Below are 115343 nucleotides of genomic sequence, written 5' to 3'. Positions count from 1 at the left end.
TGCCTCTCTGACCTCCGTAGCAAAACTGCCGTTCGCTTACGCTAAAGATGGTATCTCTTACACCTTCTCTATCGTACCGAATGCGCTGGGTAAAGATGATGACGTACGTAAAACCAACCTGGCTGGTCTGATGGATGGTTACTTCCACCATGAAGTTGATGCAAACACCATGGTTGAAGGCGGTCAGCATCTGAATGTTAACGTCATGAACCGTGAAATGCTGATGGATGCAATGGAACACCCGGAAAAATATCCGCAGCTGACCATTCGCGTTTCTGGCTACGCCGTACGTTTCAACTCACTGACGAAAGAACAGCAGCAGGACGTTATTACTCGTACTTTCACTAAGTCCCTGTAATTCCCCTCTGTTGTGATAAAGGCTCCTTCGGGAGCCTTTTCACCAGCAGCCTGATTTGCCAGGGATCTATAATCAGGTCATCTGGCAAATCAGACTCAATTGAACGCAGCAACGCTTAAAGACTGCGTCACCTGCCAGGCAGGTTCACTTTGGAGAACTCATCGCAATGTCATGTACCGGTCGTATTCACTCATTCGAATCTTGTGGCACCGTTGACGGTCCCGGAATCCGCTTTATCACCTTCTTTCAGGGCTGCCTGATGCGCTGCCTTTATTGCCATAATCGCGATACCTGGGATACTCACGGCGGTAAAGAAGTGACGGTTGAAGAACTGATGCGGGACGTGCTCTCTTACCGTCACTTCATCAATGCTTCCGGCGGCGGCGTCACCGCATCAGGCGGCGAGGCGATATTGCAGGCGGCTTTTGTACGCGACTGGTTCCGCGCCTGTAAAGCGGAAGGCATTCATACCTGTCTGGATACTAACGGTTTTGTACGTCGCTACGATCCGGTTATTGATGAACTGCTGGAAGTGACCGATCTGGTAATGCTCGATCTGAAGCAGATTAACGATGATGTCCATCAGATCCTCGTCGGCGTATCGAATCACCGCGTCATGGATTTTGCGCGCTATATCGCAAAAAAAGGTATCCGCACCTGGATACGCTACGTTATCGTACCGGGCTACACCGATGATGATGATTCAGCCCACCGACTTGGTGAGTTTACCCGTGACATGAGCAATATCGAGAAGATTGAGCTGCTGCCCTATCATGAACTGGGCAAACATAAATGGATTGCCATGGGCGAAGAATATAAGCTGGAAGGTGTGAAACCGCCAAAAGCAGATACGATGGATCGCATCAAGCATATCCTTGAAGGCTACGGTCATAAAGTGATGTATTAGAAAACAGCGCTGACAGACGTTAAAAAATAAGTAAGGGCGACACGGTCGCCCTTCTCTATTTCGGAAATCAGGCTCAGATGTCAGGCCTGGGCCACCGGCGTAACGTGGTGATTCACCTTACGTAACAGCATAATCAGATAAACCAGCGCCACCGCAGCAATCATCACAAACAGCAGACGGTCAGAGTAGTGCTGCATCAGCATCGCCGTCATGCTTGGACCTGCCAGGCTGCCGATGGTATAGCTCATCAACAGCGCCTGATTCATTGCCACCAGCTCATGATGTTTAACTGTTTCACAAGCCCACGACATCGCTACCGGATAAAGCGTAAAACATGAAGCCCCCAGGATAAACAGTGCCGGAGCCATCGCCGTATTGCTCAGCATCGCTACGGCGCCAAGAATCAGCACAAACACCTGCACCCGCAGCACCAGCAAACGCCCATAGCGATCGGCAAGACGGCCAATTGGCCACTGACCAATGATCCCGGCACTCACTAACAGCGCCATCCAGTAACCGACATTAGCATCACTGACGCCCTTATGAGCAAGATAGAGTGGCATCAGGCCATACAGTGAACCCAGTACAATACCGGACATAATACAGCCGTTAATTCCCAGCCTTGAGCTACGGCGGCGTAACATGGGCCATATGCGTCCCGGCGCACCCTCTTCTTCATTAGCGACCGGATTAATTCTCATAAAGAGAACAGGCAACACGCCAGCCAGAATCACCGCGCTTACCCATGGCAGCACGTTCATTATCCCCGTAGGAACTTTACTGACCAGCAGCTGACCAGCTACCGTGCCGAGATAATAAACAATCATATAAGCTGCCAGCAGCTGTCCACGATTACGCAGCGTTCCGCTACACAGCAAGGCGCTTTCCACGACTACCCATATCCAGGCGCAGCCAATACCGGCGACCAGCCGCCATACTGTCCAACTCCAGAAGCCGTCACTGAATCCCAGCGATGCGGTGGCGGTGGCAAACACCAGCGAAGCCAGATAATAGCTACGGTTAAAGCCGTAGTGTTTGATCAGCCAGCCAGCCACCAAAGTACCAACAAGGTTGCCGGTAAAATAGGAAGAGCTCACCATACCAACCTGCCAGGTTGGCAAATTATCATGGGTCAGCCATAACGGAACCAGCGTGTTCATTACGGCGATAGAAACCGTCAGCAACAGCAGGCCGCAGAGAAGCAGCACAACGGGACGAGACCAGGTGGACATCGGTAAAAATCACAGGGAAATGAGAGAAAGTGAGCGAATAGTGCCACTCCTGTTTTTAAAGTCAATGTATGGCATTTCTTGGCGGCACGATTTGCATCAGCGCGATTTAATTTTTTTATTAATCAACGTAGGCGGGTGGAAAAATTGGCGTTAAATATTTGATAAAATATATTATAATCAGATAGTTATAATTAATAAGAATAAAAATCTCGATATATTTATTTTTTGGTCTGCTGGCGTATTTAAATAATTACAGGCGCGCTTTTATTTATCCGAAATAAGCTAACGGATCGCTCTCAGATAGCGATAACTAACCGCTCTGCCCCATCACCGTTTTTTAGCTATAACCATAAAAAAGCCCGCCGGGATCAGCGGCGGGCTGGATCGATTAAATCATTAGCCGATAATTGTCAGGCCACCCATATAAGGGCGCAGCACTTCCGGCACTTCAATACGACCGTCAGCCTGCTGGTAGTTTTCCAGCACGGCTACCAGCGTACGGCCTACGGCCAGACCTGAACCGTTCAGCGTATGCACCAGACGCGATTTTTTATCGTGCTTGCTGCGGCAGCGAGCCTGCATACGACGGGCCTGGAAATCCCACATATTGGAGCAGGAAGAGATCTCACGATAGGTATTTTGCGCTGGCAGCCATACCTCCAGATCGTAGGTTTTGGCTGAGCCAGCACCCATATCACCGGTACAGAGCAGCACTTTACGATAAGGCAGATTCAGCAGCTGCAACACTTTTTCCGCATGGCCAACCAGCTCTTCCAGTGCCTGCATTGAATCTTCCGGACGAACAATCTGCACCATCTCAACTTTATCGAACTGGTGCATACGGATCAGACCACGCGTATCACGACCGTAAGAGCCTGCTTCGGCACGGAAGCACGGCGTATGGGCGGTAAGTTTGATCGGTAAAGATTCTTCTTCAACGATTTCGTCACGTACCAGGTTGGTCAGCGGTACTTCTGCCGTTGGAATCAACGCATAGTTACTGCTGTCTGCCTCTTCTTCCAGCGGACGGGTATGGAACAGATCCTCGCCAAATTTTGGCAGCTGGCCGGTACCATATAGCGTGGCATGGTTGACCAGATAGGGAACGTAGGTTTCGGTATAACCATGCTGCTGCGTATGCAGATCGAGCATGAACTGGCTCAGGGCACGGTGCAGGCGCGCAATCTGTCCCTGCATCACCACGAAACGTGAGCCGGTCAGTTTTACTGCGGAAGCAAAGTCCAGTCCTTTTGCCATCTCGCCCAGATCGACATGATCGCGTACCGGGAAATCAAACTGGCGCGGTTCCCCCCAGCGGCTGATTTCCAGATTTTCAGAGTCATCTTTACCCAACGGAACTTCGTCAGCCGGTAAGTTAGGTAACGCCAGTGAAAAATCCCGAATCTGGTTCTGCAGCGCATCCAGTTCGGCTTTAGCCGCATCCAGACGCTCGCCCAGTGCGTTAACTTCCTGACGCAGTGGCTCAATATCTTCCCCGCGCGCTTTCGCCTGTCCGATGGATTTAGAACGGGCATTACGCTCGGCCTGCAGATTTTCCGTTTCTACCTGCAGAACTTTACGGCGCTCCTCAAGCGAGTTGAGCGTCTCCACATCCAGTTTAAATCCTCGGCGTGCCAGTTTTTCTGCGACTGCGTCTGGCTCGTTACGCAGCAGATTGGGATCGAGCATGCTTATCCTGTGCTTACTGTAATTAAAAAAAGAATGTTGAACCAAAGCGTTCCTTCAGGGTCCACCTGGCTATTGCGCTAACCTTACCGCAACGCCTGGGTTAGCGGTAGCGTTTTGTCGGGCTATTTTGATCCTGCTTCGCCAGCCAGGCGAGCTTTTCACCAATTTTACCTTCCAGCCCACGGCTGGTAGGTTGATAGTAGCGAGTCTGCGCCATTTCCGCGGGGAAATAATCCTCTCCAGCCGCGTAGGCGTTAGGTTCATCATGCGCGTAACGATAGGCCTTGCCCAGCCCCATCTCTTTCATTAATTTCGTTGGCGCATTGCGCAAATGTTCCGGCACATCGAAATCCGGTTTTTCACGTGCGTCACGCATTGCCGCTTTAAAAGCGGTATAGACCGCATTGCTTTTTGGCGCACAGGCAAGATAAACAATCGCCTGGGCGATAGCGCGCTCGCCCTCCGCCGGGCCAACGCGGGTAAAGCAATCCCACGCGGCAATAGCGACCTGCATAGCTCGCGGATCGGCGTTGCCGACATCTTCAGAAGCGATTGCCAGCAGGCGGCGCGCCACATAGAGCGGATCGCCACCGGCAGTGATAATGCGCGCATACCAGTAAAGCGCGGCGTCCGGCGCAGAGCCGCGTACCGACTTATGCAGCGCCGAGATCAGATCGTAATAGCGATCGCCTTTATTATCGAAACGTGCCGCCCGCTCGCCGGAAACCTCATTTAACAGCTGAGGCGTTAGCGTACGCTTTCCTTGTGCGTCACTCTCAGCCATATCGGCCATCATTTCCAGCGTATTCAGCGCCCGGCGCGCATCGCCATTCACCAGCTCCGCAATCATGCGACGCGTTGCCGCAGGCAGCTCGATGTTCTCTTTACCCAGTCCGCGCTCGCTGTCGGTCAGCGCCTGCTCCAGCACGGTTTCGATCTCGTCGGTAGTAAGCGACTTCAGCAAATAGACACGCGCACGCGACAGCAGCGCCGAGTTTAGTTCGAAGGAAGGGTTTTCGGTCGTCGCGCCGATAAAGGTGATAGTACCATCTTCAATATGGGGCAAAAATGCGTCCTGCTGGCTTTTATTAAAGCGATGCACCTCATCAACAAACAGGATAGTCCGGCGTCCAGCCTGACGATTCTGGCGCGCCCGCTCGATCGCCTCACGGATCTCTTTAATGCCGGAGGTAACGGCAGAGATGCGCTCAACGTCAGCATTACCGTAGCGTCCAATCAACTCGGCCAGCGTCGTTTTGCCGGTGCCGGGCGGCCCCCACAGGATCATGGAATGCAGATGGCCCGCTTCAATAGCACGCGTTAGTGGTTTTCCAAGCGCAAGAAGGTGCTGCTGCCCGATATAGTGCTCAAGCAGCGTTGGCCGCATACGCGCGGCCAACGGTTGAAACTGCTCAGAAGAAAAATCAAGCGAGAGATTACTCAACTCAACCTCACTGACGTTGGTCGTCTACCGTCACCCCTTTTGGTGGCGTAAAGGTAAATTTATCGGCGCTGACCGCCCCGTTTTGCTGGCTTTTTAACATATAGCTGCTGCGCTGGCCATCCTGCTCGATAGCGCTGAACTGGTTAATCGTGCCGTTGCTGGAAACGTTCACCATAAACTGCTTCAGATTTCCGGCATCGCTTTTTGGCGTCAGTTCAAAAGTGTCGCCGTGCTGCTTCACATTATATTGCTGCCAGTCGCTGCGCTGGTTACGTGCAATCAACATAAACGGCGTGTTGCTGGTTGCGCTGTTCAGCCAGGTAGCGCTGACCTGCTCAACAAAAGGATTATAGAACCACAACGTTTTGCCGTCGGAAACGATAATGCTCTCATCCGGTGCGGTCATGTGCCAGTTAAACAGGTTTGGGCGTTTTACCCACAGTTCGCCTTCCCCTTCCTGCACGTTCGCTCCGCTGGCGTCGGTCACTTTTTGACTGAAGCTGGCATGGAAGCTGCTGACTTTATCCAGGCGCTGCTGTAGCTCGCTGGAGGCATCGGCCAGCGCACCAGCGGAGGTCAGCGCTGAAAGTAAACCACATGCAATAACTAATTTCTTCATGACTACCGATTCCTTTTCATGTCGTTTTATTTCGTGTCAGTTCCAACTCCTGTTACAGATTAGACTGACAGTTCGCTTCCCGACAGGAGAATATGCTGAAAGCGCTGTGGCAGAAGCTGCCTGATGCATAAATAAACAACGGGCCGGTTATGCCGGCCCGCTTACTCTCTGACAGCGCGAACGCCGTTTTATTACATTTCGTGCGGCGGCGGTGCCAGCACCTCGCGGTTGCCGTTATGCCCCGGCGGCGAAACAATGCTCTGCACTTCCATTTGTTCAATGATACGTGCAGCGCGGTTATAGCCAATGCGGAACTGACGCTGTACACCGGAAATAGAGGCGCGACGTTTTTCCACCACAAAAGCCACCGCCTGATCGAATAACGGATCCAGCTCTTCATCGCCATCCAGCCCCAGGCTGCCACCTTCGCTCTCTTCGCCAGCGGTAATACTGTCGATGTACTGAGGGCGTCCACGGGCTTTCCAGTCCTGCACCACCGCATGTACTTCCTGATCGCGGACGAAAGCGCCGTGAACGCGCACAGGTATCGAGGAGTTCGGCGGCATATAGAGCATGTCCCCCATTCCCAGCAGCGATTCCGCGCCGCCCTGATCGAGAATGGTACGCGAATCAATCTTACTCGATACGGTAAAAGCGATACGCGTAGGAATATTTGCCTTAATCAGGCCGGTAATCACATCTACCGATGGACGTTGCGTAGCCAGGACAAGGTGAATACCTGCCGCACGCGCCTTCTGAGCCAGACGAGCGATCAGCTCTTCCACTTTCTTACCAACTGCCATCATCAGATCGGCGAATTCATCCACCATCACTACGATATAAGGCAGTTTTTCCAGCGTTGGCGGCAGCATATCCATACTGTCACCCGGCTTCCAGAACGGATCGGGAATCGGGCGGCCCATCGCTTCAGCCTGTTCGATCTTCTCGTTATAGCCCGCGAGGTTACGAACGCCCAGCGCAGACATCAGCTTATAGCGGCGCTCCATCTCCCCGACGCTCCAGCGCAGCGCGTTGGCCGCATCCTTCATGTCGGTAACCACTTCCGTCAGCAGGTGCGGGATGCCTTCATAAACCGACAGCTCAAGCATTTTCGGGTCGATCATGATAAAGCGCACCTCTTCCGGCGTCGCCTTATACAGCATGCTGATGATCATGGCGTTTACCCCAACCGATTTACCGGAACCGGTTGTACCAGCCACCAGCAGGTGAGGCATCTTCGCCAGATCGGCAACCACCGGCTGACCAGCAATATCTTTACCCAACACCACGGCAAGCGGTGACGGATTATCGCGGAAGCTGGCGCAGTCGAGCACCTCGCGCAGATAGACGGTTTGACGACGCTTGTTTGGCAACTCCAGGCCAACATAAGGCTTGCCGGGGATCACCTCTACCACACGCACGGCGACCGCTGAAAGTGAACGAGCCAGATCGCGTGACAGATTGGAGATACGCGCAGCCTTAACGCCCGGCGCCAGATCCAGCTCAAAGCGCGTAATAACCGGCCCCGGCGAGATACCTACCACTTCTGCCTTAACGCGATAGTCTGCCAGTCGCGCCTCAACCAGGCGAGCGGTCTGCTCCAGCGCGAACATATCTACCGGCTCTTCCTCTGCGGGCGGTGAAGTCAGCAAATCCAGCGTTGGCAACGGCGTCGTCGGCTTATGCAGCGGCTGCTCATGACGCATCAGGAAAGGATGGATCAGGCTATCCGACAGCGATGATTCGCTGGCTTCCTGCACCTGCGGCTCAGCCACTGGCGCAAAGGCAGCCTGCTGTTCGTCTGCCGGAGAGAACGCAGAGTGCGGTTCTGGTGCCGATGAGAAGGCAGGCTGCGGCGCACTTTGCCAGCCGGATGGTGAAGCAGGCGTGACCGGTGCAGCTGGCTGCGGAGCCGGAACGATTTCCGGCTCACGATAATAATGCGGCTCAACTTCCTGCGCAGGCTGCTGCCACTGCGCATCGCTGGCGGGCATTTCCGGCTCCGGCGGTGCTGCGATGGTAAAAATCGGCTCGCTCGGACCATCATCAACCAGATCTTCCATCGGGGAAAAATCAAAGGCGGCGGCAGGATCCAATGTGAAGCCAGAGGTTTCAGGCTGCGGCGGATTATCCTGCGGCATTGCCTGATGCTGCCAGGTTAAATCGGGACGGGTCGGCTGCGCATAGTGCGGCTGCGTCTCCGACTGAACGGCCTGCATCGGCTGTGCTATCGTCTGTGATATAGCGGGCTCGACCTGCTCCGCCTGCGCGTAACGTTGCTGCTGTTGTTGAGCAAACTGTTGCGCCAGCGCCGCCTGCTGCATTGCGCTTTCCTCTTCTTCGCTGGCGTAATCCTGTCCATAGCGCGCTTTCTGCTGCGCCATAAAGGCGTTACGCAGCTGAGATTCATCCTGCGCGGCGGCCTGCTCATCATCCTGAGGTACAGTCGTCTGCTGTTGAGCTTCCTGTTTGGCTTTCTCTTCCGCCAGACGCTGCGACGGCAGTTTTATTCCCCAGGAGGCCAGCTCACGACGCGTCGGCAACTTGACCGGCTTCGGACGCGGCAGTTCAGGGCCGATGCCCTGTTTAATCTGCGGATTATTCTCTTCCGGCGCGCTGGCTGGCATAAAGGGCGACGCCGGTGGCGAAACGGCGGCAGAAGCAATGGCTGCTGCGGCAGCACCCGCTTGCGGCGTTGTTGTTGCGGTATCCTGCCAGTTGCCCATCTGCGGCCCTTCATCTTCGGCGTACGGCGTAAAGGCATCACTTGCCTGCTGCGGTACCTCAAAGCGGTAAAGCGGCGGCGCAACGCCATCAGCCGGAGCCGCCGGATGATTTGACTGAGACGCACTCATCGCGGGAGCTGGCTGTAACCCTTCGCCCTGCGGGGTGTATGCAGAACGGGTATCATGCTGTGCAGCTGCTGCCTGTGGCTGAGCCACCGGCATTTGCCCGACTGCAGATGGAGCAGCCGCTGGCTGGGACTGAGCGGTCACCGTCTGTGACGGTGCAGTATCGGCCTGCGGTATCGAGGTTGCGCTCTCCTCACTCTCTGGCGCATCAGCCAGTAGCGGATCGACATCTGTTTCATCATCGTCCCGCTGCTTACGCGGTGCCGACAGCAGCACATCCTCATCGTCGTCCAGCCGCGCTGCGCGTTTAATTTTCGGTGCGGGAGCGGGCTCATCGTCCTCATACCAGGTTTCTTCAGCGCGCGAGCGATTGCTGGCAAACGTCAGCACGCCCATAACCACCGCACCAATTTTTTCAGCTATCGTCAGCCAGGACCAGCCGGTATAGAGCGTCAGCCCGGCCGCCCAGATACAGAGCAAAGCCAGAGTTCCGCTGGCACCGTTCAGATAAGGCCCCATCGCATTACTGACCAGGCTGCCAATTACGCCGCCGGAAGCAAAATACCAGATATCATCGGCGTTGAGCGCCGCCAGACCACAGGTAGTGACCACCAACGCCAACACGCCGATCAGACGCAGGCCGACAGCAAAATAATCGATATAATCCTGGCGATCGCGCTGACGGAACGTAATCCAGCACAGCCCCAGAATAACGGGAGGAATGGCGTAGGCCATTACGCCGAAAATAAACAGTAACGTATCGGCCAGCCAGGCGCCAACACTGCCGCCCAGATTATGGATAGGTTCATGCCAGGCGGTCTGCGACCAGCTGGGATCGGAAGGATTAAAACTGACCAGCGCTACCATCAAATAGACGGCAAACAGCGCAACAAGAATCAGCAACGCTTCGAGCAGGCGACGACCGCTACTCAGCGGCTTAAGAGACACATCTTTATCTTCTGTATATTCCTGGCTCAAGAGAACTCTCCAGGTGCCTGTAAACTATGAAGGAAACAGCGCCGGACTAACCGACGCTGTGCCTGTATGAATTCACAGGAGTGTACCGAATACCACCAGGTTTTGCACCTGCCCTGTGTTATCGCGTTTTAATCACCAGCCGGTTGCTCTGTTTTACCTCTTCCATCACCACATAGGTGCGCGTATCGTTAACGCCCGGCAGACGCAGCAGGGTTTCGCCCAGCAGCTTACGATAGGCAGACATATCCGGCACGCGCGTTTTCAGCAGGTAGTCAAAATCACCGGAAACGAGGTGACACTCTTGAGTTTCCTCAAGTTTTTGTACAGCGGCGTTAAATTGTTCAAACACGTCGGGTGCGCCGCGATTCAGAGTAATCTCAACGAAAACCAGCAGGGATGCGTCAAGATAATGGGGATTAAGCAACGCAGTGTAGCCGAGAATAAAGCCCTGACGTTCCAGGCGGCGTACACGTTCCAGGCACGGCGTAGGCGATAGCCCAACGCGTTTGGAAAGTTCAACATTGGAAATACGACCATCTTTCTGTAACTCGTTCAGAATATTTCTGTCGATTCTGTCGAGGTCTTTTCCGGGGCGTTTTTTATTGTCTACCATTATTATTGTCTCTCTTCATTCCTTCCCTTTGCCTGCCATACCCTGAACATTATCTGTGTACAGGGTCTTTTGTTAAGCGAAGTCAGTAAGCCTGTTGCTGTACCAGCATTCATCCGCATAACGCATACTGTCTGTCCACACCATGCGCCATTACCAATGACAGGCTGAGTTTATTCGGTATTAAACGTAAAAAGTGGTATGAAAACCTATTTACATAGCCCAAATATTCTCTGCTTCCCACAATGTTTTCGCAAAAGCGCAGGCGATTGTCAAAGCAAAACATTGAAAATCAGGAGAACATGCCAACCCATTGCGGGCCGGAACCATTTAAAGTGGTTATTTCAGCCTTTTGAGCTGTGCTTCAACGTTCCCGCACCCTTTTTAACTACTCTTTTCCCGCACGATATGGTCTATCGATTAAACCTTTTACATCAATTGTTAACAAAATCGCAGAATGCTTTTTTTGCGCCGGTAAATTCCCTACAATCGGTTCCCATGTTGCCAGTTAAATAATGAGGATCTCATGGGCACGGCCACACACAGTAAATTGCTTATTCTGGGCTCTGGTCCGGCAGGCTACACCGCAGCCGTTTACGCTGCACGCGCTAACCTGAATCCGGTGTTAATCACCGGCCTGGAAAAAGGCGGCCAGTTAACCACTACGACTGAAGTTGAAAACTGGCCAGGCGATCCTGATGATTTAACGGGTCCGCTATTAATGGAGCGGATGCACGAGCACGCGCTGAAGTTCAAGACCGAGATCGTTTTCGATCATATCCATACCGTTGATTTGCAGAATCGCCCATTTCGCCTGATCGGTGACAGCGGAGAATATACGACTGACGCCCTGATTATCGCTACCGGCGCTTCCGCCCGTTACCTTGGCCTGCCGTCTGAAGAGGCGTTTAAAGGGAAAGGCGTTTCCGCCTGCGCGACCTGTGATGGATTCTTCTATCGCAAACAGAAAGTAGCGGTCGTTGGCGGCGGCAATACCGCCGTGGAAGAGGCGCTCTATCTCTCTAACATCGCCGCCGAGGTTCATCTGATCCACCGTCGCGACAGCTTCCGTGCGGAAAAAATCCTGGTTAACCGTCTGATGGAAAAAGTCGCCAGCGGTAATATCATCCTGCACACCCATCGTGAACTGGATGAAGTACTGGGCGATCAGATGGGCGTTACCTCAGTGCGCCTGCGCGCCACCCATGATGCGCAACAGACGGAAGAGCTGGAAGTGGCTGGCCTGTTTGTCGCTATCGGTCACAGCCCGAATACCGCTATCTTCGCCGGTCAGCTGGAACTGGAAAACGGCTATATCAAAGTTCAGTCCGGCCTGCATGGTAACGCCACCCAGACCAGCATCCCCGGTGTTTTTGCTGCGGGCGACGTAATGGATCATACCTATCGTCAGGCGATTACCTCTGCCGGTACTGGCTGTATGGCGGCGCTGGATGCAGAACGCTATCTGGATGGATTAGTTAAAAACAATACTTAACTTGTTAATTATCTGATCTTATTTCTTCCAGGCGACTGTTCAACAGTCGCCTTTTTTCTGGTCACCATGCTACATTGCCTGCGCCTCTGCTGGCCTGCATCTGATGAATCGGCCAGCCTGTTTTTATAATCAAACGGCCTCGCATGGAAAAAAAACGTCAACAACAACTTACCCGCTGGCTGCGTCAACAGCGCGTACATGCTCGCCCCTGGACTTCAGTTTCTACACTGCTGGGTCTGGCCAGCGCCTTGCTGATCGTCGCTCAGGCCTGGCTGCTGGCGACACTAATGGATCGATTAATTATGGCGCAGCAGCCGCGCGCCCAGTGGCTGCCTGCCATGCTATTGCTACTGCTCTGTTTTGCCGCACGCGCCCTGCTTGGCTGGCTGCGTGAACAGGCAGGCTATCGCTCCGGCGAGCACATCCGCCGCGCATTGCGCAAGCAGGTGCTCGATCGTTTGCAACAGCTGGGCCCGGCATGGATTCAGGGAAAGCCCGCCGGTAGCTGGGCAACGCTGCTGCTGGAGCAGATAGAAGAGATGCAGGATTATTACGCACGCTATCTGCCACAAATGAATCTGGCGGTGCTGGTGCCGGTACTGATTCTGCTGGTTATCTTTCCGGTTAACTGGGCCGCTGGCGTTATTTTGCTGGTTACCGCACCGCTGATCCCGCTGTTTATGGCGCTGGTCGGTATGGGGGCCGCCGATGCAAACCGCCGTAACTTTCAGGCGCTGGCGCGTCTTAGCGGCGATTTTCTCGATCGATTACGCGGGCTGGATACGCTGCGTCTGTTTCATCGCGGTACGGCAGAAACCCAGGCGATTGCCAACGCGACCGAGGATTTTCGCCAGCGCACAATGGAAGTGCTGCGGCTGGCGTTTCTCTCATCGGCGCTGCTGGAGTTTTTCGCCTCGGTCTCAATTGCTATCGTCGCCGTCTATTTTGGTTTTTCCTATCTTGGCGAACTCGATTTTGGTCATTACGGTGCACGCGTTACGCTGTTTGCCGGTTTTCTGGCCCTGATTCTGGCACCGGAATTTTTTCAACCGTTACGCGATCTCGGTGCCTTTTATCATGCCAAAGCGCAGGCGGTCGGCGCTGCCGATGCGTTACACCATTTTCTTTCCACGCATGAAGAATCGCCGTCATCTGAGGGAAAACGGCCGCTGAATGACGATAGCCCGCTGCATATAGAGGCGCGAGCGCTTAAAATTCTGGCACCGGATGGCACAGTGCTGGCCGGGCCGCTCGATTTTTCACTGCTGCCGGGCCAGCGTATTGCGCTGGTCGGGCAGAGTGGCGCCGGTAAAAGTTCCTTAATTAACGTTCTGCTCGGCTTCCTTCCCTACCAGGGTTCACTGTTAATTAATGGCGTTGAGCTGCGTGATTTACAGCGGGACAGCTGGCATCGGGCGCTGGCCTGGGTGGGGCAAAATCCTCAGCTGCCGCAGGCGACGGTACGGGATAATATTCTTAACGGCCAGTCGGTTTCTGCGGCACGTTTAGAACAGCTACTCCAGCTGGCTGGTGTAGATGAATTTATCGCCCGGCTGCCGCAGGGGCTGGAGAGTGAAATTGGCGATCAAAACGGCGGCCTGTCTCAGGGCCAGGCGCAACGTATTGCCGTCGCGCGGGCGTTGTTGAAACCCTGCCAGCTGCTGCTGCTTGACGAACCGGCCGCCAGTCTTGATGCAACCAGCGAACAGCACGTGATGCGCGCGCTGTTAACCGCCGCCCGGCAGCAATCCACGCTGCTGGTAACACATCAGCTACACGATCTGGCGCAGTGGGATGAAATCTGGGTGATGCGCGACGGACAAATTATACAGCGTGGCGGCTGGCAACAGCTCGCCGGGCAGCCGGGGCCTTTTGCTGCCCTGCTCGCCCATCGTCAGGGGGAACTGGCATAATGACGATTCTGCGACCTTTTTTGCGGCTTTACCGCCGCCATTTCTGGCGTCTTACGCTGGGCATATTGCTGGCGATCGTTACGCTGTTAGCCAGTACCGGTCTGTTAACGTTGTCAGGCTGGTTTCTTGCCGCCGCTTCACTGGCGGGCGGTGCGGGCCTTTACAGCTTTAACTACATGCTTCCCGCTGCTGGCGTGCGCGGAGCAGCGATTATTCGCACCGTAGCGCGTTATTTTGAACGGCTGGTCAGCCATGATGGTACTTTCCGCGTATTGCAGCATCTGCGCGTTTTTACCTTTAGCCGTCTGCTGCCGCTGTCGCCTGCGGGCATTGCGCATTTTCGCCAGGGCGACCTGCTTAACCGTTTTGTCGCTGATGTCGATACGCTCGATCATCTCTACCTGCGCATCATCTCCCCTTTCATCGGCGCGCTGGTGGTCATTATCGTAGTGACGTTGGGGCTGTGCTGGCTCGATATTCCGCTGGCGCTGACGCTGGGCACGATTATGCTGCTTACGCTGCTGCTGTTGCCGCCGCTCTTTTACCATATCGGACGTCCTGCTGGCGAAACCATGACGTTCCAGCGCGCACGCTATCGTCAACAGCTGACCCGCTGGCTACAGGCGCAGGCTGAACTCTCACTTTACGGCAGCGTTGAAAACAGCCGTCAACAGCTGGATGAGACCGAAGCAAGCTGGCAGCAGGCGCAGCGTCGCCAGGCGAGCCTGACGGGGCTTTCACAGTCGTTACTGCTGCTGATTAGTGGCGCAACGGTAACATTGATACTTTGGCTGAGCGCAGGCGGCGTCGGGGTATGGCAGCCGCCCGGCGCGCTGCTGGCGCTGTTTGTTTTTTGTGCGCTGGCGGCATTCGAGGCGCTGGCACCGGTGGGTAGCGCCTTTCTCCACCTTGGACAGGTTTTCGCCTCCGCAGCCCGCATCCAGCAGGTGCTGGCTCAGCGGCCTGCCGTACGGTTTTCACAGAATAACCAAACGGCGAGCGCAGGTGCGCTACTGCTAAACAATGTGACGTTCTCTTATCCCAATGCACTTGGCCCTGCCCTGCAACACCTGTCGCTTCGGGTACAGCCCGGTGAGTCCGTCGCCCTGCTTGGCCCAACAGGATGTGGTAAAAGCACGCTATTACAGCTGCTTACCCGCGCCTGGGATCCACAGGAAGGTGAAATCCGCATTGGCGATATAGCGCTGACAGAATGGAGCGAGCCTGCACTGCGCGCGGCGATTGGCGTAGTCAGCCAGCGGGTGCATCTGTTTAACCAGACGCTGCGCGATAATTTACTGCTGGCGGCAACGGAGTGCAGCGATGAAGCGCTGATCGATGTCCTGAAGCAGGTGGGGCTGGAGAAGCTGCTGGCTGACGATCAGGGCCTTAACGCCTGGCTGGGCGAAGGAGGACGCCAGCTTTCCGGCGGCGAGCTGCGTCGTCTGGCTATCGCACGCGCGCTGCTGCATAACAGCCCTATCATGCTGCTTGATGAACCAACCGAAGGGCTGGATGCGGAAACGGAGCAGCAGATTCTGGCTCTGTTGGCGCGCGTCACCGCTGATAAAACCACCATCATGGTGACCCATCGCCTGCAGGGGCTGGATAATTTCGCTCGCATTTGCGTTATGGATCGGGGCAAGATCGTTGAACAAGGCAAACACGATGAATTAATGGCGAAACGCGGACGCTACTGGCATTTTCAGCAGCGCTTTACGCTATAGTCATAGTTTTCAGGAAGCAGGGCTTTTCATAGATGCGATTGATCCAGCTGTCACGCGACTCGCTTAATTTTCCGCCGCCGGAGATGGCGCTGCGTGAACCCAACGGACTGCTGGCGATGGGCGGCGATTTAAGCCCGGCACGTTTGCTTCACGCCTATCATCGCGGTATTTTTCCGTGGTTTTCACCTGGCGATCCCATTTTGTGGTGGTCGCCCGATCCGCGAGCGATCCTGTTGCCGGACGCGTTTCATCTCAGCCGTAGCATGAAGCGTTTTCATCGTCGTTCGCCCTACCGCGTAACCATGAACCGCGCCTTTGCGGATGTCGTTGAAGGCTGCGCCAGCGCACGTGATGAAGGCACCTGGATTACGCCTGAAGTCAAACGCGCCTGGCACCGCCTGTACGATGCGGGTCATGCGCATTCGATTGAGGTGTGGTTTGACGATGAGCTGGTGGGCGGCATGTATGGGTTGGCGCTGGGACAAATTTTCTGCGGTGAATCGATGTTCAGCCGCCGCGAAAACGCCTCCAAAACCGCGCTACTGGTTTTTTGCCAACATTTTAAACGGCATGGCGGGCAGCTTATTGACTGCCAGATACTTAACTCGCACACCGCTTCGCTCGGCGCTCAGGAGATCCCACGCCTCGACTATTTGCTGGCGCTTGGCAGGCTGGCACACGCACCGGTTGACGATGCCTGCTGGCAGAGCGATACGCTTTTTAACGCCGATCCGATGTTTTACACGCAACCGTGAGGAATAGTGGTATAATAGGCGGGTTTGGTATGTCGTCCGTTTATTGCGTCAGCGCATCGGAGTTACCGAGCCGGGAATTACCATGCATCTTCAGAACTGTTATTTATGGCTTGAGCCGGTTAACAGATTCTTAGCCGCTGTTCCCCCCGCTAGCGTCACTGTCACCAGACGACAAAGGTTATGCCTGTATGCTGCGCTACAGGTGCATGCAGGCGTTGGTATAATAACCAACTATTCTTTACATAATTCGTGGAATTCGGCATTATCTTGCCGGTTCAAAACTTGGAAGTCCACCCAGAGGATTCGATGGCCAAAGAAGACAATATTGAAATGCAGGGTACCGTACTTGATACGTTACCTAACACCATGTTCCGCGTGGAATTAGAAAACGGACACGTGGTTATCGCTCATATCTCCGGTAAAATGCGCAAAAACTATATCCGCATTCTGACGGGCGACAAAGTCACTGTTGAGCTGACCCCGTACGACCTGAGCAAAGGCCGCATTGTCTTCCGTAGTCGTTAATAACGTTTTGCGTTGAGGTGCAGGCTAACGCCTGTCTACTAAAAAGGCCGGATAATACCGGCCTTTCGCATTTCCAGCGTTACTCACGACAAAAAAAGGCCGGTATTATCCGGCCTTTTCTGTTTACATAGGTTGACGACTTAGTGCACCGTTCCTTCCGTTTTACGCTTCTCTGCGCTAACGAAATGGTAGGCCAGCTGGTTTTTCTCTTTATCGAGCGTTACCGATACTGAACCTCCATCCACCAGCGAACCAAACAGCAGCTCATTTGCCAGCGGTTTCTTCAGATTCTCCTGCACGGTGCGCGCCATCGGACGTGCGCCCATCGCTTTGTCGTACCCTTTCTCCGCCAGCCAGTCGCGCGCTTCGTCGCTGACTTCCAGCGACACGCCTTTCGCATCCAGCTGCGCCTGAAGCTCGACGATAAACTTATCCACCACCTGATGGATCACGTCGGTAGAGAGGTGACGGAACCAGATGATATTGTCGAGACGGTTACGGAACTCCGGCGTAAAGATCTTCTTGATCTCTTCCATCGCGTCGGTGCTGTTATCCTGATGGATCAGGCCGATCGATTTACGTTCGGTTTCCCTTACCCCGGCGTTGGTAGTCATCACCAGCACCACGTTACGGAAATCCGCCTTGCGCCCGTTGTTGTCCGTCAGCATGCCGTTGTCCATTACCTGCAATAGCAGGTTAAAGACATCCGGGTGTGCCTTTTCAATCTCATCCAGCAGCACCACGGCGTGCGGATGCTTGATCACCGCATCGGTCAACAGACCACCCTGATCGAAACCAACGTAGCCCGGAGGCGCACCGATCAGGCGGCTAACGGTATGACGTTCCATATACTCGGACATATCGAAACGCAGCAGCTCAATGCCCAGCGCCTTCGCCAGCTGTACCGTCACCTCCGTTTTACCCACCCCGGTAGGGCCGGCAAACAGGAAGGAACCCACCGGTTTGCGCTCATGGCCCAGACCGGCGCGGCTCATTTTGATCGCTTCGGTTAAGGCTTCAATGGCATCATCCTGACCAAACACCAGCATTTTCAGCCGATCGCCAAGGTTGCGCAGCGTGTCACGGTCGGTGGCAGAAACGCTCTTCTCCGGAATACGCGCAATGCGCGCCACAACCGATTCAATATCCGCGACGTTAACGGTTTTCTTGCGTTTGCTGACCGGCATCAGTCGGCTGCGTGCGCCCGCTTCATCAATCACGTCGATAGCTTTATCGGGCAGATGGCGATCGTTGATATATTTCACCGCCAGCTCTACCGCCGCACGCACCGCTTTTGCCGTATAGCGTACGTCATGATGCGCTTCGTACTTCGGTTTCAGTCCGTTAAGAATCTGCACCGTTTCATCAATACTCGGCTCGGTAATGTCGATTTTCTGAAAACGACGCGCCAGCGCACGATCTTTTTCAAAGATATTGCTGAATTCCTGATAGGTAGTTGACCCCATCACGCGAATACGCCCGCTCGACAGCAGCGGCTTAATCAGGTTAGCAGCATCAACCTGCCCGCCGGAAGCGGCACCGGCACCGATGATGGTATGGATCTCATCGATAAACAGAATGCTGCTTTCATCCTGCTCCAGCTGTTTCAGCAGCGCCTTAAAGCGCTTCTCAAAATCGCCGCGATATTTGGTTCCTGCCAGCAGCGAACCGATATCAAGCGAATAGATGGTGCAATCTTTCATCACTTCCGGCACGTCACCCTGGACAATACGCCAGGCCAGGCCTTCCGCAATGGCCGTTTTACCTACGCCTGATTCGCCCACCAGCAGCGGGTTGTTCTTACGTCGACGGCACAGCACCTGCACGGTACGCTCCAGCTCTTTGTCGCGACCGATCAGCGGATCGATACCGCCAACGCGAGCAAGCTGGTTGAGATTGGTGGTGAAGTTTTCCATACGCTCCTCCCCGCCTGCCTGCTCTTCGTTAATTTGATTTTCGGACCCCTGCGCCTGACCGGGCTCATCTTTACGCGTACCGTGGGAAATAAAGTTCACCACATCAAGACGGCTGACTTCATGCTTACGCAGCAGGTAAGCCGCCTGCGACTCCTGCTCGCTGAAAATAGCTACCAGCACGTTAGCGCCAGAAACTTCGCTGCGCCCGGACGACTGAACATGGAAAACCGCACGCTGCAACACGCGCTGGAAGCTAAGCGTCGGCTGTGTGTCACGCTCTTCTTCCGTTGCCGGTAGCACCGGCGTGGTTTGTTCGATGAAGGCTTCGAGCTCCTGCCGCAGAGCCACAATATCCACCGTACAGGCTTCCAGTGCCTCTCTGGCCGACGGGTTACTGAGCAGCGCCAGTAGCAGATGCTCGACGGTCATAAATTCATGACGGTGCTCACGCGCTCTGGCGAAAGCCATGTTTAAACTGAGTTCCAGTTCTTGATTGAGCATTAGGCACCTCCCCCAATTATCGCCCTACGGTTCATGCCGGAATGGCACAAGGCCGATCAGGCTTTTTCCAGCGTACACAGCAACGGATGCTCATTTTCCTTCGCGTAGCGATTGACCTGCGCAACCTTGGTTTCCGCCACTTCTGCGGTAAAAACGCCGCAGATCGCCTTGCCCTGATAATGCACCCTGAGCATCAGTTGCGTTGCACGCTCAATATCATAAGAAAAGAACTTTTGCAGTACGTCAACCACAAATTCCATTGGTGTGTAATCGTCATTGTTGAGTATAACTTTATACATCGAAGGCGGTTGCAGACCTTCACGCAGTTTCTCTTCCGCCAGATGTTCAAAGTTAAGCCAGTCGTTAGTGTTTCCCATAGAATTCCATCGTAATCTGTATTGCGCGCCGGCACGAAAAACTCCGCGCCATACCATAATTGTAACACGCACGCCGTCAGGCTTCGCGCGGGTGAAAAAATATCCGCCGCTCCGTCAGCGCGACCGCTATCACAAAATCAGAAATAGCGTTAACTGCCTCAAAGTTTGACGATTTGATCGATAGATGAACCTGTCGATAGCTTGACGCTTTACCCTGTTTCTTTACATTCTACAAGCTCCAGCTGATTGAGTTTTAAACAACTCAACGCAGCTTTGACGACCTCACTTATTCAGTAAAAAACGTCTTGCGAGGGAACCAGAAGTATGGAGAAGGGTACAGTTAAATGGTTCAACAATGCCAAAGGATTCGGCTTCATCTGCCCGATCGACGGCGGCGATGATATCTTTGCCCACTATTCCTCAATTCAGATGGAGGGATACAGGACGCTAAAAGCCGGACAACCGGTACAGTTTGCTGTCCATCAAGGACCTAAAGGTAATCACGCCAGCCTTATCGTTCCGCTTGAAGCGGCGACTGAAGGCGCCCGGGCCTGAACCTGTGCTGACACATTCTGTACAACCCGACTAAAAAATGCCAGTCATGGACGCTGGCATTTTTATTACTTACGATGGAGACCAAACAGAGGTGGGGACGCCCGCTGCCATTTCAACCCTGCCCCGCATTTTCCTGTCACGCCAGCAACGTCTTTTTGCTTATTGATACGATGGCGGCGCAAATACGCTATACAGCATAGTTATTGCGCCAGCGTGCGCTACACCCTTTGTGCCCCGATACCTTATCCCACTGATGCATCGCGTTATTTTTTTGCTGCTGTCTGTAAGGTAGGACGATGCCCGCCACCAGAAAAAAATAACGTTAAGAGCGCTGGATTATTACTGCATTAATGCTGAGGAAAGGATGGCACAACAGGCTGAAAAAACGGCAGAGGCGAAGACGCTATTGAAAGAATAAAGGCTCCGCAATGCAGAGCCTCTGTCATGATTAACGCAGCGTTTATTACTCGCCACGCAGCGCGCGTGGGAACAGCAGGTTATTTTCCAGGTGGATATGCTGCATCAGTTCCTGAATAAAATTATCGATACCGCTGTAGAGCGCGCGCCAGGTGGTGCAGGCCTCTTCCGGCGGCGTCAGGTTGTTGGTCAGTGATTTGATCACTTCCAGCTGTTCGCCCGCTTCGTTGTGTTCAAATTCCATCACCGCGATCGGATCGGAAGCGCGTGAGCCAAAACCCTGTTTGATCATCGGGAACAGTACACGCTCTTCTTTCATCATATGTTCGCTGAGGTGCTGATAGACCTCGTCAATGACTTTGGTCAGACCGCGAGGACAGGCCGCTTTTGCACCGTGCACGCGCTCCACTTTTTCCGCCATGGCAATCAGATCGGGTAGCTGCTGACGATGCCCATCGTGATAACGCGTAATGATATGATCGATCAGCTCAGCAAGCGGCGCTTCACGCCAGTTTTCATCGTTGTTGGTTTCTTGCCGGGTCAGCTGCTGTAGCTCTTGCTCAATTTTATCGATATCCAGGCCGCGTCGTTCAGCCATCTCAGCCAGCGTATGTTTGCCGCCGCAGCAGAAATCAAGATCGTATTTATGAAACAGCGCGGTGGAACCAGGGATTGCAATGGCAATTTCACCTAAAGATGTTGTGCGTAATGACATGACCTTTACCTCACATGGATTTATAAGTTGCATATTAAATACATCTTTTAGGGAAAACCAGATTATTTTCCCGCAGCCGGGACAAAAAAGCTCAGATTGAAAAAATTACACCATATGGGGGATACAGCTAAAAGAACGGGTTAAGTGGCGTTAACCATCCATATCAGCACGCGCCTCATGCGCCAGAGAAGCAGGTCGTTTTCAGGTTACGCTTTACGCCGTACGGTTTTTTAGCTAGCGTGACGATCATCAAATTTATTTACGGATTTCACAGGGATATGTACTCAGGCCTGCTTATTATTCTTCTGCCGTTGATTATCGGCTATCTGCTGCCGCTGAAATCTGCCATGCTGCAACGCGCGGTTAACCGCCTGCTAAGCTGGATGGTTTATATCATTCTCTTTTTTATGGGTATCAGCCTGGCATTTCTGGACAACCTGGCGGCAAACCTGCTGGCGATTCTGCATATCGCTGTCGTCAGCGTCATCGCTATTCTGGCCTGCAATCTTATTGCGCTGCGCCTGCTGGAAAAAAGGTCTCCCTGGCATCATCAACATCAGCAAGAAGCGCTGCCGTCACGGCTGCATATGGCGCTGGAGTCGCTAAAGCTGTTGGGCGTGGTAGTGCTGGGCTTTTTGCTCGGCCTGACCGGCTGGAAGGTGTTGCATCATGCCACACAGGCAAGCGAGTACGCCCTGTTTTTTCTGCTGTTTCTGGTTGGTTTGCAGCTGCGCGGCAGCGGTATGACGCTGCGGCAAATCGTCTTAAACCGCCGTGGCATGATGGTAGCCATCGTCGTTTGCCTGAGCGCCTTTGTCGGCGGCGCACTGGCCGCGTTGGTGCTGGGCCTGCCGCTAACGACCGGTCTGGCGCTGGCCAGCGGCTACGGCTGGTACTCGCTTTCCGGCATTTTGATGAGCGAAAGCTTCGGGCCGGTCATCGGCAGCGCCGCCTTCTTTAACGACCTGATGCGCGAGCTGCTGGCGATTATGCTAATACCGGTACTGATTCGGCGGCATCGCTCAAGCGCGCTGGGCCTGTGCGGTGCCACCTCAATGGACTTTACCCTTCCTGTATTACAGCGCTCCGGTGGCCTTGAGATCGTACCGGCAGCTATCGTGCATGGCTTTGCGCTCAGCCTCGCGGCACCAGTGCTGATCGCGTTGTTTTCATCCTGAAACGGACAGGGCTGGCAAAAGCGTGTCAGCCGCCGCTTCCCTTTTGCTTTAGATCAAATCAGATGCAATTATTTCAGGCTCTGCTTGCCTGCTACCCCAGGTGATCGTTTATAAGTTGCATTTGAAATACAACTTATAAAGAGACGATATTATGTTCTGTATTCAATGTGAGCAAACCATAAGAACCCCCGCGGGCAATGGCTGCGCCTGGGCGCAGGGCATGTGTGGCAAAACCGCGCAAACCTCCGATCTTCAGGATCTGCTGATCGCTGTCCTGCAAAGTCTTTCCGCATGGGCATTACACGCGCGGACGGAAGGCATTATCGAGCATGAGATTGACAGTTTCGCACCACGTGCTTTTTTCTCAACGCTGACGAACGTTAACTTCGACTCCAGTCGCATTATCGATTTCGCTTTTCAGGCGCAAATCTATCGCGACCGCCTGAAAGCACGCTGCTCGCTGCTGGGCCTGACGGAGCCTGAACATCCGCTGGCTAACCTGACGCTTAACAGCAACGATGCTGAAATCCTGCAGCAGCAGGCGCATGCATTCGCTCTGAATGCCGGTGAAGATCATGAAGATGTGGTCGGTCTGCGTCTGCTCTGCCTGTACGGCCTGAAAGGCGCCGCCGCCTATATGGAACATGCTCACGTTCATGGCCGCTACGATAACGATATTTATAAACAGTATCACCAGATCATGGCATGGCTCGGCACCCGTCCGAATAACATCGAAGAGCTGCTGGCCGAGGCGATGCACATTGGTAAAATGAACTTCACCATCATGGAAATGCTGGATGAAGCGCAAACCACCACCTACGGCGATCCGCAGCCGGTACAGGTCAACGTACGCCCGGTAGCGGGTAAAGCGATCCTGATTTCCGGTCACGACCTGAAAGATCTACAGCTGCTGCTGGAACAGACCGAAGGCACCGGTATTAATGTCTACACCCACGGTGAGATGCTGCCGGCTCACGGCTATCCGGGGCTGAACAAATATCCGCACCTGGTAGGTAACTACGGTAGCGGCTGGCAAAACCAACAGACCGAGTTTGCCCGTTTCCCTGGCCCAATTGTGATGACCTCTAACTGCATCATCGATCCGACCGTTGGCGACTACGACAGCCGTATCTGGACGCGCAGCATCGTCGGCTGGCCGGGCGTTAACCACCTTGATGGCGATGATTTCACACCGGTTATCGAACAGGCGCAGAGCATGGCGGGCTTCCCGTGGGATGAAATCCCGCATGAAATTACCGTTGGCTTCGGTCGCCGCGTGCTGCTTGATGCCTGCGACTCCATTATCGATTTAGCCACGCAGAAAAAACTGCGCCACGTCTTCCTGGTGGGCGGCTGTGACGGTAGCCGTGACAAACGCAGCTACTACACCGATCTGGCAATGGCGGTACCGAAAGATTGCCTGATCCTGACGCTGGCCTGCGGTAAATATCGCTTCAATAAACTTGATTTCGGTACGCTGGAAGGCCTGCCGCGCCTGCTGGATGTCGGTCAGTGTAACGACAGCTATTCCGCTATCGTACTGGCAGTGAAACTGGCGGAAAAACTGAACTGTGGCGTTAACGACCTGCCGCTGTCGCTGATCCTCTCCTGGTTCGAACAAAAAGCCATTGTGGTGCTGCTGACGCTGCTGGCACTTGGTGTGAAAAATATCCGCACCGGCCCAACCGCACCAGCCTTCCTGACCGACAACCTGCTCGCCATTCTGGAAAAAGAGTTCGGTATGATCCCGGTGACCACGGCAGAAAACGATCTTGCTTCCATTCTGGGGACACAGGAGTAAACCATGAATATCACGACGCTTTGTCCCTGGCGCATGCAGGTTCACCATGTTATCCAGGAAACGCCGGATGTCTGGACGCTGGCGCTAATCGATCACGATTTCTACCGCTGGCAGGCGGGTCAGTTTGCGCTGGTGCGCATCGGCAACAGCGAAGAGGTGCGTGCCTATACGCTCTCTTCCACCCCGGGCCAGAGCCGCTTTATCACCCTGACTATCCGTTACATTGAACAGGGTAAAGGCTCCGGCTGGCTGACGCAGCAGGTTAAACCGGGCGATTACGTCTGGTTATCCGATCCGCAGGGCAGCTTTAGCTGCGAACAGCATCCCTCTTCGCACTATCTGCTGTTAGCGGCAGGCTGCGGTATTACTCCGATCATGTCAATGGCGCGCTGGCTGCACCACAACCGCCCGGAAACGGACGTACAGCTGATCTACAGCGTGCGTTCGCCGCGCGACGTGATCTTTGCCGAAGAGTTACAGCAGCTCAGCAGCTGGCTGAAACTGACCATTATCGCGGAACAGCAGCCGGAAGCGCAGATGCTTGCCGGACGTCTGACGCGCGATATTCTGGCCCAGCAGGTGCCGGATATGGCGCGCCGTACCGTAATGATGTGCGGCCCGCAGCCTTATATGGATCAGGCGGAGAGCGATGTGCGTGCGGCTGGCGCGGTCAAGGTGCTGCGTGAGCAGTTTACCGCTGCCGCGCCGGAAGAAGAGAACGACAGCGGCGTGCGCTATCGTCTGAGCAGCGCTTCACTGCCGCTACAGGGTGCAGAGTTCCCGGCTGGCTGGTCGCTACTGGCAGCGATGGAACAGCATAAAGTGCCGGTAGAAGCGGTCTGCCGCGCCGGGGTATGCGGCTGCTGTAAAACACGCGTTGCCCGTGGCGAATATCAGACCAGCAGTACCACTGGCCTGACCGAAGCGGAAATCGCTGCCGGTTATGTGCTGGCCTGTAGCTGTCAGCCAGCGGGAGATATCGAACTGGCCTGACAGTACTGACACACCTGGTTTCATAGTGGCCTGTCGGCTTCATTGTCCATTGACTAGACTTTCAGCATTCGCGAAGTCTCGTCAGTGGGATGATAGCTCACAATAGTAAGGAGCCACTATGAAACAAACCGTTGCCGCGCTGATTGCGCAAACGCTGGAAAGTGCTGGCGTCAAACGTATCTGGGGAGTCACCGGCGACTCCCTGAACGGGCTGAGCGACAGCCTCAACCGCATGGGCACCATTGACTGGATGCCCACGCGTCACGAAGAGGTTGCCGCCTTTGCCGCCGGTGCCGAAGCGCAAATCAGCGGTCAGCTGGCGGTATGCGCCGGTTCATGCGGGCCGGGCAATCTGCATCTGATTAACGGCCTGTTTGACTGCCATCGTAATCATGTGCCGGTGTTAGCTATCGCCGCGCACATTCCCTCCAGCGAAATCGGCAGCGGTTATTTTCAGGAAACCCATCCCCAGGAATTATTCCGCGAGTGCAGCCACTACTGCGAGCTGGTCTCTAACCCTGAACAGTTACCTCAGGTGCTGGGCATCGCCATGCGCCAGGCGATCCTCAACCGTGGCGTCTCCGTAGTGGTACTGCCAGGCGATGTGGCGCTGAAACCCGCGCCGGAAGAGGCCTCCTCCGCCTGGTATCCGCCACAGCAACCGGTTATTCAGCCACCTGAAAGCGAACTGGAAAAGCTGGCTGCGCTGCTGAATGAATCGCAAAACATCACGCTAATGTGCGGCAGCGGCTGTGCGGGCGCGCATCAACAGGTGATCGAACTGGCCGCCGCGTTGAAAGCGCCGGTGGTACATGCGCTGCGCGGCAAAGAGCATATTGAGTACGATAATCCTTACAGCGTCGGTATGACCGGGCTAATCGGCTTCTCCTCCGGCTATCACGCCATGATGAACGCCGATACGCTGGTGCTGCTCTGCTCGGCACCCAGTTCCCCTATCGCGCCTTCTACCCTACAAACGCAAAAATTATTCAGCTTGATATCTCTCCTGGTCGCATCGGTGCACACTGCCATGTTGACATGGCTTTAGTGGGTGACGTGAAAGCAACAATTAACGCGCTGCTGCCACGGCTGGAAACCAAAGTCGATCAAACGTTTCTGGAAACGGCGCTGGAGCACTACGCTGACGCACGTAAAGGGCTGGACGATCTGGCGCAGCCAAATGATAAACAGCTGATCCATCCGCAATATCTGGCGCAGCGGCTCAGCGACTTCGCCGCCGACGATGCGGTTTTCACCTGTGATGTCGGCACACCAACGGTCTGGGCGGCACGCTACCTGAAAATGAACGGCAGGCGCCGTCTGCTGGGCTCTTTTAATCACGGTTCGATGGCGAACGCCATGCCACAGGCGTTAGGCGCGCAGGCTCTGGATCCCAGGCGTCAGGTGGTAGCGATGTGCGGCGACGGCGGCTTCAGTATGCTGATGGGCGATTTTATTACCGTGGCGCAGCTAAAGCTGCCGGTAAAGCTGGTGGTGTTCAATAACAGCGTGCTTGGCTTTGTGGCGATGGAGATGAAGGCGGGCGGCTATCTGACCGACGGTACCGATTTAGATAATCCAGACTTTGCCGCTATCGCTGGCGCCTGCGGCGTTAAAGGCATTCGGGTAGAGCACGCCGCCGATCTCGATAGCGCCATTCAGGAAGCGTTTGCGCATGACGGTCCGGTATTACTGGATGTCATCACGGCGAAAGAGGAACTGGCGATGCCGCCACAAATTAAAATGGAGCAGGCAAAAGGCTTCAGCCTCTATATGCTGCGCGCCATTATCAACGGTCGCGGCGATGAGGTGGTGGAGCTGGCAAAAACCAACTGGCTGCGGTAAAACAGAACTCCCCCTTCTGTACGGGCACACGGGTGCCCGTTTTTTTGAGGAGCATCCCGTTGATAGATTTACGCAGTGATACGGTTACCCGTCCATCACCGGCCATGCTGTCGGCCATGGTTTCCGCCCGCACCGGTGACGATGTTTATGGCGACGACCCTGGCGTTAACGCGCTGGAGGCGGAAGCGGCCCACCTGAGTGGCAAAGCGGCGGCGCTGTTTTTACCTACCGGTACCCAGGCCAACCTGGTTGCCCTGCTCTCTCACTGTCAGCGCGGCGATGAATACATCGTCGGGCAGCAGGCACATAACTATAAATATGAAGCGGGCGGCGCGGCGGTGCTGGGCAGCATTCAGCCACAGCCGATTGAGGCGGCGGAAGATGGCACGCTGCCGTTGGAAAAGGTGGCGGCGGCGATCAAGCCTGACGATATGCATTTTGCCCGTACCCGCCTGCTAAGCCTGGAGAATACCTTCGGCGGGCGCGTATTGCCCGTTGCTTATCTGGCTGAAGCCTGGCGCTTTACGCGTGAGCGACAGCTGGCGCTGCATATCGACGGCGCGCGCATTTTTAACGCTACGGTCGCGCTGGAGCTGCCGCTATCCTCCCTCTCCTGCTATTGCGATACGTTAACTATCTGCCTGTCGAAAGGGCTGGGTGCGCCGGTAGGTTCGTTGCTGTGCGGCGATGCAGACTATATTCAGCGCGCGCGCCGCTGGCGCAAAATGACCGGTGGCGGTATGCGCCAGGCGGGCATTCTGGCTGCGGCGGGAAGCTATGCGCTGGAAAATAACGTGACGCGGCTACAGGAAGATCATGAGAATGCCCGCTGGCTGGCAGAACAGCTCCAGGCGCTGGGTATTACTGTCAGCCAGCATACCAATATGGTCTTTGCGCAACTGCCACCGGAACAGGTAGCGCCGCTCCAGGCGTGGATGCGGGCGCGCAATATCCTGATCTCGGCAGCGCCGGTTACGCGGCTGGTTACCCATCTGGATGTCGATCGCGCTGCGTTACAGCAGGTCATCACCCAGTGGAAGGCTTTCCTTGCGGCACAGTAAGCGCCGCCTTTACTCGCCATATTTCTCCACCAGCGCCTGAGCAATCGCCAGCGTTTCCGCATCGGCCAGCCCCCGATAGTCGGCGGGCCGAAAATGCATCTGAAAAGCGGCAATCAGGTTTTGCCGCTCTGTCGGCGTCAGGGCTGCTTCCACCTGATAACCATAACGAGCCAGCAGCGCCAGCAGCGCTTCCTGCGCCACCGGCTGATGCGGATCGCGCCCCTGTAACAGCGCCTTCACCCTTGAACCTTCCGGCCAGGCACCGATGCCCTGCTCCGCCAGCCGAGCCCACGGAAAACGCGGGCCGGGATCCTGCTTACGCTGCGGCGCAATATCGCTGTGCCCGACAATATTTTGCGGCTCAATGCCGTAGCGCTGTGTTAAATCACGCAGCAGCGGCAGCAACGCATCGATCTGCTGCGGGGCAAAGGGATAAAACTCCCTGCCCTGTGGCGTGTAGCGATAGCCCGCATTCACCAGCTCAATACCGACTGAGGTATCGTTAAGGCGTGTCGCGCCGCGCCAGTAGCTAGCCCCGGCATGCCAGGCAAGCTGCACTTCTGGCACCAGCTGCAAGATTAATGGCGTACCGCGATGCTGCGGCGGATGGGCTGGAATCAGGTAGTGCACGCTGACCGCATTATCCGTCAGCGTCGCCAGCGAAGTGGGGAAATCTTCCGCCGTATAGTGGATCACCACGCTTTTTATGCGCGGCCTGGCACCCAGCGCGGTATGACGCGTATCCACGCTGTAGCCCTGACGCTGTTGCAGGCCGCTGGAACCACAGCCAGCCAGCAGCAGCGTCAGTATCAATACAACGCCGCGTTTCACCGCGTTTTCACCGCCGTACCGCTAACGCTGACCATCAGCATGCTGCTGTCTTTACCGACGGTTTCATAATCGATATCGATGCCGACAATAGCGTTAGCGCCCAGCGTTTTTGCCTGCGCCTCCATCTCCTCAAACGCCAGCTGACGCGCTTTGCGCAGCTCTTTTTCATAGGCACCGGAGCGTCCACCGACGATATCGCGAATACCGGCGAAAAAGTCGCGGAAAATATTGGCACCCAAAATCGCCTCGCCGGTGACCACGCCACAATATTCTGTAATCACCTCGCCTTCCAGCCCAGGGGTTGTAGTTAGCTTCATGTTTTTCTCCTTTTCTGATTCAGCGACAGTTTAGCCCGTACCGTTAAAAAAGCGGGACTATACTTTATGCTAAAACAAAGCCTTGCCTGATGACATAAGGAAATTGAAATGAAAAACACCGCATTTGCCACCCTGCTACCTGCTGTTATGCTGCTGAGCGCCTGTACCACCGTTGAGCCAGCCTATAAAGATATTGGTACGCGCGTGGCACCATGCGTAGAAGGCGGGCCAGATACCGTGGCGCAAAAATTCTACGATTTGCGCATAGCGCAGCCAACGCAGGGACTGCCAGATAATCAGCTGCTGGCGCGCTATCGCCCTTATCTGAGCGAAAAACTCTATCAAAGCCTGTTGAAAGCCAATTCCCGCAGTGATAAACCCGCCGAATGGCGTCAGGGCGATCTCTTCTCCAGCCTGGCACAGGGCCCGACGACGGCAAAAGTGGCGGACGCGTCCACCATTCCCAATACCGACGCGCGTAATATTCCCCTGCGCGTTAGCCTGACGCGTGAAGGCGACAAACGCGTCAGCTGGCAGGATGAGGTACTGATGGTGCGTGAAGGAACCTGCTGGACAGTGGATGACGTACGCTATGTCGCAGACTGGCAGCGTTCCGCTGGCGGCACGCTGGGGCAGCTGCTGGAAAAATAAGTTACCCTTTATCGCGTCGCCCAACGGCGACGCTATGGTTATCATAAAATGATTAAAATCCCCACGCATATTCACCGCGTCTTTTGTACAGTACGCTATCTTGTGCTGAAATTGCGCCATTTTGCTTTTCATTAATAAATTTTAACGCACAATGATTGCATAACTATGCTGTCAACGTTAAGATCTGCGGCATCAATTGCTATTCAGTTTATGCGCATGAGTATTCAACTTAACGGTATTAATTGCTTTTATGGTGCCCAGCAGGCGCTGTTCGACATACAGCTAACGTGCCCGGAAGGCGAAACGCTGGTGCTGCTGGGTCCCAGCGGCGCGGGTAAAAGTTCGCTCCTGCGCGTATTAAACCTGCTGGAGATGCCGCGTTCCGGGACGCTGGATATCGCCGGTCATCATTTTGATTTCAGCCAAAAGCCAGGCGACAGCGCTATCCGCGAGCTACGGCAGAATGTCGGCATGGTGTTCCAACAGTACAATCTTTGGCCGCACCTGACGGTAAAACAGAATCTGATTGAAGCGCCCTGTCGCGTTCTGGGGCTGGATAAAGATCAGGCCCATGCACGCGCCGATAAGCTGCTTGAGCGTCTGCGTCTGACGCCTCACGCCGATCGCTTTCCGCTACAGCTTTCCGGCGGTCAGCAGCAGCGTGTCGCTATCGCACGCGCCTTAATGATGGAGCCAGCGGTGCTGCTGTTCGATGAGCCGACTGCCGCGCTCGATCCGGAAATTACCGCACAGATTGTCAGCATCATTCACGAACTGGCGCAAACCCATATCACGCAGGTTATCGTTACCCATGAAGTCGAGGTGGCCCGCAAAACGGCCAGCCGTGTGGTTTACATGGAGAACGGCTATATTGTTGAGCAAGGTGATGCCAGCCGTTTTACACAGCCGCAAACCGATGCGTTTGCAAACTATCTCTCGCACTGAGTAAGGCCATAAAGATGAAAAAAATTGTTCTTGCTGCCCTGTTAGCCGGTATCAGCCTGAGCGCCTCTGCCGCTGAGACGATCCGTTTTGCCACGGAAGCCTCTTATCCTCCGTTTGAGTTTGTTGATTCCAGCAACAATATTATCGGCTTCGATGTCGATCTGGCTAACGCGCTGTGTAAAGAGATGGACGCCACCTGCACCTTTACCAATCAGGCATTTGACAGCCTGATCCCCAGCCTGAAATTCCGCCGTTTCGATGCGGTGATGGCAGGCATGGATATCACACCGGAGCGTGAAAAACAGGTACTGTTCACCACACCTTACTATGACAACTCCGCGCTGTTTATTGCGCAAAAAGGCAAAGTGGCGGATATCGCCGCGCTGAAAGGCAAACGCGTCGGCGTGCAGAACGGCACCACGCATCAGAAATACCTGACGGATAAACAGAGCGATATCACCACCGTGCCTTATGACAGCTATCAAAATGCCATCCTCGATCTGAAAAACGGTCGTATTGATGCAGTCTTCGGTGACACTGCCGTAGTAAACGAATGGCTGAAGCAGAATGCGAACCTCACCGCCGTAGGCGACAAGGTCACCGACAAAGCCTACTTCGGCACCGGTCTGGGCATTGCCGTTCGCCAGGGTAACAGCGCGCTACAGGAGAAATTCAACGCGGCGCTGGTTAAGATCAAAGCTGACGGCACCTATAAAACCATCTACAGCAAATGGTTCCAGCAGTAATTAGATGAACGAATTCCTTCCTCTCGCAAGCGCCGCCGGGATGACCGTCGGCCTTGCCGTATGTGCTCTGGTGATTGGCCTGGCATTGGCGATGCTGTTTGCCGGCTGGGAATCGGTACGCTGGCGTCCGATTGCCTGGCTCGGCACCGGTCTGGTTACGCTACTGCGCGGCCTGCCGGAAATATTGGTGGTGCTGTTTATCTACTTCGGCGCTTCCCAGCTACTGCTGATGCTCTCCGATGGCTTTGTCATTAATTTCGGCCTGTTCACACTGCCTGTGCAGATGCAGATCGATGATTTCAACGTCAGCCCGTTTCTGTGCGGCGTGATTGCACTGGCGATCCTCTACTCCGCCTACGCTTCACAGACGCTGCGCGGCGCACTGAAGGCGGTGCCAATCGGTCAGTGGGAATCGGGCCAGGCGCTGGGTATGAAAAAATCAGCGATCTTTTTCCGGTTGATTATGCCGCAGATGTGGCGTCACGCCCTGCCGGGGCTGGGCAACCAGTGGCTGGTGCTGCTGAAAGATACCGCGCTGGTCTCGCTAATCAGCGTTAACGATCTGATGCTGCAAACCCGAAGCATCGCCACGCGAACCCAGGAACCTTTTACCTGGTATCTGGTGGCGGCAGCGATCTATCTGGTCGTTACCCTGCTGAGCCAGGCGGTGCTGAAGCGTATTGAGCTGCGTACCACGCGCTTTGAACGGGGGAACCGCTGATGCTGGACTATTTGCCTGAGCTACTGAAAGGGCTGCATACCAGCCTGACGCTGACGGTCGCCTCACTGGCAGCGGCGCTGGTGCTTTCGGTGCTGTTTACCGTGGTACTGGCGCTGAAAACACCGGTGATCAATCTGCTGGTTAAGGGCTATATCACGCTGTTTACCGGCACGCCGCTGCTGGTACAAATTTTCTTAATCTACTATGGGCCGGGGCAGTTCCCTTCTATCCAGAATATCCCCTGGCTGTGGCAACTCTTTTCCCAGCCCTGGCTGTGCGCTCTGCTTGCGCTGTCGCTTAACAGCGCCGCCTATACCACACTGCTGTTTCACGGTGCGGTACGCGCGATTCCTGCCGGACAGTGGCAATCCTGCGCGGCGCTGGGTATGACGCGCCAGGATACGCTGCGTATTTTGCTGCCCTACGCCTTTAAGCGCGCCCTCTCCTCTTATTCTAACGAAGTGGTGCTGGTATTTAAGAGCACCTCGCTCGCCTATACCATCACGCTGATGGAGGTGATGGGTCACGGTCAGATGCTCTATGGGCGCACCTACGATGTCATGGTGTTTGCCGCCGCCGGGCTGATCTACCTGTGCGTTAACGGCCTGCTGACATTGCTGATGCGTTTGATTGAGCATCGCGCCCTGGCTTTTGAACGCCGCAACTAAAGCGCGCAGCATTACATTACGTATAAAAAGGCGGGCACATCCCGCCTTTTTCATTAATTATACATTTTAATTGCATAACCATTCATTAGATGGCATCTTAGTTCTCGCCGCCGGGCAAAAATGATAATGAGAAAAAGGAGAGCTTTCGATGAAAAAATGGTTACTGGCCGCCATGCTGGCGGGTATGGCAATGCAGGCTGGCGCAGCGGAAAAAATTCGTTTTGCGTCCTCGGCTACCTATCCGCCGTTTGAATCCATGAGCAGCGAGAATCAAATTGTCGGCTTCGATATCGATTTGGCCAAAGCCCTGTGCCAGCATCTAAAAGCGGACTGTACCTTCACCAATAACGCCTTCGACAGCCTGATCCCGGCGCTGAAATTTCGTCGCTACGATGCGGTGATTTCCGGTATGGATATCACGCCAGAACGCAGCAAGCAGGTAGCCTTTACTCGCCCCTACTACGCTAACTCAGCAATCGTGATTGCGGCAAAAGATAAATATCAGACGATGGCGGAGCTGAAAGGCAAACGCATCGGTATGGAAAACGGCACTACGCACCAGCGCTATATGCAGGATAAACATCCTGAGGTGATCACCGTGGCCTACGACAGCTACCAGAACGCCATTCTCGATCTGAAAAACGGTCGTCTTGACGGCGTCTTCGGCGATACGGCGGTAGTCAATGAATGGCTGAAAGAGAACCCGCAGCTGGGTACGGTCGACAAAGCGGTCACCGATCCGCAATATTTCGGCGTTGGGCTGGGCATTGCGGTACGTCCTGATAATCAGGCGCTGCTGAGCAAGCTGAACGGCGCGCTGGATGCCATCACCGCTGACGGTACGCTGAAGAAAATCAACGACAAGTGGTTTGCCAAATAAACGGCCTTCGCGCCGGTCAGCTTTCCCCCCGACCGGCGCGGCATATTATTGACGTTGCAGCAGCGTCAGCACTTCATAATGCGCGGTATGGGGGAACATATCGAACAGCTGAACGCGGCAAATATGGTAACCCTCAAGACGAGCAATATCCTGCGCCATGCTCTCAGCATTACAGCTGGAATAGAGCAGCCACGCGGGTGCCATCCGGCTCAGGTAAGCACAAAGCTCTGCACCGATACCGCGCCGTGGCGGATTGACCAGCACCAGATCCGGCACCGCCTCTTCGCCGGTGGCAAAGCGTGTTGAATCCAGCGCCGCAAACTGCACCTTCTCCAGCCCAATCTGCTGTGCGGAACGTTGCGCACAGGCGATCGCCTCCGCGCTAATTTCAATGCCGGTCAGCTGCATCTCCGGCGTGGCACAATGCAATCCAAAACCGCCGACGCCGCAAAACAGATCCCACATCGCCTTAACCGGCAGTTCGCTGACCCACTGGCGCGCCGTGGCGTAAAGCTGCGCCGCAACGGCAGGGTTAGTTTGAAAGAAACTGCGCGGACGCACCCAAAGCGGAACGTGATTCAACCGCTCAGCCAGCGCCTGGTTTTCCGTCAGCGGAATCTCCTCCTCTCCTTCCAGTATCGCCATCGGCACCGGCTGAATATTGGCGGAGATCACCGACAGCTGCGGCAGTTGCTGTTGTAACCACGGCAGCGCGGCACGCAGCTGCGCCAGCTTGTTGGTGGATCGCAGCACAAAGCGCAGCATCAGCTTGCCATCCAGCGTGCTTTCGCTCAGCAGCAGAAACTTCAGCTCACCACGCCGCCGCGCTACGTTATAAGGCGTCAGGCCGGCTCGAGCGATAAACGGCTTCAGCAGCTCGAACACTGGCGCAAAACTGGCGGGATAGAGCGGGCAGGAGGTCAGATCCACCGGGCTGCCGTCACGCTGCAGCAGCCCCAGCACCGGGCGCTCAACGCTGCCGCTGACCACCATTTTAGCCTTGTTACGAAACGCCTGCTGCGCCGAACCTGTCGGCGTCTGCCATGCCGCGACCGGAAACGCGGCCAGCAGCGATTGCAGATGCGCCTGCTTCTGTTCCAGCTGTTGCGAATAGGGGATTTTCAGCCACTGGCAGGAGCGACAGCGGTCTGCATCGTAAAGTGCGCAATGCATGATTTAGCCTGTGATGAGTGGGATTACCTGTTGCGGGGCAGGATTGTAACACCAGCCCACTCAGTTGCGCTGAAAAAATTGCCGACTGCTGGCGGGCAGAAACAGCAGCGCTAATAACAACAGATCGGGTATCTTATGCGTAATCAGACTGTGCAGTACATCAATGCGGTTAACGCCGCTGATACTGAAAATTTCTGGATAGACGCCTCCCAGCGAGGCGGCCCACATATAAAGCAGCACCACCGCCTGCGTCACCGCGTAGCCCCAGCGCCCACGTCGCGAACCGCGCATCAGCGTAAGCGCACAGCGCAGTTCGATACAGAAAATAAGCTGGCTGATAATAAGAATCAGCGTGGAATCCCAGGACTGGGCGCTGCGATGCACTAAAGCGGCCACGCCATCATAGCCCAGCTCATTGGCTAACAGGAGCACGCTGATACAGCGGGTAGCAATGATCGCCTGCCCGGCCACTATCACCGGAACCGGTGCCTGCTGACGACGAACTACTGCCTTACCGGTTCTGAAAACTTCCGACATTATCCGCACTCCCTCCATCGCAGCAGTCTGTTCGCCCAGGATGACGACACAACGCGCCCGACGCAGCATCGGGCGCGGCCTGACAACACGCAGGCTCTGCAAACAATATTGGCAAAAGTTTCAGCGTTTAGCCACGTCTGGCCTTCTGAATATCACGTACGCGCTTTTTTTCCTCGTTCGCCATCAGGCGCCAGGCAATAAAACCGACCAGTCCCACCACAAACAGTATCAACGAGGCCAGCGCGTTAATCTCCGGATTAACACCGCGTCGCACGGTAGCGAAGATCGCCATCGGTAAGGTTGTTGCGCCAGGACCGGTGACAAAGCTGGAAATCACCAGGTCATCGAGTGACAAGGTAAACGCCAGCAGCCAGCCGGTAACCAGCGCCGGGGCGATCATCGGGACGGTAATAACGAAGAACACTTTTAACGGCGTTGCGCCAAGATCCATCGCCGCCTCTTCAATAGAGCGATCCAGCTCGCGCAGGCGCGAATTGATCACCACCGAAACATAGGCGGTGCAGAACGTCACGTGCGCCAGCCAGATAGTCAGCATACCGCGGTCGCTGGGCCAGCCGATGGCGTGCCCCATCGCCACAAACAGCAGCAGCGACAGCCCGGTAATGACATCCGGCATCACCAGCGGCGCGGTGAGCATAAAAGCAAAGCCGGTAGAACCTTTAAAACGTCCAAAACGCACGATCACTACCGCCGCCAGCGTGCCCAGCACCACCGCCATGGTGGCGCTGAGCGCGGCGATGGTCAGGCTAAGCGTGACCGCGCCGATCATTGCGCTGTCCTGAAACAGCACGCGATACCAGTGCAGCGAAAAACTCTCCCAGACGGTAACCAGCTGTGAGCTGTTAAACGAATAGGCCACCAGCAGCAGCATCGGCGCATAGAGGAAGCTGAAACAAAGCAGCAGGATGATCAGCCTCCACGGCGAACGAACAGCGGGCAGATTGCTCATGCCTTCTCCTCCAGCGTCTTATTTTGATGCTTGTGGAACCAGATAATCGGCAGAATCAAAATCAACAGGATAATCACCGCCAGCGCCGACGCTACCGGCCAGTCGCGGTTATTAAAAAACTCCTGCCAGAGAATACGACCAATCATAATGCTGTCCGGGCCACCCAGCAGTTCCGGGATCACGTACTCCCCTACCGCCGGAATAAACACCAGCATCGAACCGGCAATAATGCCGTTTTTGGTCAACGGCACGATCACACTGAAGAAGGTCTTTAGCGGACGTGCGCCGAGATCGAGCGCCGCTTCCACCAGCGAGTAATCGATACGCGTCAGCGCGGTATAAATGGGCAGCACCATAAACGGCAAATAGCAGTAGACGATACCGATATAGACTGCGGTATTGGTATAGAGGATCGCCAGCGGATGATCGATTACGCCAAGCCAGAGCAGAAAGCGGTTAAGAATTCCGTTGCTGTTCAGTAAGCCCATCCAGGCATAAACGCGCACCAGGAAGGAGGTCCAGGAGGGCAGGATCACCAGCAGCAGCAGGATATTACGCAGCGAGGCGGGGCTGTGCGCCACCGCCCAGGCCAGCGGATAGCCGATTGCCAGACAGATCAGCGTAGAGATCGCCGCCACTTTTAGCGACTGCAAATAGGCGTCAATATAGAGCGGATCGTCAGTCAGCTGAAGATAGTTGCCCAGGTTAAAGACCAGCGTCAGCTGGTCATCCGCCCAGCTAATCAGTTCGCTGTAAGGCGGAATAGCACGAGCGATCTCAGCAAAGCTGATTTTCAGCACGATAAGGAACGGCAGCAGGAAAAACAGCACCAGCCAGAGATAAGGCAGCGCGATTGCCAGTTTGCGTCCGTGCGCCATTTTTAAGCGGGTCAGCGTGCGGCTTAATGCACCAGTCGGCACCGCGACAGCAGGTTGTTTCATATCCGCCCTCTTATACCGTCAGCACGACGCAGCTGTCGGCGTCCCAGCTGAGACGCACCTCATCACCCCAGGTGGGCGCACCCTGACGGAAGCGATGCGCGTTCTGAAGCTGCGCGCTGATCATCTGTCCGCTGTGCAGCCGCACATGGTAAATCGACAGGTCGCCCAGATAGGCGATATGTGCCACCTCGCCGACGGCGAAGTTACAGCCATCCGCAGGCACCTGGTCGCACAGCATCACTTTTTCCGGGCGCAGCGCGATAGAAACCGGCACGTTATCCATAACCGATACGTCAGAAGCGACTTTCAACGGATGCACCAGGCCGGGGCTGTCGATGACCAACCCATCGGCGCGGCGCTCACGCAGCAACCCTTCAAACACGTTTACGGAGCCGATAAACTCCGCGCTGTAACGGCTGGTAGGGTGCTCATAGATCTCTTCCGGTTCACCAATCTGCACGAACTTACCGCGGTTCATAATGGCGATGCGCCCCGCCATGGTCATCGCCTCTTCCTGATCGTGGGTAACCATCACGCAGGTTGCACCGACGCGCTCCAGAATATCCACCACCTCCAGCTGCATGCGGTCACGGAGTTTCTTATCCAGCGCCCCCATTGGCTCATCCAGCAGCAATAGCTTAGGGCGTTTCGCCAGACTGCGTGCCAGCGCCACGCGCTGTCGCTGTCCACCGGAGAGCTGGTGTGGTTTGCGCTTTGCGTACTCCTGCATATGCACCAACGCCAGCATCTCCGCTACCCGACTGCTAATTTCTCCCTTCGGCAGCTTATCCTGCTTCAGGCCAAAGGCAATATTCTGCTCCACGCTCATATGGGGAAACAGCGCGTAGGACTGGAACATCATATTGATCGGGCGCTGGTAAGGCGGCACGTGAGAAAGATCCTGCCCGTCGAGCAGGATCTGTCCGTGCGTGGGCGCTTCAAACCCGGCCAGCATACGCAGCAGGGTTGATTTTCCACAGCCGGACGCGCCGAGCAATGCAAAGATTTCACCTTTGTAGATGGTCAGGCTGACATCATCAACGGCGTGCTGACCCTCAAAAGATTTGGTCAGGTTACGGATCTCCAGCAGCGGCGTCAGCGCCTTTGCCGGTTTATGGGGATGACGGGACATCGCGTCGTTCACTAACTTTACTCTCCGACACTAAGCGGAAAACCACGGCTCCGGGCCGCACAAATGAGACAACAGAGGCCAGTACCGCGCCTCTGTTGCCTTTCGCCTGCGACAGTAATCGCCTGCTGCGAATTACTTACCACTCTTCACTTTGGTCCATGCACGGGTACGCACACGATCAAGTTTCGGTTCCTGCACCTTCAGTACAAACAGCTTTGACAGGGTTTCCGGTGTGGGAAAAATGCCAGGGTTATTGCGAATATCAGCGCTCACCAGCGGCAACGATGCCTTATTACCGTTAGCGTAGAACATCTTGTCGGAAACGTGCGCAATCACTTTCGGATCCATGATGTAGTTCAGCCACTGATAGGCTTCATCGACGTTTTTCGCATCTTTAGGGATCGCCATCATATCGAAGAAGGCCAGCGCGCCCTGCTGCGGAATGGTGTAGGCGATGTTGACGCCGTTCTTCGCTTCCGCCGCCCGGTTTTTCGCCTGGAGCACATCACCAGCCCAGCCGATCGCCACGCAGATATTGCCGTTTGCCAGGTCATTGATGTACTGCGACGAGTGGAAATAGCGAATATTCGGGCGCAGCTTCAACAGCAGATCGGTCGCCGGGCCGGTATAATCTTTCGCATCGCTGCTGTTAGGATCTTTACCCAGATAGTTCAGCACGGTGGCGAAAATTTCTTCCGGCGCATCGAGGAAGGAAACGCCGCAGCTTTTCAGCTTCTCAAGGTTTTCCGGCTTCAGCACCAGATCCCAACTGTTCACCGGCGCATCTTTACCTAATACCGCCTTCACCTTATCGACGTTGTAGCCGATACCGGTCGTCGCCCACAAATAAGGAATGGCATATTGATTACCCGGATCGTGCTGTTCCACTTTTTTCAGCAGCTCAGGATCGAGGTTTTTATAGTTCGGCAGCTTGCTTTTATCGAGCGGCTGGAAGACACCGGACTGTAGCTGGCGCGCCAGGAAGCTGGAGGATGGCACCACCACGTCGTAGCCGGTACTGCCCGCCATCAGCTTGCCTTCCAGCACTTCGTTGGAATCGAATACGTCGTACACCACTTTGATACCGGTCTGCTTTTCAAAGTCCGGCACCGTATCGGGCGAAATATAGTCAGACCAGTTATAAACATGCAGGGTTTTCTGTTCCGCCATCGTGCCGGCGGAAACCGCCATCAGCACACCAGCTACCACACCAGACAACCATTTCTTGCCGTGGTTGTTTAACATGCTTCCTTCCTCCAGAATCGGGGTCACTCTTGACGATGCAGAACAAAAGAGGCCCGCAGGCCTCCCCTTGCGCAAAAACGGCGGCAGTGAATCGTTATTCATCGCAAGGCAAATGAAAATAACGCGGCACCGGTTATGACTAAATGCTGCCGTCATGCAGCCCCGCAAGCATAGCCGCAGGTTGGCATTCCAGCCATACCCCAGAGTAAAAAACGCCTTTTATCGACTATTTATTCATATTTCATCTATGTGATCGGCTAAACCGGGCATAAACGGCGAGAAATATCTGGCACTAACGGGGAAATCGCAGCATAAAAGCATGAATTGCGCCACCTGCCCGGCGTTAACCGCGGAAAGAGGCGCAAACAGAGAGGGAAACCGCTAACCGGCGAAGGGCAATCTCAGTGCAGAACGGGGAATTGATCGCCGGGCGCAACCGGCTCTTCTTCGCCCATCATCAGCAGATTATTGGCGAAGGCTTCCATGATGATCATAGAAATCTGCTCTTCACTTTGACGCAGAAAATGAACGAACTGTCCGTAGGTAATACCGGCCTCGGTAAGTAAGGACTGGCAAACAATCAGCTTAGGCAGATTATCATCCTGAATATCGAGAAACGCTTTCACCGTCAGCGAAGCGGCATTAATGTGCGACAGGTCGCCCGCCAGCGGGATCAGTGCCGTCGGCTTCACCTCTGCCAGTGCGGAAAACAGAATAATGTTATCGACCAGATCGATTTTGGCATCGAAAATACCGTCAAAATTCTGCATATGTGGCAGATGTAGCGCCTGACAGGCGTCACATTCAAACCAGGTAATGCTTTGCTGATCCAGCCAACGTCGTAATACGTCTAAGTCTGGAACGACGAGTGAATCCATATACTACTGCCCTATACCGCGTTAAAATAAGGGCAATAGCTTACGGAAAAAGCAAGGTGAAAACCACGGCCCCCGGTCAAAAAGGCGTTTCATCCGCCGGTTTTCAGACTGAAACCGGGACGCGCATGCTGCTCAATCCACGCAATCATCATGGCGGCAATGTCGAGGCCGGTAGTTTTTTCCACCCCTTCCAGCCCCGGCGAAGCATTTACCTCCATCACCAGAGGGCCGCGTCGCGCGCGCAGAATATCCACGCCCGCCACGTCCAGACCCAGCGTGGCCGCCGCCTTCACGGCGATCTCACGTTCACGCGGCGTAATATCAATGCGACGTGCGCTACCGCCGCGATGCAGGTTAGAGCGGAAATCGCCCTCTTTCGCCTTCCGCTCAATAGCCGCCACCACTTCGTTACCGATTACCAGGCAGCGAATATCGCACCCTTTCGCCTCTTTAATAAATTCCTGCACCAGAATGTGCGCGTTAAGACCACGAAATGCATCGATAACACTCTCCGCTGCCTGGCGGGTTTCCGCCAGCACTACGCCGATGCCCTGGGTGCCCTCTACCAGCTTAACCACCAGCGGCGCGCCACCCACCATCTCAATCAGATCGCGGGTATCGTCGGGCGAATGGGCAAAGCCGGTAACCGGCATATCGATACCCTGACGCGCCAGCAGCTGTAGCGAGCGCAGCTTGTCACGCGCGCGGGTGATCGCTACCGACTCATTGAGCGGATAGCTGCCGCACATCTCGAACTGACGCAGCACCGCAGTACCGTAAAAGGTGGTGGCCGATCCGATGCGCGGAATAACCGCATCGAAATCATCCAACGCCCGCCCGCGGTAATGCACCGCCGCCGAAGCGGGATTGATATTCATATAGCAGGAAAGCGGGTCGACAATCTCGACCTGATGACCGCGCTCCAGCGCGGCCTCCCGCAGACGCTTACAGGAGTAAAGCGCGGCGTCACGGGAAAGAATGGCAATTTTCAACCGAAGGTCTCCGCCTGTCATTACCGGGTTGCCCAACCCTGCTTATGCAGGTAATCAAGCATAAAAGGACGGCTCTCACGCACAATGGTGCGACGAATATGGTTGCTGAAGTTATCGCTGCGCTGATTGCTGTCGCGCTGCTGATAATAGGCTTCCAGCTGGCGATCGTACGCTTCCAGCTGTTGACGATCCAGCGGCTGATAACGGTTTTCATGCACTAACATAGCGGCAGGCATACGCGGCTTCAGATCGGGTGCATGCTGCGGCCAGCCCAGGCACATGCCAAACAGCGGCAGCACATGCTGCGGCAGCGCCAGCAGCTCGGTCACCTGCGCAATATTATTACGAATACCGCCAATATAGACGCCGCCCAGCCCCAGCGATTCGGCGGCAATCATCGCATTCTGTCCCATAATCGCCGTGTCGACGCAGCCCAGCAGCAGCTGTTCCGCCATGCCCAGTTTTGCCTCCGGGCAAATTTGCAGGTTGCGCTGAAAATCGGCGCAGAAGACCCAAAATTCCGCCGCCTGCGCCACATATTGCTGACCACCGCTCAGCGTTACCAGCTGCTCACGCAGCGCCTTATCGGTAATACGAATAATAGAAGAACACTGTAAAAAGCTGGAAGTAGAGGCTGACTGGGCGGCGGCGATAATCGCCTCACGCTGCTCCTCGCTAATCGGTTGATCGGTAAAGGAACGAATCGAACGATGCGTACGTAACAGCTCAATAGTCGGCGTCATGAGAATCTCCGTCAGTTTTTGAGGTATCGCCGCGACGACGGCCAAAAAGCTCAGGGGCGATAGCCTGCGCCGTACGCCAGATCAGCGCAATGGCGGCGGGCAGCATCAGGGCGATACCGGTAAAAAACAGCGCGGTGGCGATGCCCCGTCCGGACCAGCCGACGGGCAACGGCACCAGCCGCTGAATGATTAAAAAAGCCAGTATCAGCAGCAAAATGCCAGCGGCCTCCAGTATCAGCACCGTTTTAGGCAACTGCAAAGCGTATTTCACTGGATTTCTCCTTTTCTGGCGTTCTGGCTGTGATATAGCTTTTATATTAAAGCGTAACTGGCCCAGCGATGAATAGCCTGCACGCATTGGATCAACAGGCAGAGCCTTCTTTACAATGGCACCGGCTACGGTTCATCATGCGCTCAGCAGTTTTAAAAGTGTGACATATTTCACACAAAAATGTGACATGACGAAAGGAGATACCGATGCTTGCAGTCATTTTTGGTCGTCCAGGCTGCCCCTGGTGCGTACGGGCGAAAGAGCTGGCAGAAAAGCTGACCGCCGAGCGCGACGACTTTAACTTCCGCTATGTCGATATCCAGGCGGAAGGCATCACCAAAGCGGATCTGGAAAAAACCGTCGGCAAGCCGGTAGAAACCGTGCCGCAGATTTTTGTCGATGACCAACATATCGGCGGCTTTACCGACTTCAACGCCTGGACCAAAGCCAACCTGGCCTGGTGATTTTCAGGCATAAAAAAACCGGCTCGCTGTGCCGCAGCGGGCCGGTTTTTTTTATCACTCAGCGTGTCAGACGGGAAGCCGCCAGCGCGCGCCACAGCATGACCAGCAGCGCGCCGGAACCACACCAGAACACCGCGCTGGTAAGCCAGGCCAGCTCCTGTAACAGCGACTGAGAAATAAAGGCTCTGCTAAATCCGATCATTAAACAGCAGGGCGTTGCCGCGAGTGCGGCTAACAAGGCATGCATCAGCGGCGTACGACGGTTAATCAACGCGGCGATCAGGCCGGGCAACATAAACAGCAGCAGGCCAGTTTGCTCAGAAGAGTGCCCGGAAGCCTCCTCTCCGCCACTATAACGCGCCAGCATAAAGGTTGCGCAATAAAGTGTCGTACATAACATTACGCCCGGCCAGCGGACGCTATACCACAGCATAAAATTCCCTCGTTTATTTCTGCTAACCAGGACCTTCTAAGAAAATAATCGCTTACGATAAATCTGTTAAAGTTTTAACAGTAAATAGTTAATAAAAAATCAGATTTACTATAGCTTTCTGCTGGTGGTTCGAAGGATAAATGAATAAAATGAACGCCTTTGATATATGCTCCTGAATATCGCTTTCGAAACTGTAACCTGCACGGTTCGCCATAGCGCTTACAGGAATTAACGTTAGCCTGGAAATTCAGGTCTTTCAACAAGTTACTGGTAAACAAGAAGTTAATACGTGAATATAAACGTCGCAGATTTGTTAAGCCGTAATGATATTTTGTTATTATTCGTCGTACTGGCTTTAGGCCTGTGCCTGGGAAAATTACGCCTCGGTTCAGTGCAACTTGGTAATTCCATTGGTGTTTTAGTGGTTTCACTATTACTTGGGCAACAGCACTTTGGAATTAATACCGATGCGCTTAGTCTGGGATTTATGCTGTTTATTTTTTGCGTCGGCGTAGAGGCTGGACCCAATTTTTTTTCGATCTTTTTTCGCGACGGCAAAAATTATCTGATGCTGGCGCTGGTAATGGTCAGCAGTGCCATGTTGTTGGCGTTGGGTCTGGGTAAAGCATTTGGCTGGGATATCGGCCTGACGGCGGGTATGCTGGCAGGCTCCATGACCTCAACGCCGGTGCTGGTCGGCGCGGGCGATACGCTGCGCCAGTCGATGAATGATAATCAGCTGCTGGGCCAGATGCAGGATCACCTCAGTCTCGGCTACGCCCTCACCTATCTGGTGGGCCTGGTTAGCCTGATTTTCGGCGCTCGCTATCTGCCGCGCCTGCAACATCAGGATCTCTCTACCTGCGCCCAGCAAATTGCACGCGAGCGCGGCCTGGATACCGACAGCCAGCGCAAAGTCTATCTGCCGGTGATCCGCGCCTATCGCGTCGGCCCTGAGCTGGTTGCCTGGGCGGATGGCAAAAATCTGCGCGAGCTGGGTATCTATCGCCAGACCGGCTGCTATATCGAACGTATTCGCCGCAACGGTATTCTGGCGAGTCCCGACGGTGACGCAGTCTTACAGCTGGGTGACGAGATCTCGCTGGTGGGCTATCCTGACGCTCATGCGCGCCTTGATCCCAGCTTCCGCAACGGTAAAGAGGTGTTCGATCGCGATCTGCTGGATATGCGCATCGTAACCGAAGAGATCGTGGTGAAAAATCATAATGCGGTAAACAAGCGCCTCAGCCACCTGAAGCTTACCGATCACGGCTGCTTCCTTAACCGCGTAATCCGTAGCCAGATTGAAATGCCGATCGATGACAGCATCATGCTGAACAAAGGTGATGTACTCCAGGTCAGCGGCGAAGCGCGACGGGTGAAAAGCCTGGCAGATCGCATCGGCTTTATCTCTATTCACAGCCAGGTTACTGACCTGCTTGCCTTCTGCGCCTTCTTTATTATCGGCCTGATGATCGGCATGGTGAGCTTCCAGTTCAGCGCTTTCAGCTTCGGTATCGGTAACGCGGCGGGCCTGCTGTTTGCCGGTATCATGCTCGGCTTCCTGCGCGCCAACCATCCTACCTTCGGCTATATTCCGCAGGGTGCGCTCACCATGGTGAAAGAGTTTGGCCTGATGGTCTTTATGGCGGGCGTCGGCCTGAGCGCGGGCAGCGGAATAGGGGAAGGCCTGGGAGAAACCGGCCTGCTGATGCTGCTGAGCGGCCTGGCGGTGAGCCTGTTGCCGGTAGTGCTCTGCTACCTGTTCGGTGCCTATGTGCTGCGTATGAACCGCGCTCTGCTGTTCGGTGCCATCATGGGCGCACGCACCTGTGCGCCAGCAATGGAAATTATCAGCGATACCGCACGCAGTAATATCCCGGCGCTGGGCTATGCTGGCACCTACGCCATCGCCAACGTTCTGCTGACCCTGGCGGGTACGTTGATTGTGATTATCTGGCCGGTGCTTGGCGGTTAAAAAATAATTTAACGCCCTCCCGAACTTCTTGCCGGGCGGGTAGTCTGAATAAGTGCCACTGCTTTTCTTTGAAATCCCAAATTGTGGAGCCCGTTAATCGATGATTAGCGGGTTTTTTTATACCTGTCTTTCATTACCCTTTCTTAATGTTTTCTTAAGCGCCGCTCGTCACTATAGTCAGCCTGGTTTCTGCACGGGCACCGTCATGCAACTGACATCAAAGTTAAACCAACACGAAACATCCTCCGCGATTAGGATTAAGGCACTTTACCCTTTATCGGGACGCTTCTACGCTATCCACGCTGTTTTACTGACGTTTTTCGGCCTGCTGTTTTTGTGGCTGGCACGGGACGGCAGCCTGGATAATGCGTTAACCGACTACTGGTTCGATCCGCTGACGCAGAGTTTTCCGTGGAAAGACAACCGCTGGCTGGATCTGATTAACCATCGCCTGCTGAAAGATCTCGTTATTGCGACTGGCGTAACGTTGCTGGTTGCGGGCGTGCTGCGTCGCCAGCCACGCTGGATCCTGGTGGCGTTGTTAACGGGAGCCGGTGCGCTGGCGGTTGGCGTGCTGAAAGCTACCAGCGCGCACTCCTGTCCGTGGGATCTGGTGGCCTACGGCGGCAAGGCGTTTTCTTATCCACTGCTGGGCACCACGCCACTGGAGAGCGGCCCCGGACGCTGTTTTCCCGGCGGTCACGCTTCCAGCGGCTTCAGTTTAATGGCGCTGTTCTTTCTTTACTGGCCGACGCGTCCGAAAATGGCCTGGCTCTGCTGGGGGGGCGCGATCGCGCTGGGCTTGATAATGGGCTACGGGCAGATGATGCGCGGTGCACATTTTCTGTCCCATAACTTATGGGCTGGCTGGTGGGTTTGGCTGGTACAGCTGTTGATTTACGGATGCGTTACGCACCTGACCGAAAAGATGAGGATGAAATAATGATGGAAGAGTTGAACCGGATGCTGTTTCTCTGGATCAACGCCACGCCGGATTCTGCGGCCTGGTTACTGCAACTGGCGACCTTTATCGCCAAAGATTTAATCGCCATTGTGCCGCTGCTGATCGTTGCGCTCTGGCTGTGGGGGCCGCACAGCGAAATGCGCGCCCTGGTGCTGAAAACCGGCATAGCCCTGCTCTATGCGCTGGCGATCTCCTGGTGTATCGGTCAGCTGTTTCCTCATCCGCGTCCTTTCGCTATTGGCTTCGGCCATCAGTTTTTGTCGCATGCGCCGGACGACTCCTATCCCAGCGATCATGGCACCACTATTTTTACCTTTGCGCTGGCGTTTATCTTCTGGCATCGCGTCTGGTCCGGCGTGCTGCTTCTGGTTATCGGCGGCGCTATCGCCTGGTCACGCGTCTATCTCGGCGTCCACTGGCCGATGGATATGCTGGGCGGATTGCTGGTAGGCATGTTGGGCTGTCTGTTCTCGCAAATGGCCTGGCCCTGGTACGGCGAACCGTTAATGAAATGCTTACATCAGATTTATCGTCTGCTTTTTTCTATCCCTATCAGAAAAGGCTGGGTACGTAATTAAATACATTTGCTTACGGGTCCATTTTTTGGGCCCGCTTTTTCAGTTCGGCTGTTTGACTTTATTTCATCGCCTGCTCTTATTTATTGCGCAAAGAACGCTTCTTTTCTGCATACTTTTCCTTTTTCATTGCGCAAAATCAATAAACTTAAACATTCAAATGAATAAGTAGCTGATAAATAAAGGCTACAAAGACTTCTCAGTACAAAAAACAGACAGCAGCAAAATGATATCACGCTGAAAAAATAGCTAAAACACAGTTTTTTAATCTATAAATTTCATCAACACCAGCGAATTTAATTGTAAATAATTAGACTTTCAGATTATCAAACCTGAATTATTTTCAGGATTGTGATCTTTATCACCTGTTAACGACAGGTCAGCACTTTTAACTTATTTCGATAATGGTAGAGTGTGCCGCGAAAGTGGACTCCCATTTTTTATTTACCAAAGGCGAAATAATGGGCGCGCAGCGCTCTACGCCGTTGGTTTGGTATTTATACGTTATTTATGGAGATGGTAATGGCCTCACAGCAAACCGCAATCCAGACCGGACAGACGGCAGTAAACGCCAGGGCATGGCGTAAAACCGATACAATGTGGATGCTGGGACTTTATGGCACAGCAATTGGCGCAGGCGTACTGTTCCTGCCCATCAATGCCGGGATTGGTGGACTGGTTCCGCTTATTATCATGGCGCTGCTGGCTTTTCCGATGACCTACTTTTCGCACCGCGGCCTGTGTCGCTTCGTGCTGTCAGGCAGCAATCCGGGTGAAGATATTACCGAGGTGGTGGAAGAACATTTCGGTACGGGCGCAGGTAAAGTTATTACGCTGCTCTATTTCTTTGCGATCTACCCAATTCTGCTGGTTTACAGCGTAGCGATCACTAATACGGTAGAGAGTTTCCTGACCAACCAGCTGCATATCCAGGCACCGCCGCGCGTACTGCTGTCGCTGCTGCTGATTGTCGGCCTGATGATGATTATCCGCTTCGGTAAAGAAGCGATTGTCAAAACCATGAGCCTGCTGGTGTTCCCTTTTGTTGCCGTACTGATGCTGCTGGCGCTGTGGCTGATCCCTAACTGGAGCACGGCAATTTTCCAGGAAGCTTCGCTGAGCGGCAACGGCGATGGCCTGATGATGACCATGTGGCTGGCGCTGCCGGTAATGGTTTTCTCCTTTAACCACTCACCGATTATCTCCGCTTTCGCCGTCGCGAAACGTGAAGAGTATGGCGAAGAAGCCGAGGCTAAATGTTCACGCATCCTGGCGTTCAGCCATGTGATGATGGTGCTGACGGTGATGTTCTTCGTCTTCAGCTGCGTGCTCTCCCTTTCTCCTGCCAATCTGGCGGAGGCGAAAGCGCAGAACATCTCGATCCTCTCTTATCTGGCGAACCACTTTAATACGCCGATGATGGCATGGCTGGCACCGATTGTGGCAATGGTAGCGATCACCAAATCTTTCCTTGGTCACTATCTGGGCGCACGTGAAGGCTTCAACGGCCTGATCATTAAATCGCTGCGTGGACGCGGCAAGACCATTAACGAAAACAAGCTGAACCGCCTGACCGCGCTGTTTATGCTGCTGACCACCTGGCTGGTTGCTACGTGGAACCCAAGCATCCTCGGCATGATCGAGACGCTTGGCGGCCCGATCATTGCGGTGCTGCTGTTCCTGATGCCGATGTACGCTATCAATAAAGTTCCGGCGATGCGTCGCTACAGCGGTGCGCTGAGCAACATCTTCGTGGTACTGATCGGACTGATTTCTATCTCGGCAATCGTCTGGTCACTGCTGGGATAATCCACAGGTTAAAGAAAAGGTCGGCAATGCCGACCTTTTTTATTTGTTATGGCAGAAGAGCCTGCAACTGCGTTACGAGAACCAGCTACCAAACCAGCCGTTCAGTTTCATCATCACATAATCGACGATGCGGCTAAAGAAACTCCCCTTTTCTACCGGCTCCAGCACCACCAGCGGCTGTTGCGCAATGGTTTTCCCTTCCAGCTGGAAATCGATAGTGCCCACCGGCTGATATTTTTTCAGCGGTGCCTGTAAGGAAGGCGTACTGAGTGTAAAGGTGGCCTTAAGGTTCTTCATCTGCCCTTTTGGAATGGTCAGCGCTACATCCTTTGCCACGCCAAGGTTAACTTCATTGCGATCGCCAAACCAGACGCGCTGCTGATTAAACGGCGTATCGGCCTTAAGCGGCGTCACCGTTTCAAAAAAGCGGAACCCCCACGTCAGCAACTTCTCGCTTTCACGAAAGCGAATACTGTCGGTAGCTGCGCCCATCACTACCGAAATCAGGCGCATATCACCCTCGGTAGCAGAAGCGACCAGATTATTGCCCGCACCGGCTGTATGCCCGGTTTTGATACCGTCAACCTTAAGGTTGCTGCTCCACAGCAGGCGATTACGGTTGCGCTGGGTAATATTATTAAAGGTAAAGGATTTTTCTTTATTCAGCGCATACTCTTCCGGCACGTCGCGAATCAGCGCCTGACCAATCAGCGCCATATCGCGCGCGGTGCTGTACTGCCCTTCTGCATCCAAACCGTGCACGGTTTTAAAATGCGTGTTCTTCAGCCCCAGCGCGCGGACATAATTATTCATCAGCCCGACAAAGGCATCCTGACTGCCCGCCACATAATCGGCCAGTGCGATGCTGGCGTCGTTACCTGACTGAATCACTATGCCTTTATTCAGCTCCGACACCGGAATACGATCGCCAGGCTTAAGAAACATCAGCGAGGAACCTTTCAGGATCGGGTTGCCGGTAGCCCAGGCATCCGTGCCAACGGTAACCATATCGTCACGGGTAATCTTGCCGCTTTTTAGCGCCTGACCGATAACATAGCTGGACATCATCTTGGTCAGGCTGGCGGGATCGAGCCGATCGTCGGCGTTCGCCTGCGCCAGTACGTGACCGCTGGCATAGTCCATCAAAATCCACGACTTAGCTTCGATCTGCGGCGCATCGGGCACCTGTTCGGCGTTAACTACAACGGGAAGCAGCATCAGCGTGCCGCTTATCGCCAGGGTACAAAGGCTGGCGTGAAGGCGCATTTTTTTCATGTTGAGATCGGGTAACCTGTGGAAAAATCATATGTTTCATAAGGATATAAAACGCAGCATCCTACGCTACCCCGTCAGCGCAATGATTAAAACCGCTGTATCGTAAAGTTTTTTAGATTTTATTAGATAAATCTTAGCGTGCATATCAGTGCACCGTTCATTACCTGCGGCTGATTCTGATTTTGCAGAAAACCACTAAGGCGATCACAAAACTCCGCTAACCTGAAGAAAACTGGGCTAAGGAGAATCACCGTGGATTTAGCGCTGTTCGATCTTGACAGAACGTTGATTTGTGCCGACAGCAACAGCCTGTGGATACGCTGGCTGGTTTCGCAGGGCTACGCGCCTGAAACGCTGATCGCTGAAGAAGAAACGCTGATGGCGCAATATTGCCAGGGCATACTGCCGCTGGAAGCCTATATGCAGCGCACCCTGGCACCGCTGGCGGGTATGGGAACCTTAACGGTCAGCGGCTGGACGCGACGGTTCATTCAGCGCGATATCGTTCCGCGCGTTTACCCTGCGGCGCGTGAGCGGCTCGCCTGGCATCGCCAACGTGGCGATACCATTATGCTCATTTCCACCAGCGGCGAGCATCTGATTGCGCCGATTGCGCAACGACTGGGCGCTCATGGCGCGCTGGGCGTTGGCGTGGAAATTATTGCCGATCGCTACAGCGGCGCGCCGGGTGCCGCATCCGCGTGGCGCAATGGCAAAGCCACCTGCCTGGCCGACTGGCAAGCGCGTCATCAGGAAAATCGCTTTCAACATACCTGGGCATATAGCGATTCCGCCAGCGATCTGCCGCTGCTGAAGCTGGCTGATTACGCCTGCGCTATTAATCCCGACGCGCAGCTGTTACGGGAGGCGCAACAGCGCGGCTGGGAGATATCACACTGGGTGAAATAACCGGCCGTCTGTAAACCTGACATCAGGCGCAATCTGTAGATGGGCGTCAGGGCGCAAGGCCAACCTTTAGCAGCTTACCGTTGCGCTCGTCGGTCAGCACATAAAGATAGCCATCCGGCCCCTGTCGCACATCACGAATACGTTCACCGCGATCCTGTAGCAGGCGCTCTTCTCCGGTTACCCGTTCCCCGTTCAGGCTAAGGCGGATCAGGCTTTTCTCCTTCAACGCGCCGATAAACAGCGAGTTTTTCCACGGCTGGAAGCGTGCGCTGTTATAGAAAGCCATGCCGCTGACGGCAGGCGATTTTTTCCACCAGTAAACCGGCTGCTCGGTGCCCGCCACCTCACCACCCTGCGCCTGCGGGACTTTTTCGCCGCTGTAATCGACGCCCCAGGTGGCGATCGGCCAGCCATAATTTTTCCCTTTTTGTGGGATATTCACCTCATCGCCCCCGCGTGGGCCATGCTCGCTTTCCCATATCTGCTGCGTCCAGGGATTAAGCGCCAGCCCCTGCGGGTTGCGCAAGCCAAAAGCCCAAATCTCCGGGCGTGCATTTCTTTGGCCCACAAACGGGTTATCCTGCGGCACCGAGCCGTCGGTATTCAGGCGCACCAGCTTGCCCTGTAGCTTATCCAGCTGTTGCGCCGTCTGAGCCTGGAAGTTATCGCCAAAGGCGATCCACAGATATCCCTGACGATCGAAAGCGATACGGGTGCCCAGATTCGCACCGCCGGAAAGTTTCGGCTCCTGACGCAGCACTACGTTAAAATCGCTCAGCTGATGGCTATCCGCGCTGAGTTTACCGTAGCCAACCACCGCCCCGGCGCGCCCCTGATTATCTGCCTCGGTATAGCTCAGCCAGAGACGACGACTTTGTGCAAAATCGGGAGCCAGCGCCACATCCAGCAAACCGCCCTGTCGCTCGCGCCATACTTCAGGCACGCCGCTGATGGGTGCCGACACCCCTTTATCCGGCAGCCACAGCCGCAGCGCTCCGGAACGTTCAGTAATGAGCAGGCCTTTATTATCCGGCAAAAAAGCCAACGCCCAGGGATGATCGAGCTTATCCTGTAATTGCTGCACCGTTACCTGTACGGCCAGCAGCGGTGTGGTCACCAGCATGGCCGCACCTGCTGCCAGAGAAATCAACGGACGTATCATTGTGCGCTCCTTAGGGAAACGTAGCGTAAAGGTAGCAGTAAAGCGCTGTGCTCATCACGAGAGCCAGACCAAAGGCATGATGCGGCGTAGCAACCTTTACCCTTCTTCCCCTGCCAGGTTAGTGCTGACTCGCAGCTTATAAAGATCGATAGCCTTATCGCGGATAACGTTCATCCTGGTTTCCGCCGCCACCAGCGGCCATATGCTTCCTTGCTGTTGCTGATAACAGGCGGCGATCGCCTCGTTATAACTCTCCTTATACTGAATCCAGCTACGCTGTGCGGCCCTGATTTTTTGCCGGACGCTGTCAGGTTGATCGTTGAGCAGCAGGCGGTACTGATTATTCAGTTCGTCGTCCCACTGGCGGGTAGCCTTTGCATAGCACTGGCTATTTTCAACGGTAGTATTCGCCTGCATTTTGCATTCCTGAAGCTGCTTATCGATCGCCTCTCCGGGCTGTTGCGCCAAACAAACAGCAGGGAACAGGGTGGATATCAGCCATAGCGGTGTTATTTTCATCGCTTCACCTTATTTAATCGCGTTGAGATCGGTCTGGCTGACCGATACCTGTATTTACGCTTGCTGTTCAAAAGGAAAACGGATGCCCCATTGCTGACGGATATCCGTCATCAGCGCCACCACATCTTCCGTCAGGTAATGCAGCGGATTACTGCCCTGTGCGATATATTCCTCAACGTTGAGAATTTCATACTGCAAGGCACGCTCGCTTTCACCTGCCTCAATGATTTCGCTGCCGCCATCTGCCCAGTTGAGCGTAGCCCGCTGCGCACGCGGAAAATCATCCACGGTAATAGAGCCTTTTTCACAGGCGATAAGGCCACACTTCGGCATTTTGGCGCGAAAAGCCAGTGAAATGGTGGCGATCTCATTGCTGTTATTTTGCAGCAGAATGCCCGACTGTTCATCCACACCGGTGCTGAACTGACTTACGGTGGTCAACAGCCGATCGGGCTGGCTGGAGAGGAAAAAGCGCGCGAACGATAGCGCATAGGTGCCAATATCAAGCAGCGCCCCACCCGCCAGCTCAGGGTTAAAAAAACGGTTCTCTGGATCGGGTTCTTTAATCGAGCCAAAGGAGACCTGGATCATTTTCACGTTCCCCAGCCGTCCTTCGGTAATCAGTGCTTTCAGCTGATGGTAAAGTGGCATATGAAACAGCGTCATCGCCTCGGCAACGATCAGCTTTTTCTGCTGCGCCAGCCGGTTAATTTCATTCAGCTCACTGCTGCTGACGACTATCGCTTTTTCCACCAGCAGATGTTTACCCTGTTCCAGTGCCAGCTTCATCCAGCCGAAATGACTGGCGTGCGGCGTTGAAATATAGACTGCATCGATTTGCGGATCGCTTAGCAGCCGCGCAATATCATCATCCACGCGTTCAATAGCGTAGCGTTGCGCAAAGGCCTGCCCTTTTTCACGGTTTCTGGCACCAACCGCATACACTTTTCTGTTCATTGCCACCATCGCGGCGGCAAACTGCTGAGCAATAGCGCCCGGCCCAATAATGGCCCAGTTTAACGGCTTCATTTTTCATCCTTTTTGCTTATCCAGAAGGTAAGTGTAGTCAGACAAAAAACGCGGTGTGGAGGTTAAGGGAGGGCCAGGGCGAAAAGAATAGTGCAAATATATATCAACGGAAGATGATACGAGGAATGTATCTTAATGGCTGCACTACAGTTTCCCTGCACTATATTTAAAACCCAAAAATGGATGGACGATTACAGTGCCAGTGATATGCGCTGTGGGGATTTAAAAGACCATATTCTTAATGACAAAACCGAAAAAAAGTATATTACTACGAATAAAAGAATAGTTAAAAACCATATTAATTAAAAAACATCTATCCAATAGAAAAGAAAGACGAATTACGTAAAGCAATATCCGATGGAAAATTACCAAAATTTTACAGCATTCAGGATAATTTTAACGGTATGGGGATCACTATCCACGATACCTGGGCAACAGATATTACCATTAAGTTATTACATATTGATAATGACCGTTATCGTGCTGTGGTGCATTACAAAGTTCAGGATCATTTTGGCCTTGATATTGATCATATTTTAAATTACAGGTTCAATCAGTTCCGTTTTTTCCGCATCTGGTTTGTACTACAACGATACAACCAGTTTGGTTTCAAACCGTACATGACCGATATGGAAGCCACTGTAGAAATCACCGGGGGGCGTAGTGAAAGCCAGGCGCTATAAATTGAAGGATAATGGGGAGATAATAAAAATTCATCGTGACCCTATTATGGAGACATTGATATGCTATTGCTGACAGGTTGTATTACAACAAGATACATACCATGGTTATCGCTTCGCCCTGATTTGAGGGGTTACTTCAGAAGGCAAACTTTTTCTCTGCCAGTCGATATTTTTGTCCTGTATCGCTTTAATTCTTCTTATTGAACTATTTGATGATTTATTGAACCCGATATAATCATTAAGAACCACGTTCAAAGTCACATTATTGAAACTGCATCCGTTAGCCAACTGTATATGAGTAAACATATCCGTTATAATCTTGTTATAAGGCCTTTAAAAATAAAAAGATAATGCCAGCCTCCTCAAATCATCGAACATTAGTTGCATCCCGCTCTCCAGCCGCTCTTTTATCCATTAAGCATGGCCAACCAACGGCTGGCCTGTACCAGGAGGCTCTGAAAGGCAGCCTTTATGGCTTTAGCTGATGTCTACTTCAACCAGACGGATTTTTACGGAACATTCGAGGCCAACGCGAAGTGACCATAGCGAGGCATTTATTTTATTTAGACACAGAAAATGTACCGTTTTTATCATTTTATTAAAATAATAAAATGATTTTTTATGCACCCTGATAAATTAATGAAAACAAATCGATCGCTTAAATGCATAGCGCCTTACGGCCTGGTTTATTCAAGACCATTCTCATAATTCAGTCCCTGATCGATCTTTAACATATCAATTCGCAAAAAGCCTGCACTTTTGCAGGTTTTTTGCGACTTCAAAAATATTTTCGTCTACGAACTATCAGAGAAAATTATGAACCATAAAAAAATGGACTTGAACCCGTTAGCGCTGGCCGTCACGCTGGCGTTTACCTCTTGCGCTTATGCGACAGGCACTGGCACCATCGCCAAAGGGACAGGGTCTATCACCCATACCCAGAATGGTACTCAGGTGAACCAACAAAGCGATAAGATGGTTATTAACTGGGATAATATGGATGTCGGCAGAAATGAAACATTAAATTTTAATCAGCCTGGCGCCAACTCTGCCGTGTTAAACCGAATAAATTCTATTAATGCTACCCAAATAAAGGGCGCGCTAAATGCTAACGGCAGGGTGATTATTGTTAACCCCAACGGCGTATTGATCGGCAATGGAGCGACGGTAAACGTAGGTAGCCTTATCGCCTCTGCGCTGAATATTGACGACAATGCCTTTATGAACAATATCTTTCAGTTCAGCGGCAAAAGTCAGGGGAAAGTGACGAACGAAGGGAATATTACCGCGTCACAATCCGTAGCGCTTATCGGCGGCGGAGAAATCAGCAACCAGGGGAAAATTCAGTCTGAAGCTGGAAGTATTCACCTTGCTGCAGGTGACAGCATTACGCTTCAGTTCCCGGCGCGCGGCAATATGAAAGTTAAGGTGAATAAAGGCAGCCTGCGGGCCTTAATTAAAAATGGCGGTCTGCTGGCGACGAAAAATGGCGCAATTACCCTGACGGCATGGGCAACCGATACCCTTACCCGCAGCGCCATTAATAACAGCGGCGTGATTGAAGCGAATAATTTTACCTTCAACGACAGCGGTATCTATCTTGACAGCATGGGCACCGGCACGATGGAGTTAGCCGGTAGCCTGTCAGGAAAAAGCATCAATGCCAGTGCCGACGCGGTTACGGTAAATAACGGCGCGACGCTCGCCGGCTCAGTTGGCATCACCGCAAAGGCCAGCGACAGCTACGTAAAATTAGGCGACGCCCGCTTCACGCAAAACGTCAATATTACTGCCGATAACCTGATCTCTGAAGCAAAGGAAAGCGCTCCTCAATTCGCGGTAGGTTCACAGCTGACGGTAAAAGCAGCGTCTGAGCAGCAGAACTTGTCGACCGGCGATATGCAGGTTAATCAGCCGGGCGCTAAAGGCGAAGGGAAAATCAGCGGCACCATTATCAACGCGCTGGCCGAAAACAAGGGTTCGCTGAATATTGAGACCAATAAAGGAGATATCATCGTCAATAATCCGGCGCTGAAGTATGAAGTGTTGTCACTGACAAGCAAAAGCGGCAACGTCGTGATTGACAATGACCTGCATGGCGAAGCACTCATTGTTAACAGCGGCAACTTTGCGCAAAGCGATACGGGGCACATCAAAATGAATAAAGATGTGCTGATTTACGCTAAAAATAACGTGATACAAAAAGCGAACATCCAGGCTGCAAACAGCGTGGAAATCAACAGCCTCGCCGGCAACTTCTTCCAGGCGAAAGGCGCGAAAAGCAGCGCGGATAAGGTTATTTTACACGCTGACAAAATGCAGTTGAACGGCGACGTCATGGCTAACGGCCTCTCGATCAGCGCTGATAACAGCTTTACTCAAGGTGCGGGTGCCTCATTAACGGCTAATACAGCCAGTTTGATGGGCGGAGATTTTATGTTAACCGCCGGCGATAACCAGCTGGACAGCCTTTACTTTAATCTCAACTCGCTTAACTTAGCCACCGGCTATGATACGCACCTGGGTGCCTATTCCGCAGCTATGGGCAGCCTCACTGTCAACAGCGCTAAAAATGTTACTGTTAATAACTTAACCGCAGTCGGCAAAATCGATATTGGCGCGCAAAATATTACCCTCAACCCTTACGCTACTATTACCGGCTTTGACGATATCTCTCTGAGCGCACAAAATAACGTGCAATTTTCCGGCGATATCAACGCGTCAGGCTCTCTTGTCATTAACGCTGAAAACATCACCGCTGTTGAAACCCCGAACCGTTGGGTGCTTCAGCCTGTGCTGACCGGAGATCATGGCGTAACGTTAACCGCACGTAACGACATTAATGTAGGGGATATTTTCACCTATAACGATCGCGCCAACGTCACGCTGACTGGCAACAATATTAAAGCCAACTCAGTCTTCGCAACGAATGATTTTTCCGCGAACGCCGCCGGAAATATCACGTTAGCAAAAGCGGTCAGCAACTATAATATAAACGCTGTCGCCCAGGGAAATATTGAAGTGGACTCGCTACAGACGATCGCCGGTGATATTTCCTTAACGGCGAAAAACGATGTCGTTTATAGCGGAGATATTAGTTCCGGCGGCAATCTGGTTCTCACAGGGGGAAGTATCAGAGCGCAAGCGCCGCAAAATAAATGGTTATCACAGCCGCAACTTTCAGGCAACGGCGATATAGCGCTGATCGCTGATAAAGATATTAAAGTTGGCTATATCAGTAATTACGGTAAAAATTCCAGCATCATACTTGGCGCAGTTAACGTAAGCGCTGATGATGTGTTGGCTGGCGACAGCTTCAGCGTTAAGGCCACTGACACCATTAATCTTGGTCAGGCAACGGCTCGTAATGTAAGCCTGATGGCGAATGGCGATATTAACTGGAATGACATTACTGCCTTCTCATCCATCAAAGCGTCGTCGCAAAACGGTGCCATTTACTATACCAACCTCTACGCACCAGTAGAAAATACGCAGCTCAGTGCGTCCAAAGGGGTTTACATTAATAAATGGACTCCCTGGTGGATGTGGTAAAAACGTCTAAACGTCGGTTTGCAGCATAGTATGCAATTCTGATGTCCGGCCCCTCTTGTCATACCAGAGGGGCTTTTCGCTGATGTAAGTTAATTTATTTAATCATAATATGAAAAACATTACGCGCTTCGCTTTGATTTTTACTTTTTTTCCACTGCCGGCTTATTTTCCTCTTAATACTTTTGCCGCGCTGGCCCCTGTCAGTTCACAAAGCGGTGAACTACTGCAAAATAACCCGCTACTTAAGGCCCCCTCGCCGCCTCAGACGAAGAGTACAGGCGATCCGCTGGCCACACTAACCAAAAAACGGCACAGCGACGTCGGCACCGACGGCCCCAAAATTAAAGTCAGGCAGCTGAAAGTTATCGACGCTCCCGGCCCGGCGCAAAAAGATATAAAAAAGTTTATTGATAAATTTGCTAATACAGAGATGTCGCTTGCCGACCTGAAGAACGTTGCCATTAAGATTACTTCAATACTCCAGTTTCACGGCGAATATCTGAGCTACGCCTATATTCCCCGACAAAAAATTATCAACGATACGGTCACTATCGCCATCCTCAATGGTTATATCGAAGCAGTAGACTTAGCTGATAACGCCTCGCTGGTTCATAATTTTGTGCTCAACCGTTTTATTGCCCGGCTCAACGGGCCGGAAAAAGGTAGCCTGGCTGAAGTTAATGAAACACTGCTGTTGATTGGCGATCTCCCAGGCATCAGCGCGCTGTCGCCAACATTAATGCCGGGCAATAACCCCGGCGGCAGCCGACTGACGTTAGATCTGCAGGCGGCGAAGCGTTTCGAAAGTTATCTGCTGTTCGATAATATGGGCTCCGTCACCAGCGGACGTAATCGTGCCGGCATACAGCTAACGATAAACAGTCCGGCTGGGCTCGGCGATCGCCTACAGGCGCTGGCTTTTATTGCTCCGGACCGGCTGCAAATCAATAACAAGAGTAAACATGGCAAAACTGCTATCGCGCGCGTTTCCTACGATCTTCCGGTAAATACGCGCGGCGGCAGAGCAGGCGTTGCGTTATCCCGAGTCAGCTACCGTCTGGGCGGCCCGTTGTTGTCCGGCCTGGGCGACGGATTTGCCGACGTGCTGTCGTTCTACGGCAGCCAGCCGATAATCCGCAGCGATAAAAGCAACTTAACGCTGGGTCTCAGCGCCGATATAAAACGTATGGACGACACCTTCTGGGACGAGAAAAACGCACGTCGGGCGGCGGTTATCGGGATGCAGCTAACCGGATCGCGTCAGAGCGAACTGTTCGGCAGGCCGAATGTTCTGCAATACGATCTCAGTTATGGTGCCGGTCGATTAAATAACGATGATGCCTGGAATGGGTTGCATACCAGGGGGACTTTTTTCAAAAGCGGTCAGCAGATAAAATTCATCCAGAACGTGCTACCAGGAATCGCAATTAATTTCTCGCTAACCGGCCAGCAGGCCAGCAAAAATCTTGACGGCGCAGAAAAAATTTCCCTGGGTGGGCCTTACGCCGTGCGCGCTTACAGTAACTCTACCGCCAGCGCCGACAGCGCCTGGATAACCTCTACAGGATTACAGTTCGCCCTTCCCTGGGTAAAAGGTTTGTCCACCCGCCTGTTTTACGATTATGCCACCGGCAAAATCAACAAGTTTTCCCGCCAGCAACAAACTGTGACGCTGGCCGGGCATGGGATCGGCGCTGATTATCAGCTTAATGACAGGCTGTTTATCAGCGCCAGCTACGCCTGGCGCGACGGGCATGACGCTCTTCTGCCTGCGCAAAACAAAGCGATGGGCTGGATTACCGCAGGCGTGCATTTCTGATACACCTTTTCGGCAAGTTTTAGTAAAATCATCCGTTTAGTCTACCTTTATGACGAATTTTTAACCACATGAGTAATGTCACCCAACAGCCGTCGCGTGTCGGCTTTGTCTCTCTCGGCTGCCCGAAAAATCTGGTGGATTCCGAGCGTATCCTGACCGAATTGCGTACCGAAGGTTATGAAGTGGTGCCGCGCTACGATGATGCCGACGTGGTCATTGTTAATACCTGCGGCTTTATCGACAGCGCGGTGCAGGAATCGCTGGAGGCGATTGGCGAAGCGCTGGACAGCAACGGTAAGGTTATCGTGACCGGCTGCCTTGGCGCTAAAGAAGATCGGATCCGGGAGATCCATCCCAAAGTGCTGGAGGTGACCGGGCCGCACAGCTATGAACAGGTGCTGGAATGCGTACACCGTTACGCTCCGAAGCCACAGCATAACCCTTTCCTCAGCCTGGTGCCGGAACAGGGGGTAAAACTGACGCCGCGCCACTACGCTTATCTGAAAATTTCAGAAGGCTGCAACCACCGCTGCACCTTCTGCATTATTCCGTCAATGCGTGGCGATCTCGACAGCCGTCCGATTGGCGAGGTGCTGGACGAGGCGAAGCGTCTGGTCTCCGCAGGCGTCAAAGAGTTGCTGATCATTTCGCAGGATACCTCCGCCTACGGCGTCGATGTAAAACACCGCACCGGCTTCTGGAACGGTTCACCGGTAAAAAGCAGTATGGTCAGCCTGTGTGAACAGCTGGCGAAGCTTGGCGTATGGGTACGCCTGCACTATGTCTATCCCTATCCGCATGTGGATGATGTCATTCCGCTGATGGCGCAGGGGAAAGTGCTGCCCTACCTCGATATTCCGTTGCAGCACGCCAGCCCGCGTATCCTCAAGCTAATGAAGCGTCCCGGTGCGGTTGAACGTACGCTGGAACGCATCAAACGCTGGCGGGAAATCTGCCCGGAAATCACGCTGCGCTCCACCTTTATCGTCGGCTTTCCCGGCGAGACAGAAGAAGATTTCCAGATGCTGCTCGATTTCCTGCAAGAGGCGCGGCTGGATCGCGTCGGCTGTTTCCAGTACAGCCCGATGGAAGGCGCAGACGCCAACCATCTGCCGGATCAGGTGCCGGACGAGATCAAACAGCAGCGCTACGATCGCTTTATGCAGCAGCAACAGCAGATCTCCAGCGAGCGCCTGCGGGAAAAAATCGGGCGTGAAATCCTGGTAATTATCGATGAGGTGGACGAAGAAGGTGCCATTGGCCGCAGCATGGCGGATGCGCCGGAAATTGATGGCGCGGTCTATCTTAATGGTGAAACCGCCCTCAGGCCCGGCGATATCGTGCGGGTGAAAGTGGAACACGCCGACGAATACGATCTGTGGGGCAGTAAAATCTGATATCTCAGCTCCTGCGGCATACTTCAGCGCCTGGCCATACGCCGGGCGCTTTCTACCAGCGCGGCAACTGATGCCGCTTTTTCGGTAGGCTAACGTTTATTCGGCCCGTTAAATTATTTTATTTACTCACTCGCTTGATTAGCTTGCTGGCTATTCTCCGCAACAACTTCCTGCCTTACTATTTATATGCGTTTTAAATAATTACCACCCTTTAAATAAGTAATGATAAAAGTTAACGGATAATAATAAAACAGGGCAATTATCCTGGGCGATTTTTATTACGTTTTACGCTAATAACAGAACTGCTATGCGTATTTAATATAAATTTAATTAAGCATTGCTAATGATTTTTTAACCTTAGCAGGTATATGATGGGCGGGCTTTTAGGTCGTCTGGTATTTGCAAAGTATTATGCTGTTGCTTTCAAATGGATATAAGCTAGCAAGGATCATGATATGTTGAAAAAACCATTATTTATGGCCGGGCTTTGCACCATCGCCTGTTTATCATTTGCACCAGTAAAAGTCGAGGCCAAAGTCAAAGGACCCTGGGGGCTGATAAGCTATAATATTACCAAAAATAATATTTTGATTTGCCACTGGCAGAGAACAGTCATCGATTTTCCCTTCATGGTCTCTTATCAAAATACGCAAACAGTAGATTGTGCAACACCCAGGCCATAATTGTTCGGCTACAGACGCCTTGATTACTTTTCTGCGTACTATTTTTCTGATGCAGCGGCAACCGTATTCATTCCCTGTGCGTCAGAACAGCTAATAAAGGATGGCTGGCTTGCGGTTCTGCCAGTAATAAATTAGCCGGGAAGATAGCGGCCTTCTTTCCCGGCTGTCGCGTTCGCTAATTCCTGAGCTTAGGATCGAGCGCATCGCGCAGGCCGTCGCCCAGCAGATTAAACGCCAGCACCGTCAGGAAAATCGCCAGGCTGGGGAAAATTGCCACGTGCGGTGCCATTACCATATCCGCCCGCGCCTCGTTGAGCATTGCGCCCCACTCCGGCGTCGGCGGCTGCGCGCCCAGGCCAAGAAAAGAGAGGCTGGCGGCGGTAATAATCGAGGTGCCGATGCGCATGGTGAAATAGACCACAATCGACGATACCGTGCCGGGCAAGATGTGACGCAGGATTATCGTCCAGTCCGGCGCGCCGATGCTGCGCGCCGACTCAATAAAAGTCTGATGCTTCAGTACCAGCGTATTGCCGCGCACCAGACGGGCAAAAGCAGGCACGCTGAAAATCGCCACCGCCACGATAACGTTAGCCATGCCGCTGCCCATGATCGCCACCACCGCAATTGCCAGCAGGATGCCGGGAAAGGCAAACAGCACGTCGCAAATACGCATAATGATACGATCGCACCATCCTTCGTAGTAGCCCGCCACCAATCCCAGCACGGTCCCGATTACCGTGCCGATTGCCACAGAGAAAAAGCCAGCCAGCAATGAAATCCGTGTTCCTGCCAGCACCCGGCTAAAAATATCACGCCCCAGCGAATCGACGCCAAACCAGTGCATAGCGGAGGGTCCTTCGGTCAGCCGGTCATAATCGAAATAGTTTTCTGCATCGAACGGCGCTATCCAGGGAGCGATAAACGCCAGCACAATCAGCAGCAGAACAAACAGCCCGGCTATCAGCGCCACATGCTGATGGCGAAAACGTCGCCAGAATTCATGCCACGGCGTACGTACACTATCGTTACGTTGTAAAGGCATCGCCTTTAGCGCCGCTTCACGTCGCCAGTTCTTCATCATGGCTCCTTATTTGTAACGAATAGCGGGATTGATGGCGGCATAAAGCATGTCCACTATCAGGTTAATCAGGATAAACTCCAGTGAAAACAGCAGCACCTCCGCCTGAATCACCGGATAATCACGCATCTCCACTGAATCTACCAGCAGGCGTCCCAGCCCCGGCCAGTTAAATACCACTTCCACCACAATCGAGCCGCCAAGCAGAAAGCCAAACTGTAAGCCCATCATGGTGACCACCGGGATCATAGCGTTACGCAAGCCGTGTTTAACAATCACCAGCGATTCGCGTACCCCTTTGGCGCGCGCGGTGCGCATGTAATCTTCCTGCATCACCTCTACGAAGGAAGCCCGGGTGAAGCGTGCCATGATGGCCGCCACCGCCGCGCCCAGCGTAATGGAAGGCAGGATATAGTGTCGCCAGCTATCGGCACCCACGGTCGGCAACCAGCCGAGCTCGACGGAAAAGATCTGCATCAGCAGCATGCCCAGCGCAAAGGCGGGAAAAGAGATGCCGGAAACCGCCAGCGTCATGCCGATGCGATCGGGCCAGCGGTTGCGCCAGACGGCGGAAACGATGCCGATGGCCATACCGATAATCACCGACCAGGCCATGCTGCTCAGCGTCAGCCAGAGCGTAGGCAGAAAACGTGAAGCGATCTCCTGCGATACCGGTCGTTTTGACACCATTGAGCTGCCAAAATCGCCCTGCAACGCGTTCACGATAAAATGCCAGAACTGCTGCGGCAGCGGCTGATCCAGTCCCAGCTCCTGGCGCACCAGGTTGATAACCGTGGCGTCCGCTTCCGGCCCGGCCACCAGCCGCGCCGGATCGCCCGGCAGCAGATGCACGAAAAGAAAGACCAGCACCGCGACAATCAGCAGCGTTGGAATCAGTCCCAGCAGGCGTTTAAGAAAATAGTTCAGCATGCATATCCCTGCGCCGCAAACGCCAGCCGGTTAAAGCTGGCGTCAGCAACATTACTTCAGATCGGCTTCATCAAAGCTAAAGGAGGTGTCCGGCATCATGTAAAAGCCGGTCAGTGATTTGGTATTGGCGGATACCAGTTTTTCCACCACCAGCGGCGCCCAGGGGCGATCGTTCCAGATACGATCCTGTGCATCCTTATACAGCTGCGCCTTTTTCCCGGAATCGGTGGTTTTCAGCGCGTCGCTGAGATCTTTATCCACCTGCTCATTGCTGTAAAAAGCGGTGTTAAAGATGGTTGGTGGCCAAGAGGTGGTGGCGAACAGCGGCGTCAGCGCCCAGTCGGCTTCGCCGGTCGAGGCGGACCAGCCAGTATAGAACATGCGCACTCCGCTCTCCTTCTGCCCTTTGCCCTCAACCTCCGCCGCACGTTGCCCGGCATCCATTGCGGTAACGTTCACCTTAATGCCAATCTGCGCCAGCTGCTGCTGGGTAAACTGCAACACTTTTTGCGCGGTGCTGTGATTGTGAGAGGACCAGAGCGTGGTGCTGAAGCCGTTGGGGTAGCCCGCCTCTTTCAGCAATTCACGCGCCTTTGCCGGATTGTACTCAATTGCCGGATAGCTCTGCGCATAGGCAATAGATGGCGGCACAATGCCGGTGGCGGGCGTGGCATAACCGGCAAAGGCAACTTTGCTCAGCGCCTGGCGGTTAATGGCGTAGTTAATCGCTTCACGCACTTTCGGATTATCAAACGGCTTCTGCGTGACGTTAAAGCTGATGTAGCGCTGCATGATAGAAGGCGTGCTGACCAGATCCAGCTTGCTGTTTTTCTCCAGCAGCTTCGCCTGCTCATAGGGGATTGGGAAAGCAAAGTTAGCCTCGCCGGTTTGCAGCATCGCCGCACGCGTATTATTGTCCACTACCGGACGCCAGGTAATGGAATCGAGCTTCGGATAGCCTTTTTTCCAGTAGCCATCCCACTTTTTCACCTTAACGAAATCGGTCTGATTCCAGGTAACGAACTGGTACGGCCCGGTCCCAACCGGATGAAAACCGATCTCTTTACCATATTTTTTCAGCGCCGTAGGCGAGATCATCGCCGCCGCCGGATGGGCCAGGATATTGATAAAGGCGGAGAACGGCTGTTTCAGGGTGATTTTTACCGTGGTGGCATCGACCGCTTCAGTAGTGGCGATATGCTTAAACAGGTTATAGCGTTTCAGGTGATTACCTTCGTCGCTGGCGCGATCGAGGTTCACCTTTACCGCTTCGGCATTAAAGTCAGTGCCATCCTGGAACTTGATGCCGGGGCGCAGCGTAATGGTCCAGGTCAGTCCGTCCGGGCTCGCCTGATAGCTTTCCGCCAGCACGTTAACCAGTTTCATATCCTTATCAAAGCCGAACAGCCCCTGATAGAAAGATTTTGCTACCGCCTGCGACAGCGTATCGTTGGCATCATATGGATCGAGCGTGGTGAAGTTAGAGCCCACGGCGATTACCGCATCCTTTGCTGCAAAGGCAGGCGCAGCGGCGAAGCTGCCGAGCAGCCCAGCCGTTAACAGCCATTTACCTGTGGTTCGAATAGTCATAGTGCCTGTTCTCCTCTGTCCCTTTCTGTTTAGCTAAGCCGGGCCCGATCAGGCGCCGCTGATGGTATGTCGGGCGACGTAATGTTCGGCACCCACTTTAATTAACGGCGCGACGGCGGGCTCATCGCCCGGTTCACGCAGCGGGCTGGGCAGTTCATCCACCAGCAGCGCCCGCTCGCGCCGTCGGTGTCCCGGATCGGCAACCGGCACCGCAGACATCAGCTTGCGCGTGTAGGGATGCTGTGGATTCTCAAATACCGCCTGCCGCGGGCCAATCTCCACGATTTGCCCCAGATACATCACCGCCACGCGATGGCTGATGCGTTCCACCACCGCCATATCATGCGAAATAAACAAAAATGCGATGCCGAACTCACGTTGCAGATCGAGCATCAGATTCACAATCTGCGCCTGAATCGAGACATCCAGCGCGGAAACCGCCTCATCAGCGATCACCACTTTGGGATTGAGCGCCAGCGCACGGGCGATACAGATACGCTGACGCTGCCCGCCGGAAAACTCATGGGGATAGCGACGCGCATGTTCCGGCAGCAGTCCGACTTTTTCCAGCAGCCAGGCAACGCGCTGTTCCGCCTCGGCACGCGGCATAATGTTATGCACCAGCAGCGGCTCCATAACAGAGAAACCAACGGTCAGACGCGGATCGAGAGAGGCGTAGGGGTCCTGAAAGATAAACTGGATATCGCGCCGTAAATGGGACAGCTGATGAGATTTCAGCTTATCGATGCGCTGACCGTTAAAGGTGATGCTGCCGCCCTGACTTTCCACCAGCCGCAGCAGCGCACGTCCGGTAGTCGATTTACCGCAGCCCGATTCACCTACCAGCGCCAGGGTTTCGCCCGCGTGCAGATCGAAGCTCACTTTTTCCACTGCATGAATGCGCCACTTAACGCGGTTCAGCAGGCCACCGCGCATATCAAAACGGGCCACTAAATCACGCACCTGCAATACTGGCGAATCAATATGACGGACGGTATCCGGCTGCGCATCGGGGTTTTCCGGCTCGCCCGCCAGCGGGAACTTACGCGGCAGCGGCTGGCCTCGCATGGCACCAAGCCGCGGTACCGCCGCCAGCAGCGCCTGGGTATAAGGCTGCTGCGGCGCGCTAAACAGTCTGTCGGTGGTGCCGCTTTCCACCACTTCGCCGCGATACATCACCTGCACGCGGTCAGCCATTTCTGCCACCACGCCCATATCGTGGGTGATAAAAATCACCCCCATTTCCATCTCTTTTTGCAGCACGCGGATCAGCTGTAAGATCTGCGCCTGGATGGTAACATCCAGCGCGGTCGTCGGCTCGTCAGCGATCAGGAGTGCCGGACGACAGGAGAGCGCCATGGCGATCATCACCCGCTGGCGCATTCCGCCAGAAAGCTGATGAGGAAAGCGGGTCATCACGTTTTGCGCTTCGGGAATTCGCACCAGGTCGAGCATCCTGCGCGCCTCCGCCAGCGCCCGTCGTTGGCTTTTGCCCTGGTGCAATCGTACCGATTCGGCAATCTGCTCGCCTACCGGAAACACCGGGTTTAGCGAGGTCATCGGCTCCTGGAAAATCATCGCCATATCGGCACCGCGAATGATACGCATCTGCGACTGACGCAGCCTGGCAAGATCGATCACCGTATTATTGCGCCGCCGTAGCCACAGTTCACCGCTCTCAAGCGTGCCACCGCTCTGCTCAATCAGGCGCATCAGCGCCAGCGAGGTGACCGATTTGCCGGAGCCTGATTCACCCACCAGCGCCAGCGTTTCGCCGCGCCGTACTTCAAGCGAAAGCTGGCGTACCGCCTGGGTGACCTGCCCCTGCTGGGTAAAGCTGACGCTGAGATTGCGCACCGCTAAAACGCTGTCGTCAGGCAACACGAAGGAAGAAGGCTGTTGCATGCGGGCTCCTTAACGTGTGCGGTAAATAGCTACGACCGGACTTTCACCGAGGTAGCCATAGCCGCGATACATGCCTTCCGTATTAAACGGCAGTGCCATATTGCCGTCGGCGTCGATAGCGATCAGCCCGCCGCTGCCATCCAGCGAGGCAATTTTATCGTGGATTACATGGGCGCAGGCCTGACGCAGCGTATAGCCGCTATATTCCATCAGCGCGGCGACATCATAGGCAGCCAGCGTGCGGATAAAGACTTCGCCGGTGCCGGTACAGGAGACCGCCACACGGCGATTGCTGAAGCAGCCCGCACCAGGCAGCGGCGAATCGCCCACGCGCCCCGGCTGCTTATTGGTCATGCCGCCGGTTGAGGTAGCGGCAGCCAGATGACCATTGCTGTCACAGGCAACCGCGCCCACCGTCCCCAGCTTGCGATCGGCATCCAGCGGTGCCGACTGCGCTGCACCATCATGATCCAGCAGCGTCTGCTGTGTCGCCTGGGCGCGCTGTAACTGTTGCCAGCGTTCATCGGTGGAAAAGAAATCTGCCGCCACCAGCTCCAGCCCCTGCTCGCGGGCAAACTGCTCCGCGCCGTCGCCGCTCAACAGCACGTGCGGGCTGTTCTCCAGCACCTTTCGTGCCGCCAGCACCGGATTACGAATATGTGCCACGCCCGCCACCGCGCCCGCATCCTGGGTATGCCCGTCCATAATACAGGCGTCCAGCTCATGCGTGCCGCGACAGGTAAAAACGCTGCCCTTACCGGCGTTAAACAGCGGTGATTCTTCCAGCAAACGTACCGCTTCGGTGACCGCATCCAGCGCGCTGCCGCCCGCCGCGAGAATCGCCTGGCCGCTGGCGACAATCCCTGTTAGCGCCTGCAAATAGCGCTGCTCTTGCTCCATGCTAAGCGACGCGCGTGCTATAGCTCCCGCGCCGCCGTGAATAGCAATGCCTGCTTTGCCCATGCTTCATTTACCCTGTGTTCTGAATCGGTCAGAAACGACTGAATGATGTGATGTTATGATTTTTCGGCAAATTTTGACTATAGGTAGCAGCGGAAAAGATGTAAAGCGTTAAGCCTGGCAAGTCTTAATAACAAAGCGTTATATCTCATAACGAAATCGCAGCGTCGTGAGGCTGTGCGTGCGCGTGGGATGATCGCCGCGCCATTTCGCGCCATAATAGGCGCTATCTGTCTGTCGTTTCTGGCCGGAGGCCAAATGGAAAGTTTCACTGCGGGATTAATTTCCCTTGAAGATGCCCTGCAAAAAATGCTGGCTCAGATCTCACCGCTTAATGAAAGCGAGCGTCTGTCAATTTATGCCGCCGCCGGACGTATTACGGCAGCGCCGGTCGTCTCTCCTCTCGATGTGCCGCCGTTTGATAACTCGGCGATGGATGGCTATGCGGTGCGCCTGGCCGATCTCGCCAGCGGCGAACCGCTGCCAGTTGCCGGAAAAGCCTTTGCTGGCCAGCCCTTCAGCGGCGAATGGCCAACAGGCACCACCGTGCGTATTATGACCGGCGCGCCAATTCCGGCAGGCACCGAAGCCGTTGTGATGCAGGAAGAGACCGTTACGGAAGGTGAACGCATTCGCTTTACTGCGCCGGTCAGCGCCGGACAAAATATTCGCCGCGCCGGTGAAGATATCCGCTGCGGCGATAGCGTGCTCGATGCGGGCGTGCGCCTCGGCCCGGCAGAACTGCCGCTGATCGCCTCGCTGGGCGTGGGTGAAGTGGATGTGGTGCGCCGTCTGCGCGTGGCGCTGTTTTCCACCGGTGACGAGCTACAGCCGGTTGGCGAACCTCTACAGGCGGGCCAGATTTACGACACCAACCGTTTCACCGTGCGGCTGATGCTCGATAAGCTCGGCTGCGAGGTTATCGATTTGGGTATTATTCGCGACGATCCTGAGGCGCTGCGTGCCGCTTTCGTGCGTGCCGACAGCGAAGCCGATCTGGTCATCAGCAGCGGCGGCGTCTCGGTTGGCGAGGCAGACTACACTAAAGCGATGCTGGATGAACTGGGCGAAATTACCTTCTGGAAGCTGGCAATCAAACCGGGTAAGCCTTTCGCCTTTGGACGCCTGAGCCACAGCTGGTTCTGTGGTTTACCGGGTAATCCGGTTTCCGCTGCCGTTACCTTCTATCAGCTGGTACAGCCGCTGCTGGCGAAGCTGAGCGGTCAACAAAGCCCGGCTCTGCCGCCGCGTCAGCGCGCGCGCGCCGGAGAATACCTGAAAAAAACACCCGGACGGCTCGATTTTCAGCGTGGCATCGTCAGACGCAGCGCCGATGGCGAACTTCAGGTAGTCAGCACCGGCAACCAGGGCTCGCACGTCTTTAGCTCCTTCAGCCAGGCCAACTGCTTTATCGTGCTGGAACGCGATCGCGGCAACGTTAATCCCGGCGAATGGGTAGAGATCGAACCTTTTACCGCACTGCTGGGAGGCTAAGATGCTGCCGGAGCTAACCGATGAAGAAACGCTGCGCTATAACCGACAGATCGTGCTGCGTGGATTTGATTTTGACGGCCAGGAGCGGCTGAAGGCGTCGAGCGCGCTGGTGGTCGGGCTGGGCGGGCTGGGCTGTGCCGCCAGCCCCTGGCTGGTATCGGCTGGCATCGGTGCTCTGACCCTGCTCGATTTTGACACCGTTTCACTCTCTAACCTGCAACGCCAGATACTGCACAGCGATGCGGAAATTGACGCGCCGAAGGTGGAATCGGCGCGGCGACGGCTGGCGCAGATCAATCCGCTGACGCAGCTACAGGCGATCAACGCCCGGCTGGATGACGCGGCGCTGGAGGCGCTTATCGCCCGGCATCAGGTGGTACTGGACTGTAGCGATAATGTGGCGACACGCGAACAGCTAAATCGCCTTTGCTTCCGGCAGCGCGTGCCGCTGGTCTCCGGTGCGGCGATTCGTATGGAAGGCCAGGTCAGCGTTTTCAGCTGGCAGGATGATACGCAGCCCTGCTATCGCTGCATTAGCCGTCTGTTTGGCGGTGAAGTCCTGAGCTGTGTAGAGGCTGGCGTTATGGCACCGCTGGTCGGCGTCATTGGCTCGCTTCAGGCAATGGAAGCGATCCGCCTGCTAACCAACTTTGGCGCACGGGTTGACGGTAAGCTGCTGATGTACGATGCGATGACAATGCAATTTCGTGAAATGAAGGTGGCAAAAGATCCTGCTTGTGAAGTCTGCGGTCAGGGCCACCGTTAAGCCTGCCGCTGAACGCCAACGGTGAATTAACACAAAACGGCCCGCGTAATAATGTACGCGGGCCGCCATAACGGTGGCTTATGCCGCCCGCGTTCCACAGGCGGCGAATTGATTACTGTACGCCTTTGCTGCGCAGGTAATCTTCGTAGCTGCCGCTGAAATCGATGATCTTCTCCGGCGTAATTTCCAGCACGCGGGTCGCCAGCGAACTTACAAATTCACGGTCGTGGGAGACGAAGATCAGCGTCCCCGGATACATCTCCAGCGCCATATTCAGCGACTCGATCGATTCCATATCGAGGTGGTTAGTCGGCTCATCCATAATCAGAATGTTAGGGCGCTGCATCATCAGCTTGCCGAACAGCATACGTCCCTTCTCACCGCCGGAAAGCACCTTCGCCGGTTTTTTAATCTCATCCTGGCTGAACAGCAGACGCCCCAGCACGCTGCGCACCGCCTGCTCGTCGTCGCCTTCCTGCTTCCACTGGCTCATCCAGTCAAATACGCTGAGATCGTTAGCGAACTCTTCCGCGTGATCCTGCGCGTAATAGCCGATACGCACATTCTCTGACCATTTTACGCTGCCGCTTTCTGGCGTCAGATCGCCCACCAGCGTTTTCAGCAAGGTGGTTTTACCCACGCCGTTGGTGCCCAGCACCGCCAGCTTTTCGCCCACCTCCAGCAGCAGATTGAGATCGCGGAACAGCGGGCCGTTATCAAAGCCTTTGGTCAATGCTTCAACTTCCAGCGCGTTACGGAACAGCTTCTTGTCCTGCTCGAAACGGATAAACGGGTTCTGACGGCTGGAGGCTTTTACCTCATCCAGTTTGATCTTATCAATCTGTTTCGCACGCGAAGTAGCCTGACGCGATTTGGAGGCGTTGGCACTGAAGCGGCTCACGAAGGATTGCAGCTCGGCAATCTGCGCTTTTTTCTTGGCATTATCGGCCAGCAGACGCTCACGCGCCTGGGTAGTGGCGGTCATATACTCGTCGTAGTTGCCCGGATAGATACGCAGCTCGCCGTAATCGAGATCGGCCATATGGGTGCAGACCATGTTCAGAAAATGACGGTCGTGCGAAATAATGATCATGGTGCTGTTACGCTCGTTCAGCACCTGCTCCAGCCAGCGGATCGTATCGATATCCAGGTTGTTGGTCGGTTCATCGAGCAGCAGGATATCAGGGTTAGAGAACAGCGCCTGCGCCAGCAGCACGCGCAGCTTCCAGCCCGGAGCCACTTCGCTCATCGGGCCGTAGTGCTGCTCCAGCGGAATACCCACGCCGAGCAGCAGTTCACCAGCGCGCGCTTCGGCGGTGTAACCATCCATTTCGCCATACTGCACTTCGAGGTCAGCGACTTTATAACCATCTTCTTCGCTCATTTCCGGCAGTGCATAAATACGGTCGCGTTCCTGCTTCACCTGCCACAGTTCATCGTGGCCCATGATGACGGTATCCAGCACGCTGAATTTTTCAAAAGCAAACTGGTCCTGGCGCAGCTTACCGATGCGCTCGTTAGGATCGCAGGAAACGTTGCCCGCGGTCGGCGTTAAATCACCGCCCAGAATTTTCATAAAGGTGGATTTACCGCTGCCGTTCGCGCCGATCAAACCATAACGGTTGCCGCCGCCAAACTTAACGGAAATATTTTCAAACAGCGGTTTGCTGCCAAACTGCATGGTAACGTTACTGGAAACTAGCACAGGGATTGCCTTACTTATGCGGGGGAATGAACGAAATCTGGCGGGCATTGTGCCATAAAAAAGGGCTGGCGAACACCGCCAGCCCTGAGCAGCCGGATTAGCTGCCGTGATGTTCCGCTTTACGCTTCAGCGGGGGCGTCAGCGGCGGCGTTTCGCGCTCCGGCGAAAGCCAGTCGCGCAGGTAATGTTCGATCTGCTCCAGGCTGCGGTGGCGCGTTTCCGGGATACAGTGGATAACGAAAAATGCGCCGCCGATACCTATCACGCCGAATATAAAGAAAGTGCCCGACAGACCGAGTTTTGCCAGCATCATCGGGAACATCAGCGAGATAAGGAAGTTAGCGATCCACATAGCGAATACCGCACCGCCCATAAACATCCCACGCAGCCGCGTCGGGAAGATCTCTGACAGCAGCAGCCAGGTCACCGGTGACAGCGCGCCCTGCTGGAAACAGAGGAACATCAGCATCCCCAGCAGCACCATATAACTACGCAGGATATCAGGCTGACCGTTGATGGTTTCCGGCATCAGCCAGCTGATAGCCCCAATAAAAAACAGGCAGCCGGTACAGCCAAACTGCCCGATCATGGTCATGGTACGACGCCCGATTTTACCCAGCATCCAGATCCCTACCAGCGTCATCAGCACCGAGATAGCGCCGTTGGCTATGGTGGCAAACAGCGCCGCGCTGTTGCTCATGCCCACATTGGTGAGCACCGTGGGCGCATAGTACATAATGGTATTGACGCCGGTCAGCTGTTGGATAACCGCCACGCCGATACCGATCAGAAACAGCCGGAACAGCCAGGGCTTTTTCAACTCACTCAGGCGCGGCCTGCCCTGATTCTCCTGCTCCTGTAACGTTTCTTCGATTTCGGTCAGCTCCCAGTCAACATCTTCTTTAGCACGGGTACGTTCCAGCACGCGACGCGCTTCCGCCAGACGGCCCTTCATCGCGTACCAGCGCGGCGTATCTGGCATAAACATCATGCCAAACCACAGCAGCACGGCAGGCAGCGTGGCGATCGCCAGCATCCAGCGCCAGGTATCCTCCCCGCCCCACATGGCATTAAAGGAAGCGTTGGAAATGTAGGCCAGCAGCTGTCCGGAAACGATCATCAGCTCCTGTAACGTCACCAGCTGCCCGCGTTTATTCGCCGGGGCGATTTCAGCGATATAGACCGGTACGGTAGCCGCCGCGCCGCCGACCGCTACGCCCAGCACCAGGCGGAAGAAAACCATCCACTGTACGTCAGGTGCCATTGAGGTGCCCACCGCACCGGCAGCGAAAATAACCGCCAGCATAATGATAATTTTCTTCCGCCCGGCCGCATTCGCGAGTTGGCCAGCCGCCAGCGCACCAAAAGCCGCGCCGAAAAGTAATGAACTGGTCACCAGTCCCGTGGTAAAGGGCGTGAGGTGTAGTTCATCGCCCATAAATAACAGCGCACCGGAAATAACGCCGGTATCGTATCCAAACAGTAAGCCGCCCAGCGTCGCGATAACGGCGATGACCTTCACAAAGGGTTCAGTACGGGTATTGCTATTGGGTCCGGAAGCTTTGCTCAGCGTAAGGTATTGTTCTTTTGGCATGATAACTCCAGCAACCTGATTGAAGTGAAAAACAGCCTGCGCCAGAGGCAAATGGCGCAAACCTTTCACAGCACAACATAGATTATTTTTTTCATTTATAATAATAGTGAAATATCAATTTTGTGGCACTGGTCATAATCCACAGCCTGAATGCCGATCCATATCACACTATCTGCCTTATAAGGTTGTTAAAGCGTAAAAAAAACGTTTAAACATCTTCTGACTGCGCCGGTTATCCCGAAACGAAAAGGAAACATTTATTTTGATTTAAAAATAAAAGGAATATGAGATTTATCGATCCAGCAGACATTTCATTGCTTAAGTGAAGGGTTTTGGCGGGTAAAAAGCAGCGGTAAGCTAACCGCCAGAACATGATGCGAGGGGGAAAAAGAGAGGTTACCGTCAGCGCCATTACAACGCTGACGGGATAAGCGAGGAGAATCAACCGGCCGAGGTTGCCGGGCCAAAGACGGAAAACTGCGGTAGTTGCACGTTCTGGTAATTTTCCCAGCCACCGCCGAGCGCTTTATAGAGTGCAACCAGGTCGAGGCAGCTCTGCACGCGCGCCTGCTCCGCCTGCTGTTTCGCCTGGGAAAGCTGCCGCTGGGCATCCAGCACATCAAGGAAGGTGGACAGCCCTTTACGATAGCTGTCGCTGGCCAGATCGAAACTGTTTTGCAGAGCGGACACCGTTTCATCCATCTGCGTTACCCGTTCCTGATCGGTACGATAGCTAACCAGCGCATTTTCCACATCCTGCAACGCCGTTAACACCGTCTGACGATAGCTGAGCGCCGAGTTAGCCTGCTGTGCCCGTGAAAGCCTGACGCTGGACACCAGCCTGCCGCCCTGAAAAATCGGGATCGACAGCGAAGGGCCGTAGCTGTAGAAATGGCTGCTCCAGTTATCGAGATAGCTGGCATCGGTATTGCGCACGCCAAGCTGCCCGGTAAGCGAGAGGCTGGGAAACAGCTGCGCTACCGATACGCCAATGTTGGCGGTAGCAGCATGCAGGTTCGCCTCTGCCTGGCGAATATCGGGACGACGCCGCGCCAGCGTGGAAGGAATGCCCACCGGCACTACGTCTGGCAGTGCAGGCAACGGTTTATCCTGCATCAGTTCGGCATCCAGTGCGCCCGGCGGCTTGCCGAGCAGCACCGCCAGGCCATTCATCGCCTGACGCGCCTGCGCCTGATACTGCGGTAGTTGCGCACGCAGCGAACTGAGCTGCGCACGAGCGTTTTCCACATCCAGCTGGGGTGCCAGGCCGTTGCGCTGCTGGCTCTGGGTCAGTTCCAGCGTCTGCTGCGCCACCTCAATCTGCGTTTGCAGCGTGCGCGTTATTGACTGCGCGCCGCGCAGCTGTAGCCAGACGCGCGCCACTTCCGCCTCCAGCGAAACCAGCGCATCGTTGCGGCTTTCGATCGACTCCTGCTGCTGCGCTTTTGCCGCCTCAACCTGACGCCGCACTTTACCCCACAGATCCAACTCCCATGAGGCATCAAAACTGCCCTGATACAGGCTGATCGGCCGCGTCAGGCTGTCGAGCGAGCTGCGCAGTTCAGGCGCATTGCTGTCCAGCAGATCGTAAGCGCCGTTCGCTTTCAGTACGCCTTCCGCACCCAGCTGCTGACGCTGCGCCGAGGCCCTACCGTTAACAGACGGGAACAGGCCGCCCCGCGCCTGTGCCAGCTGTTCACGTGCGCCGGCGATACGCAGCACCGCCTGTTGCAAGGAAAGATTGCCCAGAATCGCCCGATCGATCAGGCTGTTGAGCTGCGGATCGTTAAAGTTTTTCCACCAGTCGGCGCGCGGCGCGCCCGCCTGGGGACGCGAGGCCGCCTGCGAGGGCAAGTCATGCCAGACAGCCGGAACCTGCGCCTGAGGCGGCTGATAATCGGGGCCAACCGCACAGCCTGCCAGCAGCAGCGACAGCATCAGCCAGCCGGGACGCATGTTATTAACGTTCATGTCAGTGTGCTCCTGCGCTACCTTCGCTTTTAACCGGCGAAAGCAGAAAACATAGGGGAATCAGGACAAAGGCAACGATGCCCAGCCCAATAAAGACATCCACATAGGCGAGGATGCGCGCCTGCACAATCATTTGCTGATAAAGCTGACCGGTAGCCAGCGCCAGCGGATCGCCTGCCGCCGAGCTGAAATCGCGAACCGCCTGCGCCCAACGCTCCAGGGTGATATTAAACTGCTCGTTAAGCGGCGACATGTTATGCACCAGATGCGCGCTGCGTACCTGTTCGCGCTCGGTAATCCCGGCAGTGGAGAGCGAAATACCGATCGAGCCCGCCACGTTGCGGAACATGGTAAACAGCGCCGAGGCATCCGCATTCAGCCGCTGCGGAATCGTAGCGAAAGCGATAGTGGTCAGCGGCACAAACAGAAAACCAAGGCCGATAGACTGGGCGCTGCGCATTAACACCAGCGTGGTAAAATCAACCTGCGGCGTCAGCGTGGCGGAATAGAACATGGACAGCGTCAGGCAGAGAAAGCCGAAGGCGATAATCCAGCGCGTCTGTACCAGCGGCATCAGCTTCAGCACCAGCGGAATGGTTAGCACGATGAGGATCGCCCCCGGCGACAGCACCAGTCCTGACCAGGTGGCGGTGTAGCCTAAATCCTGCTGCGCCAGCTGCGGCAGCACGACAGAACTACCGTAGAGGATCATCGCCATGCCCGCCATCAGCAGCCCGGAAACCCAAAAGTTGCGATCGCGTACCACACCGATTTCCACTACCGGCCTGCGGGCATACATCAGCCAGTAAACCGCACCCACCAGGCCGATAAAGGTCATTACGGCAAAAAACTGAATAAAATGTGAGGCGAACCAGTCTTCATCCTCACCGCGATCCAGCATCACCTGCAAACAGCCGAGCCCCAGAGTAATCAGGCAGATACCGATATAATCGATATTCAGCTTACCCTTCGCCCAGCGTTTTTCCCACGGCGGATCTTCCAGTAGCTGGTAGATGGCTAACGTAGAGAGGACGCCAACCGGCACGTTAATAAAGAAGACCCAGCGCCAGCTAAAGTTATCGGTGATCCAGCCGCCGAGCGTCGGCCCGATTACCGGCGCGACGATAATCGCAATTGCCGAGAGGCCAAAGGCTTTACCGCGATCTTCCGGTTTAAAGTAGTCGAGCAACACCGACTGCTGCACCGGCTGTAATCCACCGCCGAAAAAGCCCTGCATAATGCGGAACAGAATAATCTGCCACAGTTCGGTGGCGATACCGCACAGGAAAGAGCAGATGGTGAACATCACGACGCAGATAAGGAAATATTGCTTGCGCCCAAACAGGCGGCTGAAAAAGGCCGAGATCGGCAGCACGATGCCGTTTGCCACCAGATAGGAGGTTAACACCCAGGTAGATTCGTCATAGCTGGAAGAGAGCGTCCCGGCGATATGCGGCAGCGCAACGTTGACGATCGTGGTATCCAGGATCTCCATGAATACCGCCAGCGTCACCGTCACCGCCACCAGCCAGGGATTGCTGGTTGGCTGCCAGCTTTGGCTCTGGCTCATTCCACCGTCACCTTAGGCGCAACCGAGAGTCCCAGCGGCAGAGGTTTATCAGGATCGAGACCTTTATCAATAACGATTTTGACCGGCACGCGCTGCACGATTTTGACAAAGTTGCCGGTGGCATTTTCCGCCGGGAAGGCGGAGAAGCGCGAACCGGAGCCCATTTGAATGCTGTCTACGTGCCCTTCCAGTTCCATATCCGGCCAGGCATCGACGCTAATTGTGACCCTGTCACCTGGGTTCATACGTTCCAGCTGCGACTCTTTAAAGTTTGCCACGATCCAGATATCTGGCGAAACCAGCGAAAAGAGCGAGCTGCCCGCCTGTACCAGCGTTCCGGTCTGCACGTTGCGTTTGGTGACAAAGCCGTCATAGGGCGCACGTACCTCGGTATAGGAGAGGTTCAGTTCCGCTGTATTCAGCTGCGCCTGCGCCTGCGCCACCTGCTGACGGCGCGCCTCGACGTTAGTTTCCTGCTGGCGAATTTGCAAATCAACCTGCGAGGCAACTTCTACCTGCGCTTTCGCACTTTGCAGCTGCGCCTGCGCCGATCGCAGCTGGGCGCTGGCGCTATCAATATTACGCTGCGAGGTGGCGCGCGGATCGACGCCGCGTAAACGACGATAGTCCGCCTGAGCATTCATCAGGTTAGCTTCCGCCTGCGCCTGCTGCGCCAGCGCCTGATCGCGCTGTGCCGGATACTGAACGCGTGACAGCGCCAGCTGGGCTTCCGCCTGGTGTAGCTGCGCTTCGGCCAGCGCCAGCTGAGCTTTTGCCTGATCGCGCTGCGCTTCATTATCACGCGGATCGATCACCAGCAGCAGATCGCCTTTTTTAACGCGCTGGTTATCATCGACCAGCAGCTTAACCACATAGCCAGAGGTTTTGGCGGCAATGGTTACCGCATTTCCTTCGGTAAAGGCGTCGTCAGTTGTTTCTTCATTACGCGTGGTAAACCAGAAGAAAAATGCCACAATCAGCATCACCAGCACCACAATACCGAGGATAATCAGCGGCTTTTTGCCGGGGCGCTTACGCGGCTGTTCATCCTGCTTATTATCATCCTGATTTTCTTGATTATTCTGGTTTTCTTGCGCTTCCTGATGCCGTGGTGACTTATCATCATTTGAAGATTTATCATCTGTATGCGTCATTGTTTTTCTCTTTCTGGTAACCATCAATCCTGAAGTGCTGCTCAAGGATAACCATAGAAAGAAAAACAACAAATACCAGGATTTATTGACAAATTTCCCCTGAGTAAGGGTACTGCGTTATCAGGCCGTGCCGTTTCGTCAGTGCAACAGCAGCCAGAGCAGCCAGCCGCACAGCATGGCCCACAGCAGCATTGGTATAGAAAAGAGATGAAATTGCCACCAGATGCGGCGATCCTGCGCCATACGCAGCGCAATCAGATTAGCCAGCGATCCCGGCAGCAGCCCAAAACCGCCGATATTGACCGCCCATGCCAGCAACGCGTTAGCGGGAAGGAACTGCAACAGCAAAATAGTAGCCGGTACATTGCTAATAACCTGTGAAAGCCCTGCCGCTAACAGAAAGCGTCCGCCCTCTCCGGTCTGAGTTAGCATCTGCATGCCCTGCTGTAGCGCAGGCAATCGCGTCAGCAAATGAACGTCGATAAACATGGCGATAAAAACCACCAGCAGGCTCCAGTCAATTTGCAACAACACCCGCCGTGCCATCAACAAATAAGCGGCAAAGATCGGCAGCAGCGCCCAGGCTGCCAGCTTCAACTCCAGCGCCACAATAAACAGCAGATAGAGCGCCACGCTGAGCCAGAGCAGTGAACGACGCCAGCTGACCGGCGGCTGCGTCTGTTGCTGAATAGGTTTGGCGCGGAAGGCAAAGCCGGTTAGCAACAGAAGGCTGAGCAGAATAACCGCCGCAGGCGGCAGCATTTGCCAGACAAAGGCACCGAAGCTTGCCCCGCTGGTGCCCCATAACAGGATATTTTGCGGATTACCGATAGGCGTCAGCATCGAACCGGCGTTAACCGCCAGCGCTTCGAAGATAATCAGGCGCATCACCGGTAGCGTGGTGGCCTGACGCAGCGTCAGAGTCAGCGGCACCAGAATAAACAGTGCAACATCGTTGGTAAGAAACGTTGAGAGTAACGCCGCGCCGCAGACCATAAACAGCGCCAGCGCGCGCTCATGGCGGAAGCGCCGAATCAGCTTACGGCCCAGCACCTCAAAATAACCGCTGGACTCAATGCCCCGCGTCAGCATCAGCAGGCCGCACAGCGTAACAATGGTATGCCAGTCTACGGCAGCGGGCAGATCGCGCCACTGAAAAGGAACGATGCAGGCCAGCAGCAGCCCTAACAGCAGCAGCAGGTGCAAAAAACGGTCATGCAAAAACGGCTTAAGTAAGGTTGCCATAGCGATCTGTGCTAATAAGAGAAACTATTGTCGGCTTTCACAGAACTGACGAAAAACACGCAGGGTTTCATCGCTGACGTGATGCTCAATCCCCTCCGCATCGCGGCGTGCGGTATCGGGGCTGATGCCCAACGCCAGCAAAAACATCTCCACGATGTGATGTCGCGCCCGGCTCTCTTCCGCCAGTTTTTCACCTTCGCCGGTAAGAAAGACGCCGCGATAAGGCACCTGTTCAACAAGTCCGGCGCTGCCGAGGCGCTTAAGCATCTTAGCTACCGTTGGCTGAGAAACCCCCAGCCGTGCAGCCATATCCACCTGGCGCGCCTCGCCAAACTCACGAATTAAATCGGAGATAAGCTCGACGTAGTCATCAATCAATTCACGACGATGTGCTTCGCGAACCTGCCGGAAACCTTCGACATGCTCTTCTATTTCTTTTAATGGCCCGTTAAGCGTGGCGGGAACGGGCTTTGCACGACGACTCATTCAGCTTCCTCTTATTTTTCAACCGGTCATGTCAGGCGCTGCCGGTCTGTAAGTGGCACATTGTAAACCATCGGCAACGAAGCACAAATTTTCGCTATTTAGCATTGGCTAAGGGATATAGCCAGTGCTATATTTGTTGATAAAGTAGCCAGCCCGACAGCAAAGGAGTCCGAAAATGAATGAACCTTATCTGCTGTTGCTAATGTTTCTGCTGTTTATAGCGGGGCTGTGCATGTTACTCGCCAGACGATAAACCGGAGGTTTCCATGAACACAATGAAACGCTGTCTTGACTGTGGCAAATGTGTTCAGCGCTCACGTCAGGCTGATTTCAACTGGAGAAGTTTACTCTGCCTGCTGACGCGCTCACCGTTCCGCCTGCGCCTGGCGCTGCTGGCCTTGCTCAGCGACGGATGCCCTGAAGACGCCCCCTGCTCACGCCTTATCTGACGCGGCCTGGCAAATTTCTGCCATGACGGGTTTATCTGAAAAACGGAAGTTTGCGTAGTGCAGAGACAAAAAAACGGCCCCTCTCAGGGCCGTTTTTGTTATCCTGCCTGTGAGCAAGATTAGAAGCTGTAGCCAACGCCTGCGATCCAGGTGCCAACGTCAACGCTGCGGATACGGCTCTGCTCGTAGCCTACGTCGATAGCGAAGTTTTCATACGGGTTGAACTGCAGACCAGCACCGTAAGAAAAGCCAACATCGCTGGTGTCGGTTTTGTTACGAACAGCCTGCTCGTTCTGCTGGAATTTACCGTAGCCGATACCTACTACGCCGTAGATGCTTGCCCAGTCGTTAAAACGGTAAGCCGGACCACCGGTGATGCTGTAGTATTGGCCTTTGTTGTAAAAGCCGTTTTCGCTACGATCTTTCTCAGTGTAAGTGAAAGAACCGATCCAGCCCAGTGGGTTAGAGCCATCTTCGTAACGATATTTCAGGTTGAAGCCGTTAGCTTTGTTCGCAACGCCCTGCATATCGCTCTGAGCGTAACCGCCAGAAACGGTGCTTTGCGCCATTGCGGAACCGGCAGTAACAGCCAGTACACAAGCCAGTGCTGAAAGACATGCAATTTTTTTCATAACCACCTCAAATGTGATAGTACTTCTCTCCTGACAACGCTGAAAATATAACAAAACTCAGCGGGAAACTCTGCCTTGAAATCATTGTCTAACAGATAGTTTCGTGTAACAGAAAGTTAATGAATTGTCGCAGGTTGTTCTTTTTACTTAAAAAAATCGCTTTTTACCCCTTGTTTCCTGGTGAGATAAAAAAAGGTTCATTAAGATAGTTCTTAAATAAATCTGACACTTCTTTACGCAGAAAGCCAGCAAACCGCTCAAAATTTCATCACCTCTCAATAAAAATTTTCTTTGCAGAGCGAAAAATTTCCCCCTCAGTCGATCTTTTTGGTACGTCGCGAGTACACTAAGCATCCTACCCGCTCATGGATAACCAAGGCAGATTAAAGGATGTCTTTTCGCTCTCTACGTAGCTCGTTAACCTCATCACAGGCAATTTTACCGCTTATCGTTTTACTGATAGCGATGATCTCCATTCAGGGCGGCGCGGCTCTGGCAAAATCCCTGTTTCCCAGCGCCGGTGCACCGGGTATTACCGCGCTGCGCCTTGGTCTGGGTACGATCATTCTCTGTATCATCTTTAAACCCTGGCGGCTGCGCTTTGATGCCCGGCAGCGTAAAGCGCTGGTGCTTTACGGGCTGGCGCTGGGCGGTATGAACTATCTGTTCTACCTCTCTATCAGTACCGTGCCGCTGGGCGTGGCGGTTGCGCTGGAGTTTACCGGCCCGTTGGCCCTGGCGCTGTTTGGTTCGCGGCGGCCGCGTGATTTTATCTGGGTACTGATTGCGGTACTGGGGCTGTGGTGGCTGCTGCCGCTGGGCCAGAGCATCAACCATGTCGATCCTAAAGGTGCCGCGCTGGCGGTAGGTGCAGGCGTCTGCTGGGCGCTTTACATACTGGCGGGCCAGCGTGCCGGGGCAGAACATGGCCCGGCAACGGTGGCGGCAGGTTCAATTATCGCGTCGATTATTTTTGTTCCGCTGGGCCTCACCTTCGCCTCCGAAGGTATCTGGCAGTTCTCTCTGCTGCCGATGGCGCTGGCGGTCGCGGTGCTTTCTACCGCGCTGCCCTATTCACTGGAGATGATGGCGTTAACGCGGCTACCGGCCCCTACTTTTGGCACCCTGACCAGCATGGAACCAGCAATGGGCGCGCTCTCCGGCATGATTTTTCTTGGTGAATCGCTAACGCTGGTGCAGTGGCTGGGCCTGCTGGCGATCGTTATTGCTTCGGCTGGAGCCACCGTTACCAGCCGCCCGCGTAAAGTGACCGTTGTCGCTCTTGATAACAGTAATTAGTCAATTTTTACGAATATTCCTGGTCAGCCTGGTTTCCCGGGCTGAATATCCTTTCATAACAAATCGTAATATGCTCTCTGCGCTGCCGTTTGGCTACGGTTTATATTTTGTAAAACTTACTCAAATTAATTATCAATTACGGCACTTTGCCAGATTAAAATAATTAAATTATAAAAATCATAAAGTTAAAATAATTACATTGCACCAGCGAACAATAAGCCGGTCATTACTTCTGTCGGAAAAAATAAAAAAATTCCTTTATTGGCAATTCGATAACCCCTATTTGTGCCATAGACAACAACTTTCCGGCAACCTTTCAAACCGGTGCTATACTTAATCCCGTGCTTAATTAGGACAAACGACATTAGAGGATATTAATGATGAGTACCGCAAAACTGGTTAAAACGAATTCTTCCGATCTGATTTATACCCGTAACAACGTGGCGGAGAACGAGAAAAAAGCTACCATCGAGGTACTTAATCGTCTGGTTGTCGAATTCATCGACCTGTCGCTGATTACTAAACAGGCGCACTGGAACATGCGTGGCGCTAACTTTATCGGCGTACATGAAATGCTGGACGGCTTCCGTACCGCCATTACCGATCATCAGGATACCATGGCAGAACGTGTGGTTCAGCTGGGCGGCGTTGCGCTGGGTACGGCGCAGGTAGTGGCAGATAAAACCCCGCTTCAGAGCTACCCGCTGAATATTCACAGCGTTCAGGATCATCTGAAAGCGCTGGCTGACCGCTACGGTCTGGTAGCCAATGACGTGCGTAAAGCCATTACCGAAGTGAATGACGAAGATACCGCAGATATCTTTACTGCCGCATCACGCGATTTGGATAAATTCCTGTGGTTTATCGAATCTAACATCGAGTAATCACGCGCTTAACCGAAACCACCAGGCGGATGGGAAACCATCCGTTTTTTTTCGCCTTTTTGTTATCACTTTACAACGCATTCAGCATCTTAGTCACTCCCTTATTCCCCCACCGCTTGCTGGGCATCGCTACCAATAGCGCCTTCATGCCGTTCGAATTTAAACAGGGCGATAAATATGTCGGCTTCGACATTAATTTATAGGAGTCGCGGGCTTTTTTAGCTCTTATGTCCTGAAGGAATTCAGAATAACGTCAAATAATCAGCGTCTATACTTTGCTGGCAATGTCGCCGTATTTGTTGCCCTGAGGAAAAAGATGTTGGGAATTAATGCCGCGTGGTTACGCCTGCGCAAGGGAATTCTGTTCGTCCTGTTGTTTAGCCTGAACCCTGCGGCACAGGCGGTATCGATGCCCGCCGCCGTTGCCAGCCAGCAGGCCCAGAAGCCTGCCGCCGATACAGCTCAGCATGAACCCACGTTAGAGGAAAAGAAAGCGGCCTGGAGCGCGCTGGCGACAATTCTGGAAAACGATCGGTCACGTGAAGCGCTGATTGAGCAATTGCGCAATGCCGCCGCCAACCCCTCTGATACCACAGCGCCAGAGCTGACGCCGCCCACGGCAGAGGAAGAGGAAGACAAAACCGTCTTGCAAAGCGTTACCGAGGTGACACGCCAGTATGGCGGGAAATTCGCCGGCAGCTTTATTCATCTTTATCACAATATCTTCTCTGCCCCACACAAAACCTTTAACCAGCAAACCTTTTTCAACGCGCTTAACCATTTTCTGATGCTCGCCGTTGCGCTGTTCGCCTTCTACTGGCTGATCCGCATGCTGGTTTCGCCACTTTACCGACGTATGGGCCAGTGGGGACGGAAAAAGAGCAACCATCCCGGTAGCTGGTTACATCTGCCGCTCACGATTTTCGGTGCTTTTGTTACCGATCTGCTGCTGTTGGCGCTGGCGCTGTTTGTCGGCCAGATCCTCAGCGATAACCTCAATGCCGGTAGCCGCACCATCGCCCGGCAACAGGGGCTATTCCTTAACGCCTTCGCGTTGATTGAATTTTTTAAGGCGGTACTGCGGCTGATTTTCTGCCCGCGCTACCCGGAGCTGCGCCCCTTTCCGCTTAGCGACCTGCGGGCGCGTTACTGGCATACCCGCCTGAGCTGGCTGAGCGGTCTGATTGGTTATGGCCTGCTGGTCGTGGTGCCGATCGTCTCCAACCAGGTTAACGTGCAGGTAGGCGCGCTGATTAACGTAATCATTATGGGCCTGATGACCGCCTGGGCGCTGTGGCTGATTTTCCATAACCGGCGCAGCATTCAGCGTGAACTGATTAGCCTTTCCGAGCGCTCGCTCTCTTTCTTTTCGCTGTTTATCCGCGCCTTTGCCTTCATCTGGCACTGGATCGCCTGCGCCTACTTTATCGTGCTGTTTTTCTTTTCGATCTTTAATCCCGGCGACAGTCTGCAATTTATGATGTCGGCCACGGTACGTAGCCTGGTAATTATCGGCCTCGGCGCGCTGGTCTCCGGTATGCTGACGCGCAGGATCAGCAAAACCATCATCCTGTCGCCGGAGCTGCGCCGCACTTATCCGGAGCTACAAAAGCGAATTAACGGCTGGATCTCCTTTATGCTGAAGGCAGCGCGTATTCTCACCGTCTTTGCCGTCGTGCTGCTGCTGTTGAATGCCTGGAACCTGTTCGATCTCTGGTACTGGCTTACCGCCGGTGCGGGTGAAAGGCTGGTGGACGTGCTGATCCGCGTCTTTATGATCCTGCTGTTCTCGGCGGTGGGCTGGACGCTGCTGGCCAGCCTGATTGAGAGCCGCCTCTCCTCCGATATTCATGGACGCCCAATGCCCAGCGCCCGTACGCGTACGCTGTTAACGCTGTTCCGTAACGCGCTGGCGGTGATAATCAGCACCATCACTATTATGATCGTACTGTCGGAAATAGGCGTGAATATCGCGCCGCTGCTGGCGGGCGCAGGCGCGCTGGGACTGGCGGTCTCTTTCGGTTCGCAGACGCTGGTAAAAGACATTATTACCGGTATCTTCATTCAGTTTGAGAACGGCATGAATACTGGCGATCTGGTCACCATCGGGCCGCTGACCGGCACGGTTGAACGTATGTCGATCCGCTCAGTCGGCGTGCGCCAGGATACCGGTGCCTATCACATTATTCCCTGGTCATCGATCACGACCTTCGCCAACTTTGTACGCGGTATCGGCTCTTTTGTCGCCAATTATGATGTCGATCGCCACGAAAACAGCGATCGGGCCAACGCCGCGCTGCGGGCTGCGGTGGATGAGTTACTGACGCGTGAAGATATTCGCCCGCTGATTATTGGTGAGCCGAACTTCGCCGGGCTGGTAGGGCTGACCGAGCGCGCCTTTACCGTGCGCGTCTCCATCACCACCCAGCCGCTGAAACAGTGGACGGTGCGTTTTGCGCTGGATGAACTGGTAAAGAAACACTTTGACGCGGCGGGGATTAAAGCACCGCGCCAGACGGTGCAGCTGATGCAGCACGGCGAAGAAAGCGCTGGCAATACGGCGATAAAGAACCTGCCAGCGCCGGAATAATCCTCAGGCGCGCGGCTTCATCAACCGCGCCCGCGCCGCGCTGTCCATAAAGGTCCAGGCGATAAAGCGGCTCTGCTTCTGTCCCTGGGCCATATCTATAATACGCACCTCGTGCGCACCGGCATCGGCCAGCGCCTGACGCAGCGCGGGCAGATGCTCGCGCCGCGAGACCAGCGAAGTGAACCAAACCACCTGGCGTGCGTAATCAACGCTTTCCGTAATGCTCTGGCCGATAAAGGCCAGCTCGCCGCCTTCGCACCATAGTTCACCCTGCTGACCGCCGAAATTGAGCGGCGCACCTTTTTCCAGGCCTAAATTCCGCGCCTTACGGGTGCTACCCTCTGCCGCCTGCTCGCTGGAGGCGTGGAACGGCGGATTACAGATGGTGGCGTGGTAAAACTCATTTTTGTGAATGATGCCGCGGAAGATGTGTTTACTTTCTGACTGTCGGCGCAGACGGATACCGCGGCGCAGAGACGGGTTAGCGTCCAGAATCGCGCCCGCCGCCTTCATCGCCTGCGGGTTGACTTCTGAGCCGGTAAAGCGCCAGCCATATTCGCGATAGCCAATCAGCGGATAGATGCAGTTAGCGCCGCAGCCGATATCCAGCAGGTTAATATCACGCGGCACCTGCTGCTGATTATCTTCCGCCAGCAGATCGGCCAGCCAGTGCAGGTAATCGGCACGTCCCGGCACCGGCGGGCAGAGAAAGCCGTCCGGAATATCCCAGCTCTCGATCTGATAAAAGTGTTTCAGCAGCGCCTGATTCAGGGTTTTTACCGCCTGCGGATCGGCAAAATCGATCGAGCTGTCGCCACGCGGCGTGGTGACAATAAACGCCTGCAACGCAGGGTGGGCGGCGATCAGCGCGGGAAAATCGTAGCGTTGACGATGACGATTACGGGGGTGCAATTGACTCTTGGTGGCGGGCTGTTTCATCAGGTTCTCTCTCTGGTAACGCCGCGTAAGATACCCGCTACGGAAAAAAGCGTAAACAATTGCCGCGCATTTTTTCACGCTGAACAGGCTAAGATGAAAAGATTAACCCACAATAAGGATCATCATGTCTCGTCAACGCTACTCTTATCAGCCGCGCGCCGGTCACGGCCTGCCGCACGATCCGCTGAATGCCATCATCGCCCCACGTCCTATCGGCTGGATTAGTTCACAAAGCGCGGCGGGCGAGCGCAACCTGGCACCCTACAGCTTCTTTAACTGCTTCAATTACCAGCCGCCAATTATCGGCTTCTCCAGCCAGGGCAAGAAAGACAGCGTGCGCAATATTCTGGAAACCGGCGAGTTTGTCTGGAACCTGGTGACTCGCTCGCTGGCGGAAGCGGCAAATGAAAGCTCCGCCTCGGTGCCGCACGACACTGATGAATTTGCCCTGACCGGGCTGACGCCGCTCCCGGGCAGCCTGGTGCAGGCACCGATGGTGGCAGAAAGCCCGGTTAATTTCGAGTGTCGCCTGACGCAGCATTTGCAGCTGCATAACGCTGACGGCGTCGCACTGGATGGCTGGTTGATCCTCGGCGAAGTGGTGGCGGTACATATCGATCCCGATTTGCTGGAGGAAGGTATTTATCAAACCAGCAAGGCGGAGCCGGTATTACGCGCCGGTGGCCCCAGCGCCTGGTATGGTATCAGCGAAGCGCAGCGTTTCGATTTGATTCGCCCCGACGCCCGTAAAAAACCCTAAGGATAACCCGCCATGACATGCAGCATGGCCTGTAGGGAGAAGCGCGATGAACGTACCCGCAGCGTTAATTAAAGAAGCAATACAATGGCGTCGCCAGCTGCACGCCAGCCCGGAGCTGGGCTACGAAGAACAGGTGACCGCCCGCTTTGTCGCGCAACAGCTGCGCAGTTTTGGGCTACAGGTTGCTACCGGCCTGGCGGGCACCGGTGTTATCGGCACGCTGGAAACCGGGCCGGGCGCAACTATCGGCCTGCGTGCCGATATGGATGCGCTGCCGATCGCCGAGCTGGGCCACTGCGCCTGGCATTCGCAGCACCCCGGCGTGATGCACGCCTGCGGCCACGATGGCCATACCGCCATGCTGCTGGCCAGCGCCAAATGGCTGGCGCAAACGCGCCGCTTCAGCGGTACGGTGCATTTTATTTTTCAGCCCGCGGAGGAGAACCTCGGCGGCGCACGACGCATGGTGGAGGAAGGATTATTTCAGCGCTTCCCGATGGATGCGGTTTATGCGCTGCATAACTGGCCCGGACTCCCCCTTGGCGAAGTGGCGATCAACAGCGACGCGATGATGGCCTCGCTCGACGCCTTTGAAATCACCCTGAGCGGTAAAAGCTGCCATGCGGCGATGCCGGAAAGCGGTGCCGATCCGGTTGTGGCGGCGGCCCAGCTAATCGTGGCGCTACAGACGATTCCGGCACGGCGGCTCTCGCCGCTTGCCTCTTCGGTGGTCAGCGTGACGCAGATTCACGGCGGCGAAGCGATCAATGTGATACCAGAGAAAGTGACCCTGCGCGGTACGGTTCGCTGCCTGCAAAGCGACGTCAGAGAGAAAGTGCGGGCGCTGGTAGCCGATTTTGCCCGGACGCTGCCACAACCGCTGGGCGTAGAAGGCGCGATTCGCTGGTATCCCGGCTATCCGGTAACGCGTAATAACGCCGCCGCCGCCGCGCTGGTGCGTGAAGTCGCCAGCGCACAGTTTGGCACAGAGAAGGTGCATTGGCAGGTGAACCCTTCGATGGCGTCAGAAGATTTCGCCTGTATGCTGGAGGCCTGCCCCGGCGCCTATTTCTGGCTGGGCGCAGACGGCGCTACCCCTTCCCGCCCGCTGCATAACGCGTACTATGATTTTAACGACGCGCTGATTGAACATGGCGTTGCCTTCTGGCAGCGGCTGGTAGAAGCCCGTCTGCCGCCAGCTGCCTGACCAGCGCGTTATTCGCCGGCCTCAGCCTGTGCCGGATAGCCTGCGGCATCCAGCTGCGCCAGCGCCGCCTCCAGCGACGTACTGCGCCCGCTGGCGACATAGCAGCACGCAATTTGCAGCCGCAGCGCCTGCGGCACCGGACGCGCCTTCTCCACTACCTGCTGAATCCAGGCGGCGGTAGTTGCCGCGTCCTTACTCTGCGGCAGTTCGCAGCGCTGCTCAGGTTGACGCGCCAACAGCTCCTGCGGCTCGGCCCCAGCACCATTAATCCAGGCGATGGATGGACAGCGTAAAGGATTAGCGTAAACCTCTCCTTCCGTGCCGTTCAGCAACAGCGCGATGCCACCGCTGGCGCTGAAAAATTTACCGACGCGCGGAATGTATTCCGGGTGCGAGACGCTGGCAAGACGCAGCGCCGCCGTTTCGCCAAATGGCGTAATCAGCTTCGCCAGCGTATGGGCGCTGTTGCGCACTCCCAGCCGCCAGCGCAGTCCCAGCTGTTTCGCTAGCGGCGGACAGAGCGTATCCACGCTGATAAAGACTGGCTCGCCGCTCTCCAGCCTCGTCTGCGCCTGCGCGATATCGGCGGCGGGCGCAATCCCCAGCGCCTGAAACACCGCCTCGCTGGTGACGCGCGTGGCATCTTCACTGACGCCATGTACCACCACCGGAAAACCGAGGCGCGAGAGCAGCAGCGCCAGCAGCGGCGTCAGGTTACCCTGGCGACGTGCGCCGTTATAGCTGGGGATCACTATCGGCAACGGCTTGCCTGCGGGCGGCGTCAACGGCAGCACGCGCTGTTGCAGGGCGCGATAAAAGCCCGCCAGCTCCGCCTCGCCTTCTCCCTTAATGCGCATTGCCACCAGCAGCGCCCCCAGCTCCAGCTCCGGCACTTCATCATTCAGCATGGCACGATAGAGTTGATAAGCGGTCTCTTCATCGAGATCGCGGGCGTGGTTTTTGCCGCGTCCCACTTCTTTAATCAGTTGGCTGTACTGCAACATTTAACGCTTTTCCTTTTTTCGTCGTCGTCCCGCCGGAACCGTTTTGGCACGCTCTGGCTGCTTTATCGGGCCGTCAGGCATCGGCGGCTGCGCGATGGGGAAAACCGGCAGCGCTTTTAACAGGCGCGCACCATAGGCTTTGGTCATCAGACGCCGATCGTAAATCACGATTTCACCGCTACACTGGTGGCTACGAATTAAGCGCCCTACCTGCTGTATCAGGGTAAAGGAGGCGCTCGGCAAGCTTTGCACCTCAAACGGATAGCGCTTCAGGCTTTTCAGCCACTCGCCTTCTGTCAAAATTACCGGACTGTCCACCGGCGGAAAAGCAATTTTATGAATATGTACCTGCGTCAGCAGTTCGCCTTTCAGATCGAGCCCTTCGGCAAACGACTGTAGCCCTACCAGCACGCTGGTTTCTCCCTGCTCTACCCGCTTGCGGTGTAACTCTACCAGCCGGTAGCGTGGCTGATCGCCCTGCACCAGCAGCATCAGACGCAGATCGCTGAGATGCGAGATAAATTGCTGCATGGCGCGATTGCTGGCGAACAGTACCAGCATACCCTTGTGCTCGCCCGCCTCGACCTGATGACGAAAGAAATGGGCCATCTCGGCGATATGCTGCGCCTCGTTTGCCATCAGCGGCTCGTAGCGCATCTGCGGAATAACCAGTCGCCCCTGCTCCACATGGTTAAAGGGCGAGCCAAGAGCCACAAAGCGGTCGCCCACCTTTTCGCTCAGGCCGGAAAGCTCCTGCAGGCGGTTAAAGCTGTTTAGCGACTGTAACGTAGCCGAAGTCAGCACCACATGCGGTACTTTGCGCCACAATAGCTTCTCCAGCTGTTCGCTGACGCGGATACCGGCACAGTGGAAAAAAAGGTGCGGCTGCCCTTCGCGCAGCTCACGGCTGACCCATTTCGACACCGGCGCGCCGGAAGCATGCTCCATTGACGCCAGCCGCCACAGCTTGCTGATGCCTTCAAACCAGCCAAAAGCACGGTTCATCTGCAATAACGTGCGATGCAGACGTACCACGTCATACTGCCCGGTTTTCTCGCTAAGATCGTTCAGCAGCGCTTCCGCCAGCCCGCGTAGCCCGTCGCTCAGTTTGTAGAGCCGGGCGCACAGCGCCATCATCTCGTCTGGCAGCTGCCCCATTTCAAAGCGAAATTCCGCCTCCTGCGGCTCCGGCGGCAGCCAGAGCGCCAGAATGCGCACCAGGCTGGCGAGCTGTTCGCGCCATTCATCACAGTGGATTTTCAGCCTTTCAACATTTGCCAGCGGCGGCGGCGTTTTCGGTCGAAACTGCGCCATACAGGTTTCCACCAGCCGTACAAAGAGATCGAGTTGCAGGTGGGTAAAGCCTGGCGAAATATCAGCGCTGGTTTCCAGCGCGTCGCGCGCCACTTCCGGCAGGTGATGCCCCTCATCCAGCACCAGCAGCAGCTGTTTGGCTGGCGGCAGCACCGATTCGCTCTCCAGCGCCGCCATCACCAGTGCATGGTTCGCCACCACCACATCCGCCTGTTCTATCTCGCGACGGGCAACGAAAAAGGGACACTCACGATACCAGTGGCAGTTACGCCCCAGACAGTTCGCTTTATCGGTACTGAGCCGTTGCCAGAGCGAATCGCCAATCGCCTCTTCACTGTGATCGCGCAGACCGTCCCACTGATAGCGGTTTAACGCTTTCTCCAGCCTGACGCACTGCGTTCGCTCTTCTTTGCTGGCAACCATCTCTTCATCGAGAAACAGCAACAGATCGCCCTGCTGTTCGCTGTCGGTCGCCAGCGCGTTCAGGTTACGCGGACAAACATAGCGCCCACGCCCGAAGGCAGCGGTGAATTTCAGTTCGGGAATAATTTTTTTCAGCAACGGCAAATCTTTACTGTAGATCTGATCCTGCAACGCCACGTTCGCCGTGCTGACGATCAGCGGCTTCTCTTCCGCCCGCCCAACGGCGATACCGGGAATTAGATAGGAAAGGGTTTTACCCACGCCGGTAGGCGCTTCAATCGCCAGGTGCCGCCCTTCTTCACCGGTCAGGGTTTTTGCCACTTCGGCAATCATCTGCCGCTGCGGCGCACGCGGAATAAAATCGGGAACCTGCTGTTGCAGCGCTTTATACCATTCGCCAATCTGCGCTTTTAACGCTGCGGTTAATGCCATCTTGCTCTCTTCCTGCCTTGATAACCTGTATTTTTACACAGTATCGCGCTGGCGTCAGCCGCTTATCAGCGAATCTGGAAGATAGCTTCCGTAACGAGCAGGCGTGGAGCAGAAACTAAGCCAGCCGTTTATACATGACGGTCGTGGCATCCATCGCGCCTTCAGGAGACTGCGCGTAATAAGGAATCGCGCCCGCGATCTCCCAGCCGAGCGAAAGATAGAGCAGGCTGGCGATATCGCCGCTGCGGGTATCCAGCACCATCAGGCTGCGCCCCGCCTCTCTGACATACTGTTCCGCCCGCTGCATCAGCTGGCGCGCAATGCCCTGCCGACGCGCAGCCGGATGTACCAACAGCTTGCCGATTTCGGCCCGATGGCGGCCATTGGGCATGCTGTTCCAGATAATGATGACGGTCGCTACTACCTGTCGCCGCTGGCGCGCCACCAGCAACAGCCGCTCGTCGCGATCGAGACTGGCGAAAATATCCAGCCAGAAGTTGCGCATCAACGGGCGATCCATCGGATCGATAAAACCTACGCTGGCACCATCCGTTACGCATCCCTGTAGCACATCGGTCAGCGCTTCCAGCTCGCCGCGTGCCTGCTGTCCGTTCAGTAGCTGATACTCGATCATCGACACTCCTGTGGTAAAAAAGCGCTCATTTTTGCGGGATAGCCATACGCCGCTATTGGTATGCTTAACAAAATGAGAATGCGTAGTTTTGTGGGTGCGATCAAGTTGTACAATCTAAAAAAGAATGTACAACTTGCCGCACCTCCGCTAAGGTTAAAGCAGAAATTCCCGTTCCTATGACAAGCAGAGGAAGTGCATGACCCTATACAGCATCGGTGATGTCGCCGAACGCTGTGGTATCAACCCGGTAACGTTACGCGCATGGCAGCGTCGCTATGGGCTGCTGAAGCCACAGCGTACCGAAGGCGGGCACCGACAGTTTGACGATGAAGATATCCAGCGCATTGAAGAGATCAAGCGCTGGATCGAAAGCGGCGTGCCGGTAGGTAAAGTTAAGGCGCTGCTGGAAGGCGACAACGTAAATGCCCATGATGGCTGGGTGTCGTTGCAGGAAGAAGTGATGAGCGTGCTGCGCTATGTACGTCCTTCTAAGTTGCGAACAAAAATTGCCGCGATCGGTCGTGAACATCCTGTGGATGCGCTTATCGATCACGTATTTGTCCCGGTACGACAGCGCCTCGGACTGGATCAAAATACCGCAAAGGCGATGTGCAGCCTGCTTGATGGCGCGCTGATTGATTATGTTGCTTTCTGCCTGACCGGCACGCGTAAAAAAGCGGGTAAAGATGCGCTGATTATTGGCTGGGGCGTGGAAGATCGTACCCGCATCTGGCTGGAGGCCTGGCGGCTGGCGCAGGCAGGATGGCGCATGGATGTACTGGCAGAACCGCTGGAAAACCCACGCCCTGAGCTGTTTCCTGGACAACAGATTTTCGTCTGGACCGGTAAAAAGCTGACCCGGCGACAAATGGAGCAGTTTGCTCACTGGCACGAACAGGGTTTCTTAATTGCTCTGCACGGTCACAGTTAAATCTGCGTTAAAGAGGCGTAAATTACCTGGTCGCCGAGGGCGGATCGCGCTATGATCCGTTCTCATGTTTTATCTTTACAGGCAATACGATGAACTGGCAGAAATTCCTGGTCGGCACGCTCTTTTTTATCATGGCGGTCGGCGGCACCGGCGGTTTAATGCTGGTGGGCTACACCATTATTTTACATTCCCGCTAAGCCAGCGTTGCAGGCGCTCAAACAGGCGATCTACCACCAGCGCCAGTAACGCCACCAGCACCGCCCCCTGAATCACATACGCCGTATTAAATCCGCTCAGGCCGATAATCACCGGCGATCCCAGGCTTTTGGCCCCCACCGTTGAGGCGATCGCCGCAGTACCGATGTTGATAATGGTTGAGGTACGAATGCCTGCCAGTATCACCGGCGCTGCCAGCGGTAACTCAACACGCGTCAGCCGCTGCCAGCCGCCCATGCCAACGCCGTGCGCCACTTCGCGTGCGCTTTCCGGCACCGATTCCAGCCCCGCCAGCGTTCCCTGCAAAATGGGCAGGATGCCATACAGCAGCAGCGCAATCGCCGCAGGCCACTCGCCGAAACCGATCACCGGCACCGCTACCGCCAGTACCGCTACCGGCGGAAAAGTTTGTCCGGCAGCGGCCAGCGTCTCGATCAGCGGACGAAACTCACGCCCGGCACGGCGCGTCACAGCGATGCCCGCACTGATGCCGATCAGCGTGGCGCCGAAGCTGGAGGCGGCTACTAACGTAATATGCGCCAGCGCCAGCCGTAAAAAACTTTCCTGCTGGTAGACCGGACGATCCAGCTGCGGAAACCAGGCGGCAAATAACGGGCCGCTGTACGGCATCGCCAGCAACAGCAGCACAAACAGCACGATAAGCCACAGCAGTGGATCGTACAGCCACCTCATCATGCCCCCTCGCGCTGGCGTAGCAGATCGCTAAAGTGCAGCACGCCCAGCGGCACGCCCAGGGAGTCGGTCACCGGCAGCTTATCGGTCTGGCGGGTAATAAACAGTGAGAGCGCTTCGCGCAGCGAGGTATCAGCAGTAATCGGCGCTGTCTCCTCCAGCCATTCGCCGCGTCGGGCCGCTGCGCCGGCCTGGTCCAGCGCCAGCAGACGCACGCCCAGCTCGCCGCGCCCAAAAAAATCGCGAACAAACTCATTCGCCGGACGCGCCAGCAGATCCAGCGGTTTACCCTGCTGCACGATGCGTCCGTTATCCATCAGTACAATATTATCCGCCAGCGTTAGCGCCTCATCGATATCGTGTGTGACCAGTACGATAGTGCGTCCCAGCAGGCGATGAATACGAATCATCTCCTGTTGTAGCGCGCCACGGGTAACCGGATCGAGTGCGCCAAAGGGCTCATCCATCAACAGCACTTCAGGATCGGCAGCCAGCGCCCTTGCCACACCAACGCGCTGCTGCTGCCCACCGGAAAGCTGATGCGGATAACGGTGGCGCAGTTCATCATCAAGGTTAAGCAGCGCCAGCAGCTCGGTTACCCGCGCCTGTCTCTTCGCCTGCGGCCATTTCAGCAGGCCTGGTACGGTGGCGATATTTTTTTCCACCGTCCAGTGCGGAAACAGCCCAATTGACTGAATGGCATAGCCCATGCGTCGCCGCAGCGCCTGCGCATCGAAGCTGCGAATCTCTTTACCGGCAAACTGGATGGTGCCTGCATCATGCTCAATTAGCCGGTTAATCATTTTTAGCGTGGTCGATTTGCCGGAGCCGGAGGTACCGATCAGCACGGTAAAAGTCCCTTCGGCGATATGCAGGTTAATCCCATCCACCGCCGCCTTATTGGCAAAAAATTTACTGACCTGATTAAACTGGATCATAGATTGCGCTTCTCCAGCAGCGAGATAAGGATTTTAAACAGGGCATCCACCAGCACCGCCAGCGCAACCACCGGAATAACGCCAAGCAGCACCAGCTCCAGTGCACTGCTTAACAGCCCCTGAAAGATAATGGCGCCGAAACCGCCCGCGCCAATTAGCGCGGCGATCACCGCCATGCCAACCGTCTGGATAGTCACCACCCGCAGGCCGCTGAGCAATACCGGCAGCGCCAGCGGCACCTCAACCAGCCAGAAACGTTGGATGCGCGACATGCCCATGCCGCTGGCGGTTTCCCTGACGCCCGCAGGCACCTGTTGCAGTCCGGCCACCACGCTGCGTACCAGCGGCAGCAGCGCATAAAGCACTAAGGCAATCAGCGCGGGAGCCAGGCCAATACCGCTAACGCCCAGCCGCGCCAGCCAGGGAAAGCGACTAACCAATCCAGCCAGCGGCGCAATCAGCAGCCCAAACAGCGCCACTGACGGCACGGTCTGGATAATATTCAGTACGGAAAAGACGGAGGCCTGCCAGCGCGGGCGGCGATAGCAGAGGACGCCCAACGGCACGCCCAGCATCAACGTCGGGATCAGCGTGGCGATCAGCAGCAATAAATGACGCGCCAGCGCCTGATCGAACACATCCTGGCGGTTGGCGTACTCTTTCAGCAGAGACAGCTGATCGAGCTGCCCGCCGAGCAGCAGCAGAAACAGCGGCAGCCATAGCTGCGCATTCAGCAGCAGCCGCAGCGAGGCGTTACGCGTCAGGCGCATCACGCTATCTGACGCGATCAGCAAGCAGAGCGCACAGGCTGCCCACAGCCCACTACCGAAACCGGTGCGCGCCAGCGTGTTGCTCTCCTGCGCCAGCGTCTCTGCCGCATGGCCGCCTAATGCTACCAACAGCGTTAACAGCAGTTCACTGAGCGATAACGTCAGGATGAAGGTTGGGCGTTTAAGCGGCTGCCAGGCAAGCAAAAACAGCAGGGGCAGAATGACTAAAATCAGCCAGCCCGCGCCATGCAGCAGCTGCGTTAACATCACCGGCTGACCGGAGACAAGCCGATTAGGGGCAAAGCTGGCAAACGGCAGCGCAAACAGCGCTGCCGTCAGCAGCAGCGTCAGCAGCAGCAGGACGCGGTTATACAGGGCGAATCGCAAAATCACTCCATCAGCCTGATGAGGTTATCAGGCGTACCCGCTACAGCAGTTTGTTCTGTTGCAGCCAGTCGGCAGCGACTTTTTTCGCATCCTGGCCTTCAACGGCAATTTTGGCGTTCAGTGACTGTAGCGCCTTTTCATCCAGCGCGGCAAACACCGGCTGTAGCCAGTTAGCGATATCAGGATGCTGTTTCAGCACCGCGGCGCGGATCACCGGCGCAGGCGCGTAGATAGGCTGTACGCCCTGCGGATCGCTCAGAGTTTGCAGCCCCAGCGCGGCAACCGGGCCATCGGTGCCGTACGCCATCGCAGCATTGACTCCGGAGGTTTGCTGCGCCGCCGCTTTGATCGTTACCGCAGTATCACCGCCCGCCAGCGACAACAGCTGATCCTGTTCCAGCTTAAAGCCATAAGCTTTTTCAAACGCGGGCAGCGCATCGGCGCGCTCAATAAACTCGGCGGAAGCGGCCAGCTTAAAGTTGCCGCCCTGTTTCAGATAGCGGCTGAGATCGGCCAGCGAGGCCAGCTGCGCTTTTTGCGCCAGATCGCCGCGCACCGCGATGGTCCAGGTGTTATTAGCAGGCGCAGGCGTCAGCCAGACCAGCTGGTTTTTCTCGGCGTCCTCTTTTTTTACCTTCTCATAGCCCGCTTTGGCATTTTTCCAGGCGGCATCGCCCGCCTGATTAAAGAAAAATGCGCCGTTACCGGTATATTCGGGATAGATATCCAGTTCGCCCGCCACAATAGCGCCGCGCACCACCTGCGTGTTGCCAAGCTGAATCTTATTTACCGTCGGCACGCCATGTTTTTCCAGCACCTGCAAAATAATATTGCCCAGCAGCGAGCCTTCCGTATCAATTTTAGATCCCACGCGTACCGCATCAGCAGCATGCGCACTTCCCACCAGCGCGAGCAGTGCGGTAAGCGTTATTAAGCCGCGACGTGCAGTAGCGAAAGCCATAGTTTTTTCCTTTTATTAAGAGTTTTTCAAAGCGTAGCGCAATTCGCCGTGCATGTCGGAAAAACACATTTTTTCTGCGGGATGCTACCCAGGAAGAGATACCAGCGGAAAAGAGAGAGCGGCTGATGACGTCGGGCCGCATCATAAGCAGAGTCAGGAATAAATGGGCGGTTCAGGCGGGCGTTAAAAACATCGGCTGCGGCAGCCCGCCATTGTTAGCTACAGGCGGCGAGCGGGGTTTCTTGTGCAGCAGCGCCTTGCGTAAAACGCGCCAGGTGAGCAGGAATACGTGCGAAGGTATGTAAAAACCACGGAGTAAAACGTTCGGGATGGCGTGCTATCTCTTGCTCGATCTCTGCCAGCGAGAGCCAGCGGCTGGCATCAGCTTCGTCAGGATTAAGCTGTGGTTGACAGTCGCTAACGGCGAAAAAAACGTGCCCATATTCATGCTCCGTCAGCCCGTTACTCAGCGGCAGGTTATAGCTCAGCTCAAACACCGGCGTCAGCGCGAGGCGCAGCCCCATCTCTTCATACAGCCGCCGTTCCGCCGCCGCGCGCGTCGATTCATCTGGACAGGGATGTCCACAGCAGGTATTGCTCCAGAGACCGCCGCAGTGATACTTGCCGCTGGCGCGCCGCTGCAACAGCAGCTCATGTTGACGGTTGAAAACGTAAACCGTCACCGCGCGGTGCAGTAATCCCTTTTGATGAACTTCCAGCTTTTCCATTTTACCGGTAGGGCGATCGAGATGATCAACAAGGATAACTTCAATAGCAGACATGCAGGCTCCTTCAGATTTGTCTTAGCCATTGTGACATATCCGCCGCCGCGCCTGGCGAAAAATGTGATTGTCTTTATCACAAACCGCACGAAAAAATTTTTATCTGTGCGGCGTCCCGTAAATTAACGGGACGCCTGAAGGCTTTTTTACAGTTTGAACGCTTTCACAACCTGTTCCAGCTGCACGCTCTGCTCCTCCATCGCCTGCGCGGCGGCGGAAACCTGCTGCACCAGCGCGGCGTTCTGCTGCGTCGTGCTATCGAGCTGGTTAATCGCCACGTTGACCTGATCGATCCCCATGCTCTGCTCACGGCTGGCAGACATAATTTCTCCCATCAGCGTGGTGACGCTGGCGACGCCCTGCATCAGTTCATCCATGGTGTTACCCGCCTCGCCTACCAGTCGACTGCCCGCATCAATACTTGCTACCGAGGTTTCGATCAGCTTTTTAATTTCACGCGCTGAGTTAGCGGAGCGCTGGGCAAGGTTGCGCACTTCGCTGGCGACCACGGCAAAACCACGCCCCTGCTCTCCGGCACGCGCCGCCTCTACCGCCGCGTTCAGCGCCAGGATGTTGGTCTGAAAGGCGATGCTGTCGATCACGCTGATAATATCCACGACCTTACGCGATGAAGCATCAATATCGCCCATAGTGGTAACAACGTGACGCACTACCTCGGTGCCGCGTGCCGCCACCTGCGCCGCGTTATCCGCCAGCTGGCTGGCATGAGTGGCATTGTCGGCATTCTGGCGTACGGTGCCGGTCAGCTGTTCCATTGAGGCCGCCGTTTCAACGATTGAGCTGGACTGCTCTTCGGTGCGGGCAGAGAGATCGAGGTTACCGCTGGCTATCTGGCGCGAGGCGGAAGTTATCGCCAGCGCACTGTCGCCAACCTGACGCATCAGCCCCTGAAGATAAGAGATAAACTGATTGAAGCTCTGCGCGACAGCGTTAAATTCCGGGCTGTTGCTGGCAGGCAGACGCTGCGTGAGATCGGCACCGCCGGTAGAGAGCGCCAGAATATTATCATTCAGCAGGCTCAGACGTTTCATCATACTGCGGATGAAACCCAACAGCACCAACAGCAGCACAATCGCCAGAGGGATCTGTACCACGCCAAGACGCGAGAGCATAGAGTGCGTCTGCTGCGTCAGCAGGCTGGTCGGCACATCGCTTGCCAGATACCAGGGGCTACCGGCAATCGGCTGCACGAACAGCGTGCGATCGCCGGTTTCATCCTGATACTGGCTTTCAACCGGCTGTTGTCCGGCTCTGGCCAGCAACGTTTTCAACGGCGTGGCGAGTGACAGGCCCAGCTCGCTCAGGTTTTGCAGCTTTGGCGTATCGTTCACCAGCGCCGCGTTACCCACCACTTTACCGTCTGCTTCGACGATTAATACGCGCCCCTGGATCACTTCACCCATCTCTTTTGCCAGATGGTTAAAGAATCCCAGCGTTACGTCGATGGTAGAAACGCCCCATACGGCCCCGTTACGGTAGATCGCCATCGCACAGTTGGTACGCGGCTGCGGGCTGGCGGCATCCTGATAGGCGTTAGCCCAGGCGCAGCTGCCTTTTCCGGCGGCCAGTCCCGCTTTGTACCACGGCTGTTCGTAATATTTATCCGCTTCCGGCGAGTTCCAGAAGGTGTTCAGTTGCAGATGGGCGCTGGCGTCGCGGGCGAAGAAGGTACTGAATCTTTCCCGGTCCGCCGCGCGCATACCGGGTAATGGCCAGATGCCGCCGCCGAAAACGTTGCTGTCCTGATACTGGTTCACCAGCGCAGGCAGCAGGCTGTCGATAGACGCGCTGTCCATAACGCTGACCGCCTCAGTAATTGTGCGCTGCTGTGCCTGTACGCGGTTCATCTGCTCGACGATCCGCGCCGCCAGCGCATCCACCTCATAGCGAACCAGACGCTCTTCATTGGTTTTTAACTGCGGGGAAACAAAGAGATTAATAACCACTACGGTAACCGCCATCAGCAGCAGAAAAAACGCTACCAGGGCTAACGTAAAGCGGGCCTGCGTCGTTTTTAACATGTCCACACCCTTAACTGAAAGGGCCTGATTGCCCTTCTGATGTTAACGGCGTGTAAGGGCGTTCCTTGAGGCGATCGCGATCAAATTTTTTCAAATATTGCGCGGCGAGACTGATTATTCTTCCTGTTCAACTACCTGCTGACGCGGGCGGAAAATGTGGCTGGCTCCATACTGCAACAGGCGCGTAACCAGCTGCATTCCTCCACTATCTTCCTGCTGAGCAAATGCCTGCTCTGCGGCGGTAACCGGCGTGGTCCAAAGCAGGTTAACCCGCTCGCCTTCGCGCTTCGGCAGCGTAAACTGACCGCTTTCACCGCCGAGCGTGGCGGAAAGTAAAAATCCTTCAAAGCCAACCGGCGCGACGGAGGAAGTGAGGATATGCCCCTCGCCCAGCCAGTTAAGGCTGCTCCAGGGATAGTGCGCATAGTTCGCCAGCGCGCTGGCCATGCGGATAGCATTATCTTCGGTCATGACTTCCGCATCGATCGCCATCGCCAGTTCGGTACGGCGATACTGCGGTGCCAGATCCTCATAGAGAAAATCGACCCAGGGCATCGGACGGATACACATGCCCAGAGTAAAGAAATACCAGACGCCCTGATGATAGTGCTGTGAAAGCGCCATCGGTGGCCAGCGCCCTTGATCGATGCCGTAATATTTCACCGACGGGCCATAGTGCGCTTCGTAACACTGCAATAAATCGTGTTCCACCGGCTGCCAGAGATGACCATCATGCCAGTCGCGCCAGAACTGCCGGTGTGTCAGCGCCATGGCGTAATATTGATTAGTCGAGGCAGAACCGAGCGGCGCGGTCAGCCGGTTCTCTTTAATACAGCCTGCGGAAAAGCTGACCTGTTTATTTTGATAAAGGCTCCAGCCAGGAATAACCGCCAGCAGCTGTCCCTGATACCAGACCGCGGCACCATCGTCGGTTGGTTCCCAGATAATTTGCAGCCCGGCGGGATCGAGCGCGGGCTCCGCCTCCAGCGTACGGCAGCAGTCGGCGCTGAGCAGTGGCGCAATGCCCTGTTCTATCGCTTCACGATCTTCCTGCAACGGCGCAGGCAACAGGTTACGCAGCCAGCAGCCACGTACCGCAAAGCGCGAGCGAAACGGCTCGGTGGGCCAGATATAGAAATAGGCGGCCCGTTCGGTCTGTTCGATGATGGCGGTTAACGTCTGTTGCTGATTGGTGACCTCAGCAATCAACTGCGAATTTGTCATAATGCCTCAACGCAACGTAGAGGAATCCATTTTCCCCGATAATAGGGTAGGATCCCTTTTCTCGCCACGCAGCGGCAAGGGTAAAAGTCTCAAAATCATGCATAATGCAGCATTTTACGCGCCCTGAAACACCGCAAGAAAATTAGCCATGGCAGGCAAAATGCCTCCGCGCTGTTTTTCCGTGACGCTGCCCGTAATGACATAAATGGGTTAAAACTCTTCTTTGGCGCTTTTTGAAGACGATAACGGGCAAATAAATGTCTTTAGCTGTCTGCCGCTACGTTCAGCAATAAGATTTCACACTCTTTTACGCAGCATTACTCAGTAAATAAGTCATTGTTTATATTGTTTATTATTAGAAATCATTAGCATAGAATTTAATAAACAATTATTTTTCATGCAGTTAAAAGCGAAACGCCAGATAGTTGCCTGACAGCATCACCTCTACCAGGCTTTTAAAGCTAATGCAGTACACCGATATACACCATCAGAGGGAGACAGACTTATGACGATGCAATCGCTAAACGATCTGTTTGTTCATACTTTGAGCGATGTTTACAGCGCGGAAGTTCAGTTAACCAGGGCGCTGCCGAAAATGGCGGAGGCCGCTACCGAAGCGAAACTTGTCGAAGGTTTTACGCAGCATCTGGAAGAAACCAAAGGCCATATTGAGCGGCTCGACCAGGTTATCCAGGCGCTCGATCGGGTAGCGTTACAGAACGTCACCTGCGTGGCGATGGAAGGGCTTATCAAGGAGGGTGAGGAGATTATTCAGGAAGTAGAGGAAGGGCCGGTGCGTGATGCGGGTCTGATTGTTGCCGCTCAGAAAGTCGAACATTATGAGATATCGAGCTACGGTTCGCTGATGGCGTTGGCGAAAAATCTGGGCTATGACAATGTTATCTCTATCCTGAAGAGTACCCTGGATGAAGAAAAAACCACCGATGAAAAACTGACTATGCTGGCGGAGCAGCAGGTAAATCAGCACGCTGCCTGACGCACGCCATCAAAGGGCTATCCCCGTTTGATTTTTTCTACAGAGCCTGTATAAACCGATTGGTTAGCTGCCGATCGGTTTTTAATACGCATCTATACAGATTAACACAACGTTATCTTTCATTGCGCAGTAACCCCAGCCCCAAGGTGAGCAAATAGCCCAGTAGAAAAAAGCCGGAGAAACCGATGAATTTCATAAAACCATTAAATAAAAATAGCGACATAAGCGCAGCAAAGGAACAGACTCCGGTGATAACTGCCTCTAAAATATGCGAGACTGCCCAGCTAAAAAATTTAACTACCGAGAATTTTGCATATTTCACTCTGAACTCCTTTGCAAATTATGTTATGTACATTCAGATATTCAAGGTAAGGCTCCAGTTGCGGTTCAACGAGAAAATAAACCATATCAAGATTGTTTCGGGAAACCTTATCGTAAGTCATTCTGTATTTATATTGCATGCGCCTTGAGGCTAAGGCTGCTTCTTCTATCAGCCCCTGAATCATCAAAATGTTTAGCGAAAAAGAAGTTCCGAAATGAATAAACTTACGCCATGCATATGTTGACGCAGCATGGCGAATCATCGTAGTAGTTACAGTATGAGCGAACATGAACTGCGCTCCGGTTTTACCCGCTAACCGACCCAAACCATAACCAATTTTGTCATTAATAGCCGATCGTGTACTTTCATCCAGCCTTTCATAAAAATCCAGCATTACTGTAGTAATCAAACGCCTAACTGGCTCTTCTTTATTTCCTAATGATTTAACAAGCTTAAAAAACCTTTCCGTTTCAATTTGGTTTCTGGATTTAAGATCGCTACCAGACAAACCACTCCCCTGCCAAGTTCTTTTTATTCCATTATAAATTCCGCCTGGTACAGATGAAATACCTGCTAAAATACCGTAAGCTATTTCTTTCTTATCCATAGTCATATAATCTTTTAAACAGGCATGCCTGTCAGATATGTTATCTTATAAAAAAACAGACTTTATCATCTCCATTCCCAAGTTAACAAGTACCATAATTAAAAACTCCCATACTAATAATCAATAATAATAAATTTAAAGCAAACGCCGTATTATTTTGCATTTTAACGTTCCTTACCTTATTTCAATGTTGCTTACAAGCCATTATTTTTGTTATCTACTTCTCCTTTTGCCTTCATTTTTTCAAAAGTGTGATGCAACGCATAACCGTAACATCGCCACATTGTTTTTCAATTATTAAAATTTATTTTTAAACTTCCCTTCCCTGTTCTCCTTCAGAGATTCAATACATTGACGGCATTAATAAAAGAGAGAATTACCCTGATTACCGGCGGCGATCGCGATCTCGGTACGCTGACCGGGCTGGTAAACAACGCCGCCGTGCTTAAACCGCAGGCCTCTGTTGAACAGCTGGACGCAGCGCGTATCGCTTCGCTGTTTGCCGTTAACGTTACCGGCAGCTTTCTCGATATGGCAGGCGGCAAATAGCGTAGCCTTCACGGAAAAGCCGTTTATGCCGACAAAAAAACCGACCGGCGCTAACCGGTCGGTTTCACCGTCGCATACCATTACAACAGAGTGAATTCGGCATCCTGCGTTCTGACCGAATCAAGCCCGATCATCACTTTAAACTTGCCCGGCTCCACCACCTGCTGCATACGCTGGTTCCAGAACGTCAGCGCCTCAGCGTCAATCGGGAAACGCACGGTCTGCGATTCGCCCGCCCTGAGCATGATGCGCTTAAAGCCCTTCAGTTCTTTTACCGGACGGCTGACGCTGGCAACCTCATCATTCAGGTAAAGCTGTACCACCGTCGCACCGTCGCGTTTGCCGCTGTTGGTAACGGTGACGCTCGCCTCCAGCGTGCCGTTGCGCGGCATGGTGGCTGAGGAGAGTTTTACCGGCGAGACGCTGAAAGTGGTATAGCTCAGCCCGTAACCGAACGGGAACAGCGGCCCGTTAACCGCATCGTAGTAATGCGAAGTATATTTGTTCGGTTTTAACGGATTATAAGGGCGACCGGTAGGCAGATGGTTGTAGTAGATCGGAATCTGCCCAACCGAACGCGGGAAGGAGACCGGCAGCTTGCCAGATGGGTTGTAATCGCCAAACAGCACGTCGGCGATGGCGTTGCCTCCTTCGGTGCCGCTAAACCAGCTTTCCAGCATCGCATCCGCCTGCTGATATTCATGGGTCAGCGCCAGCGCACGCCCGTTCATCAGCACCAGCACCAGCGGTTTGCCGGTGGCTTTCAGCGCCGCCAGCAATTTTTGCTGGCTTTCCGGCAGCGTCAGATCGGTGCGGCTGGAGGCTTCGTGCGCCATACCCTGCGCTTCGCCCAGCGCCAGTACCACCACATCCGCCTGCTTCGCCGTGGCGACCGCCTCATCAATCATCTGCTGCGGCGTACGGCTGTCAACGGTTACCGCCTGCTCATACTGGTTAAGGAAATCCTGAATGCCTTTATGATCGGTGACGTTCGCGCCTTTGGCATACAGCAGGGTTGCCTTGCCAGCGGTGGCGTTTTTCATCCCCTGTAACAGCGTCACTGATTGCTTCGCTACGCCCGCTGCCGACCAGCTGCCCATAATATCGCGCTGGCTGTCTGCCAGCGGGCCGATCAGCGCAATGGTACCGGCCTTTTTCAGCGGCAGCGTTTCCAGACGGTTTTTCAGCAGCACCATACTTTTACGCGCCACGTCGCGCGCATCTTCACGATGCAGGCGACTTTCCGCATTGGTATCTACCGGATCGCTGCCCTTCGGCCCCAGATGGCTATAGGGATCGTTAAATAATCCCATATCATATTTCACGTTCAGTACGTGACGCGCCGCATCGTCAATCTCCTGCTGCGATACCACGCCGCGCTTCACCAGTCCCGGCAGATATTTGCTGTAGTATTCATCGCCCATGCTCATATCGATACCGGCCTTCAGCGCTACCCGCACCGCATCCTGCGGATCGCTGGCGACGCCGTGTTTAATCAGCTCTTTAATCGCGCCGTGATCGCTGATGGTAATGCCTTTGAATTTCCACTCGTCGCGCAGCAGATCCTTGAGCAGCCAGCCGTTAGCGGTAGCCGGTACGCCGTTGATTGAGTTCAGGGAAACCATTACCCCGCCGCTGCCCGCATCCAGCGAGGCCTTGTAAGGCGGCATATAGTCCTGGAACATGCGCTGCGGGCTCATATCCACCGTATTGTAGTCACGCCCGCCTTCCACGGCACCGTACAGGGCGAAATGTTTCACGCTGGTCATCAGCGCATAGCGATCCGCCGGGCTTTTGCCCTGCATCGCCTTCACCATCGTCGCGCCCATCTGTGAGGTGAGCCATGTATCCTCGCCAAAGCCTTCCGAGCCACGGCCCCAGCGCGGTTCACGCGTGACGTCCACCATCGGTGCCCAGGTCATATTCAGGCCATCATCTGCCGCTTCATAAGCCGATACCCGGCCTACGCGCGCTACCGCATCAAGATCCCAGCTGGCGGCCAACCCTAACGGAATCGGGAAGATGGTGCGCTGCCCGTGCACCACGTCATAGGCGAAGAACAGCGGGATTTTCAGGCGGCTGAGCTGCATGACCTGATCCTGCATGGCGCGGATATCGGGACGGGTAACGGTATTGAAAATCGCCCCGACCTGACCGTTTTTAATCATCTCGCGGATCGCCTCTTTCGGGTTATCCGGCCCGACGCTGATCAGCCGCAGCTGACCAATTTTTTCATCCAGCGTCATTTTCGCCAGCAGATCGGTGACAAAAGCATCGCGCGCATCGGGCGTCAGGCGATGCGGGCCAAAAAGATCGTCAGCAAAGGCGGGCTGTACCGCCAGGGAAACCGCAAGACTCAGGGAATAAATCCATTTCATCAGATTGGGCTCTCAACAAAAACGCAGGAAGAGTTTTATAGTGGTATAGCAATAGGATAGCTTCAGTGTGCCACAGGAAAAGAATAGCAGGTAGTTTCCAGGACAGACGCTTTTCTGCCTGAGCTGCTAAAGTAGAATCGACTACATAACAGGACAATGGATATGCACCCTCATCAAACCCCTTCCAGCCAAAATCTGATTAATGAACTACGCCGTATCGTTGGCGGTAGCCATTTGCTGACCGATCCCCGCAAAACCGAACGTTACCGTAAAGGTTTCCGCTCCGGTCAGGGCGATGCGCTGGCGGTCGTTTTTCCGGGCACGTTGCTGGAGCTATGGCGCGTACTTCAGGCGGCAGTCGCGGCAGATAAAATTATCCTGATGCAGGCGGCGAATACCGGCCTGACGGAAGGGTCAACGCCAAACGGCAACGATTACGATCGCGATATTGTGATTGTCAGCACTCTACGCATGGATCGTATTCAACTACTGGACAAAGGTAAGCAGGTACTTGCTTTCCCTGGCGGCACCCTCTTCCAGCTGGAAAAAATGCTGAAGCCGCTGGGCCGCGAGCCGCACTCGGTTATCGGCTCCTCCTGTATCGGTGCTTCGATTCTCGGTGGCGTTTGTAATAACTCCGGCGGCGCGCTGGTTAAACGCGGCCCGGCCTACACCGAAATGTCGCTCTACGCGCAGGTGGATGAACAGGGCCAGCTGAAGCTGATTAACCATCTGGGTATCGATCTCGGCACCACGCCGGAGCAGATTCTGGGCAAGCTGGATGATGAAAGCTGGCAAGAGAGCGATGTTCATTACGATTCGCGCCAGGCCTCGGATCATAACTATGTTGAACGCGTGCGCGATGTCGATGCCGATACGCCGTCGCGCTTTAACGCCGATGCCAGTCGCCTGTATGAAGCTTCCGGCTGCGCGGGCAAACTGGCGGTGTTCGCCGTACGCCTGGATACCTTCGAGGCGGAGAAAAAGCAGCAGGTCTTCTATATCGGCTCTAATGACACCGCCGCGCTGGAAGATATTCGGCGTCATATCCTCGCGCATTTTAAAAACCTGCCGGTGGCGGGCGAATATATGCACCGCGATATGTATGACATCGCCGAAAAATATGGCAAAGATACTTTTATCATGATCGATAAATTGGGCACCGATAAGATGCCGCGCTTATTTACCATTAAAGGGCGCGTTGATGCCATGCTGAGCCGCTTCCCGATTTTCGGTGCGCATTTTACCGACCGGCTGATGCAAAAACTGAGCGCCCTCTTCCCGACGCATCTGCCGAAGAAGATGAAAACCTGGCGCGATCGCTATGAACATCATCTGATGCTGAAAATGTCCGGCGACGGCGTGGAAGAAGCACGTCAGTTCCTGAAAGATTTCTTCCGCGAAGGCGGCGGCGATTATTTCGAATGCACCGATGAGGAAGGATCGAAAGCGTTTCTGCATCGCTTCGCCGCAGCGGGTGCCGCGGTGCGCTACCACGCGGTGCATCACGATGAGGTGGAGGATATTCTGGCGCTGGATATCGCGCTGCGTCGTAACGACCGCGAGTGGTTTGAGAAGCTGCCGCCGGAGTTTGACGATAAGCTGGTGCATCGACTCTATTACGGCCACTTTATGTGCCACGTTTTCCATCAGGACTATATCGTGAAGAAAGGCGTGGATGCACATGCGCTGAAAGAAGAGATGCTGGCGATTCTGAACCAGCGCGGCGCGGAATACCCGGCAGAGCACAATGTGGGGCATCTGTATGAGGCCAAGCCGCAGATGAAAAAATTCTATCAGCAGCTCGATCCTACCAACAGCTTTAACCCCGGCATCGGCAAAACCAGTAAACAGAAAAACTGGGCCGGATGCGGCTGCGACGGCCATCATCACGCCGAACAGTAATAACCAGGCCGCCGGTTTCAACGCCAGGCGGCGCTGCCAACCACAACGGGCCGCCGGTTTAATCCGCGGCCCGTTTTCTGTCAGGGCTGCTGGGGATTTTTTACCACCACGTCGCCATTTTTCTGCTCGATAATCATCGTCTGCGGGCGCGACAGCACGATGCCCTCTTTACGCAGCCGGGTAAGCATATCAAACAGCAGATCGCTCTTCGCACTGCCGACCTGACGCTGCGTGGCGACGTTGCCGGTTACGCTCAGCACGATGCCCTGCGGCGTCAGATCTTTAAAGCTGACGGAAGGCTCCGGCGTTTCCAGAATACGTTCGTTCTCGTTATAGACCGCCAGCAGAATTTCGCGAACCTGCACCGGATCGATATCCAGCGGAAAGGTCAGCATAATGGTTACCACACCCTGCGCGTTACCCATAGTGGCGTTGCGCACGTTCTGCGAGATTAACTGCGAGTTAGGGACAATCACCGTTGATTTATCGCTTAGCTGGATTTCAGTGGCGCGCACGTTGATACGACGAATATCGCCTTCAATCCCGCTGATACTCACCAGGTCGCCCACTTTTACCGGACGTTCGGTAAGCAGAATCAGGCCAGAGATAAAGTTTTTCACAATCTCCTGGAGGCCGAAACCGATACCTACTGACAGGGCGCTGACAATCCATGCCAGCTTATTCCACTGTACGCCCATGGTAGAGAGCGTCAGCAGAATCACCAGCACATAGCCGATATTGCTGAACAGCGTCACCAGCGAGACGCGCATCCCGGTATCCATAGTGGTTTTCGGCAGGAATTCATTATCCAGCCAGCGGCGCACCGAACGCAGCACATAAATTCCGATGACCAGGCAGAGCAGCGCATTCACCAGATGGGCAGGCACGATATTCAGCGTCTCCAGCCCTTTGCCGCCCCAGAACTCTACCGCCTTTTGCAGCAGCTCAATCGGCGTTGAGGTGCCGAAAGTGCCGTTCAGCACCGCCACCGCCGCGAACAGCAGCAGGATAGTTTTCCCCAGCGCCGACAGTAGCGCCGCCGCCTGCGACAGATGACGCGCATCGATATTCAGCGAGGTTTGAATCCGTTTGCCGCTGGGGTTATTAACCGACAGCAGGGTTTCGCAACCGTCGCTGAGCAAATGGCTGAGGAAATAAAATGCGCCGCAGACGATACCAAGCCAGACCAGCTCATAGCTCAGGAAGCGCGCCAGGGTAACGTAACCCACCGCCAGCGACAGCAGAATCGCCAATCCAGCCAGCGTAATCGCCATCTGAATCAGACCAACCAGCGTTGATTTCGCCTCTGGCGTCTGCCCTTCCTGCACCAGCCGACGCCGCACGCGGCTGGAACGGAAACTAATGGAAAGCGCGGTAGCGCCCACCAGCAGCGCCGTCAAACCGTTCGCCAGAATAGTGGTTCCGACGCTGGTGCCTACGCTGCTGTTCAGCGCTTCTACGGTCTGGAAAATAAATACCAGCGTCGCGGTCAGTGGAGGAAACGGCTTCAGCGCCATTGCCACTTCGTTAGAAATAGCGGGCAGACGCCAGGAGGGACGCCGCGTGGAGAGAAAGGCGCGCCCCAGACCAGCGATCAACCCGCAGAACACGCTCAGCTGCACCAGACGATCGACAAAATCATGGACATCGTCAGAAACTTCCGCCCGACGGGTCAGCGCCTGATCGAGAAAGCTAAACGCCATTACCACCGCCACGAGCGTCGTCAGCGCAATCGCCGCAGCGAGGAAACTGCGCCGCAGCCGCCCTTCCGGCAGCTGATGGATACTGACCCAGGCGAGAAACTCCTCGCCGTAGCGCCGTCCCAGCGTGGCGAGCAAAACCGCCGCCACCAGCCACAGCAACGTTCCTGCCCGCCAGCCCGGTTCCCAGGCCAGCGCTGCGGTATCTACCAGTTCATCGCGGAAGCTGGCCAGCTTCTCACCATCCAGCTGCTGGACGTTAAACAGCGGCGACCAGAAACGCGATCCGAAGATGCTGCCGGAGTTCAGCGCCAGCTGGGTTTTCAGGTTATCGCGCCGCAGATTAACGATTTGCGCGCTGAGGTTCAGCGAGCCGCTTTTAATCGCTTCCGCCTGCTTGATCTGATCGTCCAGCTTTTGCTTTTGATTCTCCAGCGCGGCACGTTTGCGCGTCACCTCCGGCGTCTCTTTCACGCCGCTGTCCGGCTTAGGTGCGGGACCGAGCACTGCCAGCTGGGAAATCAGCTGCTGACTTTGCGGGATCAGCGCCTGACCCAGCGTATCAGCATTCCCCGACAGCTCCAGCGCCATGTCGTTTAGCTGTGACAGCTGCGCGTCATTGGTTTCGTCGGAAACCTGGCCTTTAATCTTATCAAGGATTTTTTGCATCTTCGGCAGCTCAACCGCCGCGTTAACCTTAACAGCGGTCTCGTCTTCCGCCGTTGCGGTCGACGCATCGCCGTCGTCTGCCGCATGCAGGTAGAGCGGAGCCAGCGCCAGCAACGCCAGCAGGCTCGCTCGCATCAATCGTAACCATTTTGCCATCGAACGTCGTTCCATTCTTTCCCATTACACGGCCCTGCCGCGATCGCGCGCCAGTGTATGCTTTTGCCTGTAGCTTCACTATAGGAAATCGGTAACAAATTTTCGTATTAAAGATAAGCAGTTGTTACTGAATGACGCCATCGCATTACGTGAACTGTGGGTTGACGCCGCCGGACGCGGCGTCGGAGGGAAATCTTATTCAACCGCCTCTTCAGCAGGGCTGGCGTTGCTGGCGGTTTGCGCCGATTTTTGTTTTTTATAGGCCAGTGCCGCCGCCGGTACCGGTGCGGATTTACCGGTTTCCAGCCAGCTACGCAGGCGATTGGCATCGGCAAAATGGGTATATTTGCCGAAGGCATCCAGCACAACCAGCGCTACCGGGCGCTGTTTAATCACCGTGCGCATCACCAGGCAGTGGCCCGCCTGATTGGTAAAACCGGTTTTTGTCAGCTGAATATTCCAGTCCGGCTTATAGACCAGATGGTTGGTGTTGCGGAAAGGCAGCGTGTAGTCAGGATTGCTGAATCGCGCCATCTGCTCATGGGTGGTGCTGAGCTGTCCGAGCAGCGGATAATGTTTAGTGGCGATCAATAGCTTTGTCAGATCGCGCGCGGTAGAGACGTTATGAATCGACAGGCCGGTTGGCTCAACGTAGCGGGTATGCGTCATGCCCAGCGCGCGCGCTTTGGCATTCATTGCGCGGATAAAGGCGTCGTAGCCGCCGGGATAGTGATGCGCCAGGCTGGCGGCGGCACGGTTTTCTGAGGACATCAACGCCAGCAGCAGCATATTTTTTCGGCTAATAGTGCTTTTTAAGCGCACGCGGGAGAAAACGCCGCGCATTTCCGGCGTCTGGCTGATATCGATATTTAGCATCTCATCCAGCGGCTGATGTGCATCCAGCACCACCATCGCCGTCATCAGCTTGGTGATCGACGCTATAGGCCTGATGCGATCGGGATGACTGGCGTAAAGCACTTTATTGGTATCTAAATCGACGATCATCGCGCTGCCGGAAGCGATCTGCGGCTGGGAGAGCGGCGCGGATGTGCTTAGCGGCGACGCGGCCAGCACCTGACCGGTCAGGCCCTGCGCGGAAAAAAGGAAAGCCAGACTCAGCAATGAATAACGAAATTTTGCGGGCATCGTTTAACAACTTACCGGATTAGGATTGCGCGCTGTGTGCAACACAGGCTGCCGCCGCGAAAGAGAGAGTGCGGCGGCTGGCAAGCAGCATAATACGCTGGCAACCCGGTAAAATCCTGGCGAAATTTTGTTTCCGGGCGTAAACAGGCCGCCGCTCACGGCGACGGCCCTGGCCATTAGCCTAACCGATAACCATAGCCCCACAGCAGCACCGTTAGCGCCAGCAGAACTTCAAACAGCAAAATACCGATCGCCAGCGTAGAACCAGAGAAGCGCAGGCTCTCTTCGCGATCGATATTTAACAGCTGCGGTATACCGATATACAGCAGATAGCCGGTATAGAGCAGCGCCAGCGCGCCAGCAAGCACACACAGCCAGACCAGCGGATAAAGCGCAATCACACCGCTGATAAACAGCGGCGTTGCGACATAGCCCGCAAACACCGTACAACGAGCCAGGCCGGGACGCTGCGGGTAGTCACGCGCCATCCAGTAGATCACCCGCCCCATTACCGCCACGCCACCTAAAATCAGCAGGTAGAACAGTACCGCCAGCATCAATCCGGTGGTGAAATCCAGCGGCACGGTACGCCCGCCGCCCAGATGCCAGCCGAGCTGCGTGGTGCCGATCAATGAGCAAACCACCGGAATTGCCGCCATCAGCAGCACGTGGTGGGTATAGTGATGGGAAACGCTTTCGTTTTCCCCTCTGATATTACGCATCTCCCGATCGGGATGCGCCAGAAGACCCCAGACATGGTTCATTGCTTTACCCTCCGCCGTCACTGACCGCCCGATGCGGTTTTTCTTAAGTATAATTTGCCTGCTTATTTTTTCATCAAACAACCTTCTACTTCTGCTTTGCGGCACGCTTTTTCCTGAAGGCAGCGATAACGAGGTATACACTTACCCTGACGCTAAGTGAAAGGGATAGTAAATTTTGCATTTCGATATCAACCAATTAATTGAGCAATATGGCTATCTGGCGGTAGTGATTGGCTGTATTGCCGAAGGGGAAACTTTTGCGTTGCTGGGCGGCGTCATCGCCCATGAAAAATTATTGCGCTACAGCGGCGTGGTGCTGGCGGTAATGCTCGGCGGCTTTTTAGGGGATCAGCTGCTGTTTTATATTGGACGTCGCTTCGGCTCACGTATTCTGCGCCGCTTTAAAAAACATCAGGGCAAACTGAAGCGCGCCAACCGCATGATTCGCCGCTATCCGGTGCTGTTTATTATTGGCGTACGCTTTATGTACGGCTTTCGCCTTATCGGTCCGATTATTATCGGTGCCAGCCGCCTCAACCCGGTTAAGTTTTTGATATTCAACGCCATTGGTGCCTTTATCTGGGCGCTGGTGTTCGTTACGCTCGGCTACTTTGCCGGAGAGGTGGTTGCACCCTGGCTGCACCGCCTTGATCACCATCTGAAACACCTGCTGTGGCTGGCGCTGGCAGTGCTGTTCGTTGTCCTGCTGCGTCTGGCGTTCCGCCGCTGGACGCGGCGGCATGAAAGTTAATCCCGTAGCTGAGCGCGTGCGTTGTAAAAGCGCCGGTAGCCGAGCGAGGCAGCGATAATGGTTGAAAACGCCGCGGTGCCAAGCAGCATAAAGGTCACCATAATCTGATATTTGATCGCCTGCATCGGATCGATACCGGCGAAAATCAGCCCTGACATCATTCCCGGCAGGCTGACCAGACCAACGGTTTTTGCCGCATCCACCGTTGGGATCATCGAGGCGCGAATGCTGTCGCGCACCAGCGCAGAGGAGGCAAGTTTCACCGAAGCGCCGAGGCTCAGCATCTCTTCAATCTTCTGGCGGTTATCGGCAAAGCGCTGATTCAGCTGGGTGTAACAAAGCCCGACCGCCACCATCGCGTTACCGGCAATCATCCCGGATACCGGAATCACCTGCATCGGCACAAAAGCGATAGCGCCGCTCAGTACCAGAATGGTTAACGTCAATCCGGCACCGGAGCCGATGGCAATCAGCGAAATCCAGAAAGCATTGCCGATACGCTTGCTGCGTTTACGGGCGTTCAGCGCCGCATTCACGCAGATAAACAGTACCATCAACAACGTTAGCCAGCGATTGTTGAAATCAAACAGGTAGTGCAGCACGTAGCCGACAACAGTGAGTTGCACCACAGCACGCAACACGCTCCATAAAATGTCTTTATGTAGCCCCAGCTTTTCTTTCTGGCTGACCAGTAACGCCACCAGTACCAGCATAAAGGCAAGCGCCAGCGAACTGTTATCAATAGCGGGATGATTCATTATGCTGCTTCCATGCCGGGAGAAAGAGAGATAACGCGCGCGCCGTCACCGATTTCCTGCGCGTCGTGGCTGATCCATAGCACGCTCATCGCGTGGCGCTGGGCGGTCTGCTGAATCAGCTGCTTAACCAACGTTTTGTTATCCGCATCCAGCGCGCTGGTGACCTCATCCAGCAGCAGCAGCGCGGGCGGAAACTGCAAATTGCGTAGCAGCGCCACCCGCTGACGTTCGCCGCCGGACAACCCGCCAATCGCTTTTTCCAGCAGCTCAGGCGGCAGATTCAGCCGCGCCAGATCCGCCAGTAGCGCCTCTCTGTCAGGCTGC

Annotated in this window: 102 protein-coding genes and 2 pseudogenes (2 of these 104 running past the window's edge); 45 read left to right on the top strand and 59 right to left on the bottom strand. The window is 54.8% G+C overall.

The window, feature by feature from the left end:
- Both pflB and pflA read left to right on the top strand, forming a co-directional pair.
- Positions 1-358 carry the 3' end of a formate C-acetyltransferase gene (pflB, locus tag C7M51_RS03730; RefSeq protein ID WP_160620565.1) on the top strand. Its footprint begins 1937 nt before the window's first position, so only the last 358 of its 2295 coding nucleotides appear in the window; its start codon lies beyond the left edge, outside the window; its stop codon occupies positions 356-358.
- A 166-nt stretch (positions 359-524) separates the two neighbouring features.
- A complete protein-coding gene (pflA, locus tag C7M51_RS03725; protein ID WP_160620564.1) occupies positions 525-1265 on the top strand; it encodes a pyruvate formate lyase 1-activating protein in 741 nt (246 codons plus the stop codon).
- 80 nt (positions 1266-1345) lie between these two features.
- On the opposite strand, the gene C7M51_RS03720 is transcribed toward pflA, so the two are convergent.
- The 6 genes from C7M51_RS03720 to lrp form a co-directional block, all read right to left on the bottom strand.
- Complete coding sequence (locus C7M51_RS03720; RefSeq protein ID WP_160620563.1) at positions 1346-2497, bottom strand: MFS transporter; 1152 nt, start codon at positions 2495-2497, stop codon at positions 1346-1348.
- Positions 2498-2893: 396 nt separating this feature from the next.
- Positions 2894-4186, bottom strand: a complete 1293-nt coding sequence (serS, locus tag C7M51_RS03715; RefSeq protein WP_160620562.1) for a serine--tRNA ligase — start codon at positions 4184-4186, stop codon at positions 2894-2896.
- A 100-nt stretch (positions 4187-4286) separates the two neighbouring features.
- Positions 4287-5630, bottom strand: coding sequence for a replication-associated recombination protein A (locus tag C7M51_RS03710; RefSeq protein WP_160620561.1), 1344 nt, complete (start codon positions 5628-5630; stop codon positions 4287-4289).
- Between the two features lie 7 nt (positions 5631-5637).
- Positions 5638-6249, bottom strand: a complete 612-nt coding sequence (gene lolA, locus C7M51_RS03705; protein ID WP_160620560.1) for an outer membrane lipoprotein periplasmic chaperone LolA — start codon at positions 6247-6249, stop codon at positions 5638-5640.
- A 191-nt stretch (positions 6250-6440) separates the two neighbouring features.
- Positions 6441-10079: a DNA translocase FtsK 4TM domain-containing protein gene (locus tag C7M51_RS03700; protein ID WP_160620559.1), complete on the bottom strand. Its 3639-nt coding sequence runs from the start codon at positions 10077-10079 to the stop codon at positions 6441-6443.
- A 118-nt stretch (positions 10080-10197) separates the two neighbouring features.
- Positions 10198-10692 carry a leucine-responsive transcriptional regulator Lrp gene (lrp, locus tag C7M51_RS03695; protein ID WP_017347019.1) on the bottom strand — a complete coding sequence of 165 codons (495 nt, stop codon included), beginning with the start codon at positions 10690-10692 and terminating at the stop codon, positions 10198-10200.
- Between the two features lie 523 nt (positions 10693-11215).
- On the opposite strand from lrp, the gene trxB reads away from it, so the two are divergent.
- The 5 genes from trxB (at position 11216) to infA (ending at position 17104) form a co-directional block, all read left to right on the top strand.
- Positions 11216-12184 (top strand): thioredoxin-disulfide reductase, encoded by a 969-nt coding sequence (trxB, locus tag C7M51_RS03690; RefSeq protein ID WP_160620558.1) that lies wholly within the window; start codon positions 11216-11218, stop codon positions 12182-12184.
- A gap of 143 nt (positions 12185-12327) precedes the next feature.
- Entirely contained in the window at positions 12328-14097 is a 1770-nt protein-coding gene (cydD, locus tag C7M51_RS03685) for a heme ABC transporter permease/ATP-binding protein CydD (RefSeq protein ID WP_160620557.1), read from the top strand.
- A complete protein-coding gene (cydC, locus tag C7M51_RS03680; protein ID WP_160620556.1) occupies positions 14097-15824 on the top strand; it encodes a heme ABC transporter ATP-binding protein/permease CydC in 1728 nt (575 codons plus the stop codon). The genes cydD and cydC overlap by 1 nt, the downstream gene beginning before the upstream one ends.
- Positions 15825-15856: 32 nt before the next feature.
- Entirely contained in the window at positions 15857-16579 is a 723-nt protein-coding gene (gene aat / locus C7M51_RS03675; RefSeq protein WP_160620555.1) for a leucyl/phenylalanyl-tRNA--protein transferase, read from the top strand.
- A 306-nt stretch (positions 16580-16885) separates the two neighbouring features.
- Complete coding sequence (gene infA / locus C7M51_RS03670) at positions 16886-17104, top strand: translation initiation factor IF-1 (RefSeq protein ID WP_160620554.1); 219 nt, start codon at positions 16886-16888, stop codon at positions 17102-17104.
- 140 nt (positions 17105-17244) lie between these two features.
- Here infA and clpA read toward each other — a convergent pair whose 3' ends face one another.
- Positions 17245-19521, bottom strand: coding sequence for an ATP-dependent Clp protease ATP-binding subunit ClpA (gene clpA, locus C7M51_RS03665; RefSeq protein WP_160620553.1), 2277 nt, complete (start codon positions 19519-19521; stop codon positions 17245-17247).
- Positions 19522-19577: 56 nt separating this feature from the next.
- Positions 19578-19898 (bottom strand): ATP-dependent Clp protease adapter ClpS, encoded by a 321-nt coding sequence (clpS, locus tag C7M51_RS03660; RefSeq protein ID WP_160620552.1) that lies wholly within the window; start codon positions 19896-19898, stop codon positions 19578-19580.
- A gap of 324 nt (positions 19899-20222) precedes the next feature.
- On the opposite strand from clpS, the gene cspD reads away from it, so the two are divergent.
- The gene (cspD, locus tag C7M51_RS03655) at positions 20223-20453 is read left to right on the top strand and encodes a cold shock-like protein CspD (protein WP_160620551.1); all 231 of its coding nucleotides are present in this window, start codon (positions 20223-20225) and stop codon (positions 20451-20453) included.
- Positions 20454-20916: 463 nt separating this feature from the next.
- Here the strand turns inward: cspD and ytfE are convergent, their stop codons facing one another.
- Complete coding sequence (gene ytfE / locus C7M51_RS03650; protein ID WP_160620550.1) at positions 20917-21585, bottom strand: iron-sulfur cluster repair protein YtfE; 669 nt, start codon at positions 21583-21585, stop codon at positions 20917-20919.
- A gap of 278 nt (positions 21586-21863) precedes the next feature.
- Between ytfE and C7M51_RS03645 the strand changes: the two genes are divergently transcribed.
- From C7M51_RS03645 to ltaE, 5 genes and pseudogenes are all read left to right on the top strand, one after another.
- Positions 21864-22763, top strand: coding sequence for a LysO family transporter (locus C7M51_RS03645; RefSeq protein ID WP_160620549.1), 900 nt, complete (start codon positions 21864-21866; stop codon positions 22761-22763).
- Positions 22764-22914: 151 nt separating this feature from the next.
- Positions 22915-24564 (top strand): hydroxylamine reductase, encoded by a 1650-nt coding sequence (gene hcp / locus C7M51_RS03640; protein ID WP_160620548.1) that lies wholly within the window; start codon positions 22915-22917, stop codon positions 24562-24564.
- Between the two features lie 3 nt (positions 24565-24567).
- The gene (hcr, locus tag C7M51_RS03635; RefSeq protein WP_160620547.1) at positions 24568-25557 is read left to right on the top strand and encodes an NADH oxidoreductase; all 990 of its coding nucleotides are present in this window, start codon (positions 24568-24570) and stop codon (positions 25555-25557) included.
- 118 nt (positions 25558-25675) lie between these two features.
- A pseudogene (gene poxB, locus C7M51_RS03630) lies at positions 25676-27402 on the top strand (ubiquinone-dependent pyruvate dehydrogenase).
- A 59-nt stretch (positions 27403-27461) separates the two neighbouring features.
- Positions 27462-28463 carry a low-specificity L-threonine aldolase gene (gene ltaE, locus C7M51_RS03625; protein WP_160620546.1) on the top strand — a complete coding sequence of 334 codons (1002 nt, stop codon included), beginning with the start codon at positions 27462-27464 and terminating at the stop codon, positions 28461-28463.
- Between the two features lie 9 nt (positions 28464-28472).
- Here the strand turns inward: ltaE and C7M51_RS03620 are convergent, their stop codons facing one another.
- Complete coding sequence (locus tag C7M51_RS03620) at positions 28473-29294, bottom strand: N-acetylmuramoyl-L-alanine amidase (RefSeq protein ID WP_160620545.1); 822 nt, start codon at positions 29292-29294, stop codon at positions 28473-28475.
- Positions 29291-29611 (bottom strand): heavy metal-binding domain-containing protein, encoded by a 321-nt coding sequence (locus C7M51_RS03615; protein ID WP_141174599.1) that lies wholly within the window; start codon positions 29609-29611, stop codon positions 29291-29293. The genes C7M51_RS03620 and C7M51_RS03615 overlap by 4 nt, the downstream gene beginning before the upstream one ends.
- Before the next feature lie 108 nt (positions 29612-29719).
- Between C7M51_RS03615 and C7M51_RS03610 the strand changes: the two genes are divergently transcribed.
- The 6 genes from C7M51_RS03610 to C7M51_RS03585 all read left to right on the top strand — a co-directional run bounded on the left by C7M51_RS03610 (position 29720) and on the right by C7M51_RS03585 (position 34222).
- A complete protein-coding gene (locus C7M51_RS03610) occupies positions 29720-30262 on the top strand; it encodes a lipoprotein (RefSeq protein ID WP_160620544.1) in 543 nt (180 codons plus the stop codon).
- 216 nt (positions 30263-30478) lie between these two features.
- Positions 30479-31207 (top strand): arginine ABC transporter ATP-binding protein ArtP, encoded by a 729-nt coding sequence (gene artP / locus C7M51_RS03605; RefSeq protein ID WP_160620543.1) that lies wholly within the window; start codon positions 30479-30481, stop codon positions 31205-31207.
- 14 nt (positions 31208-31221) lie between these two features.
- Positions 31222-31953, top strand: a complete 732-nt coding sequence (gene artJ, locus C7M51_RS03600) for an arginine ABC transporter substrate-binding protein (RefSeq protein WP_160620542.1) — start codon at positions 31222-31224, stop codon at positions 31951-31953.
- 4 nt (positions 31954-31957) lie between these two features.
- Positions 31958-32674, top strand: coding sequence for an arginine ABC transporter permease ArtQ (gene artQ, locus C7M51_RS03595; RefSeq protein WP_160620541.1), 717 nt, complete (start codon positions 31958-31960; stop codon positions 32672-32674).
- A complete protein-coding gene (gene artM, locus C7M51_RS03590) occupies positions 32674-33342 on the top strand; it encodes an arginine ABC transporter permease ArtM (protein ID WP_160620540.1) in 669 nt (222 codons plus the stop codon). The genes artQ and artM overlap by 1 nt, the downstream gene beginning before the upstream one ends.
- A gap of 148 nt (positions 33343-33490) precedes the next feature.
- On the top strand, positions 33491-34222 hold the full coding sequence (locus C7M51_RS03585; protein ID WP_160620539.1) for an arginine ABC transporter substrate-binding protein: 732 nt from the start codon (positions 33491-33493) through the stop codon (positions 34220-34222).
- Between the two features lie 45 nt (positions 34223-34267).
- On the opposite strand, the gene rlmC is transcribed toward C7M51_RS03585, so the two are convergent.
- The 10 genes from rlmC to C7M51_RS03535 all read right to left on the bottom strand — a co-directional run bounded on the left by rlmC (position 34268) and on the right by C7M51_RS03535 (position 43104).
- Positions 34268-35395: a 23S rRNA (uracil(747)-C(5))-methyltransferase RlmC gene (rlmC, locus tag C7M51_RS03580; RefSeq protein ID WP_160620538.1), complete on the bottom strand. Its 1128-nt coding sequence runs from the start codon at positions 35393-35395 to the stop codon at positions 34268-34270.
- 60 nt (positions 35396-35455) lie between these two features.
- Positions 35456-35932, bottom strand: coding sequence for a YbjO family protein (locus C7M51_RS03575; protein ID WP_160620537.1), 477 nt, complete (start codon positions 35930-35932; stop codon positions 35456-35458).
- A gap of 127 nt (positions 35933-36059) precedes the next feature.
- Complete coding sequence (gene potI / locus C7M51_RS03570; RefSeq protein WP_160620536.1) at positions 36060-36902, bottom strand: putrescine ABC transporter permease PotI; 843 nt, start codon at positions 36900-36902, stop codon at positions 36060-36062.
- Entirely contained in the window at positions 36899-37843 is a 945-nt protein-coding gene (gene potH / locus C7M51_RS03565; protein ID WP_160620535.1) for a putrescine ABC transporter permease PotH, read from the bottom strand. Before potH ends, potI begins: the two co-directional genes overlap by 4 nt.
- 10 nt (positions 37844-37853) lie before the next feature.
- Positions 37854-38975 carry a putrescine ABC transporter ATP-binding subunit PotG gene (potG, locus tag C7M51_RS03560; RefSeq protein WP_160623552.1) on the bottom strand — a complete coding sequence of 374 codons (1122 nt, stop codon included), beginning with the start codon at positions 38973-38975 and terminating at the stop codon, positions 37854-37856.
- A gap of 132 nt (positions 38976-39107) precedes the next feature.
- The gene (gene potF, locus C7M51_RS03555; protein ID WP_160620534.1) at positions 39108-40220 is read right to left on the bottom strand and encodes a spermidine/putrescine ABC transporter substrate-binding protein PotF; all 1113 of its coding nucleotides are present in this window, start codon (positions 40218-40220) and stop codon (positions 39108-39110) included.
- A gap of 401 nt (positions 40221-40621) precedes the next feature.
- Complete coding sequence (locus C7M51_RS03550) at positions 40622-41098, bottom strand: YbjN domain-containing protein (RefSeq protein ID WP_160620533.1); 477 nt, start codon at positions 41096-41098, stop codon at positions 40622-40624.
- 89 nt (positions 41099-41187) lie between these two features.
- Positions 41188-42090 (bottom strand): 30S ribosomal protein S6--L-glutamate ligase, encoded by a 903-nt coding sequence (gene rimK / locus C7M51_RS03545; RefSeq protein WP_160620532.1) that lies wholly within the window; start codon positions 42088-42090, stop codon positions 41188-41190.
- Positions 42091-42110: 20 nt separating this feature from the next.
- Positions 42111-42833, bottom strand: a complete 723-nt coding sequence (gene nfsA / locus C7M51_RS03540; RefSeq protein WP_160620531.1) for an oxygen-insensitive NADPH nitroreductase — start codon at positions 42831-42833, stop codon at positions 42111-42113.
- Positions 42817-43104 carry a DUF1418 family protein gene (locus C7M51_RS03535; protein WP_160620530.1) on the bottom strand — a complete coding sequence of 96 codons (288 nt, stop codon included), beginning with the start codon at positions 43102-43104 and terminating at the stop codon, positions 42817-42819. Before C7M51_RS03535 ends, nfsA begins: the two co-directional genes overlap by 17 nt.
- A 206-nt stretch (positions 43105-43310) precedes the next feature.
- Here C7M51_RS03535 and C7M51_RS03530 point away from each other — a divergent pair, with 206 nt between their 5' ends.
- A complete protein-coding gene (locus C7M51_RS03530; RefSeq protein WP_160620529.1) occupies positions 43311-43568 on the top strand; it encodes a GrxA family glutaredoxin in 258 nt (85 codons plus the stop codon).
- Between the two features lie 58 nt (positions 43569-43626).
- On the opposite strand, the gene ybjM is transcribed toward C7M51_RS03530, so the two are convergent.
- Positions 43627-44001 carry an inner membrane protein YbjM gene (gene ybjM, locus C7M51_RS03525; RefSeq protein WP_160620528.1) on the bottom strand — a complete coding sequence of 125 codons (375 nt, stop codon included), beginning with the start codon at positions 43999-44001 and terminating at the stop codon, positions 43627-43629.
- A 289-nt stretch (positions 44002-44290) separates the two neighbouring features.
- On the opposite strand from ybjM, the gene C7M51_RS03520 reads away from it, so the two are divergent.
- The 4 genes from C7M51_RS03520 (at position 44291) to C7M51_RS03505 (ending at position 49327) form a co-directional block, all read left to right on the top strand.
- Positions 44291-45979, top strand: a complete 1689-nt coding sequence (locus C7M51_RS03520) for an aspartate:alanine antiporter (protein WP_160620527.1) — start codon at positions 44291-44293, stop codon at positions 45977-45979.
- 205 nt (positions 45980-46184) lie between these two features.
- A complete protein-coding gene (locus tag C7M51_RS03515; protein ID WP_160620526.1) occupies positions 46185-46922 on the top strand; it encodes a phosphatase PAP2 family protein in 738 nt (245 codons plus the stop codon).
- Positions 46923-46924: 2 nt separating this feature from the next.
- On the top strand, positions 46925-47521 hold the full coding sequence (gene ybjG / locus C7M51_RS03510) for an undecaprenyl-diphosphate phosphatase (RefSeq protein WP_160623551.1): 597 nt from the start codon (positions 46925-46927) through the stop codon (positions 47519-47521).
- Positions 47522-48040: 519 nt separating this feature from the next.
- Positions 48041-49327: an HAAAP family serine/threonine permease gene (locus C7M51_RS03505; protein ID WP_160620525.1), complete on the top strand. Its 1287-nt coding sequence runs from the start codon at positions 48041-48043 to the stop codon at positions 49325-49327.
- Between the two features lie 72 nt (positions 49328-49399).
- Here the strand turns inward: C7M51_RS03505 and C7M51_RS03500 are convergent, their stop codons facing one another.
- Positions 49400-50602 (bottom strand): serine hydrolase, encoded by a 1203-nt coding sequence (locus tag C7M51_RS03500; protein WP_160620524.1) that lies wholly within the window; start codon positions 50600-50602, stop codon positions 49400-49402.
- 252 nt (positions 50603-50854) lie between these two features.
- Here C7M51_RS03500 and C7M51_RS03495 point away from each other — a divergent pair, with 252 nt between their 5' ends.
- Complete coding sequence (locus C7M51_RS03495) at positions 50855-51511, top strand: HAD family hydrolase (protein WP_160620523.1); 657 nt, start codon at positions 50855-50857, stop codon at positions 51509-51511.
- Positions 51512-51557: 46 nt separating this feature from the next.
- Here C7M51_RS03495 and C7M51_RS03490 read toward each other — a convergent pair whose 3' ends face one another.
- The 3 genes from C7M51_RS03490 to C7M51_RS03480 form a co-directional block, all read right to left on the bottom strand.
- Positions 51558-52673 carry a PQQ-dependent sugar dehydrogenase gene (locus C7M51_RS03490; RefSeq protein ID WP_160620522.1) on the bottom strand — a complete coding sequence of 372 codons (1116 nt, stop codon included), beginning with the start codon at positions 52671-52673 and terminating at the stop codon, positions 51558-51560.
- A 96-nt stretch (positions 52674-52769) separates the two neighbouring features.
- Positions 52770-53192, bottom strand: a complete 423-nt coding sequence (locus C7M51_RS03485; protein WP_160620521.1) for a lysozyme inhibitor LprI family protein — start codon at positions 53190-53192, stop codon at positions 52770-52772.
- Positions 53193-53246: 54 nt separating this feature from the next.
- Positions 53247-54221 carry a Gfo/Idh/MocA family protein gene (locus C7M51_RS03480; RefSeq protein WP_160620520.1) on the bottom strand — a complete coding sequence of 325 codons (975 nt, stop codon included), beginning with the start codon at positions 54219-54221 and terminating at the stop codon, positions 53247-53249.
- A gap of 135 nt (positions 54222-54356) precedes the next feature.
- On the opposite strand from C7M51_RS03480, the gene C7M51_RS22635 reads away from it, so the two are divergent.
- Both C7M51_RS22635 and C7M51_RS03470 read left to right on the top strand, forming a co-directional pair.
- On the top strand, positions 54357-54527 hold the full coding sequence (locus C7M51_RS22635; RefSeq protein WP_160620519.1) for a DUF3289 family protein: 171 nt from the start codon (positions 54357-54359) through the stop codon (positions 54525-54527).
- A 5-nt stretch (positions 54528-54532) separates the two neighbouring features.
- The gene (locus tag C7M51_RS03470) at positions 54533-54904 is read left to right on the top strand and encodes a YPO3983 family protein (RefSeq protein ID WP_160623550.1); all 372 of its coding nucleotides are present in this window, start codon (positions 54533-54535) and stop codon (positions 54902-54904) included.
- A 105-nt stretch (positions 54905-55009) separates the two neighbouring features.
- On the opposite strand, the gene C7M51_RS22695 is transcribed toward C7M51_RS03470, so the two are convergent.
- Positions 55010-55210 carry a DUF3289 family protein gene (locus C7M51_RS22695; protein WP_160620518.1) on the bottom strand — a complete coding sequence of 67 codons (201 nt, stop codon included), beginning with the start codon at positions 55208-55210 and terminating at the stop codon, positions 55010-55012.
- Positions 55211-55720: 510 nt separating this feature from the next.
- On the opposite strand from C7M51_RS22695, the gene C7M51_RS03460 reads away from it, so the two are divergent.
- The 4 genes from C7M51_RS03460 (at position 55721) to C7M51_RS03445 (ending at position 62355) form a co-directional block, all read left to right on the top strand.
- Positions 55721-58456 (top strand): two-partner secretion domain-containing protein, encoded by a 2736-nt coding sequence (locus tag C7M51_RS03460; RefSeq protein WP_160620517.1) that lies wholly within the window; start codon positions 55721-55723, stop codon positions 58454-58456.
- Between the two features lie 109 nt (positions 58457-58565).
- A complete protein-coding gene (locus C7M51_RS03455; RefSeq protein WP_160620516.1) occupies positions 58566-60275 on the top strand; it encodes a ShlB/FhaC/HecB family hemolysin secretion/activation protein in 1710 nt (569 codons plus the stop codon).
- A 68-nt stretch (positions 60276-60343) separates the two neighbouring features.
- The gene (rimO, locus tag C7M51_RS03450) at positions 60344-61672 is read left to right on the top strand and encodes a 30S ribosomal protein S12 methylthiotransferase RimO (protein WP_160620515.1); all 1329 of its coding nucleotides are present in this window, start codon (positions 60344-60346) and stop codon (positions 61670-61672) included.
- Positions 61673-62127: 455 nt separating this feature from the next.
- Positions 62128-62355 carry a hypothetical protein gene (locus C7M51_RS03445; protein ID WP_160620514.1) on the top strand — a complete coding sequence of 76 codons (228 nt, stop codon included), beginning with the start codon at positions 62128-62130 and terminating at the stop codon, positions 62353-62355.
- A 175-nt stretch (positions 62356-62530) separates the two neighbouring features.
- On the opposite strand, the gene gsiD is transcribed toward C7M51_RS03445, so the two are convergent.
- From gsiD to C7M51_RS03420, 5 genes are read right to left on the bottom strand one after another with little or no spacing between them, the layout of a single operon-like run.
- Complete coding sequence (gsiD, locus tag C7M51_RS03440; RefSeq protein WP_160623549.1) at positions 62531-63436, bottom strand: glutathione ABC transporter permease GsiD; 906 nt, start codon at positions 63434-63436, stop codon at positions 62531-62533.
- Between the two features lie 9 nt (positions 63437-63445).
- Positions 63446-64366, bottom strand: a complete 921-nt coding sequence (gene gsiC, locus C7M51_RS03435; RefSeq protein ID WP_160620513.1) for a glutathione ABC transporter permease GsiC — start codon at positions 64364-64366, stop codon at positions 63446-63448.
- 51 nt (positions 64367-64417) lie between these two features.
- Positions 64418-65956 (bottom strand): glutathione ABC transporter substrate-binding protein GsiB, encoded by a 1539-nt coding sequence (gene gsiB / locus C7M51_RS03430; RefSeq protein ID WP_160620512.1) that lies wholly within the window; start codon positions 65954-65956, stop codon positions 64418-64420.
- A 48-nt stretch (positions 65957-66004) separates the two neighbouring features.
- Positions 66005-67861: a glutathione ABC transporter ATP-binding protein GsiA gene (gene gsiA, locus C7M51_RS03425; protein WP_160620511.1), complete on the bottom strand. Its 1857-nt coding sequence runs from the start codon at positions 67859-67861 to the stop codon at positions 66005-66007.
- Between the two features lie 9 nt (positions 67862-67870).
- Positions 67871-68824, bottom strand: coding sequence for an isoaspartyl peptidase/L-asparaginase family protein (locus C7M51_RS03420; RefSeq protein ID WP_160620510.1), 954 nt, complete (start codon positions 68822-68824; stop codon positions 67871-67873).
- 255 nt (positions 68825-69079) lie between these two features.
- Here C7M51_RS03420 and moeA point away from each other — a divergent pair, with 255 nt between their 5' ends.
- Both moeA and moeB read left to right on the top strand, forming a co-directional pair.
- Positions 69080-70315, top strand: a complete 1236-nt coding sequence (gene moeA / locus C7M51_RS03415; RefSeq protein WP_160620509.1) for a molybdopterin molybdotransferase MoeA — start codon at positions 69080-69082, stop codon at positions 70313-70315.
- 1 nt (position 70316) lies between these two features.
- The gene (moeB, locus tag C7M51_RS03410; protein ID WP_160620508.1) at positions 70317-71081 is read left to right on the top strand and encodes a molybdopterin-synthase adenylyltransferase MoeB; all 765 of its coding nucleotides are present in this window, start codon (positions 70317-70319) and stop codon (positions 71079-71081) included.
- A gap of 112 nt (positions 71082-71193) precedes the next feature.
- Here the strand turns inward: moeB and C7M51_RS03405 are convergent, their stop codons facing one another.
- From C7M51_RS03405 to mntR, 7 genes are all read right to left on the bottom strand, one after another.
- The gene (locus C7M51_RS03405; RefSeq protein WP_160620507.1) at positions 71194-72786 is read right to left on the bottom strand and encodes an ABC-F family ATPase; all 1593 of its coding nucleotides are present in this window, start codon (positions 72784-72786) and stop codon (positions 71194-71196) included.
- Positions 72787-72883: 97 nt separating this feature from the next.
- Complete coding sequence (locus tag C7M51_RS03400; RefSeq protein WP_160620506.1) at positions 72884-74380, bottom strand: sugar porter family MFS transporter; 1497 nt, start codon at positions 74378-74380, stop codon at positions 72884-72886.
- Between the two features lie 441 nt (positions 74381-74821).
- Entirely contained in the window at positions 74822-76351 is a 1530-nt protein-coding gene (locus C7M51_RS03395; protein ID WP_160620505.1) for an efflux transporter outer membrane subunit, read from the bottom strand.
- A gap of 1 nt (position 76352) precedes the next feature.
- Entirely contained in the window at positions 76353-77921 is a 1569-nt protein-coding gene (locus C7M51_RS03390; RefSeq protein ID WP_160620504.1) for a DHA2 family efflux MFS transporter permease subunit, read from the bottom strand.
- Positions 77918-79075 (bottom strand): HlyD family secretion protein, encoded by a 1158-nt coding sequence (locus C7M51_RS03385; RefSeq protein ID WP_160620503.1) that lies wholly within the window; start codon positions 79073-79075, stop codon positions 77918-77920. Before C7M51_RS03385 ends, C7M51_RS03390 begins: the two co-directional genes overlap by 4 nt.
- A gap of 138 nt (positions 79076-79213) precedes the next feature.
- Positions 79214-80320, bottom strand: a complete 1107-nt coding sequence (locus C7M51_RS03380) for an SLC13 family permease (protein WP_160620502.1) — start codon at positions 80318-80320, stop codon at positions 79214-79216.
- A 24-nt stretch (positions 80321-80344) separates the two neighbouring features.
- Complete coding sequence (mntR, locus tag C7M51_RS03375; protein ID WP_160620501.1) at positions 80345-80806, bottom strand: manganese-binding transcriptional regulator MntR; 462 nt, start codon at positions 80804-80806, stop codon at positions 80345-80347.
- A gap of 266 nt (positions 80807-81072) precedes the next feature.
- Here mntR and C7M51_RS03370 point away from each other — a divergent pair, with 266 nt between their 5' ends.
- Complete coding sequence (locus tag C7M51_RS03370; protein WP_160620500.1) at positions 81073-81255, top strand: hypothetical protein; 183 nt, start codon at positions 81073-81075, stop codon at positions 81253-81255.
- A 119-nt stretch (positions 81256-81374) separates the two neighbouring features.
- Here the strand turns inward: C7M51_RS03370 and ompX are convergent, their stop codons facing one another.
- Positions 81375-81887: an outer membrane protein OmpX gene (gene ompX / locus C7M51_RS03365; protein WP_160620499.1), complete on the bottom strand. Its 513-nt coding sequence runs from the start codon at positions 81885-81887 to the stop codon at positions 81375-81377.
- 390 nt (positions 81888-82277) lie between these two features.
- Between ompX and rhtA the strand changes: the two genes are divergently transcribed.
- From rhtA to ybiO, 4 genes and pseudogenes are all read left to right on the top strand, one after another.
- Entirely contained in the window at positions 82278-83186 is a 909-nt protein-coding gene (gene rhtA, locus C7M51_RS03360; protein WP_160620498.1) for a threonine/homoserine exporter RhtA, read from the top strand.
- 380 nt (positions 83187-83566) lie between these two features.
- The gene (gene dps, locus C7M51_RS03355; protein WP_141174710.1) at positions 83567-84070 is read left to right on the top strand and encodes a DNA starvation/stationary phase protection protein Dps; all 504 of its coding nucleotides are present in this window, start codon (positions 83567-83569) and stop codon (positions 84068-84070) included.
- Between the two features lie 59 nt (positions 84071-84129).
- Positions 84130-84270 (top strand): annotated as a pseudogene (glnH, locus tag C7M51_RS22405) (glutamine ABC transporter substrate-binding protein GlnH); the annotation flags it as partial.
- A gap of 116 nt (positions 84271-84386) precedes the next feature.
- The gene (ybiO, locus tag C7M51_RS03345) at positions 84387-86660 is read left to right on the top strand and encodes a mechanosensitive channel protein (RefSeq protein WP_160620497.1); all 2274 of its coding nucleotides are present in this window, start codon (positions 84387-84389) and stop codon (positions 86658-86660) included.
- A 3-nt stretch (positions 86661-86663) separates the two neighbouring features.
- Here ybiO and rlmF read toward each other — a convergent pair whose 3' ends face one another.
- Positions 86664-87599, bottom strand: coding sequence for a 23S rRNA (adenine(1618)-N(6))-methyltransferase RlmF (gene rlmF, locus C7M51_RS03340; protein ID WP_160620496.1), 936 nt, complete (start codon positions 87597-87599; stop codon positions 86664-86666).
- Between the two features lie 124 nt (positions 87600-87723).
- Between rlmF and C7M51_RS03335 the strand changes: the two genes are divergently transcribed.
- Positions 87724-88359 (top strand): flavin reductase family protein, encoded by a 636-nt coding sequence (locus C7M51_RS03335; RefSeq protein WP_160620495.1) that lies wholly within the window; start codon positions 87724-87726, stop codon positions 88357-88359.
- 46 nt (positions 88360-88405) lie between these two features.
- On the top strand, positions 88406-89566 hold the full coding sequence (locus tag C7M51_RS03330; RefSeq protein ID WP_160620494.1) for a M20 aminoacylase family protein: 1161 nt from the start codon (positions 88406-88408) through the stop codon (positions 89564-89566).
- A gap of 8 nt (positions 89567-89574) precedes the next feature.
- Here the strand turns inward: C7M51_RS03330 and ybiB are convergent, their stop codons facing one another.
- From ybiB to C7M51_RS03315, 3 genes are all read right to left on the bottom strand, one after another.
- Positions 89575-90567 (bottom strand): DNA-binding protein YbiB, encoded by a 993-nt coding sequence (gene ybiB, locus C7M51_RS03325; RefSeq protein ID WP_160623548.1) that lies wholly within the window; start codon positions 90565-90567, stop codon positions 89575-89577.
- Positions 90568-90570: 3 nt separating this feature from the next.
- Positions 90571-92739 carry an ATP-dependent DNA helicase DinG gene (gene dinG, locus C7M51_RS03320; protein WP_160620493.1) on the bottom strand — a complete coding sequence of 723 codons (2169 nt, stop codon included), beginning with the start codon at positions 92737-92739 and terminating at the stop codon, positions 90571-90573.
- A gap of 115 nt (positions 92740-92854) precedes the next feature.
- Positions 92855-93373 carry a GNAT family N-acetyltransferase gene (locus tag C7M51_RS03315; RefSeq protein ID WP_160620492.1) on the bottom strand — a complete coding sequence of 173 codons (519 nt, stop codon included), beginning with the start codon at positions 93371-93373 and terminating at the stop codon, positions 92855-92857.
- Positions 93374-93569: 196 nt separating this feature from the next.
- On the opposite strand from C7M51_RS03315, the gene C7M51_RS03310 reads away from it, so the two are divergent.
- On the top strand, positions 93570-94304 hold the full coding sequence (locus C7M51_RS03310) for a MerR family transcriptional regulator (RefSeq protein ID WP_160620491.1): 735 nt from the start codon (positions 93570-93572) through the stop codon (positions 94302-94304).
- Between the two features lie 177 nt (positions 94305-94481).
- Here the strand turns inward: C7M51_RS03310 and C7M51_RS03305 are convergent, their stop codons facing one another.
- The 7 genes from C7M51_RS03305 to C7M51_RS03275 all read right to left on the bottom strand — a co-directional run bounded on the left by C7M51_RS03305 (position 94482) and on the right by C7M51_RS03275 (position 102317).
- A complete protein-coding gene (locus C7M51_RS03305; protein WP_160623547.1) occupies positions 94482-95213 on the bottom strand; it encodes an ABC transporter permease in 732 nt (243 codons plus the stop codon).
- Entirely contained in the window at positions 95213-96151 is a 939-nt protein-coding gene (locus tag C7M51_RS03300; RefSeq protein ID WP_160620490.1) for an ABC transporter ATP-binding protein, read from the bottom strand. The genes C7M51_RS03305 and C7M51_RS03300 overlap by 1 nt, the downstream gene beginning before the upstream one ends.
- Entirely contained in the window at positions 96148-97308 is a 1161-nt protein-coding gene (locus C7M51_RS03295) for an ABC transporter permease (protein ID WP_160620489.1), read from the bottom strand. The genes C7M51_RS03300 and C7M51_RS03295 overlap by 4 nt, the downstream gene beginning before the upstream one ends.
- Positions 97309-97348: 40 nt before the next feature.
- Entirely contained in the window at positions 97349-98269 is a 921-nt protein-coding gene (gene osmF, locus C7M51_RS03290) for a glycine betaine ABC transporter substrate-binding protein OsmF (RefSeq protein WP_160620487.1), read from the bottom strand.
- Between the two features lie 215 nt (positions 98270-98484).
- Entirely contained in the window at positions 98485-99051 is a 567-nt protein-coding gene (idi, locus tag C7M51_RS03285; protein WP_160620485.1) for an isopentenyl-diphosphate Delta-isomerase, read from the bottom strand.
- Positions 99052-99197: 146 nt separating this feature from the next.
- Positions 99198-101093: a methyl-accepting chemotaxis protein gene (locus tag C7M51_RS03280; RefSeq protein ID WP_160620483.1), complete on the bottom strand. Its 1896-nt coding sequence runs from the start codon at positions 101091-101093 to the stop codon at positions 99198-99200.
- 114 nt (positions 101094-101207) lie between these two features.
- Complete coding sequence (locus tag C7M51_RS03275) at positions 101208-102317, bottom strand: suppressor of fused domain protein (protein WP_160620481.1); 1110 nt, start codon at positions 102315-102317, stop codon at positions 101208-101210.
- 505 nt (positions 102318-102822) lie between these two features.
- Here C7M51_RS03275 and C7M51_RS03270 point away from each other — a divergent pair.
- Positions 102823-103314: a YciE/YciF ferroxidase family protein gene (locus C7M51_RS03270; protein ID WP_160620479.1), complete on the top strand. Its 492-nt coding sequence runs from the start codon at positions 102823-102825 to the stop codon at positions 103312-103314.
- Positions 103315-103426: 112 nt separating this feature from the next.
- Here the strand turns inward: C7M51_RS03270 and C7M51_RS03265 are convergent, their stop codons facing one another.
- Both C7M51_RS03265 and C7M51_RS03260 read right to left on the bottom strand, forming a co-directional pair.
- Positions 103427-103636 (bottom strand): hypothetical protein, encoded by a 210-nt coding sequence (locus C7M51_RS03265; RefSeq protein WP_160620477.1) that lies wholly within the window; start codon positions 103634-103636, stop codon positions 103427-103429.
- Complete coding sequence (locus tag C7M51_RS03260) at positions 103608-104243, bottom strand: hypothetical protein (RefSeq protein ID WP_160620475.1); 636 nt, start codon at positions 104241-104243, stop codon at positions 103608-103610. Before C7M51_RS03260 ends, C7M51_RS03265 begins: the two co-directional genes overlap by 29 nt.
- 351 nt (positions 104244-104594) lie before the next feature.
- On the opposite strand from C7M51_RS03260, the gene C7M51_RS03255 reads away from it, so the two are divergent.
- The gene (locus tag C7M51_RS03255; protein WP_160620473.1) at positions 104595-104792 is read left to right on the top strand and encodes a hypothetical protein; all 198 of its coding nucleotides are present in this window, start codon (positions 104595-104597) and stop codon (positions 104790-104792) included.
- An 80-nt stretch (positions 104793-104872) separates the two neighbouring features.
- Here the strand turns inward: C7M51_RS03255 and bglX are convergent, their stop codons facing one another.
- Positions 104873-107170: a beta-glucosidase BglX gene (gene bglX / locus C7M51_RS03250; RefSeq protein WP_160620471.1), complete on the bottom strand. Its 2298-nt coding sequence runs from the start codon at positions 107168-107170 to the stop codon at positions 104873-104875.
- Positions 107171-107332: 162 nt separating this feature from the next.
- Here bglX and dld point away from each other — a divergent pair, with 162 nt between their 5' ends.
- Entirely contained in the window at positions 107333-109075 is a 1743-nt protein-coding gene (gene dld / locus C7M51_RS03245) for a D-lactate dehydrogenase (RefSeq protein WP_160620469.1), read from the top strand.
- An 80-nt stretch (positions 109076-109155) separates the two neighbouring features.
- On the opposite strand, the gene C7M51_RS03240 is transcribed toward dld, so the two are convergent.
- The 3 genes from C7M51_RS03240 to C7M51_RS03230 form a co-directional block, all read right to left on the bottom strand.
- Positions 109156-111579, bottom strand: coding sequence for a DUF3772 domain-containing protein (locus C7M51_RS03240; protein WP_244323826.1), 2424 nt, complete (start codon positions 111577-111579; stop codon positions 109156-109158).
- Between the two features lie 216 nt (positions 111580-111795).
- Positions 111796-112746, bottom strand: coding sequence for a D-alanyl-D-alanine endopeptidase (gene pbpG / locus C7M51_RS03235; RefSeq protein ID WP_160620465.1), 951 nt, complete (start codon positions 112744-112746; stop codon positions 111796-111798).
- A gap of 176 nt (positions 112747-112922) precedes the next feature.
- The gene (locus tag C7M51_RS03230) at positions 112923-113510 is read right to left on the bottom strand and encodes a Yip1 family protein (protein ID WP_160620463.1); all 588 of its coding nucleotides are present in this window, start codon (positions 113508-113510) and stop codon (positions 112923-112925) included.
- Positions 113511-113685: 175 nt separating this feature from the next.
- Between C7M51_RS03230 and C7M51_RS03225 the strand changes: the two genes are divergently transcribed.
- A complete protein-coding gene (locus C7M51_RS03225) occupies positions 113686-114261 on the top strand; it encodes a DedA family protein (protein WP_160620461.1) in 576 nt (191 codons plus the stop codon).
- Here C7M51_RS03225 and fetB read toward each other — a convergent pair.
- Positions 114258-115019, bottom strand: a complete 762-nt coding sequence (gene fetB, locus C7M51_RS03220; protein ID WP_160620459.1) for an iron efflux ABC transporter permease subunit FetB — start codon at positions 115017-115019, stop codon at positions 114258-114260. The two genes, C7M51_RS03225 and fetB, sit on opposite strands and share 4 nt — an antisense overlap.
- Positions 115019-115343 carry the final stretch of an iron efflux ABC transporter ATP-binding subunit FetA gene (gene fetA, locus C7M51_RS03215; protein ID WP_160620457.1) on the bottom strand. The gene runs 329 nt beyond the window's last position, so the window shows 325 of its 654 coding nt (coding positions 330-654); the start codon falls outside the window, past its right edge; its stop codon occupies positions 115019-115021. The genes fetB and fetA overlap by 1 nt, the downstream gene beginning before the upstream one ends.

Origin of the sequence: Mixta intestinalis, from assembly GCF_009914055.1 — a bacterium.
GTDB lineage: Bacteria > Pseudomonadota > Gammaproteobacteria > Enterobacterales > Enterobacteriaceae > Mixta > Mixta intestinalis.
This window is presented reverse-complemented; position numbering and strand designations above follow the sequence as displayed.

Bases quoted from the DNA above. Each gene is read 5' to 3' on its own strand.
- C7M51_RS03400 (WP_160620506.1), bottom strand. From the start codon at position 74,380: ATGCCAAAAGAACAATACCTTACGCTGAGCAAAGCTTCCGGACCCAAT.
- C7M51_RS22695 (WP_160620518.1), bottom strand. From the start codon at position 55,210: ATGTTTACTCATATACAGTTGGCTAACGGATGCAGTTTCAATAATGTG.
- pflA (WP_160620564.1), top strand. From the start codon at position 525: ATGTCATGTACCGGTCGTATTCACTCATTCGAATCTTGTGGCACCGTT.
- aat (WP_160620555.1), top strand. From the start codon at position 15,857: ATGCGATTGATCCAGCTGTCACGCGACTCGCTTAATTTTCCGCCGCCG.
- C7M51_RS03385 (WP_160620503.1), bottom strand. From the start codon at position 79,075: ATGACGCATACAGATGATAAATCTTCAAATGATGATAAGTCACCACGG.
- rimO (WP_160620515.1), top strand. From the start codon at position 60,344: ATGAGTAATGTCACCCAACAGCCGTCGCGTGTCGGCTTTGTCTCTCTC.
- C7M51_RS03275 (WP_160620481.1), bottom strand. From the start codon at position 102,317: ATGACAAATTCGCAGTTGATTGCTGAGGTCACCAATCAGCAACAGACG.
- C7M51_RS03390 (WP_160620504.1), bottom strand. From the start codon at position 77,921: ATGAGCCAGAGCCAAAGCTGGCAGCCAACCAGCAATCCCTGGCTGGTG.
- C7M51_RS03445 (WP_160620514.1), top strand. From the start codon at position 62,128: ATGTTGAAAAAACCATTATTTATGGCCGGGCTTTGCACCATCGCCTGT.
- ompX (WP_160620499.1), bottom strand. From the start codon at position 81,887: ATGAAAAAAATTGCATGTCTTTCAGCACTGGCTTGTGTACTGGCTGTT.
- rlmF (WP_160620496.1), bottom strand. From the start codon at position 87,599: ATGAAACAGCCCGCCACCAAGAGTCAATTGCACCCCCGTAATCGTCAT.
- artQ (WP_160620541.1), top strand. From the start codon at position 31,958: ATGAACGAATTCCTTCCTCTCGCAAGCGCCGCCGGGATGACCGTCGGC.
- C7M51_RS03230 (WP_160620463.1), bottom strand. From the start codon at position 113,510: ATGAACCATGTCTGGGGTCTTCTGGCGCATCCCGATCGGGAGATGCGT.
- artP (WP_160620543.1), top strand. From the start codon at position 30,479: ATGAGTATTCAACTTAACGGTATTAATTGCTTTTATGGTGCCCAGCAG.
- C7M51_RS03335 (WP_160620495.1), top strand. From the start codon at position 87,724: ATGTCTCGTCAACGCTACTCTTATCAGCCGCGCGCCGGTCACGGCCTG.
- trxB (WP_160620558.1), top strand. From the start codon at position 11,216: ATGGGCACGGCCACACACAGTAAATTGCTTATTCTGGGCTCTGGTCCG.
- infA (WP_160620554.1), top strand. From the start codon at position 16,886: ATGGCCAAAGAAGACAATATTGAAATGCAGGGTACCGTACTTGATACG.
- C7M51_RS03380 (WP_160620502.1), bottom strand. From the start codon at position 80,320: ATGGCAACCTTACTTAAGCCGTTTTTGCATGACCGTTTTTTGCACCTG.
- nfsA (WP_160620531.1), bottom strand. From the start codon at position 42,833: ATGACGCCGACTATTGAGCTGTTACGTACGCATCGTTCGATTCGTTCC.
- clpS (WP_160620552.1), bottom strand. From the start codon at position 19,898: ATGGGAAACACTAACGACTGGCTTAACTTTGAACATCTGGCGGAAGAG.
- C7M51_RS22635 (WP_160620519.1), top strand. From the start codon at position 54,357: ATGGCTGCACTACAGTTTCCCTGCACTATATTTAAAACCCAAAAATGG.
- rlmC (WP_160620538.1), bottom strand. From the start codon at position 35,395: ATGCATTGCGCACTTTACGATGCAGACCGCTGTCGCTCCTGCCAGTGG.
- artM (WP_160620540.1), top strand. From the start codon at position 32,674: ATGCTGGACTATTTGCCTGAGCTACTGAAAGGGCTGCATACCAGCCTG.
- dld (WP_160620469.1), top strand. From the start codon at position 107,333: ATGCACCCTCATCAAACCCCTTCCAGCCAAAATCTGATTAATGAACTA.
- C7M51_RS03315 (WP_160620492.1), bottom strand. From the start codon at position 93,373: ATGATCGAGTATCAGCTACTGAACGGACAGCAGGCACGCGGCGAGCTG.
- C7M51_RS03260 (WP_160620475.1), bottom strand. From the start codon at position 104,243: ATGGATAAGAAAGAAATAGCTTACGGTATTTTAGCAGGTATTTCATCT.
- osmF (WP_160620487.1), bottom strand. From the start codon at position 98,269: ATGGCTTTCGCTACTGCACGTCGCGGCTTAATAACGCTTACCGCACTG.
- cydC (WP_160620556.1), top strand. From the start codon at position 14,097: ATGACGATTCTGCGACCTTTTTTGCGGCTTTACCGCCGCCATTTCTGG.
- C7M51_RS03330 (WP_160620494.1), top strand. From the start codon at position 88,406: ATGAACGTACCCGCAGCGTTAATTAAAGAAGCAATACAATGGCGTCGC.
- C7M51_RS03480 (WP_160620520.1), bottom strand. From the start codon at position 54,221: ATGAAGCCGTTAAACTGGGCCATTATTGGGCCGGGCGCTATTGCTCAG.
- artJ (WP_160620542.1), top strand. From the start codon at position 31,222: ATGAAAAAAATTGTTCTTGCTGCCCTGTTAGCCGGTATCAGCCTGAGC.
- bglX (WP_160620471.1), bottom strand. From the start codon at position 107,170: ATGAAATGGATTTATTCCCTGAGTCTTGCGGTTTCCCTGGCGGTACAG.
- dps (WP_141174710.1), top strand. From the start codon at position 83,567: ATGAGTACCGCAAAACTGGTTAAAACGAATTCTTCCGATCTGATTTAT.
- C7M51_RS03370 (WP_160620500.1), top strand. From the start codon at position 81,073: ATGAACACAATGAAACGCTGTCTTGACTGTGGCAAATGTGTTCAGCGC.
- C7M51_RS03240 (WP_244323826.1), bottom strand. From the start codon at position 111,579: ATGCGAGCGAGCCTGCTGGCGTTGCTGGCGCTGGCTCCGCTCTACCTG.
- C7M51_RS03420 (WP_160620510.1), bottom strand. From the start codon at position 68,824: ATGGGCAAAGCAGGCATTGCTATTCACGGCGGCGCGGGAGCTATAGCA.
- ytfE (WP_160620550.1), bottom strand. From the start codon at position 21,585: ATGTCATTACGCACAACATCTTTAGGTGAAATTGCCATTGCAATCCCT.
- C7M51_RS03490 (WP_160620522.1), bottom strand. From the start codon at position 52,673: ATGATACGTCCGTTGATTTCTCTGGCAGCAGGTGCGGCCATGCTGGTG.
- C7M51_RS03505 (WP_160620525.1), top strand. From the start codon at position 48,041: ATGGCCTCACAGCAAACCGCAATCCAGACCGGACAGACGGCAGTAAAC.
- C7M51_RS03515 (WP_160620526.1), top strand. From the start codon at position 46,185: ATGCAACTGACATCAAAGTTAAACCAACACGAAACATCCTCCGCGATT.
- hcr (WP_160620547.1), top strand. From the start codon at position 24,568: ATGAATATCACGACGCTTTGTCCCTGGCGCATGCAGGTTCACCATGTT.
- C7M51_RS03720 (WP_160620563.1), bottom strand. From the start codon at position 2,497: ATGTCCACCTGGTCTCGTCCCGTTGTGCTGCTTCTCTGCGGCCTGCTG.
- C7M51_RS03280 (WP_160620483.1), bottom strand. From the start codon at position 101,093: ATGTTAAAAACGACGCAGGCCCGCTTTACGTTAGCCCTGGTAGCGTTT.
- rhtA (WP_160620498.1), top strand. From the start codon at position 82,278: ATGTCTTTTCGCTCTCTACGTAGCTCGTTAACCTCATCACAGGCAATT.
- ybjG (WP_160623551.1), top strand. From the start codon at position 46,925: ATGGAAGAGTTGAACCGGATGCTGTTTCTCTGGATCAACGCCACGCCG.
- moeB (WP_160620508.1), top strand. From the start codon at position 70,317: ATGCTGCCGGAGCTAACCGATGAAGAAACGCTGCGCTATAACCGACAG.
- C7M51_RS03645 (WP_160620549.1), top strand. From the start codon at position 21,864: ATGTACTCAGGCCTGCTTATTATTCTTCTGCCGTTGATTATCGGCTAT.
- C7M51_RS03300 (WP_160620490.1), bottom strand. From the start codon at position 96,151: ATGATCCAGTTTAATCAGGTCAGTAAATTTTTTGCCAATAAGGCGGCG.
- ybiO (WP_160620497.1), top strand. From the start codon at position 84,387: ATGTTGGGAATTAATGCCGCGTGGTTACGCCTGCGCAAGGGAATTCTG.
- C7M51_RS03305 (WP_160623547.1), bottom strand. From the start codon at position 95,213: ATGAGGTGGCTGTACGATCCACTGCTGTGGCTTATCGTGCTGTTTGTG.
- lolA (WP_160620560.1), bottom strand. From the start codon at position 6,249: ATGAAGAAATTAGTTATTGCATGTGGTTTACTTTCAGCGCTGACCTCC.
- pbpG (WP_160620465.1), bottom strand. From the start codon at position 112,746: ATGCCCGCAAAATTTCGTTATTCATTGCTGAGTCTGGCTTTCCTTTTT.
- C7M51_RS03500 (WP_160620524.1), bottom strand. From the start codon at position 50,602: ATGAAAAAAATGCGCCTTCACGCCAGCCTTTGTACCCTGGCGATAAGC.
- potH (WP_160620535.1), bottom strand. From the start codon at position 37,843: ATGAAACAACCTGCTGTCGCGGTGCCGACTGGTGCATTAAGCCGCACG.
- potG (WP_160623552.1), bottom strand. From the start codon at position 38,975: ATGTCCCGTCATCCCCATAAACCGGCAAAGGCGCTGACGCCGCTGCTG.
- C7M51_RS03310 (WP_160620491.1), top strand. From the start codon at position 93,570: ATGACCCTATACAGCATCGGTGATGTCGCCGAACGCTGTGGTATCAAC.
- moeA (WP_160620509.1), top strand. From the start codon at position 69,080: ATGGAAAGTTTCACTGCGGGATTAATTTCCCTTGAAGATGCCCTGCAA.
- gsiA (WP_160620511.1), bottom strand. From the start codon at position 67,861: ATGCAACAGCCTTCTTCCTTCGTGTTGCCTGACGACAGCGTTTTAGCG.
- C7M51_RS03485 (WP_160620521.1), bottom strand. From the start codon at position 53,192: ATGAAAATAACACCGCTATGGCTGATATCCACCCTGTTCCCTGCTGTT.
- C7M51_RS03460 (WP_160620517.1), top strand. From the start codon at position 55,721: ATGAACCATAAAAAAATGGACTTGAACCCGTTAGCGCTGGCCGTCACG.
- potF (WP_160620534.1), bottom strand. From the start codon at position 40,220: ATGTTAAACAACCACGGCAAGAAATGGTTGTCTGGTGTGGTAGCTGGT.
- clpA (WP_160620553.1), bottom strand. From the start codon at position 19,521: ATGCTCAATCAAGAACTGGAACTCAGTTTAAACATGGCTTTCGCCAGA.
- C7M51_RS03455 (WP_160620516.1), top strand. From the start codon at position 58,566: ATGAAAAACATTACGCGCTTCGCTTTGATTTTTACTTTTTTTCCACTG.
- cydD (WP_160620557.1), top strand. From the start codon at position 12,328: ATGGAAAAAAAACGTCAACAACAACTTACCCGCTGGCTGCGTCAACAG.
- gsiD (WP_160623549.1), bottom strand. From the start codon at position 63,436: ATGAAGAACTGGCGACGTGAAGCGGCGCTAAAGGCGATGCCTTTACAA.
- fetB (WP_160620459.1), bottom strand. From the start codon at position 115,019: ATGAATCATCCCGCTATTGATAACAGTTCGCTGGCGCTTGCCTTTATG.
- lrp (WP_017347019.1), bottom strand. From the start codon at position 10,692: ATGGTAGACAATAAAAAACGCCCCGGAAAAGACCTCGACAGAATCGAC.
- C7M51_RS03610 (WP_160620544.1), top strand. From the start codon at position 29,720: ATGAAAAACACCGCATTTGCCACCCTGCTACCTGCTGTTATGCTGCTG.
- mntR (WP_160620501.1), bottom strand. From the start codon at position 80,806: ATGAGTCGTCGTGCAAAGCCCGTTCCCGCCACGCTTAACGGGCCATTA.
- C7M51_RS03585 (WP_160620539.1), top strand. From the start codon at position 33,491: ATGAAAAAATGGTTACTGGCCGCCATGCTGGCGGGTATGGCAATGCAG.
- ybjM (WP_160620528.1), bottom strand. From the start codon at position 44,001: ATGCTGTGGTATAGCGTCCGCTGGCCGGGCGTAATGTTATGTACGACA.
- dinG (WP_160620493.1), bottom strand. From the start codon at position 92,739: ATGGCATTAACCGCAGCGTTAAAAGCGCAGATTGGCGAATGGTATAAA.
- idi (WP_160620485.1), bottom strand. From the start codon at position 99,051: ATGTCTGCTATTGAAGTTATCCTTGTTGATCATCTCGATCGCCCTACC.
- C7M51_RS03395 (WP_160620505.1), bottom strand. From the start codon at position 76,351: ATGAACGTTAATAACATGCGTCCCGGCTGGCTGATGCTGTCGCTGCTG.
- hcp (WP_160620548.1), top strand. From the start codon at position 22,915: ATGTTCTGTATTCAATGTGAGCAAACCATAAGAACCCCCGCGGGCAAT.
- C7M51_RS03550 (WP_160620533.1), bottom strand. From the start codon at position 41,098: ATGGATTCACTCGTCGTTCCAGACTTAGACGTATTACGACGTTGGCTG.
- gsiC (WP_160620513.1), bottom strand. From the start codon at position 64,366: ATGCTGAACTATTTTCTTAAACGCCTGCTGGGACTGATTCCAACGCTG.
- serS (WP_160620562.1), bottom strand. From the start codon at position 4,186: ATGCTCGATCCCAATCTGCTGCGTAACGAGCCAGACGCAGTCGCAGAA.
- C7M51_RS03615 (WP_141174599.1), bottom strand. From the start codon at position 29,611: ATGAAGCTAACTACAACCCCTGGGCTGGAAGGCGAGGTGATTACAGAA.
- C7M51_RS03530 (WP_160620529.1), top strand. From the start codon at position 43,311: ATGCTTGCAGTCATTTTTGGTCGTCCAGGCTGCCCCTGGTGCGTACGG.
- potI (WP_160620536.1), bottom strand. From the start codon at position 36,902: ATGAGCAATCTGCCCGCTGTTCGTTCGCCGTGGAGGCTGATCATCCTG.
- cspD (WP_160620551.1), top strand. From the start codon at position 20,223: ATGGAGAAGGGTACAGTTAAATGGTTCAACAATGCCAAAGGATTCGGC.
- C7M51_RS03270 (WP_160620479.1), top strand. From the start codon at position 102,823: ATGACGATGCAATCGCTAAACGATCTGTTTGTTCATACTTTGAGCGAT.
- gsiB (WP_160620512.1), bottom strand. From the start codon at position 65,956: ATGACTATTCGAACCACAGGTAAATGGCTGTTAACGGCTGGGCTGCTC.
- C7M51_RS03575 (WP_160620537.1), bottom strand. From the start codon at position 35,932: ATGTCGGAAGTTTTCAGAACCGGTAAGGCAGTAGTTCGTCGTCAGCAG.